We start from the raw sequence: 114,557 nt of genomic DNA on the forward strand, positions 1-114,557 counted from the left end.
GGGGGGGGGGGGGGGGGGGGGGGGGGGGGGGGGGGGGGGGGGGGGGGGGGGGGGCCGGGGGGGGGGGGCCCCCGGGGGGGGGCGGGGGGGGCCGGGGGGGGGGGGCGCCCCCCCCCCCCCCCACCACCCTGGGCCGGACCCGGTCAGGCGATCGAGAACGTCACGACCGACTGGTAGGTGTCGGCGAACATGAACGGCGGCAGCTGGAGCATCGCCGCGCCGCCCACGGCGAACTCGCCGCCGGTCAACTCGTCACCGCCGGCCGCCTGCGAGGCGACCTTCATCGGGGTGTCGGTGATCGCGCCCGGAGCGCCCGCGGTGCAGGTGCTCGGGCTGTCCGGGTTGGTGACGGTGCAGGACGGCTGGATGCCGAGCTGCGCCTTCGCCATCGAGTGGCCGGTCGTCTGGTTCAGGAACGGCGTACGGGTCGCCGTCACGTCCCAGCCGAGGCTGCCGCCGCGGAAGTCCTGGACGGTCGCGGCGTTGAACGCGCCGAACACCGACTGGGACTTGCCGTTGATGGTCACCGAGCCGAAGCTGACGGCCGGCTGGCCGTCCTTCGGGCCGAGGGCCAGCGGCCCGGGCAGCACCTCGATGTCCACCGGGTTCTTCACGCCCGCCTGCTCCTCGACGAACACGAAGGGCTTGGGCGCGAGCGTCGAGCCGTCGATCCTGATCGCGTCGGCCTTCTTGGTGACCGTGATGTTGCAGGTCGCGGCGCCGGACGCGTCCGCCGTGCCGGTACCGGTGTCACCGGTGGCCGCGCCGCCGAGCAGCGCGGAACAGGCGACCGCGCCGGCCGGGAAGTTGGCGCCGGTGACGACCACGGCGGTGCCCGCCGGGCCGCTGTTGGGCGTCAGCTTCGTCGTGACCGGATCCTTGGGCAGGGCCTCGGAGGCGATCGAACCGACCGAGGCGCTGGGCCGCGGATCCGGCGTACACGTCGTGGTGTAGACGGTGCCGCCCAGGTCGGCGTCCGTGACCACCTGGTCGATCGTGATCTGGACGGTGGTGCCCTCGGTGCCTTCGGGGAGGGTGATGTTCCCGCTGAACGCGGGCGGGTCCGCCTTCTTCCCGGCCTCCTGATGGCTGGGGACGGCCGGACTGGTCACCGTCTGGGCGACCCCGCCGACGAGCAGCTTCATCTTGATCGTGTTGACCGTGTCGATGGTGAACATCGGGACGACGGGGGTCTCGCCCGGATCGATGGTGATCGGCACGGACTGACCCGCCTTGGCGGTGTCGGGGACCGTGACCGTGAAGTCCTGGGTGCCGTTGGCACCCGGCTGCGGCGCGGGGGCGACGCACTTCACGGGAACCGGAGTGGTCTTGGTCGCGGCCTGCGCCGTTCCCGTCAGGGCCACGACGCCGCCCGTCAGGGCGAGGGAAAGGGCGCCCGCCCCGGCCAGCATTCTTCGTCGGAACGTTGTACTCACTGGGTCGCGACTCCTTCGTCAGACGAACCCCTCCCCCCACCCGCTGTGTGGGGGAGGTTGAGCCGGTGCGGAGGCCGTCATTGACGCGTCGCGGTGATGAGAAGTCAATGGATGGGTTTCGCCCGAAGCACACACACATTGATGTCCCATCAGAACCGGTCTGATGGGACATCGGATACCGACTGGTCGGTGGTGGCGGGGAGGGCGCGCCGGGGAGGGGCGCGCCGGGGTGGGGCGCCGGGGTGGTGCCCGGTCCTGGGCCCGCCGTCGCCTCAGGGTGCCGTCGGGGTGTGCAGGAGCAGGTTCGCGGTCCCCGCGGGCAGGCCCGTGATCCGGTTGGGGACGGCGCTGCTCAGCAGCGCCCGTCCCACCTGGTCGGGCGTACGGACGGTGCCGCCCGCCAGGAGCAGCGCGGCCGCGCCCGCCACGTGCGGGGCCGCCATGGAGGTGCCGGTGGAGCGGGCGAGGGCCGTCGCCGAACCCTTCCACGCCGAGGTGACGGACACGCCCGGCGCCGAGAGGTCCACGCAGCGGCCGTGGTTGGAGAACGCCGGTCGCCGGTCGGAGGCGTCCGTGGCGCCGACCGTCAGGGCCTGCGGGACGGCCGCGGGAGAGCCGGCGCAGGCGTCCTTGCCGTCGTTGCCGGCCGCCACGGCGAAGGTGATCCCGGACGCCACGGCACGGACCACCGCCGCGTCCATGGCCCGGCTGCGGGTGCCGCCCATGCTCATGTTGGCGACGGCCGGGCCCCGGGCGGTGTTCCGGGCGGCGTCCTTCACCATCCAGTCGAGACCGCGCAGGATCGCCGACAGCTTGCCGTCACCCCGGCAGTCGGCGACCTTCACGCCGACCAGGGAGACCCCCTTGGCGACCCCGTACGTCGCCCCGCCGACGGTGGCGGCGACATGCGTGCCGTGACCGTTGCAGTCGGCCGCGCCCTCCAGGAACACCGCGTTGTACCCGGCCCGGGCACGGCCCCCGAACTCCTGGTGCGCGGTGTTGATCCCGGTGTCGACGACGTACACCGTGACGCCCTGTGCCTTGGTCGCGTACGTGTACGAACCGTCGAGCGGGAGCGCGCGCTGGTCGATCCGGTCGAGCGGCCAGGGCGCGGCGGCCTGGGCGGTGAGCACGGCTTCGACGGGGGCGGGGGCGGGGGTGACCGGGGGCGCGGGCGGGGCGGGGGTGGGGGTGGCGATCGGCGCTGCGGCCGGGGTGGTGGGGGTGGTGGGGGCGGGGGTGTTGGGCGGGGTCTGGGTGCCGGGTGCGGGTGCGGGGGCGCCGGGAGCGGGGGTGTCGGGTGTGGGAGTTGAGGTGGCGGGTGCCGGTGTCGGTGCGGGTGCCGGTGCGGGGGGTGCCGGTGTGGGGGTGTCGTCGGAGATCCGGAAGTCCGTGTCCGGTTCGACGGACGACACCCGGGGGTCGGCGGCGAGGGTGGCCGCGCGGGCCGCGGTGGTCCGGACCGCGAAGCCGTTGAGGACGGTGTCGTAGACCGGCCCCACCCGGTCCCCGGCCTCCTCGGCCTCGGAGGCCAGGGCGCGGGTCGGGGCGCGGGGGGTGGCGTCCTTGAGGACCACCACGTAGGAGGCGGTGGGTGCTTCGGACCCGGCCGCGGCGGCGGTTGCGGGCGGCGGGAGCGCGGCGGCCGTCGCGAGCAGGGCGGCGGCGGGGAGGAGCGCGGTCAGTGCTGTCATGCTCCCGACGCTCCCGCCGCCGGGTCTGTGGCGCGCGGAGGGTGCGCCGACTGGCCGCACGACACGCCGCCGAAGGGGGGGGCGAGGACCGCCCGCCCCCGACACCCGCCACCGACCCGAACGCCTCCGCCGCGCTCCGCACGCCCCCGGGCCATGCCCACCGCACCCGCCGCGGTACGCCCGCCGCACGCGGGCCCGGTGCGCCTGTTGCGCGTGCCCCTGGTGTGCCCGCCGCACGCGGCTCCGGTGTGCTCGCCGCACCCACCGTCGGTGTGCTCTCCGTACGCGGCCTCGGGACGCCTGTTGTGCGTGCCTCCGGAGTGCCCGCCGCACGCGGCTCCGGAGTGGCCGTCACACCAGCCATCGGTGCTCTCGCCGCACGCGGGCCCGGGACGCATGCTGCGCTCGACTCCGGTACGCCTGCCGCAGGCGGCCCGGGTGCGGTCGGTGGCGTCGCTGGGGGCTCCGGGTCGGGATCCGGGCCCGGCACCCGACTCGGGAGGCGCGGGCCGGGAGATGGTGCGATGGGCCTGGCCGGGTTTCGGGGGCCCGAACTCCGGGCTTCGGGCTGGGAGGTGAGGTCAGGGGGTGCGGCCGCGTCGGGTGGGGTCTTGCGGCCCCGGCTTTTCGAGCCGGAAGGTGAGACCGGGGTATGGGCACCTCGCAGGCGCCGCGTCGGTACCCGGAGTCCGGCCCCCCGAACCGGAGGATGGGGCGCCGTGCCGTGCCGTGCCGGGCGGGGACCTGGGGCTCGGACTCCGGTCGGGAGCCTGGGCCAGAGCGGGGCGCCGCGCCGGCACCGCATCGGGGCCTGGGCCCCGGCCCTAGCCCCGGCCCCGGCTGCGGCCCTAGCTCCGGCTCCGGCTGCGGCCCTAGCCCCAGCTCCGGCTCCGGTTCGAACGATGCGTCAGCTGGTCGGCGGGAGGGGCCAGCCGCGCATGGTGAAGACGCCCTCGTCCTCGGCGCCGGACGCGGTGTAGGTCGCCAGCGCGGGCTCGTTGTCCGTGTCGACCCCCACCCACATGCCGTAGCAACCGCGCCGGCCGGCCTCCGCGGCCAAGGCCTCGGTGAGGGCGCGGCCGATGCCGCGCCGCCGGTAGCCCTCGTCCACGGAGAGTTCGTACAGGCACATCTCGGTGCCCTTGTCCGGGTGGGTCATCTCGACGCCCGACACCATGCCGGCGGGCACCCCGTCGACGTAGGCGATCAGCATCAGGTGTCCGGGGGAGCGCAGGAAGCGCTCCGACCACTCCTCGCGGGCGGGACCGTCGAAGAGCCCCTCGGCGGTTCGCAGTTCGGTGGCGGTGGTGGCGGGGCGGATGTCCATGCGCGTCACCCTAGGGCGTGTCGACGAGCTTTCTCCCGGCTGCGGCGGTCCGGCTCACGCGCGCCGCGCTGTCGTCGGTCGCCGATGCTCCATGTCACCCGCCTCCTCCGCCCTGCGAGCGCACGCACCGGCTGCCCGAAGCACCGCCCTCCGGGCGGCCGGAACCAAAGTGAGGGGGCCACGACCTCGGGACCGCGTCTCGTGTGAACATGCGGACATGACTGACGCGTGCGGGGAGTTCGAGACGGCGTGGGACGCGGCACCGGAAGCGGTCCGGCGGTCCCTGGCCCTGGCGTACGAGGCGTTGGCGGCCGGCGGTCTGGCGGTCGGGGCGGTGCTGACGGACCCGGCGGGAGTCGTACGGGCGGAGGGGCGCAACGAGTCCTACGAGGATGCCGACGACGACGGCCCCGGCACCGGCCCGCTGCGGGGGACCCCCCTGGCCCACGCGGAGATGAACGCGCTCGCCGCCGCCCGCACGGGGTGGGACCTCGGAGCCACGACGCTGTGGAGCACGCAGGAGCCGTGCGCGATGTGCGCGGCGGCGGCCCGGTTCTGCGGGGTCGGCGTGGTCCGGCACCTCGCCCCGGACCCGTGGGCGCTCGCGACGGGTTCCGCCGTACCCGCCGGGGACGCCCCGTCCGGCGGCACGCTCTGGCTGATCGCGGCGAACGTGATGTTCCTGCGCAGCGTGGCGGCGGCCGCGACGGGTCCCGGCGAACCGGAGATCCTGCGCCACCACCGCAGTGCCGAGCCGGAAACGGCCGCCCTCCACGACGCGGTCCCGCCGGGCCTCCCCGAGCGGCACGGTTCGGTGGAGTCATGGCTGACCCGGTGGTGGCCCGAACTGACGGAGGCGGCGCGACAACGCGAGGCCCGGCTCCGCTAGCCCGTGCCGACGGGCTCCGCCGGCACGGCCGCGCCGACCGGGCCCCGTTGCCGACCGGGCCTCCGGCCGGCGGGAGCTGTCAGGTGGTGCGGACCGCCAGGGCGGCGGCGTAGGCGGGTGGGGCCGGGAGGTCGCGGAGGGACCAGCCCGGGACGGGGGCGGGGGTGGCGGCAGAGCCGACGTACGGCTCGATCAGGCCGAGGGCGAGTCCCGTGCCGGTGGCTTTGAGGTACGCCTCCTTGCGCGACCACAGCCGGGCCAGGGCCGCCTGCCGGTCCGTCAGCGGGAGGGCGGTCAGTTCGGCGGTCTCCGCCGGGTGCAGGGTGCCGATCACGTCGCCCACGGCCCCCGCGTTCGGGAGGCCCTCCACGTCGACGCCGACCGGGACGCCCGCGAAGGCGAAGTAGGCCATGTCCGCGCTGTGCGACAGCGAGAAGTGCACCGCACCCCCCGCCACGGCGGGCCGACCGTGCGGGCCCCCGCAGCAGGGGCAGTCCTCGCGGACCAGCGTGACCTTCTCGGGCGCCAGGCCCAGGTAGGCGCCGAGCAGCACCCGCAGCCCGATGTGGGAGGCGAGGTAGCTGCGCCGGTCGTGCGGGCGCAGCAGCCGGGCAAGCCGGTCCCGCTCGGCCGCGTCGAGAAGCGCCGCGGCTTCGTCGGTCCGGTGGCCGCCGATCACCGCACGCGTGGTGTCCAGGGACCACACGACGGCGTCCGACCCCGCGGGCAGCGTGCCCGTACGCGGTATGTCACCGCCGAGCTGATTCACGTACTCGGTCATCCGAGCAGGGTAGACGAGGAGGTCGACGGCCCGGTTACCCTCGTCCCGGTTCCTGATGATCAGCTCCGGGGGGAAAAGACCGTGCACAGTGCCGTGGCGACGCCGGAAGGCGACCGGATCCGCTGGGTCGAGCTGCCCGGGGACGACCCGGCCCGGGTCTACGTCCACGGGCTCGGCGCCACCTCGCCCGCCTACTTCGCGGCCACCGCCGTCCACCCGCTGCTCGCGGGCAGGCGCTCGCTGTTGGTCGACCTCCTGGGGCACGGGCACAGCGACCGCCCCGACGCGTTCTCCTACACCCTGGAAGCACACGCCGACGCCCTCGCGCGGGTACTCACCGAAGCCCGCGTGGAGGCGGCTGAAGTGATCGCGCACAGCATGGGCGGCGCCGTCGCGATCGTGCTGGCCGCCCGCCACCCCCACGTGGTGTCCCGGCTCGTCCTGGTGGACGCGAACCTGGACCCGTTGCCCCGGGTGCCCGGCGGACCCGGCAGCAGCAGCATCGCCTCCTACACGGAGGAGGAGTTCCTGGCCGGGGGGTGGGCCGAGGTGCGCGAGCGGGCCGGCGCCCACTGGTGGTCGACCATGCGGCTGGCCGGCCGGACCGCCCTGCACCGCAGCGCCGTGCACCTCGTGACCGGTACGACGCCCACCATGCGGGAGCTGCTGCTGGATCTGAGGATCCCGCGCGGCTTCCTGTACCCGGAGGCGGACGGAACCCCCGCCGGGACCGAAGTCCTGGAGGCCGCAGGGGTCCGGGTCCTGCCCGTACCGGACTGCGGGCACAACATCATGCTGGACAACCCGGACGCCTTCGCCCGGGCCGCCTCGGCCCTCCTGCGGGACGCCCCGCCCGAGGCCGGGTAGCCGCCGAAGACGCCACCTGCCGACGGAGCTTACGATGCCGACGGAGCTTCCCAAGCCCCGCCGGCCGAAAAGGCTTCGGCAGCCCGTTCGCACGGCCTCGCCCAGCGCCCTCCCCGCGTCCGGAGTGCTTCGCCGCGCTCCTCAGCGCTGCCCGGCGGTCCTGACGGCTCCCGCGGTGCGCTTGGCCGGAGCGCCCGGGGAAGGGGTGCCGTCGGTCCAGGCGTAGACCCGCTTGCCGCGCACCGCCACCTGGTACTGGTGCCGGTCCCGGCACTCGGGACGCTCCTCCGCCCTCGTGTCACCCGGCCACCAGCGGGCGGCCAGCCGGGGACCGCCCTTCACCTTCTGGGTGCCGGCGGTGCACTGCGGTTCGTCGAGCGTGGTCCGGCCCAGGGTGAAGCGGATCAGCCGAGCCTCGCCGTTCGTCCGGACCCGTATCCGTATGTCCGTGGCGTCCGCCGGTATCCAACTGGGCAGCGCGAACGCCCGGTCGCCGCGCACGGGCGCGTCGGCGGCGGTGGCGTAGCGCTTGCCCTTCTCGTGCAGGAACCGGTCGTCCAGCGCGTTGGTGACCGGGTTCGGAGGGAGGTTGGGCAGGGCGAGGGCGGCCGTGGCCAGTACTCCCACGGCAGCGGCGGCGATCACGAGCGGGCGGCGGTTCATAGGGTCAAGTGTTCCGAGCGGAGGTGCGGGCCGCGTCCCTCCGCGGTATCAAGTTCGTCTCTGCCGCAAGTCGGATACGGCCTCATACCTGAGAGGGGCTTGACCGCCACCCCCAGCGCCTCCCCGTTACAGCCCGCAGTCCACCCGCAGCCCGAACCTCGCGGACGCCGGTGGTTGAAACCCTCCCGGCGGAGGGCCCGGCTCACGCGGTGAGGCCGCTTTCCCACGCCCAGGCCGCGATGCCGACCCGGTTGCGCACGGAGAGTTTGCGCTGGACGTTCGCGATGTGGGTCTTGGCCGTGCCGGCCGAAATGAACAACTCCGTTCCGATCTCCGCGTTGGTGAGTCCCTTGGCCACGAGAGCGGCTATCTCCGACTCGCGTTCCGTGAGGGACTCGATCAGCCGCGGGGCCCGACTCCTGGCCGGACCCGGATCCTTGAGGTGTTCGAGCAGCCGCACGGTGATGGAGGGGCTGATCAGCGTGTCCCCCGCCACCGCGGCACGTACGGCCTCCACCAAGAGCGCCGGTCCGGAGCGCTTGAGCAGGAAGCCGCAGGCGCCGTGACGCAGCGCGGTGTGCACGTACTCGTCCAGGTCGAAGGTGGTGACCACCACCACGCGCAGTGGCTCGGCGGCTTCCGGCCCTGCCAGCCTGCGGGTGACCTCCAAGCCGTCGAGGCGGGGCATCCGGATGTCGGCCAGCACGACGTCCGGCTTCAACTTCCGGGCGAGTTCGATGGCTCGGACGCCGTCCGCCGCCTCACCGACCACCTCCATGTCCGGTTGCGAGTCCAGGATCAGGCGGAAGCCGATGCGAACGGATTCCTGATCGTCGGCGAGGAGGATGCGGATGGTCACGCCCAGCACCGTATCCGTCGGCGGCACGGATGATCCATCGATCACCGTTACGGGCGGCGCGCGGGGGAAGGGCGCGGGGGCCGGTCAGCCTGCGGTGTAGGGGAAGGCGGCGAGGAGCCGCCAGCCGTCGTTCCCGTGCGGCCCGGCGGTGAGCGTGCCGCCGAGTGCGTCGATCCGTCCCTTGAGGCCGATGAGTCCCGTACCCCCGCCGCGTCGTTCCTCGTCGAGGCCCGCGCTGGCGGGTCCGGCGCCGTCGGCCCCGGTGTCGTTGGCGACGCCGACGACCAGGGTGCGTTCCGCGGGGTCCCCGTCGACGCGCAGCGAGATCCGCACCGGTGCGCACGAGCCCGCGTGCCTGCGTACGTTCGTCAGGGCCTCGGCCACCGTCCGGTGCGCGGTGGACGCCACCTCGCGGGGCACCTCCGCGAGGTGTTCCGCCGTGAGCAGGGATTCCAGGACGACTTCGGAGCGGCCGGACGCGCGGAACCTGTCGACCATGGCGGCGACGTCGCCCAACCCGTACGGGCTGCCGCGCACTTCGCCGGTTTCCGATCCCCGGACCGATGGTCCACCGGACGCGTCACCCAGCATCAGGACCGTGCGGTCCAGGGAGGCCAGGGCCTGGAGGCCGGCGGCCTCGATCCGCCGGAGGAGCGGCAGCACCTGATCCTGACCGCCCCCGCCCACGACCTGGGCGGCTTGGGCGAGCGCGACGATCCCGGAGACGTCGTGCGCCACGAAGTCGTGCAGATCGGAAGCCAATTGGAGGCGCTGCGTCGCGCGCGCCTCCCGCACCGAGCGGAGCCGGCGCGCGTCGAGGGACCGCAGGTACCCGCCGACCGCCGCGGCGACTCCGGCGACCAGGACGAACAGTGCGAACTGGCCGAGCACTTCGAAGGGTTCGGACGGCGGCTCCAGGCGCAGCATGACGGCCGACTCGCTCAGTGCCAGGCAGCCGCCGACGACCGCCGCCCGGCGGGGCTCGGTGAACCGCACCACGAGGAAGATCAACAGGAGCAGCACGCCGTACTCGACGAGCGCCATGAGCCCGGCGTGCAGGAGGGACCGGGGGTGGAGCCCGGTCACGGTGCCGAGGGCGGACGTCGCGGCCACCAGGCCGGCGGCCGGCGCGAGTCGGGGGCGCGACGCGGGCCAACGTCCCAGCACCGCGCAGGTGACGACGACCGCGGCGACCATCGGCAGGACGGTCCGCCATCCGGCGGCGGGCAGCGTCAGAACACCCGCGAGGACCGCACCCGAGGCCACGATCGCGCAGAGCGCGGTGACGGTCCGCGCCCGCAGGCGCCGGAAGGGAGTCATGACCATCCTGAGGGTGAGTGCGTCGACTTCATCGACACGGGCTTGCGGGGAGCGGGGTGAAGGCCCCCCCGAGGGGCGTGCTCACAGGGGACGCCCTGATCGGACGCCCGCGCTACCGGTCCGCCCGAAAAGACCGTCATCCGGACACCGAGCGGGCGCCCGAGCCGCACCGCCCGCCCCTGGCCCGATCCGGCCCTGACCCCCACGCCGCGCACGTCCCGGGCCCGCGCACACGAAAGCCCTCCCCGGAGGGAGGGCTGGGGGTGGGACGGGAAGAGTGCCCCCGGCAGGACTCGAACCTGCGGCCAAGTGCTTAGAAGGCACCTGCTCTATCCACTGAGCTACGGGGGCCGGAAGGTGGCCGTGGTGGCCTGGAGCCCCTCGGTGGGGGTGGGGCGTCCGTCCGTGCCGGGTCAAGGATAGGGCTCCGGTTGCCTTGTCCCGGTTGCTTCACTCGCGGGCCACGATGTGGAGGTTCGGTGAAGCGGTCCCGATACTCGCAGGCAGGTGCGATTCTCGCATCGCTTTTGCGCCGCGTCGCCCTGGGTGTTGTGCACTCGTTATGCCTGCGTCCCACTCGTCCGCCGTGTCCATGATGTTCCGCCGGAGTAGCGGTCGGCGCGCAGAGGGCGTATAAGCTTCAAAAATGGTCCTAAATTGGGCATTCTTCGCATGTGGTGACCTTGGATGTACGGCCTCAGCTGCTCGATGCCCTGTCCGCCCTGCGCGACCGGGTCGCGTCCGTGCGTCTGCCGCTGCCCCTGCCCGGCGCCCCGCGCGCCCGCCAGACCAGAGCCGAGCTGCTCGCGCAGCTCGACGACTACCTCGTGCCCCGGCTCAAGGCGCCCGAGGCGCCCCTGCTCGCCGTCATCGGCGGGTCGACCGGGGCCGGCAAGTCCACCCTCGTCAACTCCCTCGTCGGCCGGCAGGTCAGCGAAGCCGGGGTACTGCGCCCCACGACACGCACACCGGTGCTCGTCTGCCATCCGGATGACCACCACTGGTTCGCCGGCATGCGGATCCTCCCCGACCTGATGCGCGTCTGGGCGCCGCAGGAGGACGACGAACCCGCCGGCCCGCCCAAGAAGAACTCCCCCCGCACCCAGAACCGTCGCGCCTCCGCCCGCGAACTGCGGATCGAGACCGTCGCCACCCTCCCGCGCGGGCTCGCCATCCTCGACGCCCCCGACATCGACTCCCTCATCGTCGAGCACCGGACGCTCGCCGCCCAACTCATCTGCGCCGCCGACGTCTGGGTCATGGTCACCACCGCCTCGCGGTACGCCGACGCCGTGCCCTGGCACCTGCTGCGCACCGCCAAGCAGTACAAGGCCACCCTGGTCACCGTCCTCGACCGGGTCCCGCACCAGGTGCTCACCGAGGTCTCGCGGCAGTACGGGGCCCTGCTCACGCGGGCCGGGCTGGGCGACGTACCCCGGTTCACGGTGCCCGAGCTGCCCGAGTCGGCCGGCGGGGGCGGGCTGCTGCCGGCCAGCGCCGTCGCACCGCTGCTCGCCTGGCTCAGCCACCACGCCCAGGACCCGGCCGCCCGGCAGTACGCCGTCGGGCGCACCGCGCTGGGCGCGCTCGACTCCCTCGGGCGGCGGATGCCGGAGCTCGCCTCGGCCGTCGCCGCCCAGCACGCCGCCGCCGTACGGCTGACATCGGCCGTCGAGGACGCGTACAAGCGGGAGGGCAAGCGGGTCCGCAACCGCCTCGACCAGGGCGCCGTCCTCGCCGGGGACGCCCTGACCCGGTGGCGCGGCTACCCCCTCGACACCAGCGCCGACGAGCTGCTGGACTCCCTCGCCGAATCCCTCGCCGCGCTGCTCCAGTGCGCCGTCGCCGCCGCCGACGAGCGCATCGCCGACGCCTGGCGCCGCGAACCGGCCGCCGCGGCGGTGTCCCTGCCCGCCCCCGACCGGGAGGCGGCGGAACGTATCGGCATGGCCGTACGGCGCTGGCGGCGCGTCCTGGAGGAACTCGCCGAGGAGGAGGTCGCGCGGCTCGACCAGCAGCCGCCGCCCGACCCCGACGGCGTCGCGGCCCTCCTCGTCGCCGCCCTCCTCGGCGGCAAGCGCGCCCGCCCGGCGGGGGAGAAGCTCGCCGAGCGGATCGGCGTCCAGGCCGCCGTACGCCTGCGCGACCGGGGCGGAGAACTGGTCGGGGACCACCTCGACGAGGTGCTCCGTGCCGAACGCGACCGCCGCCTCGCCCCCCTGGAAGCGCTCGAAGTGACCCCGGAACCACAGGCCGAGCTGATCGCCGCGCTGTCCCTACTGCAGAAGGAGAGGTGACGCGGTGACCGCCCTGACCGACCGTGACCGCACCGATGACCGCTGGGACGACGGGTTCATCGCGCGCTCCCGCCCCCGACCCAAGGGCCGCAGGAGCCTGGGCGCCGTACCCGGCACCGGCGCCGGCGGCGAACTGTGCGGCGAGGGCCTCTGCGACGAGGGCCTGTGCGACGGGGACCACGACGACGCCGAGGTGCTGAACGAGGGCGACGAGGAACTCGTCCGCGCCGTGTCCGGGGCCGGCAGCGACGGCGGCAAGGTCGCCGCGCCACCGCTCAGCCCCGAGGCACAGGCCCTGCGCACGCGCCTCGACGCCCTGCGCCAGCTCGTCGGACTGTCCCGGACCCGCTTGGACGGCAAGACCCTCGCCGAGGCGGGCCGGGTCCTCGACGAGGCCGCGGCGCGCCGCGGGCTGTCCCCGCAGCACACCGTGGTCGCCATCGCCGGAGCCACCGGAAGTGGCAAGTCCACGCTGTTCAATTCACTCGCCGGAGTGCAGATCTCCGAAACCGGACTGCGCCGCCCGACCACCGCCGCTCCGATCGCGTGCAGCTGGTCGGACGGGGCCGCCGGCCTCCTGGACCGGCTGGAGATCCCCGGCCGACTGCGGCGCCGGCCCCGCGAGACCTCCGAGGCCGAGGCCCTGCGCGGCATGGTCCTCGTCGACCTGCCCGACCTGGACTCGGCGCTCGGCGTGCACCGGGATCACGTGGACCGCGTGCTGGCGCTGGTCGACGCGGTGGTGTGGGTCGTCGACCCCGAGAAGTACGCGGACGCCGTCCTGCACGAGCGGTACCTGAGGCCGCTCGCCGGACACGCGGAGATCACCTTCGTCGTGCTGAACCAGGTGGACCGGCTGCCCGGCGACTCCGCCGACCTCGTCCTCGACGACCTGCGCAGACTCCTCGACGACGACGGCATCGCGCTCGGCGAGCACGGAGAACCCGGAGCCACCGTCCTCGGGCTGTCCGCCCTCACGGGTGAAGGCGTCGGGGAACTTCGCGAACTCCTCGGACAGTTCACCCAGGAGAAGGGCGCCGCGACCCGGCGGATCTCCGCCGATGTCGACCGGGCCGCGCTGCGCCTGCGCCCGCTGTACGTGGCCGACGGGCACGCGGGGCCGGAGATCGGGGAGGCGGCGCGCGCCGAGTTCGAGGACCGGCTCGCGGAAGCCGTCGGCGCGTACGCGGCGGGGCTCGCGGCCGAGCGGGCCTGGCGGCGCAACGCCGGAAAGGCGTGCGGGACGCCCTGGCTGCGGCTGTGGCGGTGGTACGAGGGCCGCCGCTCGCCGCGCTCCTTGGCCGGACTGGCCGCGCTGGCCGCGATCGGCCGCTCCGGCACGCCCGTCGCGCAGGCCCCCGTGGAGGAGGAGGTGACCGCCCGCCAGCGCGTGGAACAGGCCGTGCGGACGGTCGCCGACGAGGCGGTCATCGGGCTGCCCGACCCCTGGGCGCAGGCCGTACGGGAGACCGCCGTGCGCGGCGGCGAACAACTGCCCGAAGCGCTGGACGAGCTGGCCGTGACGCTGGGTCCCGCCGTCGCCGTACCCGGCGCCAAGCCGCCGCGGCCGGCGTGGTGGCCCGCCGCGGTGCTCGCGCAGGCGGCGATGACGCTCGTTCAGATCTTCGGCGGGCTGTGGCTCGTCGGGCAGATCGTCGGTGTCCTCGAACCGAAGCTCATGCCACCGGTGCTGTTCATGGTGGCGGGCATCATCGGCGGCCCGCTGGTGGAGTGGGCCTGCTCCCTCGCGGCCCGCGGGCCGGCCCGCCGCTACGGACAGGACGCCGAAAGACGGCTGCGGCAGGCCGCCGCGGGCTGCGGGCGGGCGCGGGTCCTGGAACCGGTCGCGGCCGAACTGCTGCGCTACCGGGAGGTGCGCGAGCAGTACGCCACGGTTGCCGCAGGAGGGACGAAGTTGTCCACAACCGGTGAGTAGTCCACAGGCTTGAGCGGGACCGGGGGGCCGGGTCCAGCATGGTCGTACCTCGCGCGGCAGGTCCGCGGGGGTACCCGGGCGGAGGGCCCGCGCGGGTGGGGCAGTTGTGGGGAGGGCGGCCGGGATGAACGACACCCTGGTGACACTGGTCGGGTACGTGGCGACGCAGATCGACTTCAAGGAGACGACCAGCGGCCCGTCGGCGAGGTTCCGCTTCGCGGTCACGCCGAGGTACTTCGACCGGCGGACGGACACCTGGACGGATGCGGCCACCAGTTTTTACACGGTGTGGGCACGCCGTGTACTGGCGGTGAACCTGGCCGGCTCCGTGTCCGTCGGCGAACCGCTCGTGGTGCACGGGAGGCTGCGGGTCCGGGAGGACCCGCCCGACGGCGACGGCGTCCGATGGTTCTCCGCGGACATCGACGCCATCGCGATCGGACACGACCTCAACCGCGGCACGGCGGCGTTCCGTCGGGTGGTCAGGACGGACACCCCGCTGATGGGCACTCAGAACGCGGCGGTGGTCTGAGTGTTCGAGGCGGCTAGGATTCCCCGGTACTCACGGGCACCTGGGTCTTTGGCCCGAAGGGGAAGACTGTGTCGACTGCTGTTCCCGCATCCTCCGCAACCTCCACATCCTCCACATCCTCCGCATCCGCCACGGTCGCGGCGTCCTCGGCGCTCGTCGCCGGCGCCACCGTCGCCGCTGCGGCAGCGGGCAGACCGGCGTCCGCGCCCCTGGCTGCGTCCGGCGCCCGTCCCACGCCCGGAACCGCCGCGCCCGCGGTTCCGCTTACCGTCCTGGCGGCACCTGCTGCCCTTCCGGAGCCAGGCTCCGACGACTCCGCCGACGCCCCCCTCCCCGCCCCCGCGGCGGGGTCCGGCGGGGGGCGGCCCTCCGTGCGTCGGCCGCTCGCCGTGGCCCTGTTGGCGGCGGCGGCCTTCACCGCCGCGCCGGGGGCCCGGGCCGCTGCGGACGTGGGTCCCACCCCGGGCCGCGCCTCCGAGGGGGCCGGCGCCGTCCTCGACGGACTCAAGACGTACGGGCATGCCGTCCTGCACGCCGGGGACGGCTCGGTCCGGCAGATCCCGGCCGGCCTCCACGAGATGCGGGTCGACGGCGGCGGCACCCTCCAGACGTACGGAGTCGGCGTCGCGGGATACGCGCAGCCCCAGGCCCGCTTCACCGAGACCGGTTGGGGCGGCAGCCCCCTCGCCGGGAATGCCGAGGCGGGCCGCATCCGCTGGGTCCTGGAGCACTCCTACCCCCAGTTCAACGACCTGGCCGGGCTCGCCAAGGCCTCCGGAGCCGGTGCGCTGACCGCGGAGAGCGCGGCCGCCGGTACCCAGGTGGCGATCTGGAGACTGGCCGCCGGGGCACCGGTCGAGGCAGCGGACCCGGCCGCCGAACGCCTGGCCGACTACCTCCAGCGGGAGGCGGGCCGACTGCCGGAACCGCCCGCCTCGCTGGGGCTGGAACCCGGCCCGGCGGCGGGACCCGTCACCGGGGCGGCCGGCAGCCGCATCGGTCCCGTCACGGTGCGGACCCGGGCGCAGAGCGTGAGCGTCACCCCGGACGCCGCCGCCGTCGCCATGGGAGTGCGGGTCGTCGACGCCGACGGCAAACCCCTGACCTCCGCCGCCGACGGGAGCCGCTTGTACTTCGAGGTGCCCGCCGGCACCCCCGACGGCACGGCCTCCGTCACCGTCCAGGGCTCCACCAAGGTCCCCGTCGGGCGGATCTTCAGCAGCGGCATCCCCGCCGAGGCGCAGATCGTGGCCGGCTCCAGCGAATCTGCGGCCTCGGCCGGGGCCGCCGCGGCGTGGCCCGCACCCGGGCAGGCGGCCACGGGCCCGGTCGGCACCCTGGCCGGGGCGACCGCGGTTCCCGTCGCCGAAGCCACCACGGCGGCCGCGCCGGAATCCCCGGACGAGGAGCGGCTGGCCTCCAGCGGCAGTTCCGCCGCGACCCCGGTCATCGCGTCCCTGGCCGTCGGCCTGGTGGTGCTGGGCGGCATGGTCGTCCTCCTCCTGCGCAAACGCCCCCTCGAAGGCGACCACCCGGAGGAGGAGGCGTAGGACCACGGCCCGCACTCCGCCCGGTGCGTGCCGCCGGGCGTCGGCCTCCGGCGTTCGGGGTGTGTCTGATTTCGGATCCGTTCCTCGGGGTAGGGGCTGGCAATGGGTGATCAGGAACTGACGTGGCGGGGCGCGGTCGCGCGGTGGGACCGGCAGCTGTTCGAAGCCGTGGCACGCAGGCACTGGCCCGGGGCCGACCGGGTGCTGCCTCGGCTCGGGCGGGCCGCGAACCACGGGGTCCTGTGGGGCGGGACCGCGGTGGCGATCAGCGTGCTGGGCTCCCCCCGGGCCCGCAAGGCCGCCGTGCGCGGGGCCGCCTCGCTGGCGCTGGCCTCGGCGACCATCAACACGGTCGGCAAGTGGTCGGTCCGCAGGCCCCGCCCGCTGCTGGACGGGGTGCCGGCCGTACGGCAGCTGCACACGCAGCCGCAGACCACCTCCTTCCCGTCCGGGCACGCGGCGTCGGCCTTCGCGTTCACGGCCGGGCTGGCGCTGGAGTCCCCGGGGTGGGGGGCCGTGGTGGCGCCCGTCGCCGCGTCGGTCGCGTTCTCCCGCGTCTACACCGGGGTGCACTACCCCTCCGACGTGGTGACGGGCGCGGCGCTCGGGGTGGCCGCGGGATTCGTCGTACGGCGACTCGCGCGCGACGCCCAGGAGGCCCGGGTGATGCCGGGGGACGAACGGCCCGCGCCCGGGGTCCCGGCGCTCCCGGACGGGGAAGGCCTGACGGTGGTGGTGAACACCGCGTCCGGGACGGCCGCGGAGGCCGGGCTGGACGTGCTGCGGGAGCGGCTGCCGAAGGCGGAGCTGGTGGAGGTCGGCAGCGGCGAACTGGTGGCCGAGCTGGCCGCGGCGGCGTCCAGGGCCACCGTTCTCGGAGTGTGCGGCGGGGACGGCACGATCAACGCCGCCGCCACCGCCGCGCTGCGGGCCGGGGTGCCGCTCGCGGTGTTCCCCGGCGGCACCCTCAACCACTTCGCGCTGGACCTCGGCCTCGCCGGCCCGGCGGACACCTGCCGGGCGGTCGCGGCGGGCGAAGCGGTCCGCGTCGGCGTCGGCCGCTTCACCCCCGGCCCCCGCCACCCCGCCGCACCCGACTCGACGCCGCCCGACGCCCCCGCGCCCGTGGCCACCGGCCCCCATCCGGACGCACGCCCGGTCGGCGGGTCCGTCCCGGTCCCGGGTGCCGGCCCCCGGCCGGGTGAGGACTCGGGATACTTCCTGAACAACTTCAGCGTCGGGGCGTACCCGGAGCTGCTGCGCCACCGGCTGCACTGGGGACCCCGGATCGGCGGCGGGCCGGCCGCGCTGCTCGCCGCCTGGCAGGTGCTGCGCGCCGAGCGGCCCGTACGGCTCCGGCTGGCCGGTCGGCCCCGCAGCGTGTGGCTCCTCTTCGCGGGCAACGGCACCTACCAGGGGACCGGCCCGACACCGCGCCGCCGCGCCACCCTCGGCGAGGGCCTGCTCGACCTGCGGCTCGTCCTCGGCGGTGGCCGCCCCGGCCCCCGCCTCCTCGCCGCCGCGTTCACCGGCCCGCTGACCCGTTCCCCCGTGCACGTCGCGAGCAAGCTGCGCAGCCTGCGCGTCTCGGACGTCCCGCCGGGCACGCCGCTCGCCTACGACGGGGAGTACGCCCAGGCCCCCGCCGCCTTCGTCCTCGACGCGCTACCGGACGCCCTGACCGTCTACCGCCCCCACTGAAGCCCACCGCCCCGGCCCCACGGCCGGGGCGGAGCCGTCGGCGGGCGCCGCGCCGGTCCGCAGCCGCTACCGGGGCGCCGCGCCGGTCCTCGGGCCGCTACCGGGGGCCGCGTCCGTTCTCGGGCCGTCACCCGGGCCCCGCGCCCGTCCGCGGGCCGCCACCCGGGACGGGCGTCCGCCGGGTGCGGCCGGGCGCGCTAGTAGGGCTCCACCGCCGGGCCCGGGTCCACCGCCGGGCCCGGGTCCACCCCCAGGTCGGCGCGCATCGCGCTCCGCATGACCACCCACTGCTCGTTCGCGCGCAGCAGCCCGGACTGGATCTCCTCGAACGAACCGTTCGGCGCGGGGCTGCCCTCCTCCAGCCGCATGACCCGGTCGTACAGGGACGCGAAGGTCTGCGACATCGCGTCCAGTTCCGCCAGGACCGCGTCGGAGGCGGCCATCTGGGCCTCGGCGAAGGACGCGTGCATCGCGTGCCGCGCGTCCTCCAGGGCCGTTCGCCGTTCCGGGGCGACCGCGTCCTTGTGCACCAGCCACAGGTAGTTCATGAGCTCGACGCGGAAGCGGCGGTAGCCGGAGTTCGCCGCCACGTAGCAGTCGCGCCGCTTGTCCAGCGCGGCGACCTGCTGCTCGCGCCGCCACTGGGCCTCGGCCACCCGCTCCTGCCGGTCACCCTGCTCCGCCTGGACGCGGGCGACGAGGCGTTGCGTCAGCAGAGGGGCGAAGAGGGTGCCGCCGACCCCGATGAGCGCGATGGCGAGCGGGACGAGGGAACTGCCGTTCAGGGGGACCTCCGGGACACCGGCGCCGGGTGGCGCAGCAGCATCCTGCCCTCCCGCGTGACACCCGACCAGATCCTTTTCCGCCGCACCCACCACCCGCCGCCCGCAGGCCGCCGTTCCGCCCCAGCTCAGGGGCCTCTGACCTACCCATTCGCCCGCAGCTATGGACGACTGGCAAGATGGGGTGTATCTGCCCACCATCGATCTGCCGGACGGTTTCTCTTGGCTGAGTTCATCTACACCATGCGCAAGACGCGCAAGGCGCACGGCGACAAGGTGATCCTTGACGACGTCTTCCTGAACTTCCTGCCCGGCGCGAAGATCGGTGTGGTGGGCCCGAACGGCGCCGGCAAGTCCACCGTTCTGAAGATCATGGCGGGCATCGAGCAGCCGTCGAACGGTGAGGCGTACCTGTCTCCCGGCTACACGGTCGGCATCCTCATGCAGGAGCCCAAGCTCGACGAGTCGAAGACCGTCCTGGAGAACGTCGAGGACGGCGTCGCCGAGATCAAGGGCAAGCTCAACCGGTTCAACGCGATCGCCGAGGAAATGGCGACGAACTACACCGACGAGCTGATGGAGGAGATGGGCAAGCTCCAGGACGACCTGGACCACGCCAACGCGTGGGACCTCGACGCCCAGCTGGAGCAGGCCATGGACGCGCTGGGCTGCCCGCCCGGCGACTGGCCGGTCACCACCCTCTCCGGTGGTGAGAAGCGTCGCGTGGCGCTCTGCAAGCTGCTGCTGGAAGCCCCCGACCTGCTGCTCCTCGACGAGCCCACCAACCACCTCGACGCCGAGTCGGTGAACTGGCTGGAGCAGCACCTTTCGCAGTACAAGGGCTGCGTCATCGCGGTCACCCACGACCGGTACTTCCTGAACAACGTCGCCGAGTGGATCCTCGAACTCGACCGCGGCCGCGCCATCGCCTACGAGGGCAACTACTCCACGTACCTGGAGAAGAAGGCCACCCGCCTCAAGGTCGAGGGCCGCAAGGACGAGAAGCGCCAGAAGCGGCTCAAGGAAGAGCTGGAGTGGGTGCGGTCCAACGCCAAGGGGCGTCAGACCAAGTCCAAGGCCCGTCTCGCCCGGTACGAGGAGATGGCGGCCGAGGCCGACAAGATGCGGAAGCTGGACTTCGAGGAGATCCAGATCCCGCCGGGCCCGCGTCTGGGCTCGATCGTGGTCGAGGTCAACAACCTCACGAAGGCGTTCGGCGACAAGGTCCTCATCGACGACCTGTCGTTCACGCTGCCGCGCAACGGCATCGTCGGCGTCATCGGCCCGAACGGCGCCGGCAAGACCACGCTCTTCAAGATGATCCAGGGCCTGGAGACGCCGGACTCCGGCGCCATCAAGGTCGGCGATACCGTCAAGATCAGCTACGTCGACCAGAGCCGCGCCAACATCGACCCCAAGAAGACCCTCTGGGCGGTCGTGTCGGACGAGCTGGACTACATCAACGTGGGCCAGGTCGAGATGCCGTCCCGCGCGTACGTCAGCGCCTTCGGCTTCAAGGGTCCGGACCAGCAGAAGCCGGCCGGTGTCCTGTCCGGTGGTGAGCGCAACCGCCTGAACCTGGCACTGACGCTCAAGGAGGGCGGCAACCTGCTGCTCCTCGACGAGCCCACCAACGACCTCGACGTCGAGACCCTGTCGTCGCTGGAGAACGCGCTCCTCGAATTCCCCGGTGCGGCCGTGGTCATCTCCCACGACCGTTGGTTCCTGGACCGGGTCGCCACGCACATCCTCGCGTACGAGGGTGAGTCCAAGTGGTACTGGTTCGAGGGCAACTTCGAGTCCTACGAGAAGAACAAGGTCGAGCGGCTCGGCCCGGACGCCACGCGTCCGCACCGTGCCACCTACAAGAAGCTCACCCGGGGCTAGGTCGAGACCATGGCCAGACACCACTACCGGTGCCCCCTCCGCTGGGCGGACATGGATGCCTTCGGGCACGTCAACAACGTCGTCTTCCTCCGCTACCTGGAGGAGGCACGGATCGACTTCATGTTCCGCCTGGCGCCGGGGGAGGGCAGCGATTCCTTCACGGGCGGCTCCGTCGTGGCCCGCCACGAGATCGACTACAAGCTGCCCCTGGTGCACCGGCACGAGCCCGTCCTCATCGAGTCCTGGGTGACCCGCATAGGCGCCGCTTCCCTGACCATCCGCTACGAGGTCAAGGACGAGGCGACGCAGGACAGGCCGGAAACGGTGTACGTGCGGGCCGAGACCGTGGTCGTGCCCTACAACCTCGCCGAGGGGCGTCCCCGCCGCATCACCGCGGAGGAGCGTCGCTTCCTGGAGGAGTACCTCGACCGGCCCGAGGCCGCCGAAGGGCGCCTCGCGGCATGACCGACCAGCTGCGCTTCGTCGATTCCGGGGAGGCGGCGGACCTCGCCGCCTTCCTGGGTCGGCTGGTGCACTACGACCGCGCCGCCGCGGTCCGCCTGCAGGCGCGGGCGGGCGGCGGCGCGCTCGCCGTCTTCGGACGCCCGCCGTCCTTCGACGTGCTGGCCGTCCGTACGGCCCGCCTCGCCGAGCCCCTCGCGACACCGCTCGACCTGACCGTGTCCGCGGGCGAGCTGCTGGAGGCGATCGACGAGAGCACCGCCGGCGCCGTCGTGCCCCGGCCGGTCACCGGGCCTCCCTGGGCCGGCGTACTGCCGCCCCGCGGTGGCTGGCAGCCCGTGCCGGGCCTGCCCGGCCCCGAGGCGGTCCGGGCCTGCGTGGCCGCGGCCGTCTCCGAGTTCCGGGCCCGCGACGAGGCCCTGCCCCCGCAGCACCGGACCCGCTCCGAGCGCGACCGCATCGGCCGGGAGATCTGGTCGCGGACGCTGGGCGACACCGAACTTCCGCTGCGCGCCGTGCACGCCGCGCAGTCGCTGGGCTTCCTGCGGCCGGTACGGTCCCCCGTCCCCGCCGCCACGACCCCCGCGGCGCCGCCGGTCACCGCGCCCGCCCCCGTGGCGCTGTTCGCCTCGGGCGGCTGGCTGCGCCTGAGCACCCCGTACGGGTCCGTCGCCATGCGGCGCCCCGGGCGGACCGGCGGCCTGGGCGCCCTTCAGGTACGACCCGTCTGACCGCCCGGTCGGCCCCCGCTCAGGCGGAGTTGATCATGGAGGCGGCCGCGTAGGTCAGGTAGCGCCACAGCTGCGCCTCGTGCTCGGGCGCCAACCCCATCTCGTCCAGCGCGACCCGCATGTGCCTCAGCCACGCGTCGTGCGCGGCGGCGTCCACCTGGAACGGTGCGTGCCGCATCCGCAGCCGGGGGTGGCCGCGGTTGTCGCTGTAGGTGGTCGGGCCGCCCCAGTACTGCATCAGGAACAGCGCGAACCGTTCCTCGGCGGGCCCGAGGTCCTCCTCCGGGTACATAGGGCGCAGCAGCGGGTCCCCCGCGACCCCCTGGTAGAAGCGGTGGACCAGCCGGCGGAAGAAGTCCTCGCCGCCCACCAGCTCGTAGAAGGTCTGCTCCTGGACCGTGCTCTGCGACTCGTCATTCACCCGACCATCGTCTCAGACGCCCGGACGGAGTACCCCGGTCCCAGGACCGGCGTACTCGCGCTCCGAACCCTCGGCCTCCCGCCGGGGTCGCACGGGCGGCCCGCCCGCAGGACAGTGGAGTCATGGGTACGGGCGGCACGGGAGCACACACCCCACGCACGTCCCGCGGCGCACCGGACGAAGGGACCCGGGACCTGCGGGAGGCGGCGCACGCCGGTCAGGTGCGGGAGCTGACGGCCGCCGGGGCGCTGGCGGACCCGGCCTGGCGGGCGGCCTTCGCGGCGGTTCCCCGGCACGTGTTCGTGCCGTACTTCTGGACCGGCCGCGGCGCCGGCCACGAACGGCTGTGGGGCGAGGATCCGGACCCCGAACAGCGGGCCCGCTGGCTGCGCGGCGTGTACACGGACGTCCCCCTGGCGACCCGGCTGCGCGACGGCGAACTGGTCTCCTCCAGCAGCCAGCCCTCGCTGATGGCGAAGATGCTGGAGGCGCTGGAGGTGCGCGACGGCGACAACGTGCTGGAGATCGGCGCGGGCACCGGCTACAACGCGGCGCTGCTCTGCCACCGGCTCGGCGAGGAGCTGGTCACCACGGTCGACCTGGACGACGAGATCACCGAGTCGGCGCGGGCCCACCTGGCGCTGCTCGGTCACCACCCGACGGTGGTGACGGGGGACGGCGCGCGCGGCTGCCCCTCCCGGGGGCCCTTCGACCGGATCCTGGTGACCTGCACCCTGCCGCTGATCCCGCACGCCTGGCCCGCCCAGTGCCGGCCCGGAGCGCGGATCCTGGCGCCGCTGTCGACGGGGCTGATCGCGCTGACCGTCCGGGACGCCGATTTCGCCGAGGGCCACTTCCTGCACACCTCGGCCTACTTCGTCCCCCTGCGCGGGGCCACGGCGTCGCCCACCCCCGCCGGCACGACGGGGCCGCTGCACGGGGTTCCGTACGAGCTGGTGCAGAACGAGCGCTTCCAGTTCCTGCTGATCCTGACCGCGGGCGTACTGCACCCGCGCGAGGCCCTGGACCTGTGGCGCAGGGAGGGGCGGCCGGCGCGGGAACGGTTCGGGGTCACGGTCACCGCGCAGGGCCAGTGGTCCTGGCTCGACGACCCCCAGGGCCCGTACGTGTGGCCCCTGGGGGACCCGGTCCGCCCCGGCTAGGCCGAAGGAGACGACCTGAACCGGGACCGGGTCGGGCGATCGCGGGCCCGGCCGGCTAGCCGCGGCGGATGGTGATGGTGGTCCAGGCCCCCACGTGGACCCGGTCGCCGTCGGAGAGGGGAACCGGGACGTAGGGCTGGATCGGCTCCTCACCACCGTTGATGGTGGTGCCGTTGGTGGAGTTCTGGTCGACGACCGCCCAGCTCAGGTCGGGCTGCTGGACGAGCACCGCGTGCTGGTGGGAGACGCCCGGGTCCTCCGGCGGCACCGCGAGGTCGATGTCCGGGGCCTCGCCCGTGGAGGCACGGCGCCGGCCGATGGTGATCTGCCCCCCGGAGAGCGGCAGGTGCTGCTCGGGGGAGTACGCCGGCAGGTTCAGCGCCGCCGCCTCCGGGCCGCTGCGCTGCATCATCGCCAGGAAGTACGAGCGGTCGGGCGCGACCGTCGCCGACCAGGACACCGGCGCCGGAGTGTTCTGCGGCGGGAACGGCTGGTGCTGCTGCTGGTACTCGTGGTGCTGCTGCGCCGGCTGCTGCTGGTGGTACTCCTGCTGCGGCGGAGCCTGCTGCTGGTAGTACTCCTGCTGGTACTCGGGCTGCTGGTACTCCTGCTGCACGGGCTGCGCCTGCTGCTGCCCGGACCGACCCTGCTGCCCGGACTGCTGCGAGGACAGCCCCTGCCCCTGCTGCTCGTGCGAGGGCGGCGGCAGCAGCCAGTCGTCCTCCCGCTGGAGCGGTTCGGCGGGCCGGTTGACCCGGGACGGCCGGGACCCCTGGTACTCGAAGTGGTCCTGGGAGAAGACCGGCTGCGCCGGAGCCGGCGGCGGGGGCGGCGGCCCGGGCTGCGCGCCCGCCCCGGTGCCGGGCCCCGTGCCCGTGGCGTCCGGGGACAGCGGAGCGTACGAAGTCGGCGTACGGGTCAGGAAGTTGTACCGGCACTCCTCGCAGAACGGGGCCATGGCCTCGCGCGGGGTCCGGCACTGCGGGCACAGCTCCGCCTGGGCGGTCGGCTCGCCGGCCGTGGGAGGATAGCCGTATCCGTAGGAGGGCGCCGCGGGGGTGCCCGTAGGGGCAGCCATGCGGTGGCCGCAGACCTCGCACCAGTCGTCGGAGGCGGACTGGTGCCCGTTCGGGCAGGTCGGCATCGCGGCGCTTCCCCCTTCTCCCTGCGTCATCGCGTCAGGTTTCTTCTCAGGTCTTCTTCACTCGGACGGTCCGCGTCGAACGCGTTTCAAGGGTCATCTCGTCGGCATCGGCGACCTTGGCTTTCAGCCGCACAGTACCCGTCACCGCGTCGACGACATCCACCACCTTCGCCAGCAGTTTGGCAGTGTCGGCGTTCCCCGAGGCGCTCGCCAACTGCACGGCACGCCCCAGTTTGGCCGTGGCCCCGTCCACATCACCCATTTTGCGGGCTTCCAGGCCCTGTTGGATAGCCTGCGCGAGTTCTGCCTGTCCTGTGTAGTGCGCCACTTGCGGGCTGATCGCGGTCGAAGCGGCCAGATCGTCGGTCCACACCGCCCTGACCAGGCCCTGCGCGAGCGGCGGCTGCGGCTCGCCCGCCGGCCCCGGCAGGACCAGCGAGGCGCGGGCCGCCAACATCTCCTGGCCGACGGACGCTCCCGGCACCCGAACGCAGACGTGGTACTCGCGGGACTCGTCGCCCCACGAGCCGGTCGGGTAGTCCCCGGCGCGGGGCCCGGCCTCCGTGCGGCGGGCGGTCAGGTCGTGGACGGCGGGCGCGACCTGCTTGACGTACTGGACCTCCACGCCGACCGGGGTCCACAGGCGCAGCGCCACGTCCGCGACCTCCTTGCCCATGACGTTCTCCATCATGCGCGTGAAGTCCTCGGCGAGGTGGGCCGGGTCGGCGACGATGTCCGCCGAGCCGAGCAGCGCGCTCGCGATCCCGGTGACCTCCTTGACCTCCCAGTCGGTGCCCACACCGCGGGCGTCGCAGGTGAAGCGGCCGGCGCAGGCGTCGAGGGTGGCGCGCAGCACGGCCGGCTCCTCGTGCTCGTTGCGGCCGTCGGTGAGCAGGATGCCGTGCCGGATCGCGGCCGGGGACTGGCGGAGCAGGCCGTCGGCCAGCCGCAGCCAGGTCCCGATGGCGGTGCCACCGCCGGCGGTCAGGGCGCGCAGCGCCTCCTTGGCCCGGGCGCGGGTCGTCGGGTCGGCGGTGGCCAGCCGGCCCTGGCCCGGGTAGACCTCGCGGGCCACGTGGGTGCCCGCGATCACCGCGAAGGCGGTGCCGTCGCGCAGGGTGTCGATCGCGGCGGCCGTCGCCTCGCGCGCCCCGCGCATCTTGTCCGGCGGGTACTCCATCGAGCCCGAGCAGTCGACCATGATCACGACGGCCGCGTCCTGACCCAGGACGCGGGCGGCCGTCGCGGTCGCGCCCCCGCTGGAGGTGACCGTCACGATGGCGTGCACGTCCCGGCCGCCCTCGGGCAGGAACTCGTTCTGGTACACCTCCACGCTGAAGCGCGGGGCGCTCGGCTTGGCGAAGTTCGCCATCGACTGGACTCCTCGGGGGCTCGCTGACGACGGGGACGGGCGGGTCAGGCCCGGGGGTGCGGTTCCGCTTCGGCTTCCGCTTCCGGGGCGGCGCCGGGGGTCCCCGGTTCCGGTGCGGCGGCGAAGGGCACGATGGCGACGGTCACGTTGTCGTGCCCGCCCCCGTCGAGGGCGTGGCCCACCAGGACCTGCGCGCTGTGCAGGGGTCGGACGGCCGCGTCGGGGGGCAGGACCTGGGCCATGTCCCGGGCGGATTCCGCGTAGTTCCACAGGCCGTCGGTGCAGACGACGACCACGCCGGGGTGGTCCGGCTTGTAGCTGGCGGTGTGCGGTTCGAGGTCGTACGCGTCGGCCCCGAGCCAGCCGGTGATGGCGTGGGCCCGGACGTCGGCGTAGGCCTCGGCCTCGCCCATCAGGCCCGCCGCGACCATCTGGGCGGCCCACGAGTCGTCCTCGGTGAGGCGCCGGGGCAGGGCGCCGCGGTCGTCGGGCACCCAGTAGGCGCGGCTGTCACCGACCCAGCCGATGGTCAGGACCCCGCCGCTGACGACGGCGCCGACCAGGGTGCAGGCCGGCGCGTTCTGCGCGCCGGGGGTCTCGGGGGCCAAGGCGTTCACGGCGGTGGCCGCGGCCAGGATCGCCCCGTGCATGGCCTCCTGGGGGTGGGCGCCTCGGGGGAGGGCGTCGAGCAGCGCCTCGTTGGCGGCGCGTGCCGCCGCGGCGGAGGCGTCGTCGGGCCGGCTCGCCGAGGAGACGCCGTCGCAGACGATGGCCACGGTCGCGGCCGACCCGTCGGGCAGGGCCGTCGCCGATACCGCGAAGGAGTCCTCGTTGCGGTGGTGGCGCAGGCCGCGGTCGCTGACGGCGGCGACGCTGCCGAGCTCCTCCTCCAGGTGGTCGCGCTCGCGGGGCTGGGCGTGGCCGCAGTGCTCGCAGTACCCGTCGGGGTCGACGTGCCCGGCGCGGCAGGCGACGCAGGTCTTCCCGCCGTCCCCCGCCGGGACGGCCCCGTACGGCTCCTCGTGCGCGGGTCCGCCCTGCGGGACGTACGGCTCCTCGTGCGCGGGCGTTCCCCAGCCCCCGTCCCCGGGCTCCCCGACCCCGCCGGGGAGGTCGTGGCGCACGGGCTCCTGGTACGGGGCTTCGTGCCGGGTCGGCTCGTGCGGGCTCTCGTGCTGGGCCGGCTCCTGACCGTACGGGCCCTCGGGCCCGGGGTCGGAGGCGCCCCGGGGGGCGCTCGGGCCCGGCATGCCGGAGCCGTCGCCGACCAGGGTCGGCGCGGCTTCGGCCACGCTGCCCCAGCCGGGCGCGGGCACCCCGGGGGTGTAGCCGGCGGAACTGCGCAGGCCCGCGGCGACCGGCTCGCCCGCCGGACCGGCGGCCGAGTGCTGCCCGGCGGGGGCGGTCCCGGTCCCCTGCCCGGGGTGGGAGCCCGTCGCCGCGGCGGGGTTCCCGCCCGCGGCGGCCCGCCCGGCGGGAGCCGATGCCGCCAGGGATCCGACCGGCAGGGTCGGATCGGGGTCCGAGGTAGGGGGCGGGGAGGACAGGGCGTAACCGCACACGCCGCAGAAGCGGTCACCCTCCTCCAGGGGCTCCGCGCAGCTGGGGCAGCCCGACGGCCGATGCATCGACATCACTCACACCCACGTCCGGGGACGGAAACGGTTTGCCCGTTCCACCAGTTCGATCCTCTCCTCGCCCCGCTGCGCCAGCCGGGCGAGGACGCGGTAGGAGCGTTCCAGGCCGAAGCGCAGCCCCCGCTCGTCCAGTTGACTGCCGAGCAGCGAGGTCCGGCCGGGGTCGGCGCCCCGGCTACCCGACAGTACCCAGTCGAGGGCCACGCCCAGAACCTCCGTCGCCAGCCGCTCCTGCCGTTCCGGGTCGAGCCCGAACCGTCGCAGTGCCTCGACCTGGCCGGACGCCGCCACGAGATCGGCCAGCAGGGGCTCCTGCGGGGACCGGTCGCGCAGGCGTGCCCGTACGGCCGCCACCCGTGCGGCGGTGTAGTGGATGGAGGCCTCCGGTACGGACTCCAGGGTGCGCACGGCGGCGTCCCGGTCGCCGGACGCCAGCTGGACCCGGGCCAGCCCGAAGGCCGCGCTGACGAACCCCGGGTCGGTGGTCCAGACGAGGCGGTAGTACTCGGCGGCGTTGTCCAGCTGTCCGAGGATCTCGGCGCACAGGCCCAGGGCCAGCTTCGGAGCGGGCTCGCCCGGGAAGGCGTCGTAGATCGCGTCGAAGGACAGCGCCGCTATCTCGTCGTCCCCGGTGGCCAGTGAGGCGATGCCGCGGGCCCACACCACGCGCCAGTCGTCCGGGTGCCGGTCCTCCAACGCGGTCAGGGCCTCGCCCGCCACCGCGAGTTCGCCCAGTTCGAGCCGGGCCCGCAGTTCGCGCAGCCGCAGTTCGGCGGAGTCGGCCGGGGCCGAGCCGAGGGCGCCCAGCAGGTCGGCGGGCGCGGAGGCCAGGAGTCCGGTCAGGAAGCCGGCGTTGGGGTCGGCGGCGTCGACCAGCGGCACGGGCAGGGCCAGCGCCGTGTCGCGGGCGTCGAGGCGGGCCAGCCCGGCCCGGGCCGCGAACGCCCCGGTACCCCGAGCCGGCAGCGGAACGGGAGCCTCCGACAGGCCGGCCGCCGGCGCGGGCCGGGCCGCCGGCGCGGGCCCGGTCCACCGGGGCCCGGGCACCGGAGCGCCCGCCATGTGCGTGGCGGTGGTTCCGAGCGCGGCGACCGCGCCCCCGGCCTGCGGGAACGACGAGGGGCCGGGCGCCGGGGCGCCGACGGAACCCGCGCCACCGGCCGCGACCGGGATCGCGGCCGGAGCCGGAGGAACGGGAGGAACCGTCACCGGAGCCCGCCGCCGGCCCCGGCCCCGCCCCCACACCGGCCGCGCGGTCTCCCGCGCGCCCAGCCGGGAGACCTCTGCCCCCGGGCCGTCCGCGTACAGCCGGGTGTCCGGCACCCGCAGCTCGGGACCGAACAGCGTCGACAGCTGCGGCCGCGGCCGGCCCGTCTGCAGGGCGACGACCTCCCGCAGCACGCCCGTGAGCTGGTCCGCCATCTCCTGCGCGGAGGCGAACCGTCGACCCGGATCCGGATCGGTGGCCCGTACCAGCAGCCGGTAGAACGACTCGTACCGGCCGAACACCTCGATGTGCTCCGGGTCCGGCAGCGAGTCCACGAACACGTTCGTGTAGCCCTGGAAGTCGAACGTGAGCACGGCGAGGGTGCGGGCCACCGTGTAGAGGTCCGAGGCCACGGACGGACCCAGCTCGGCCACCTCCGGGGCCTGGTAGCCCACGGTGCCGTATATCGCCGACTCGTCGTCGTCCATCCGCCGGACCGCGCCCATGTCGATCAGCTTGAGCTGGTCCTGCTGCTGGATGGCGTTGTCGACCTTGAAGTCGCAGTACAGGAGGTTGCGGCTGTGCAGGTGCCCGAGGGCCTCCAGCGCCTCGATCCCGTAGGCGCAGGCCTGCTCCACGGGCAGCGGGTCGCGTCTGCCGTCCGGCCGGCGCCGCTCGTTCGCGATCTCCTTCAGGGACTTGCCGCCCACGTACTCCATGACGATGTACCCGTCGAGCGAACCCGTCCGCTGGTCCAGGTGCTCCACGAAGTTGTAGATCCGCACGATGTTGGAGTGTTCGATCTCCGCGAGGAAGCGCCGCTCGGAGATCGCCGCCTCCATCGCGTCCTGGTCCCCGGTGTCGAGGAGGCCCTTGAGGACCACCCACCGGTCGGAGACGGCCCGGTCCACCGCCAGGTAGACCCAGCCCAGACCGCCGTGCGCGAGGCAGCCCGCCACCTCGTACTGGCCGTGCACCACGTCACCCGCGCGCAGCTTGGGCACGAACGAGTACGGGTGACCGCACTTGGTGCAGAACCCCTCCGTACGGCCCGGCCGTTCACCCCGCGCCCGACCGACGGGCGCCCCGCAGTCCGAGCGCGAGCAGAACCGCTTGCGCTCCGGGACCTCCGGGTTCTCCAGTACGGCCGCCGACGGATCCGGACGCGGCACCTCCGGCATGCTGACCAACCCGGCTCCCAGCCGGCCGCGCCCCGAAGCGGCCGAGGCCGAACCGGAACTGCGCACCGACACCGAACGGGTGGACGCGGAACCCGGCAGTGAGCGCGACAGCCGCCCGGACACCGAGCGGCGCGAGGAGGAGGACCGGGAGGAGCGGGAGGACCGGGCCGAGGCCGAGGACCGGCCCGAGCCGCGCGAGCCCGCCGAGCCCCGCGAATCGCCGTGCCGGGCGGCGCTGGTCATGCCGGTCGGCGGGGAGACGAGTTCCTCGGCGCCCGCCGCGACCGCGCCCGTCGGGGCGAGCCCGCAGGTGTCGCAGTACAGCTCGCCGCCGCCCATGTCCTCGTACGTCCCGGGGCAGCCGGGGCGCATGCAGGGCGTTCCGTTCAGGCTCATGCGTCCTCCTTCCCCGGCCCGCCGGACCGGTGCTGCTCGGGTGGGTGCTGCTCGGGTGGGTGCTGCGCGGTCAGGTCGTGCTCGGGCAGGTGTTGCCCGGGCAGGTACCGGCCCGGCAGGTCGCCCGGGCCCGGTGCGCCGGAGCCGCGGTCACCGTCGCCGCGGTCGTCGGCGTCCCGCACATCGCGCTCCGGTGGCGGCGCCAGTGCCTCGGCGGTGGCCCGCTGGTAGCGCAGGACCGCGAGTTCGGCGGCCCGCAGGTCGCAGGGCGCGCTCCACAGCATCCGTCGGGCGGTGTCGTACCGCTCGATCAGCAGCGGGTCCTCGGCCAGTCCGTGCCGGGCGACCTTCGCCTTGTAGGCGTCCAACCTGCCGCGCAGTTCGGCCCGCACGGCCAGCGGGGCCGTCACCGCGGTCAACGATTCGCGGGCCCGCCGAAGTTCCTCCTCGGCCCGTTCCTCCAGGGCGTCCAACAGGGGGGACAGCCGGTGCCACTGCGCGTGCCGGCGGTACTCGGCCGCCGCCGCGAGCTGCTCCTGCAGGGCCGTCGGCGGTCCGCTGACGGCCGGTACCTCGGACGCCGCGATCTTCGCCAGCACCTCGATGCGGGCGTTGCGGGCCTCCGCGAGGGTCCGATCGGCCCGCGAGAGCACGTCCCGCAGGGCGATGAGCCGCTGCTCGGCGTCCTGCCGGACGGTCAGCACCGCCTCGACCTCACGCCGTACGTCGTCCAGCGCGCGGGCCGCCCTGTCGTACCGGGCGGTGTCCGGCCGGCCCCCGCCCGGGGCGGAACTCCCCACCGCCGGGGTCCAGAAGGCCAGCGGGTCGGCGATCACCCGCTCGCGCAGCCGCGTCAGCTCGGCGGTGATCGACTCCAGGTCGTCGCCCGACGGGTGCTCGCCCGGCCGTACCCCCACCGAGTGCGCCAGTGACCGGGTCCGGTGCAGTTCGGCGGCGAGCAGGTCGATCCGCGCGGGCAGCGCCGACCACACCGCGTCGGCGGCGACCACCAGGTCCAGGGAGCTCGCGTAGAGCTCGTTCATCCGGGCGACGAGCTCGGCCAGCGAGAAGCGCTCCGCGAGCGCGGCGCCCTCCAGCCCGGCGCCGGCGATGGTCACCCCGGGCCCGCGCAGCCGCTCGGTCAGCTCCGCCAGATCCTCCCGGTTGGGCCAGCGGCGCCGCTCGCGGATGGCGCGGGCGGCTGCCAGGGCCCCGCTGTAGGCGTCGAAGTACGTCCACAGGCGGGTGATGGCCGCGTCGGCGGCGGTCCACCGCTCCTGGGTGACCCCGCTGAGCGCGGCCCCCTCCAGGAGCCTGCGGCCCGCGTGGTCCTGGAGCGCGAGCAGCGAGGTCTCCACGGCCTCGTGCTCCGCGCCCAGTCGTGTCAGCGCACGGTCGACGTCGTCCCTGTCCATCACTGCGGGCCCCGTTCCCGGAAGGCTCACGTACGGCCTCGATTCCGCCACCGGCCTCAGCCGTCCCGGTACTTGGGCGCGGGCGGCGAGGCCACCTTCGGCAGCACGTTCTGGAAGTGGTCGCGGTACGAGGTCGCCCACGGGCCGGCGTCGCCGCCCGCACGGTAGTCCTCCAGGACCTTGTTGACCCGGCGCACCAGGTCGGAGGCGTCCTTGTTCATCGCCACCCCGTAGAACTCGCGGGTGAAGGGGGCTCCGACGAGCTGCACCGACGGGTCCTGCGCGGCCTGGCCGGCGGCCAGCGCGTTGTCCGTGATGATCCCGTCGACCTCGCCCAGTTGCAGCCGCACCAGACAGTCCAGCTGGTTCGGGACGGAGACGGACACCGAGCCGTAGGCCTGGGACTTGAGGGCCGCCTCCGCCGTGGAGCCGGCGGCCGTGCAGATCTTGCGGCCGTTCAGCGAGGCGTCGTACCCGGTGATCGGCGAACCCTTGGGGGCCAGGACCTGCTGTCCGGCCTCGAAGTAGGCGGTGGAGAAGGCGACGTCCTCCAGGCGCTTGCAGTTGATGGTCATCGTCCGCACGACGACGTCGACGCGGCCCTCCTGGAGGGCGGGGATCCGCTGGCTGGTGGGGATCGCCCGGTAGATGACCAGGTCCTCGTTGCCGAGGATGTCCTTCGCGATGGCCTTGACCAGGTCGATGTCGAAGCCGACCAGGTGGCCGTCCGGATTGCGGTAGCCCCATTTGAAGCTGTTCTGGTCCACGCCCGCGACGAGCTTGCCGGCCTTGCGGATCCGCTCGATCGTCGGCCCGTCCATGCCGGACGGACGCAGGCTCGCCTCCGGGTCCGGGCAGGTGTCGGCCGGGGCGGCGGGCGCCGCGACCACCGCGGCCGGCTCCCGGACCGGCCCCCTCCGGGCGCCGTCCGGCGCGCCCTGGGCGAGCGGCAGCAGCACCGCGGCCGCCGTCACCGCGCAGGCCGCGGCCATCGCGCTCACCCCGCCCCAGCCGCGCAGCCGGCCCGCCGCGCGCCGCCCGAGGGACGCCCCGGGCGTCCCGGTGGCCCCGTCCTGACCCGACCGTATCCGCCGTATCCGCATCGCTCTCACCTGTACTCCGAAAGCCTGCGGCCGATGCCGAGGAGGGCGGCCACCGCGCCGAGGACGGCCAGCGCCGCCGCGCCCGTCACCAGCCCGTCCAGCGCGCCGAGCCCGCTCCGGGCCGCCCGGGTGAATTCCTGCTGCTCGTGGACCACGGCTTCCTCCAGGGAGGCGTCCACGACGTCGAACGAAGCCCCGCTGCTGTTCTTGTCGCCGATCACCTGGGGCAGGGCCAACTCGTAGTCGCCCTTCATGTCCGACTCCCGGGCCGCCGCGTGCCGCTGCTTCCACTCGGTCACGCCGGCCGCGGCCTTCTTGAGGGGATCACGGCCACTGTCGTCGTCGGCCAGTCGCAGGGCCTTGGCCAGCCCCTCGTCGAGCTGGCGCATGTTCGTCGCGTAGTCGACGTCGTACTTGTCGGACTTCTTGTCCTCGGCCAGTACGGCGCCCCGCGCGATCAGGGTCAGGTTCTCGCCGGCCCGCGCCTGGAGCGAGGCGATCCGCGCGTCGTTGAGCACCTTCAGCGACTCCTGCCCGTCCGCCCGGGCCTCGCTCAACCCCGACCGGGCGACGCTCTGCCCGACCGTCAGCCACAGCAGCACCACCACCGAGGCGGCGGTCGCGGCCAGCAGCCCCTGGTTGAGCACGCGGTGCGTGCGCAGGTAGTTGCGCCGCTGCGCCCACGCCAGCGCGCCGACGGCCAGCACCCCGGCGCCCGTCGCGGCCAGCGGCCAGGACCGGGCCTCGTCGTGGTCCGTGTAGAGCCGCCCGGTCTCCGCCTCGTACAGCCGCTGGGCGGCGGGCAGCAGGACCGTGCTCATCTGCTCGTTGGCGTGTCGCAGGTAGGCCCCGCCCAGCGGCAGGCCCTGCCGGTTGTTGGCACGGGCCTGCTCGATCAGGCCGGTGTAGCGGGGCAACTGCTCGCCGAGGAGCGCTATCTCCTTGCGGGACTCCCCGCCGGCGCCGGTGTTCGCCGCCGCGCTGATCAGGAGCCGGGAGGCACTGGCGATGTCCTTCTCGTAGCGCTCACGGACCTCCCGGGGCTCCTGGGCGCCCGCGAGGAAGCCGCTGGAGGAGGCGGTGTCCGCGTCCGCGAGGGAGCGGTAGATGCTCGCCGCGTCCGCGCTGAGCGGCTGGCTGCGGCCCACCACGGCCTCGGCGGCCGAGACCCGGTCCGAGACCTCCCACACCGCGACCGCGCCGAACAGCACGATCAACGCGGCGAGTACGGCCCCGATGATCCGCAGCCGGCCCGGCTCGGTGGTCGCGGCGGCGCGCAGCCGCTCGACGCCCTCCGCCCAGGCGGTGCCACGCCCCGGCGGGGCGGGCGGGCCCGCGGCGGGACGCGGCGGCGCACCGGAAGTACCGCTCCCGGGCGCGGGCGCGCGTGTCGTGATGGCCACCGTGACCTCCCCCTCGGTCCCTCTGTTCCGGAGCAGTATGGCCTTAGCGGCGGCCCACCACAGCACCCGGTGCTCGATCTTGGGTGATCCGTACCCGCAGCCGGCCAGGAGGACGCCCCCCGCGCCGCCCCTGCCGCCCCCCGCCACCCCTTCACCGTCAATACGTCGGGAGCGCCCCCACGGTTCCGTATCCGCCGCCTTCCGGGGCGGGTTCACCCGAAATGGGCACGGAGCTTCCCGTGGGCCCCGGCGGGCGCCCCCAGCGCGTCCAGCCCCAGCAGCCCGGCGCCCAGCACCGGCGGCGCGGCCACCACCGAGACCCGCGCGAGCGGGGCCCGGCGGGCCAGGAGGGCCTCGATCCTGTCGTTGAGCTGCGGATGGCCGGCCGCGAGGACGCTGCCGCCCAGCAGCACCGGTACGTCCTGCGTCAGCAGGCCGAGCCGCTCCAGCGCCACCGACGCCATCGCCACCACCTCGTCGGCCTGCCGCTCCACGAGGGCGCGGGCCACCGGATCGCCCGCCCCGGCCACCGCGAACAGCACCGGCACCAGCTCGTGGACCCGCCCCCGGGCGAGGGAGCCCAGGTGCAGCGCCTCGATCAGCTCGTACATGGAGCCGAGCGAGAAGTGCGCGGGCAGCGCGGCCGCCAGTTCCGTCGGCCCGCCGCGTCCGTCCTCGGCGCGCGCGGCCCACCACAGGGCCTCCTCCGCGAGCCCGCCCCCGCCGCCCCAGTCACCGGAGATCATTCCGACGGCGGGGAAACGCGCGGTGCGCCCGTCGGGCAGCATGCCGACGCAGTTGATGCCCGCTCCGCAGACCACCGCGACCCCGCGCGGCGCGTCCCCCGCGGGCAGCCCGGCCCGCAGGATCGCGAAGGTGTCGTTGCGCACCTCGGTCGCCGCGCCCCAGCCGCGCGCGCTGACGGCGTCGGCGAGCCGACGTTCCTCCACGGGGAGGTCCGCGTTGGCCAGGCAGGCCGATACCTGGGCGGCGTACGGGGCCCCGGGCCGCAGCCGGGGCAGCCCGGCGGCCTCCGCCGCCTCCGCGACGGCCCGCCCCAGCACGTCCACGGCCGCCTCGACCCCGACCCGGGGCGGCTGGAAGCCCCCGGAGCGGCCGGTGCCGAGGACGCCGCCGTCGGCGCCGATCAGCGCGACGTCGGTCTTGCTGTTGCCTGCGTCGATCGCGAGCACGGCCGCGCCGGAGGGCGTCACGCCCATGCCAGGTGCTCCTTGTTGTGGGCGAGCAGCCGGTCGGTGAGCCCTTCGGCGAGGTCGAACTGCCCGACGAGGGGGTGTGCGAGGAGCGCCTTGAACACCCGCTCCCGCCCGCCGCGCAGGGCGGCGTCCAGCGCGAGGTCCTCGTACGCCGTCACGTGGGAGATCAAACCGGCGTACAGGGGGTCCGGTCGGGGCACGGCCAGCGGCGCCGGGCCGGAGCGGTCCACCCGGGCCTGCACCTCGATGACCGCGTCGTCCGGGAGGAACGGCAGGGTGCCGTTGTTGAGGGCGTTGACCACCTGGATCGGGCTGCCGCCGTCGCCCAGCAGCGCGGCGGCCAGGTCCACGGCGGCCTCCGAATAGAAGGCGCCGCCCCGCTTGGCGAGCAGTTCGGGCTTCTCGTCGAGGGCGGGATCCGCGTACAGGTCGAGCAGTTCCCTCTCCATCGCGGCGACCTCGGCGGCCCGGGAGGGCTTGCGGCCCAACTCCCGGACCACCTCGTCGTGGGCGTAGAAGTAGCGCAGGTAGTACGAGGGCACCACCCCGAGCCGGTCCAGGACCGCCCGCGGCAGGCGCAGGTCGGCGGCGACGGCGTCGCCGTGCGCGGCGATGAGGCCGGGCAGCAGGTCCTCCCCGTCGGGCCCGCCGCGGCGCACCCCGGTCTCCCAGGTCAGGTGGTTGAGGCCGACGTGGTCGAGGTGGACCTCGGCGGGGGACAGGTCGAGCAGCTTGGCGAACTTGCGCTGGAAGCCGATGGCGACGTTGCACAGGCCCACGGCCTTGTGGCCGGCCCCGAGCAGGGCCCGGGTGACGATCCCGACGGGGTTGGTGAAGTCGATGATCCAGGCGTCGGGGGCGGCCCGCCGGACGCGCTCGGCGATGTCCAGCACCACCGGGACGGTCCGCAGGGCCTTGGCGAGGCCGCCCGCGCCGGTGGTCTCCTGCCCGACGCAGCCGCACTCCAGCGGCCAGGTCTCGTCCTGGAGTCGGGCGGCCTGCCCGCCGATCCGCAGCTGGATCAGCACCGCGTCGGCGCCGGCGACGCCCGCGTCCAGGTCGGAGGTGGTGGTCACGACGGCCGGGTGCCCCTGGCGGGCGAAGATGCGGCGGGCCAGGCCGCCGATCAGCTCCAGCCGTTCGGTGGCGGGGTCGATCAGCACCAGCTCCTCGACGGGCAGGCCGGCGCGCAGCCGGGCGAAGCCGTCGATCAGTTCGGGGGTGTAGGTGGAACCGCCCCCCACCACTGCGAGTTTCATGGTCGTCAGCCTTTCACTCCGGTCAGGGTGACGCCTTCGACGAACGCCTTCTGGGCGAAGAAGAAGAGGACGATCACCGGTGCCATGACGAGCACGGTCGCCGCCATGGTGAGGTTCCAGTTGGTGTGGTGCGCGCCCTTGAAGGACTCCAGGCCGTAGCTGAGGGTCCAGGCGGCCGGGTTGTCGGAGGCGTAGATCTGCGGGCCGAAGTAGTCGTTCCAGGCGCAGAAGAACTGGAACAGGGCGACGGCCGCGATGCCCGGCTTGGCCATGGGCAGCACGACGCGCAGCAGGGTGCGCAGTTCGCCGCAGCCGTCGACGCGGGCCGCGTCGAGGTATTCGTCGGGGATGGTCAGCAGGAACTGGCGCAGCAGGAAGATGGAGAACGCGTCACCGAAGGCCATCGGGATGATCAGCGGCCACAGGGTGCCGGACAGGTCCAGCTGCTTCGCCCAGAACAGGTACATCGGGATGACCACCACCTGCGGCGGCAGCATCATCATGGCGATCACCAGCAGCAGTGACAGTCGCCGCCCGCGGAAGCGGAACTTGGCGAGGGCGTACGCGACGGGCACCGAGGACACCACGGTCAGCAGGGTGCCGAGGCCCGCGTACAGCAGGGTGTTGCGCCACCAGGTGAGGAAGCCGGGGGTGTTCCAGACCGTCGCGTAGTTGTCCCACTCCCAGGTGCGCGGCCACAGGTCGCGGGTGAGGGCCTGCTGGTCGCTCATCAGGGAGGTGAGGAGCAGGAAGACGAACGGGAGGACGAAGAACAGGGCGGCGGCCACGCCCAGGCTGTGCACGGCGACCCAGTGCAGGACCTCCCCGCGACGCGCGCCCCGGCGGGTCGAGAGGCGGGTCGAACGCAGCGGCGGGATACGGGTCGAAAGGCGGGGCGTACGGCTCGACGTGGTCATTCACCGGCTCCGATCAGTCCGCCACGGCGCCGCATGAGGAGCGCGGTGAAGGCCATGGAGAGGGCGAACAGCACCAGGGCGACGACGCAGGCGGTGCCGTAGTCGAAGCGCTGGAAGCCGACGTTGTAGACCACCTGGGGGAGGGTCAGCGTGGACTTGTCGGGATAGCCCGGCTCGAACTGCTGCCCCGAGCCGCCGATGACGCCGGCGGCGGCCTTCCCGGCGACCAGCGGCTGGGTGTAGTACTGCATGGCCTGGATGACCCCGGTGACCACGGCGAACAGGATGATCGGCGAGATGTTCGGCAGGGTGATGTGCCGGAACCGGGCCCACGCGCCGGCGCCGTCGAGCTCGGCGGCCTCGTACTGCTCCTTCGGTACGTCGAGCAGCGCGGCCATGAAGATGACCATCAGGTCGCCGACCCCCCACAGCGCGAGCGCCGTGAGGGCGGGCTTGGACCAGTCGGCGTCGGTGAACCAGCCCGGCGCGGGCAGTCCCAGCGACTCCAGCACGGTGTTGACCGGGCCGGTGCCGGGGTTGAGGAGGAAGACGAAGGCGAGCGTCGCGGCCACCGGCGGGGCCAGGTAGGGCAGGTAGAACAGGGTCCGGAAGATTCCGGCCCCGGTCCTGATCCTCGTGATGAGCAGGCCGATGCCGAGGCCGAAGACGACCCGGCAGCTCACCATGACCAGCACCAGCCACAGGGTGTTGCGCATGGCCGGCCAGAACAGCGGATAGTCCGTGAAGACGTAGCTCCAGTTGGCCAGTCCGTTGAAGACGGGTGGTCGGAAGCCGTCGTAGGAGGTGAAGGAGAAGTAGACGGTGGACAGCAGCGGATAGGCGAAGAAGACCGAGAAGCCGATCAGCCAGGGGGACATGAAGGCGACGGTCCGCAGCCGGGACCGGCGGCGCCTGATCTTCGGGGCGCGGGCGTGCGGGCCCGCGGGGGCGTGGGTGTCGGGCATCGGATTACTGGGCCTTCGCGATGTCCGTGTCGATCTGCCGGTCGGTGTTCGCCAGTCCGGCGGCGATGTCGGGGACGTCGCCCTTCTCCACCGCGTACGCGAAGTCCTGGAAGGTCAGTTGGTAGGTACCGCCGTCGGCCTGGGCCGGGGTGGTGTTCGACTTCGGGTGCCGGGCGATGTCGATGAACGTCTTGAACTCGGGGGTCACCTCGAGGTCCGGGGAGTCCAGGGCGGCGAGCGTGGACGGCACGTTGTGGATGGCGTTGGCGAAGGCGACCACCGCCGCGGTGTCGGTGGTCATGTACCGCACCAGCTCCCAGGCGGCGTTCTGCTTCCGGCTCGCCGCGGAGATGCCCATGATCGTGCCGGAGACGTAGCCCTTGCCGTAGTCGGCGATCCGATCGTCCGGTACGGGCAGCGGGGCGGTGCCGATCTCGAAGGTGACCCCGGCGTCCTTCGCCATGGCCGCCCGCCACTCGCCGTCGATCTGCATGGCGACCTGGCCGCGGTGGAAGGGGTGCTCGGCGCTCCACTCGTCACCGAAGCCGGCGCGGAACCTCTCCAGCTTCTCGTAGCCGCCGAGCTCGGCCACGAGGTCCTTCTGGGCGGTCAGCATCTGCGCGAAGGCCGGGTCGGCGGCCAGGTTCGACTTCCCGTCGGGGCCGAAGTACGTGGGGCCCCACTGGGCGGCCAACCGCATGGGGGTGGTCTCGTAGCCGTGGAAGGTGGGCATCAGGCCGACCCGTTCGTACGAGTCCCCGCTCCGCTTGGTCAGTTTCCGGGCGACCTCGGTGAACTCGCTCCAGGTGCGCGGTGCTTTGGTGATGCCGGCGGCGGCGAACGCGGTCTTGTTGTAGACGAGGCCGTAGGCGTCGTTCAGCAGCGGCAGCGTGCACTGGTTGCCCTTGAACTGCGTGTATTCCAGCAGGGTCTTGGGGAACACCTTGGCCTTGTCGACCCCGGACTTCGCGAGGAAGGGGTTCAGGTCGACGAAGGCGCCCGAGTTGCAGAACTTCCCGACGCTGTCGGTGGTGAACGAGGAGACCACGTCGGGGGCCTTGTCGCCGCCCGCCCGCAGGGCCTGGTTGACCTTGTCGTCGGTCATGTTGCCGGTGGTCTTCACCTTGATGTTCGGGTGCGCCTTCTCGAACCGGGCGATGTTCTCCTCGATCGCCTTGACCTCGGCGGGCGCGGACCAGCCGTGCCAGAAGCTGAGGGTGACGTCCGCCTTGGGATCGTCGGCGGCGGCGCCGCCCTGCCCCGTGCAGGCGGTGGCGAGTACGGATATGGCGGCCAGGGTGGCCGCGGCCGTGGTGAGGCGTCCGGTTCTGGGCATGGCGGGGCTCGCTCTCTGCGGGAGGAACTTCCGGTGAGGGGTGCCAGGGAGGGGATCGGGGGGCCTGGGGGGAGGGAGGGGCGCCGGGGGCGGACGGGGCGGGGCGCTCTAGCGGGAGGTGTCGAACACTTCCTCGCGGGCGGCGGCCAGGGCACTCTCCAGGGCGCCCCGCAGGACGGGCCGTTCGCGGACCTCGCCGGTCACGAGGCGGGGCCGGGAGGGCGCCAGCTCGGCCAGCTCGGTCTCCAGCAGCGTGCGCAGGGGGTCGCCGCCCGCGGTGATCACGGCCCCGGACAGCACCACGATCTCCGGGTCGAGGACGGCGACCAGCGAGGCGAGACCGGTCGCGAGGACGGTGGCGTACGAGCGCAGGAAGTCCAGGTTCGCCCCATGGGGCGCGGCGGCGGCCCGCTCCAGCAGGGCGACGCCGACGGCGACCTGCGGCCCGTGCGGGGCGTCCGGCGCGGGCTGCGGCGGGGTGTCGATGCCGAGTTCGGCGGCGAGCCGGGGCAGCACCTGTACGCCGGCCAGCTCCTGGTACCCACCGGTGTTGGCCCGGGTCACCTGGCGGACGAGCGGGTGCCCGGAGACGGGCAGGAAGCCGACCTCGCCCGCGCCGCCGGTCCAGCCGCGGTGCAGCCTCCCGCCCAGGACCAGGGCGGCGCCGAGTCCCTCCTCGTTCCACAGCAGGACGAAGTCCTCGTGCCCGCGGGCCGCGCCGAGCCGCTGTTCGGCGACCGCGGCGAGGTTGACGTCGTTCTCGTACTCGACGGGCACCGGCAGCGCCGCCGCCAGTTCGTCGAGCAGGGTGGGGGAGTGCCAGCCGGGCAGGTGACTGGCGTACCGCAACTGGCCGGTCTGCGGATCGAAGGCGCCCGGGGTGGCGATGACCAGCCGGTGCAGGCCGTCCGGGCCGATCCCGGCGGCGCGCACGGCGCCGTCGAGGGCCCGGGTGACCTGCTCCACGGCGCCGGCGCCCTCGGTGTAGGGGAGTTCGAAGCTGCCCGTCACCGTGCCCGTCAGGTCGGCCACCGCGGCGAGCACCCGTTCCGGGGTGACGTCGAGTCCGCCGACGTGCGCGGCGCGGCCGTTGAGGGCGTAGAGCTGGGCGCTGGGGCCGGGGCGGCCGCCGTCGGTTCCGGTGGCCACGACCAGGCCGGCGCTCTCCAGGCGGGCCAGCAGCTGGGAGGCGGTCGGCTTGGACAACCCGGTCAGCTGCCCGATCCGGGTCCGGGACAGCGGGCCGTGCGTCAGCAGCAGCTCCAGGGCGGCGCGGTCGTTCATGGCGCGCAGCAGGCTGGGCGTTCCGGGCGTGGCGGCGGGCATGGCGCGGTCTCTCCTCCACGAGGTGAACTGTTAGGTAAGTTTCCTATTGGGTTCCGAGCCGTGTCAATGCCGCTGCCCCGCCGGAAGGGGACCGGCGGGGCAGCGGCGCGGGCGCGAGCCCGGACGTAAGGGAAGTACGGGGAGCTACGGGAGCTACTTGGTGATCCTCGGCGATCCCGATCCCGACTGCGGCGGGATCGGGGCGGTCGCCAGGGACTGCGGCGAGGTCGGGTTCGACAGGGCGGACGGCGCGGCGACGGAGGCCGACGGATCCGCGGCCTCCTCGGCCTCGTCGGCGATCGGGAGGCCGCCGATGATCTTGATGCCCGCCGCGTCGAAGGCCTCCTTGATGCGCCACCGCAGCTCGCGCTCGACGGAGAACTGCTGACCCGGCATGGTCTTCGCCGAGACCGCCACCGTCATGGACGCCAGCAGCACCTCGTCCAGGCCCAGCACCTCCACCGGGCCCCACAGGCGCTCGTCCCACGGGGACTCCTTGGCCAGCGAGTCGGCGACCTCCTGGACCACCTCACGGATGTGCGCGAGGTTCTCCGAGGGCTTGACCTGCACGTCCACGGCGGCGGTGGCCCAGCCCTGGCTGAGGTTGCCGATCCGCTTGATCTCACCGTTGCGGACGTACCAGATCTCCCCGTTGTCGCCGCGCAGCTTCGTCACGCGCAGTCCGACCTCGATCACCTCGCCGGAGGCCACCCCGGCGTCGATCTTGTCGCCGACGCCGTACTGGTCCTCCATGATCATGAACACACCGGACAGGAAGTCCGTCACCAGGTTCCGCGCACCGAAACCGATGGCCACACCGGCCACACCGGCACTCGCCAGCAGCGGGGCCAGGTCGATCTTCAGCGCGGCCAGCACCATCAGCGCGGCCGTGCCCAGGATCAGGAACGAGGCCACCGAACGCAGCACCGAACCGATGGCCTCCGACCGCTGCCGGCGCCGCTCCGCGTTGACGAGGAGCCCGCCGAGCGCCGTACCCTCCACCGCCTCGGCGCTGCTGTTCATCCGGCTTATGAGCTTGGTCAGCGCCTTGCGGACCACCGAACGCAGGGCCGCGGCTATCACCACGATCAGCAGGATGCGCAGGCCGATGCTCAGCCAGGTGGCCCAGTTCTCCTCGATGAAGCTCGCGGCATTGGTCACGCTCTCGGCGGCATCGTCGGTGGTGGTCGCTGCCAACGGGAGCAGAGTGGCGGGCGAGGGCACGGCGGGAACCTCCAGGCATAGCGGCCTGCCCGCGGAACGGGGTGTGCGGGCAGACCAACCACACTAACGGGGCACGAGCCCGACCCCGTTGCCGTGTTCGAGGGAGAGACGGGACTCACCTGGGGATGAAGGCGGTGTGGTTGAAAACACCTCGGACCCGTTACGGGCGCGTGGTGGCGCTTCGACCAGCCGTAAGGGGAGACTGGAGAGCAGATCGTCCCGGCGCGAGCCACGCGCCGCCGGCGTACAAGGAGGCAGTCCGTGCCGCACGTCCTGGTCCTCAACGCGTCGTACGAGCCGCTCGGCGTCGTACCGCTCCGACGCGCGCTCGTCCTCGTCCTGGAGAACAAAGCGATCTCCCTGGAAGAATCGGGCGCCTTTCTGCACAGCGCGACCAGAGCAGTCCCCGCGCCCAGCGTGGTCCGACTCAAGCGCTTCGTGCGGGTCCCCTACCGGGGGCCCGTTCCGCTCACCCGGCGCGCGCTCTTCGCCCGCGACGGCGGCCGGTGCATGTACTGCGGGGCCGTCGCCACCAGCGTCGACCACGTCATCCCGCGCAGCCGGGGCGGCCAACACCAGTGGGACAACGTCGTCGCCGCCTGCCGCCGCTGCAACCACGTCAAGGCCGACCGGCACCTGCTGGAGCTGGGCTGGCGGCTTCGCCACCAGCCCGCCCCGCCGTCCGGACTGGCCTGGCGGATCATCGGTACGGGCCACCGGGACCCCCGGTGGATGCCCTATCTCCAGCCGTACGGCGCCGACGACGCGCTGGAACGCATCGGGGTCGCGGCGTCGTAGGGCCGGCCGCCCGCCTCCGCCGGCCGCCCTGCTCGCTCCCCTCCTCCTGCCACCTGGGGCCGGCGCCCCGCCGAGGGGTCGCCGCCCGCCCCCGAGCTGCACGGAGCCCGCCCGTCCCGGACCGCTCCCGCACCCGGGAACGGGCCCGGATCGGACGCCCGCGCGGTGCGGTCCGCAGGGGTCGTGGGGCGGTCTGACCTGGATCCGCCAGGAATGCGGGCCCGCCGACTGGGTATGGCTGCGTTGTCCGCCGGTGTGTTGCATGGGTGGGTCCGACGATCCCGCGCAAAGGAGTGCTCTCGTGAACGCCCGTACCAAGTCCACCGTTCCCCCCGCCCGCCTTCCGCGCCCCGCCACCCGCTCCACCCGGCCCGCGGCGCCCGACCCGGCCGTCCCCGCATCGGCGGGTCCGACCTCCGAACCCGCCGACCCGACCGCTCCCGACCCCAAGGCACCGCTGGCCCACCTGCCCGCCCCGAGCTGGCCGGAGGATCGGCCCCTCGTCGGCGAGCAGCCGCCGGAGGGATCCGCATGCGCGCCGCTGACCAGCGAATCCCCGCTCATGGAGGGGCTCCCGTTGACCAGCGAGCCGAATCTCCCCGCCACGATCGTCGCGGGCTACTAGACAGGACACCGATGGACGACCTCGACCGGCTCGCGGCCCTGCACGGCGTCGCCACGACCTACCAGCCGGCCGAGGACGTCACCGTCCCCGTGCCCGAGGTCACCGTCAGGGCCGTCCTCGGCCTGATCGGCGTACCCGTGGACACCCCCCAGGACGTCCGGGCGATGGCCGACGAGGACGAACGGGAGCGGGCCGGACGGGCGCTGCCCCCCACGCTGGTGCTCTGGCAGGGCGAGACCGTCCCGCCGCCGCTGACCGCGCTCCCCGCCGGCACCCGGATCCGGGTGGATCCGGAGGAGGGGCCCGAACCCCTCGTGTGGGAGGCCGGCGCCGGGCAGCCGCCGCGCGGGCTGGCCTCCGGGCAGCCCGCGGAACTGCCCCTCGGGGTGCATCGCCTCACCGCCGAGCTGCCCGACGGGCACGCGGCCGCGGCCACCCTGATCGTCGCCCCGGAGCGTGCCCCGGCCGGGCCCGCCCGGGCCCACGGACTGCTCGTCCAGCTGTACTCCCTGCTCTCGGAACGCTCCTGGGGCATGGGCGACCTCGGCGACCTGACGGAGCTCGCCCGCTGGGCCGCCCGCACCCACGGCGCCGACTTCATCCAGGTCAACCCGCTGCACGCGGCCGTCCCCGGCACCCCGACCGACCCGTCCCCCTACCGGCCCTCCTCGCGCCGCTTCCCCGACCCGGTGCACCTGCGGATCGAGGACGTCCCCGAGTACGCCGACTGCCCGGACCGCGCCGCCCTCGCCGAACTGGCCGGCCGCGGCGCGGAGCTGCGCCGGGAGGTGCTGGAGAAGGGGACCCTGATCGACCGGGATGCCGTCTGGGCCCTCAAGCGCGCCGCCCTGGAACTGCTGTACACCGTCCCGCGCAGCCCCGCCCGGGAGGCGGGCTACGGGGAGTTCCGCGCGGAGCAGGGGGCCCACCTCGACGAGCACGCCGCCTGGTGCGCGGTCGCGGCCGGGGAGGACCCCGAGGAGCGCGGCGACTTCCACCGCTGGCTGGTCTGGCTGACGGACACCCAGCTGACCGCCGCCCAGCGGGCCGCCCGGGAGGCCGGGATGACGGTCGGCATCGTGCACGACCTGGCCGTCGGCGTGCACCCCGACGGCTCGGACGCCGGCGCGGGCCCCTTCCACGCCCGCCACATCAGCGTCGGAGCCCCGCCGGACGCCTTCAACGCGCGGGGCCAGGACTGGGGGTTGCCGCCGTGGCGGCCCGACGCGCTGGAGGGCACCGCGTACGCCCCCTTCCGGGCCCTGCTGCGCGGGCTGTTCCGGTACGCGGGGGCCGTCCGCATCGACCACGTCATGGGTCTGTTCCGGCTGTGGTGGATCCCGGAGGGGGCCCCGCCCGCCGAGGGCACGTACGTCTCCTACGACGGCGAGGCGATGCTGGCCGTCCTGGTGCTGGAGGCCCACCGGGCGGGAACCCTGGTGGTCGGCGAGGACCTCGGGACGGTGGAGCCGCGCGTGCGCCGGGCGCTGGCCCGGCGCGGGATCCTCGGCACCTCGGTGCTGTGGTTCGAACGGGACTGGGAGGGCGACGGGGAGCCGCTGGACCCCGAGGAGTGGCGGGCCGACTGCCTGGCCACCGTCACGACCCACGACCTGCCGCCCACCGCCGCCAAACTGGCCGGGGAGCACGTCGAACTGCGGGACCGGCTCGGCCTGCTGACCCGTCCGTTGGAGGTGGAGAAGGCCGAGGACGCCGCCGACACCGCCCGTTGGCTGGAGGTGCTGGAGCGGCTGGGCCTGACGACCGAACACGAGGAGGCGGCCGTCCGCTCCCTGTACGCCTTCCTGCTGCGCACGCCCGCCCGGCTGGTCGGCGTGTGGCTGCCGGACGCGGTGGGGGACCGGCGGCCGCAGAACCTGCCGGGCACCTGGGACCAGTACCCCAACTGGAGGCTGCCGGTCGCCGACGCGTCGGGCCGGCCGCTGACGCTGGAGGAGCTGACCGCCTCGCCCCGGGCGAACGCCCTGTTGAGCGCGGTGCGGGAAGGGGCGGGGACCCGTACGGCACCCCCGGGCGCGCGGCCGCTGTAGGTGTTCGCTACGTTTGCACCGTGGACAAGAAGAACGCTCTGCGCGCCGGCGCCATCACGGCCGGAACGACGCTGATGATGCTGCTGATGACGTCTCCCGCCCTCGCGCTGACCCCCGACGACGGTGACGACCCGGGCCCCAAGCTGAGCATCGCCGAGACGCTCGGCCTGTTCGTGGCCGCGCCGATCGTGCTGTTCCTGGTCATCGCGGGTCTGGTGATGGTCGGCGACAAGTCGCGCAAGACCCAGGCCTGACCGACCGGGCAGGTCCCATCTTCATACTTCCGGGGCGCCGGAGGTCCGTACGGCCGCCGTAGGGCGGCCGTGGCGCGACCTCCGGCGCCCCGTCGTGTCTACGGCACGTCGGCCATGAGCTTGCGCAGCAGGGCGGTCAGCTGCTCGACCTCCTCGCCGTCGAGGCCGGCCAGGGCGGCGCGCTGGACCTCCAGGCCGGCGGTGACCGCCTCGTCGATCAGGGCGAGCCCGCGGTCGCTGATCGTGACCTGGAGCCCCCGCCGGTCGTGCGGATCGGGGCTGCGGCCCAGCAGCCCGGCCTTCTCCAGCTTGTCCAGGCGCCCGGTCATGCCGCCCGTCGTGAGCATCAGCGTGGCGGACAGCTGGCGCGGCGAGAGCGTGTACGGGGCGCCTGAGCGGCGCAGCGTGGCGACGACGTCGAACTCCCCGCGGGAGATCCCGTAGCGGTTGTAGGTCCGTTCCATCGCGTCGCCCATGGCTTTGGTGATCCGGTACATCCGCCCGAAGACGGCCATGGGGGCCGTGTCCAGGTCGGGGCGCACCGCGTACCACTGGGCGGCGATGGCGTCCACGGCGTCCTTGTTGGCCTCGGTCATATCGGCAGTATCCGGTTCCGCTTCCTCGTTCGCAAGAAAGTTGCTTGACGGAAAGTGGCTTAGTGCTAAGCTACTTTCAAGTGACCTACTTGGGGGAGAAGTCGTGCTGAAGGTACTGCGGGGTCCGGCGGAAACCAGGGTGGCCGGGGAACGCTCCCTCCTCACGGGCGTCGGGATCAGCGCGGTCGGGATCGGGATGTACATCCCGTTCTCCCTCGTGTTCTTCCACCACGTCACCGGCCTCTCCTTCACGCTCGTCGGGCTGGTGCTCACCGTCACCGGGCTGGTCGGACTGGCCTTCATGCCGCTGGCCGGCTCCGCCGTGGACCGGTTCGGCGCCCGCAGGGTCAACCTGGTGCTCTACGCGGTGCGGGCCCTCGGCTTCGCCCTGTACCCCTTCGCGGGATCGCCGGCCGCCTTCGCGGCCGTGGCTCTGGTGACCGCCCTCGCCGACCGCTCCTTCCCCGTCGTCCAGCAGTCCCTCATCGGGGAGGTGGCCCGCGGCGGCGCCCGCGACCGCCTCCAGGCCTCCGTACGGGCCCTGCAGAACGCGGGCATGGGCGCCGGCGCCCTGCTCGTCTCCGGGGTGCTCGCGCTCTGGGGGACCGGCGGATTCCAGTACACCGCCTGGGGCAACGCCCTGGCCTTCGCCCTCGCCGGACTCCTCGTCGCCCGGGTCCGACCCGTGCGCGACGCCGAAGCGCCGGACGCCGCGGAGGGGCCCGTCGTCGGGTACCGGACGGTGCTGCGCGACCGCGCCTTCCTCGGGCTGACCGCCGCCAACTTCCTGACGGCGCTGGGCTACGCGGCCCTGTCCGTCCTCTTCCCCCTCTACATTTCCACCTGGCTGCGCGGGCCCGACTCCCTCACCGGGGCCGCCTTCACCGTCAACACCGTGCTGTGCGCCGGGATCGGCGTCCTGATCGCCGGTCGGGTCCGCCGCTCCGGAGCCCGCCGCACCCGCTCCGCCGCCCTCGGCGCCCTGCTCTTCGCCGCCGCCTTCGTCGCCCAGATCGTGCTCGGCACCCTGCGCCCCGGGCAGACCGCCACGATGGTGGCCCTGCTCGCCATCGTCGTCGTCTACACCCTCGGCGAACTCGTGCACAGCCCCTCGGGCGGCGCGCTGTCCGTCTCGGCCGCCCCCGAAGCCGTCCGGGGCCGCTACCTGGCCACCTACCAGCTGTCGTACGCGCTGGCCACTGCCCTGGCCCCGTCCCTGTTCACCGTCCTGCTCGCGGTCGACGGCCGGCTGCCCTGGGCCGTCCTCGCCGTCGCCGCCCTCGGCGCCGCGCTGGCGCTGGTCCTGCTGGAGCGGCACCTGCCGGCCGAAGCCGTGCACGCCACCCCGCCGACACCCGTCACCGCACCCGTTCCGGCCGTCGCCGTCGCCGCCTGAGCCACCGCCGCCCGGTCCGTTCCCACGTTTCCTCACCCGTTCGAGGAGTCCCCGTGAACCGCCTGACCACCACGCTCCTGACCGCCCTGGCCCCCATCTCCTGGGGTTCGACGTACTTCGTCGCCAGCGAACTCCTGCCGCCCGACCGACCCCTGTTCACCGGGGCCATGCGGGCCCTGCCCGCCGGACTGCTCCTCATCGCCCTCTCCCGGACCCTGCCCAAGGGCGAGTGGTGGTGGAAGTCAGCCGTCCTCGGCACGCTCAACATCGGCGCCTTCTTCCCGCTGCTCTTCCTCTCCGCCTACCGGCTGCCGGGCGGCGTCGCCGCCGTACTGGGCTCCGCCGGCCCGCTGTTCGTCGTCGGACTCGCCGCCCTGCTGCTCGGCGAGCGGGCCAGGCCGCGGACCGTCCTCGCCGCCGTGGCCGCCGCGTTCGGCGTGAGCATGGTGGTGCTGACCGCCGAGGCGGAGCTCGACCTGATCGGCGTCATCGCGGGCGTGGTCTCCTCCGCCTCCATGGGCGCCGGCACCGTGATGACCAAGCGCTGGGGGCGGCCCGAGGGCGTCGGCCCGCTGGCCATGACCGGCTGGCAGCTCACCGCGGGCGGGCTGGTCATCATCCCGATCGCGGCCCTGATCGAGGGGGCGCCGCCCGCCCTCGACGGCAAGGCCTTCCTCGGATACGGCTACATGATGCTGATCAACACCGGCATCGCCTACTGGCTCTGGTTCCGCGGCATCGGCCGGCTCAGCGCCACCTCCGTCACCCTGCTCGGCCCGCTGTCCCCCCTCACCGCCGCCATCATCGGCTGGGCCGCGCTCGGCCAGGCCCTCTCGCCCGTCCAGCTGGCGGGCATGGCCATCGCCTTCGGCGCCACCGTCATCGGACAGCTGCCGGGGCGCCCGCCTCGGGCCCCGCAGAAAACGTTCAGTTCTGCTGAAGGTATCGATCGAAATGTTTCGATGGACCTGAGTAATGCGGAGGTGCGACGGTAGGTCCACGACAGACCCGACCCAGACCCCGAGGGGGAGAGACCACGTGAGCGTCACGGACCAGGTCCGCACCGACCGGCAGGCCCGGCGAGCCCAGCGGGCCCAGCAGGCCCAGCAGGAGCGTCAGGGCCGGCAGGTGCCGCAGCGGCCCGGCGCCCGGAGCGGCAAGGGCGCCGCCGCCGGCATCGGTCTCCTCCTCGCCCTGGTCGCGACGGTCGTCTGGTCCGGCAGCTTCGTCGCCACCCGGGGCATGGCCGACACCGTCCCGCCCGTCCAGGCCGTCTTCTGGCGGTGGATCATCGCCGCCGTCGCGGTCGCCCCGTTCGCCGCCCGGCAGGCCTGGCGGCAGCGGGCCCTGCTGCGCGAGCACCTCGGCTACGTCGGCCTCGCCACCCTCTTCGGCGTCACGCTCTACAACACCCTCGTCCACCAGGCCGGACTGACCACCTCCGCCTCCAACATGGGCATGATCATGGCGGCCTCGCCCGTCATCATGGCCCTCTACTCCCGCCTCGGCGGCGAACGGCTCGGCGCCCGGCGCACCTTCGGCCTGCTGCTCGCCGCGTTCGGCGTCCTGCTCCTCGTCGGCGACGGCTCGATCGGCTTCGACTTCGGCGCCGGCGACCTGTGGATGTTCGGCGCCGCCCTGTCCTTCGCCACCTACAGCGCCCTGCTCAAGCGCAAGCCCGCCGAGATCGGCCAACTCGCCTTCCTGTTCGCCACCTTCGTCCTCGGCGCGCTGATGCTGGCCCCCGCCTACGCCGTCTCCCTCGCCGTCCAGGGCGGCTTCGAGGTCACCCCCGGCTCGGCCGGACAACTGCTGTACGTCGGCGTCTTCTCCTCGGCCGTCGCCTTCTTCGCCTGGAACAAGGCCGTCTCGGTGATCGGCGCGGCCCGGGCGGGCGTCGTCTACTACCTCCAGCCCGTGTGCGTCGCCGGACTCGGCTTCCTGCTCCTCGGGGAACACACCGGCCCCGCGCAGCTGCTCTGCATGGCGCTGATCCTGGGCGGCGTGGGACTGGGTGCCCGCCGGTAGGTTCGGTCCCATGACCGAGTGGGACATCAAGAAGCTGCGGATCCTGCGGACCCTGGCCGACCGGGGGACCGTGACCGCCACGGCCGAGGCGCTGCACATGACGCCCTCGGCCGTCTCGCAGCAGCTGACCAACCTCGCCCGGCAGTTGGGGGTGCCACTGCTGGAGGCCCAGGGCCGGCGGGTCCGGCTCACCGACGCCGCCCACCTGGTCCTGAGGCACACCGAGGCCGTCTTCGCGCAACTGGAACGGGCCGACGCCGAACTCGCCGGGTACCTGTCCGGGGAGGCCGGCGAGGTGCGGATCGGGGCCTTCTCCACCGCCGTGCCCGTCCTGGTCGTCCCCGCCGTCGCCGCCCTGCGGCGCACCCACCCGGGGGTGGAGGTACGGATCCGCGAGACCGAGGCCGCCGAGTCGTACGAGCTGCTGACCGCCGGGGCGGTGGACCTCGCGCTGTCGCTGGCCGCGCACGCGCCCGGCGCCCGCGACCCCCGTTTCAGCCGGGTCACGCTGCTGGAGGACCCCCTCGACGTGGCCCTGCCGCCCGGGCACCCGTTGACCGCCGCGCCCGCGCTGCGGCTGGCCGACCTGTCCGGGGAGCGCTGGATCTACGGGGGCAGCGGCCCCTGGTCGGAGATCACCCGCAACGCCTGCGAGGCCGCCGGGTTCGTCCCCGAGCAGGCCCACTCGGCCTCCGGCTGGACCGCGATCCTGGCCATGGTGGAGGCCGGCATGGGCGTGGCGCTCGTCCCGCGCATGGTCACAGGCCGGGCCGCGGGGGTCACCGTACGGGTCCTGGCCCACGACCGGCCCGCCCGGCACGTCATCGCCGCGCTGCGCCGGGGCTCCGAGTCGGCGCCCGCCGTGTCCCGCGTCCTCACCGCCCTGCGCGAGACCGCGGCCACGCTGCGCCGAACCGGGTCCGGAAGCGATCCGGCCCCCGCCCGGTGATCGGGGCGGGGGCCGGGTCGCTTCCGGGTCCCCGGGGACGGGGACCGGGTCAGATGGCGGCGGCGCCGGCCGCCGCGTCGGCCTCCTGGGCCTTCAGGGCGCGCTCGACGCCCGACCGGGCCTCCGACACCAGCCGGCGCAGGCCCGCGTTCGGCTCGGCCGAGGCCAGCCACGCGTCCGTGGTGTCCAGGGTCTCCTGGGAGACCTGGAGCGACGGGTAAAGGCCGACCGCGATCTGCTGGGCGATCTCGTGGCTGCGGGTGTCCCAGACCTCCTTGACCGCGGCGAAGTACTTCGCCGTGTACGGGGCGAGCAGCTCGCGCTGGTCGGTCTGGACGAAGCCGCCGATCACGGCCTCCTGCACCGCGTTCGGCAGGTCGCCGGACTCGACCACCGAGGCCCACGCCGCGGCCTTGGCCTCCGCCGTCGGGCGCGCGGCCCGGGCGGTCGCCGCGTGGCGCTCGCCCGCGGCCGTCGCGTCCCGCGTCAGCTCGGCGTCGATCGCCGCCTCCCCGACGACGCCGGTCGCCACCAGGCGCTCCAGGAACGCCCACCGCAGCTCGGTGTCCACGACCAGGCCCTCGAGCTCGGCCGTACCGTCCAGCAGCGCCGCCAGGTACGTCAGCTGTCCCTCGGTGCGGGCCGTCGCCGCGAAGGCGCGGGCCCACGCCAGCTGGTGGTCGCTGCCCGGCTCGGCGCCGCGCAGGTGCTCCAGCGTGGCCTCCGTCCAGGTGGCGAGGCCCTGCTCGCGCCACGCCGGGTCGGCGTACAGCTCGACGGCCAGCTTCACCTGGCGGTGCAGCGACTGCACGACGCCGATGTCCGACTCCTTGCCGATGCCCGACAGCACCAGCGCGAGGTAGTCGCGGGTCGCGAGTTCGCCGTCGCGGGTCATGTCCCAGGCGGAGGCCCAGCACAGGGCGCGCGGCAGCGACTCCGTGAAGTCGCCCAGGTGGGCGGTCACGTTGGCGAGGGACACCTCGTCCAGGCGGACCTTCGCGTACGACAGGTCGTCGTCGTTGAGCAGGACGACCGCCGGACGGGTCCGGCCCACCAGCTCCGGCACCGGCGTGAGGCCGCCGTCGATGTCCAGCTCGATCCGGTCCGTGCGCACGAGCGCGCCGTCGCGCAGGTCGTACAGGCCGACCGCGATGCGGTGCGGACGCAGCACCGGCTCGCCCTTCGCGCCCGCGGGGAGCGCCGGGGCCTCCTGGCGGATCGCGAAGGCGGTGATGACGCCCTGCGCGTCCGTCTCGACCTCCGGCCGCAGGACGTTGATGCCGGCCGTCTCCAGCCACGCCTTCGACCAGGCCGTCAGGTCGCGGCCCGAGGTCTCCTCCAGGGCGCCCAGCAGGTCCGACAGACGGGTGTTGCCGAAGGCGTGCGCCTTGAAGTAGGCCTGCACGCCCTTGAAGAAGGCGTCCGTGCCGACGTAAGCGACGAGTTGCTTGAGCACCGAGGCGCCCTTGGCGTACGTGATGCCGTCGAAGTTGACCAGGACGTCGTCCAGGTCACGGATGTCCGCCATGATCGGGTGCGTGGACGGCAGCTGGTCCTGCCGGTACGCCCACGTCTTCATGGAGTTGGCGAAGGTGGTCCACGCGTGCGGCCACTTCGAGCCCTCGGCGTCCGCCTGGCAGGCGATCGAGGTGTAGGTGGCGAACGACTCGTTCAGCCACAGGTCGTTCCACCACTCCATCGTGACGAGGTCGCCGAACCACATGTGGGCGAGCTCGTGCAGGATGGTCTCCGCGCGCACCTCGTACGCCGCATCCGTCACCTTCGAACGGAAGACGTACTGGTCGCGGATGGTGACCGCGCCCGCGTTCTCCATGGCGCCCGCGTTGAACTCCGGCACGAAGAGCTGGTCGTACTTCGCGAACGGGTAGTCGTAGGCGAACTTCTCCTGGAACCAGTCGAAGCCCTGCCGGGTGACGTCGAAGATCTCGTCCGCGTCGAGGAACTCGGCGAGCGAGGGGCGGCAGTAGATGCCCAGCGGCACGGACTGGCCGTCCTTGCCCTCGTACGAGCTGTGCACCGCGTGGTACGGGCCCACGATCAGCGCCGTGATGTACGAGGAGATCCGCGGGGTCGGCTCGAAGGCCCACACCCGGTCCTTGACGTCGGCGGCGTCCGGAGTCGGCGAGTTCGAGATGACCGTCCAGCCCTCGGGGGCCGTCACGGTGAACTGGAACGTGGCCTTCAGATCGGGCTGCTCGAAGCTGGCGAACACGCGCCGCGCGTCCGGAACCTCGAACTGGGTGTAGAGGTAGGCCTGCTGGTCGACCGGGTCGACGAAGCGGTGCAGGCCCTCCCCGGTGTTGGTGTAGGCGCAGTCGGCGACGACGCGCAGCTCGTTGTCCCCGGCGGCGAGGTGGTGCAGCGCGATCCGGGAGTCCCGGAAGACGGCGGCCACGTCCAGCGACTTGCCGTTCAGGACGACCTCGTGCACGGCGGGCGCGACGAGGTCGATGAAGGTCTCGGCGCCGGCCTCGGCGGACCGGAAGCGCACGGTGGTCACGGACGGGTAGGTACCGCCCTCCTGCGCACCGCTGAGGTCGAGTTCGACCTCGTACGAGTCGACGGTGAGCAGCGCCGCGCGCTGCTGAGCCTCTTCACGGGTGAGATTCGTGCCAGGCACGCGGTCATCTCCTTTGATGGTGACGTAGCCCCGCCATCCTTCCACGAGGTCCGGGCCACCGCGCCGGAGTATCCCGCAGGCGAACGCGAGGTCCGATTCCGGCCGGCGCCGGGGGAGCGGGCGCGCCACGATCGCAGCCATGACCTCCTCCACCGCACCCCTCACCGCCCGCGCCGTCGACCCCGCCGCCCTCGCCGAACTGCGCCTGAACGACGACGCGGGCCGGCCCTGCCTCCCGTACGAGGACCCGGAGGGCGGCGCCCCGCTGCGCTGCTGCCTGCGCCGCAGCCGGGCCGGCGAGCGCATCGCCCTGGTCTCCTACGCGCCGCTGCGCCGCTGGGCGGCCGGTTCCGGCGCCGAGCCGGGGGCGTACGACGAGCAGGGGCCCGTGTTCGTGCACGCCGAACCCTGCGCCGGTCCGGCCGGGGGCGACGGCCTGCCCTTCGGGACCCCGGGGGCGCTGCGCGTCGCCCGGCGCTACGACGCGGCCGGCCGGATCCTCGGGGGCCGCGCACTGGAACTGGGCGAGGCACCCGACGCGGTCGTCGGGCAGGCGCTCGCCGAGGCCTTCGCCGACCCGGAGGTGGCCCTCGTGCACGTCCGGGCGGTGGAGTACGGCTGCTTCCTCTACGAGGTGCGGCGGCCGTGAAACGGGGGAGGGGCGGGCGCCGCACGGCACCCGCCCCTCACGCGCCCGGCGGACCGGGTCAGCCCTGGCGGAGCTCCTCGGCGACGAGCTCGGCGATCTGCACCGCGTTCAGCGCCGCGCCCTTGCGCAGGTTGTCGTTCGACAGGAACAGCGCGAGGCCGTTGTCGACGGTCTCGTCCACGCGGATGCGGCCCACGTAGGAGGCGTCCTTGCCGGCGGCCTGGAGGGGCGTCGGGATCTCGGACAGTTCGACGCCGGGGGCGTCCTTCAGCAGCTCGTAGGCGCGCTCGACGCCGATCGGGCGCTCGAAGCGGACGTTGACCTGGAGCGAGTGGCCCGAGAAGACGGGGACGCGCACGCAGGTGCCGGAGACCTTGAGTCCCGGGATCTCCAGGATCTTGCGGGACTCGTTGCGGAGCTTCTGCTCCTCGTCGGTCTCGAAGGAGCCGTCGTCGACCAGGTTGCCCGCGAGCGGGACCACGTTGTAGGCGATCGGGCGCTTGTAGACCTGCGGCTCGGGGAAGTCCACGGCGCCGCCGTCGAAGGTCAGCTGGTCGGCGGTCTCGGAGACCGCGCAGGCCTGGCCCCTGAGCTCGGCGACGCCCGCCAGGCCCGAGCCGGAGACGGCCTGGTAGGTGGTGGCGATCAGCGCGGTCAGGCCGGCCTCCTGGTGGAGGGGGCGCAGCACCGGCATCGCGGCCATGGTGGTGCAGTTCGGGTTCGCGATGATGCCCTTGGGACGGTTCTTGATCGCGTGCGGGTTGACCTCGGAGACCACCAGCGGCACCTCCGGGTCGCCGCGCCAGGCGGAGGAGTTGTCGATCACGACGGCGCCCTGGGAGGCGACCTTCTCGGCGAGGGCCCTGGAGGTGGCGCCGCCGGCGGAGAAGAGCACGATGTCCAGGCCGGAGTAGTCGGCCGTGGAGGCGTCCTCGATGGTGATCTCCCGGCCCTCCCACTCCAGGGTCGAGCCGGCCGAGCGGGCCGAGGCGAACAGCCGCAGCTCATCCAGCGGGAACTTCCGCTCGGCGAGGATTCCGCGCATCACTGCGCCGACCTGTCCGGTGGCTCCGACGATTCCGACCCTCACGGTGACTCCTCTACGTATGTACGACGCGGGCGCGCGTGGAGCCATCATGCGTTCGACCCCACGAGCCTTGTCCAATCCATTGTCCGAGGGACGGACGGTGTCCCGGACGTGAACCCCCGTGGCGAGTGCGTGACGGGCGTGTTGCAGGGCCCCCGAACGTCCGTTTTGCCTGGTCGGTGGCGGTTAGCGTCCGGACTGTCGTGCCCGGTATCCGGACGCGACAGTCCGGACACCGAACCGTCTACTCGGGGAGAACCACCGTGCGGGACCACCGCCACCGCCGCTCCATACCGGCCCTCGCCGCCCTCGCGGCCGCCGCCGTAGCCGCTCCCGTGCTGTTCGCGGCCGGGCCGGCCGCGGCCCACGACCGCGACCCTCGCGAGGGCCGGCTCGCCAAGGAACTCGTCGAGGAGGTCACCGCGCGCGGCGCCCACCGGCACCTGGCGAAGTTCCAGCAGATCGCCGACGCCAACGGCGGCAACCGCGCCGCGGGCACCCCGGGCCACGCCGCGTCGGCGGCCTACGTCCACGACACCCTGAAGAAGGCCGGCTACCAGGTCTCCTACCAGGACTTCGACATCCACGAGGCCCGCACGAGGACCGAGCGGACCACCGTCCTCGGCGCCGGTCCCCGGGAGCTGGCCACCGCCGCCTTCACCTTCACCCCCTCCACCCCGGCGGGCGGGCTGACCGCCCCGCTCGCCCTCGCGCGGGTCGACGAGAGCCCCGGCTGCACCGCCGACGACTACCCGGCCGGTGCCTTCGCCGGGAGGATCGCCCTGGTCAAGCGGGGTACGTGCACCTTCGTCGAGAAGCAGAAGGCGGCCGCCGAGGCGGGCGCGCTCGGCGTCATCGTCTACAACCACAGCGGCACCACCCCGGTCCGCGGCGGGTTCTCCTCGCCCGCCGAGGGGCTGATCCCGAGTGCGGGCATCACCTTGGCCGACGGCGAGGCGCTGGCCGCGGCGGTCGCCGCCGGCGAGGTGAAGGTACGCCTGGACCTGGACCAGGAGCACGTGAAGAAGACGACCCGCAACGTGATCGCCGAGACCCGGGGCGGTCGCGCCGACCGGGTCGTGGCCGTCGGCGCCCACCTGGACTCCGTCCCCGAGGGCCCGGGCATCAACGACAACGGCTCGGGTTCGGCCGGTCTGCTGGAGGTGGCGCTGAAGCTCGCCGACGAGGGCGCGAACAAGAAGGGCAAGGGCAAGCAGCCCGCGAACAAGGTCCGCTTCGCCTGGTGGTCGGCGGAGGAACTGGGCCTGCTGGGCTCCGAGCACTACGTGGCGCGGCTGTCGGAGAAGCAGAAGGAGGACATCGCCCTCTACCTGAACTTCGACATGATCGCCTCGCCCAACCCGGCGCAGTTCGTCTACGACGGCGACGACTCGGACAAGGTCGGCGCGGGCGCGGGCCCGGCCGGCTCGGCGCAGATCGAGGCGCTGATCAACGGCTTCCTGGACAAGAAGGGCAAGCCGCACGAGGGCAGTGACTTCGACGGCCGCTCCGACTACGGCCCGTTCATCGCGAACGGCATCCCGGCGGGCGGCACCTTCACCGGCGCCGAGGGCATCAAGACCGCCGAGCAGGCCAAGCGCTACGGCGGCACGGCCGGAGCCCCGTACGACCCGAACTACCACGGGGCCGGGGACACCCTGAAGAACCTGGACCTAAAGGCCTTCGACACGAACCTGGACGTCATCGCGCACGCGGTGGGCACCTTCGCCGAGTCGCTGCGCCCGCTCGGCAAGTAGCGGATCCGAGGGGGGAAAGCCCGGAGGGGCGGTGCTCGTGACGAGCGCCGCCCCTCCGGTTCGTGCGGGTCCTACCGGGTTACGGGAGGACCTTGTCGATCTGGACGCTGCCGGTGCCGGCGGCGGTGCCGCGGGCGTTGAGCAGCTGGACCTGGCCGAAGAACTGACGGCCCTCGGGGGCCGCGCTGTTGACCAGGACGTTCGCCGAGACCTGCGCCGAGGCGCCGGAGGCGAGGGTCACCGTGGCGGCCTCGTCGACCTGGACGGAGCCCAGACCGGCCGAGAAGAACACGTCGCGGTAGTCGTACGTGGTGGTGCCGGCCGGGATCGCGTAGCCGATCACCTTGATGCTGTAGGTGCCCGCGGCCGGCTTGAGCAGGCTCACGGCCTCCTCGGAGTCGCCGTCGGCGGCGGTGCCGACCTTGACGCCGTCCTTGTAGACCTCCAGGTCCAGGTCGGCGCCCGTGTCGGACGTCTTGCCGATGGCGACGTCGAGGCGGGAGACGCCCTCGCCGATGGTGACCTCGCTGGTCTGGGTCTCACCGGCGGCGATGGTCGGCTTGGCGACCTTCGCGGAGCCGAGCGGACCGCCCAGGAGCTTGCCGCCGGCGATGGCCGCGGCCTCGTTCTTGACGGTCCACTGGACCGGCGCCGGGGTGCCCTGCTTGACCTCGGGAAGGACCTTGACCGCCGGGTCGAAGGCCGCGCCGAGGACGGACACGTCCAGCTTGTACGGGTTGTCGAGCAGCGGCGACGTACGACGCGACTCGACCTCGATCTCCCAGACGCCCGGGGTCGGCTCGGCGTACGAGCGCAGGTCGGGGCGGCAGGTGTTCGCCGGGTTGTCGTAGTTCGGGTAGCACTGGGTCGTCGCGCTGTCCTCGACGCCCAGACCGTACGGGTGGATCGAGATGAAGCGGGTCTGGCTGTCGGGCTTCAGACCGCCCAGGGCGACCTCGAGGGTCTTGGTGCCCGGGGGGACCGTCACGAAGTACGACTTGTGGCTGTTGCGCTGCACGGACGAGGTGTCCGACAGGGTGTAGGTCGGCTTGGCCAGCGGGGCGGCCGCGACGACCGTCGCCAGGACCTGCTTGTCGATGCCCTCGGTGTTCGGGTCGTCGAGCTGCAGGATGCCGCTGTGGACGCCGGCCGACTTGACGTTCGCCTCGACCTTGATGGTGACGGGCTTGTTCAGCGGCAGCGTGACGTAGTCGTAGCCGCCGATGACCTTGAAGCTACCGTCGTCGTTGCGCCAGCTCAGGTTGTGCCGGGTGCCGTACTTCACGCCGGTGGTGCGCGTGACGACGACGTTGTAGACCTTCTTCTGGCCGACCTTCAGACCGCCCTCGCGGTCGTAGACGCCGGTGCCGAAGCCGGGGGTCTTCAGGAACTGGTCGATCGCGGTGTCGACCGGGGCCTTGACCGTGAACTCCTCGGCCTTCGCGTCGCGCTGGATGGACTCCCACGCGGCGTTCACGTCGAGCAGGCCCGCGCCCTGGGCGTGCGCCGGGACGTCGGCGATCTTCTTGGCGGTGCTGGTCAGCGCGACCCGAAGGTTCGCCGGCTTCAGCGCGATGTTGTTCTGCTTCGCGGCCGAGATCAGCAGGGCGCCGGCGCCCGCCGCCTGCGGCGAGGACATCGAGGTGCCCTGGAGCATGCCGTAACCGGCCGGGAGGTTGTAGCCGGCCTCCTTCACGGGCGCGCCGGGCAGCCAGGTCTGGATGGTGTTGATGGCCGAGCCGGGGGCGGTGATGGTCGGCGTGAAGCCGCCGTCCTCACGCGGACCGCGGGAGGAGAACGGGAACATGTTGTACTGCTTGCTCACGCCGGAGCCGTAGTTGGCGGCCCAGGTCTCCTTGGAGACCGCGGCACCCACGGAGATGACCTTGTCCGCGAGACCGGGGTCACCGATGGTGTTGACGCCGGGACCCTCGTTGCCCGCCGAGATGACGAGCTGGACACCGTAGGTGTCGATGAGGTTCTTGTAGAGCTCGGAACGGGCGTTGTTGCCGTCGTTGAGCGCCGGCAGGCCACCGATCGACATGTTGACGATGTCGACGCCGCGGTTCACGACGAGGTCGATCATGCCCTCGGTCAGCGCGACGTTGGTGCAGCCGCCGGACCAGGAGCAGGCGCGCGAGGAGACGAGCTTGGCGCCGGGGGCCTGGCCGTTCATCTGGCCGCCGAAGAGGCCGTTGGCGGCGGTGATGCCCGCGACGTGCGTGCCGTGCTCGGACTCGATGATGCCGACGTTGACGAAGTCGGCCTTCTTGCCGACCCAGTCACCGCCCAGCGGGTCCATCGGGACGTCCTTGCGGATCTCGATCACGAACGGGATGCGCTCGGAGACCTCGGTCGCCGCGTTGTCCGTGCCGAACCAGCCGATCTGGTTGCCGTCCTTGTACGGCTTCATCGGCTCGTTGTTGGTGAAGTCACCGTCCTGGTCGGTGTCGACGCGGACGGTGCCGGCGGCGACGTCGTAGAGCAGGCCGAACCGGTCGGTGGTGTCCCCGTCCCGGTTGACGTCGCCCTTCATGTCACCGGTGGCGGTGATCGACTCGCTGAAACGGCTCCACTGGAAGTTGCCCTCCGGGGCCTTCCAGCTCTGACCGCCGGCGCTGAAGGTGCCGCCCGCGGCGGTGACAGGGGTGATCTGGGCGCGCCAGGTCCCGTCGTTGTCCGTGATCGGGTCGGTCGCGGTCACCCAGTCGACGATCTTGCGCTCGCCGGTGGTGGTCTTCTGCAGGGCCGGGTGACCGACGTCGACGCCCGAGTCCATGATGCCGATGGTCACGCCGCGGCCGTCGGCCTGCGGGTTGTTCTTGACGAAGTCCACCGACCCGGTCTCGAACGAGGGGTTGTACGGGTTCTTCGCCGGGGTGTTCTTGTCCGGCGCCGCGTACGTCTCGGCCGCGGTCTTCTTGACCGTGCCGGTCTCCCGGTCGGCGTCCGGACGGGGGTCCGGACGCTGGATCTCGTGCCGCAGGTCGATGCCGTGGACGGAGTCCAGCTTGCCGGCGGCCTTCAGCGCCGCGTCGGCCTTGCCGGTCGGCAGGGTGGCGCGGACGTAACCGAGCTTGTCGTACGTCCGGCCCACCGAGGCGCCCTGGACGGCGCTCAGCTGGTCGGCGACCTGCTTGGTCTGGCCCGGGGCCGTCGCGACCATCACCGTGACGGTGGCGTCGCCCTTGGCCTTGGCCTCCTGGAGCAGTTCGGCGTCGGCCGAACCGAGCTTCTGGTCGGCGGACTTGACCGGCGCGGCGGCCGGACCGGGCACGGGGCCGGCGGCGGTGCCCAGCGCGAAGGCGGGCATGGCGCCGGTGGCGCAGAGGGCGGCCACCAGGCCCGCGGCCGCGGCGACGCGGGCCACGCGCCGGGTGCCCGGTATGGCCCCGTTGGTGGAGCTGGGGGAGTCGAGGGTCATCAGCATCCCTGGCTAAGTGAAAGATACGGTCCGGATTTCGGTGCCGGATGACCGGTCAGCTTTGCCGAAGTGACTGCTGTTTGGGGAGTGTTGTCATTGACCGAGACCTGACATGGCGGACTCTCGCCAATGCGGAGCATCCGCCAGAGGGCGCAAGGTCGGGCAGGTCAGGGCAATTCGCAGGTGTCTGCGAGTGGATTTATAGACTTTCCCTGCTCGCGGCGGGGCCGGAGCGGGCTTCCGTCTCGCGCCGGGTGTGACAGATTCCGATCGTTCAGCGCACGCGCGTGCGCGCGTAGTGGCGCGAGGCCTTCGCGCGGTTTCCGCACGCCGCCATCGAGCACCAACGGCGGGTTCCGTTGCGCGAGATGTCATGGAAGTGCAGGACGCAGGACTCGGCGGCGCACTTGCGGATCCGGTCCGGTCCGGCGACCAACAGGTCCAGGTAGTTCCGGGCGGCGATCCAGGCGGGACCCCAGGCGGGATCGGCGAACTCGGCCCGCTCGCCCGGCCCTTCGGGCGTCAGGGTGGCCCGGATCCGGCCGTGTTCCAGGACGGCGTCGACCAGCGCCCGCGCCCCCTCGTCGGACGGGTTCGCGACGGCGCGGGCCAGCGACTCGCGCGCGGTCAGCAGGTGGACCAGGGTCGCCGCGTCGGCCCGGAAGCGGTCGGCGAGGCCGACGCTCTCCAGCCACAGCGCGAGCCCTTCGACGCGGGTCAGCCCGAAGGCCCCGGCGAAGAGGTCGAAGGGTTCGCCGTCGACGACCCAGCGCGTGTTCAGCAGGTCGAGGGCGACCGGTTCCCCGATCAGCGGACGCCGGTCCGTCACCTGTGCCGTCATGCCGCCTCCTCGCGCCACCCACCCCTCGCGAGGCCGCTAACCCCTCAAGGGTACGTGACTGGTTGACCGTGGACTCTCTAACCTTTAATCTCAGAATGGAAGGTTAGAAGACACCGGCAGTCCTCGGGAAAGGGATCACCATGACCACCGCAGCCACCGCGCCCCCCGGCGCGCTCCGCACCGGCCACATCGGCCTGAACGTCACCGACCTCGACCGCTCGCTCGCCTTCTACCGCGACGCACTGGACTTCGCCCCGCTCGGCGAGGGCAAGGAGGAGGGGCGCCGCTTCGCCTTCCTCGGCCGGGACGGCGAGCTCGTCCTCACGCTCTGGCAGCAGGCCGAGGGCGGCTACCTGCCGGCCGCCGCCGGACTCCACCACCTGGCGTTCACCGCCGGGGACATCGGCGAGGTCCGGGCGTACGAGGAGCGGCTGCGCGGGCTGGGCGTCGCCTTCGCCCACGAGGGCGTCGTCGCCCACGCCGAGGGCGCGGCCTCCGGCGGGATCTTCTTCCACGACCCCGACGGCACCCGCCTGGAGATCTCCGTCCCCACCGGCGCGGAAGGGTCACCCGCCCCGACGGAATCCGCTCCCACCTGCGGGTTCTTCTAGGCCTCGCCGGGTTCGGGGCATCGGAGCAGACGAAGACGCGCAGGGAGAGGAGCACCGTCATGACGTACCACTGGGGCTCGCTGGCCGTGCAGGAACGGGTCGGCGTGCGCGACCTGGCCGATCACGTCGGCCGCTCGATCGGCGCCGACATCAGGGACGTGGCCGCGGCCTTCCTCGCCGAGCAGCCGCATCTCGTCGTCGGAGCCGCCGACGCGGACGGTCGGATGTGGGCCTCGCTGCTCACCGGCGCGCCCGGTTTCGTACGGGCCACCGGGCGGACCCGGATCGTGGTGACCGGCGGGCTCCCGCAGGGCGATCCGCTGGAGGGGCCGCTGGACGCGGCCGGCACCCGGGTCGGCACCATCGCGCTCGACCCGCGGACCAGGCGCCGGATGCGCCTGGGCGGCGCTGTCACGCCGGTGCCCGGCGGCTTCGCGGTCGAGGCGGACCGGGTCTTCGCGAACTGCCCGAAGTACCTGCAAAAGCGCCGACCGCTGGAGCGGGTGGCCGAGGGGGTCGGGATCGTACGGCGCGGTGCGGCGCTCACCCCGGGCCAACAGGGGACGGTCCGCGCCGCCGACACCTTCTTCGTGGCCACCACGTCGCCGGACGGGGTCGACGCCAGCCACCGGGGAGGGTTCCCGGGCTTCGTGGAGGTGCTCTCGGCGACCGAGTTGAGCTGGCCGGACTATCCGGGCAACGCCATGTTCCTCACCCTGGGCAACCTGGCGGCCGACGGGCGGGCCGGGCTGCTCCTGCCCGACTGGGAGGGCGGCGGCGTGCTCCAGCTGAGCGGGCGGGCCCGGACCGACTTCGGGGCGGACGGGGCGCGGGCCGTGCGGTTCACCGTGGAGTCGGTGGTGGAGAGCGTGCACCCGGGGCGGCTGCTGTGGAGCGCCCCGGAGTACTCCCCGGCCAATCCGCCGCTCGCGCGGCCGGCGCCTCACCGCGGGAGCACCACCAGGTAGGCGGCGGGCTCGCGGTCGTCGGCGGCCGTCAGGGCGGTGCGCACGACGGCGGCCTGCTGCTCGGGCCAGTCCCGCAGCTTGCGCGGGGTCAGGTGCAGCACGGTCACCCCGAGGCGCTCCAGCGCCTCGCGCTTGCGGACGCCCTCCGACCAGTCCTCGTCGTCGTGTTGGCGCGGGGCGCGGGTGTCGATCTCGATGGCGACGGCGTGCTCCGGCCAGTACGCGTCGACCCCGCCGAGGTGCGGGCCGCCGGGGAGGCGCAGGTCCACGTTCCAGACGGGTTCCGGCAGTTCGTAGCCCCGTACGAGCTGGTACAGCCGGTCCTCGGCGATGGCCCGGCCCTCGGCCAGCAGCGCCTCGACGGCGTCGACCACGTGCGGCCGGTCCAGCAGTCGGGCCACCGTCAACTCGCGTACGACGGCTGCCGGTTCGCAGTGTCCGGCGCGGACGGCCTCGCTCAGCAGGCGGCGTACGGTCGTGGCGTCGGACAGCTGTGCGACGGCGTCGGCCACGGCCCGGGCCACCGGCGCCACGGGCAGCCCGGTGACCTCCACGGAGCGCGGCGGGGTGTGCGTGCGGATGATCCGGACGTCGCCGGTGGACCGCAGTCGGCGGGTGTTGGCCACGAGGACGTCGATGTGGGAGAGCCCCAGCAGGGCGGGGGTGGAGGTGAACCGGTACAGCGCGAGGGCCGCCAACCCGGTGATCATGACCTCGGCGCCGGCCCGGCGGCCGGCGTACAGCAGGGCCGCGTGCAGTCGCTCCTCGCTCGTCGCGGGACCGGCGTGGAGCAGGAACACCCCGGGCAGCAGCTGCTGCCAGGGCCGCCCCGCCGCGTCGGAGGCGCTGACGCCGTGCTCGCGCAGCTGGGCGAGGGTCAGCACGCGGGGGCGGCCGGCGGTGAGGTGGGCGAGGGGGAGGGGTGCGTTCTGGTTCATGACGCGGTGATTCCCTCAGGCCATGGCCTTGCTAACGCCTGTTACACGCTCGTCGACAAATCGGGACAAGGCGGGGCTAAAGTACGGGCGTTCGACTGCCGAAAGGGACCCCGCCATCCGGCATCCGTCATATGACCATACTGATGGTTTCGGTGGCGGGGAAGCAGGCGGGGACGCGGACGGCGCAGCGGACGGGGGCGGGAGCGGACCGGTGTCCGCCCCCGCCCCCGCCCGCGTGGCGCGCGGCTCCGGCCGGGCCTCGGGCCCGCCCGCGCCGCCCGCCCGTCGTCAGCCCGCCGCCGCGTCGCAGGCCTGGGCGCGCAGGGCCCGGGCCAGGTCGTCACGGGACTCCAGCACCAGCCGCCGCAGGGCGGGCGCCGCGTCCGGGTGGGCCGTGAGCCAGGCGTCGGTCGCCTCGACCGTGGCCTGCGAGTCCTGGAGCGAGGGGTACAGGCCCCGCACCACGTGGATCCCGATCTGGATCGAACGGTCCGCCCACACCCGTTCGATCACCTCGAAGTAGCGGTCGGCGTAGGCCGCCAGCAGGTCCCGCTGGGAGGCCTGCTGCATGCCCGAGATCGTCGCCTCCACCAGCGCGTTCGACAGGGCGTCCGATTCGACGGTCGCCGCCCACGCCTGGTCCTTGACCGCCGCCGACGGCCGCGCCGCCAGGCAGCGCACCTGGTGCTGCTTGCCCGACGCCGTGTCGTCGCGGACCAGTTCGGCGGCCAGGACGCCCTCGTCCACCGAGCCGTGCGCCGTCAGCGGCAACAGGAAGTCCCAGCGCAGCTCCTGATCGACCTCCAGCCCGTCGATCCGCGCGCTCCCGTCCAGCAGGCCGAGCAGCAGCTGGTGGTCGCCCTCGGTGGCGGCGCTCGACGCGAAGAACCGCGCCCAGGTCAGCTGGTGCTCCGAGCCCGGCTCGGCCAGCCGCAGCTCGCGCAGCGCGCCGGCCGCCAGCTCCCGGCCACGCTGCTCGCGCAGCTCCGGCGTCGTGTACCGGTTGACCGCGCCCAGGGCCTGGACGTGCAGCATCTGGAGCACGCCCACGTCGGTCTCCCGGCCCGCGTGCGCGAGCACGAGCGCGAGGAAGTCGCGGGCCGGCATCAGCCCGTCGCGGGTCAGGTTCCACAGCGCCGACCAGCACAGGGCGCGGGCGAGCGGGTCCGTCAGACCGCCCAGGTGGGAGCGGAGCGTCGCCAGGGACGCCTCGTCGAAGCGGATCTTGCAGTAGGTCAGGTCCTCGTCGTTCACCAGGACCAGGTCGGGCCGCTCGGACCCGGCCGACTCGGCGACCACCGTACGGGTGCCCGCGACGTCCGCCTCGGCCCGTGCGTAGCGGACCAGGGTGCCGTCGGTCCCCAGCCGGTACAGGCCCACCGCGACCCGGTGCGGGCGGAGTTCGTCGCCCTCCTGGAGCACCGCCAGCTCCGTGACGCGACCGCCCGCGTCGTAGGTCACCACCGGCGTCAGCGCGTTCACGCCCGCCGTCTGGAGCCAGGCGCGCGACCACTCGGCCATGTCCCGGCCGGAGACCTCGCCGAGCACCGACAGCAGGTCGTCCAGCGTGGTGTTCCCGTAGGCGTGCGCCTTGAAGTAGCGCCGCGCGCCCTCCAGGAACGCCTCCCGACCCACGTACGCGACGAGCTGCTTGAGCACGGCCGCGCCCTTGGCGTAGGTGATCCCGTCGAAGTTCAGCTTGGCGTCCTCCAGGTCACGGATGTCGGCCGTGATCGGGTGCGTGGACGGCAGCTGGTCGGCCCGGTAGGCCCACGCCTTGCGGCTGTTGGCGAAGGTGACCCACGCCTGGTCGAAGCGGGTGGCCTCGACGAGCCCGAAGGAGCCCATGAAGTCCGCGAAGGACTCCTTCAGCCACAGGTCGTCCCACCACTTCATGGTGACCAGGTCGCCGAACCACATGTGCGCCATCTCGTGCAGGATGACGTTCGCGCGCCGCTCGTACGAGGCCTGCGTGACCTTCCCGCGGAAGATGTACTCCTCCCGGAAGGTCACCATCCCCGGGTTCTCCATCGCGCCCAGGTTGTACTCGGGCACGAACGCCTGGTCGTACTTCCCGAAGGGGTACGGGTAGTCGAAGATCTCGTGGAAGAGGTCGAAGCCCTGCTTGGTGACGAGGAAGACGTCGTCCGCGTCGAAGTGCTCGGCCAGCCCCTTGCGGCACATCGCGCCCAGCGGGATCGTCAGCTCCCCGCGGGTGTAGGTGTCCGTGACGTAGTGGTACGGGCCGGCCACCACGCAGGTGATGTACGTGGAGATCGGCGCGGTCTCGGCGAAGCGCCGGGTCAGCCCCTCGCGGGACTCCTCGACGCCGTTGCTCCACACGTGCCAGCCCTCGGGCGCGGTCACCTCGAAGCGGTACGGGGCCTTCAGGTCGGGCTGCTCGAAGTTCGCGTACACCCGGCGGGCGTCCGCGGGCTCGTACTGGGTGTAGAGGTAGACCTCGCCGTCCTGCGGGTCCACGAACCGGTGCATGCCCTCGCCGGTTCGGCTGTAGGCGCAGTTCGCGTCCACCACGAGGACGTTCTCCGAGGCCAGCCCGGCCAGGGCGATCCGGGTCCCGTCGAAGACCGCGGCCTCGTCCAGCCGCTGCCCGTTGAGGGTGACCGAGTTCACCGAAGGGGCGATCAGGTCCGCGAACGAGGAGGCGCCGGGGGTCGCGGCGCGGAAGCGGACGGTGGTCACCGAACGGAAGGTCCGGGGGCCGTCGGCCGGTTCGGCCTCGTCCACCGCGGACCTCAGGTCGAGGACCACCTCGTACCCGTCGACGGACAGCAGCTCGGCCCGCTCGCGGGCCTCGTCACGGGACAGATTCTCTCCGGGCACGTGCACTCCTTCGTGCGTGATCGCGTTCTTCGGTTCGAATCCTCCCACGGGGAATGCGGGTGCCCCCGGCCTGGTTGGCGCAGGGGATGGTGCTGGGCAATGGCTTGTTTTTGACACGAGGAGAGACATGGCCGACACGCAGGTGAGCGAGAAGACCCCGGTCGACTTCTGGTTCGACCCGCTCTGCCCCTGGGCCTGGATGACGTCCCGGTGGATGTTGGAGGTCGAGAAGGTCCGCGACGTGGAGGTCCGCTGGCACGTGATGAGCCTGGGCGTCCTGAACGAGGACAAGCTCGACGAGCTGCCCGAGAGCTACCGCAAGCTGCTCGGCCCCGAGGCCTGGATACCGGTACGGGTGGTGACGGCCGCGCAGCAGAAGCACGGCAAGGAGATCACCGGCAAGCTCTACACCGCGCTCGGCACCCGCATCCACAACGAGGGACGCGGCAACACCCCCGAGGTCGTCGCGGAGGCGCTCGCCGAGGTCGGCCTGCCGGCCGAGCTCGCCGAGTACGGCACCTCCGACGCGTACGACACCGAGCTGCGCGCGTCGCACAACGAGGGCATCAACCGGGTCGGCCAGGAGGTCGGTACGCCGGTCATCTCGGTGCCCGGCGCCGACGGCGCGGACGTGGCCTTCTTCGGCCCGGTCGTCACCCCGACCCCGCGCGGTGACGACGCGGCCCGGCTGTGGGACGGCACCCTGCTCGTCGCCTCCACCCCGGGCTTCTTCGAGATCAAGCGCACCCGGGACAAGGGCCCCAGCTTCGAGTAGTCCGCCCGGCGCAGTGCACGGAAGGCCCCCGCGAGTCACGTCCTCGCGGGGGCCTTCCGGTGGAAACGTCCGCTGTGAAGGTTGAGAAGACGATCACGAGGCGGACGGCTGGGGCGTGCCGATCAGCCCTTGGCGGGGATCAGCAGAGGGGTGTTCGCCTTGGCGTCGGCGTAGCGCTTGGCCACGTCCTGCCAGTTGACGACGTTCCACATGGCCTCGATGAAGTCGACCTTCTGGTTCTTGTACTGCAGGTAGAAGGCGTGCTCCCAGGCGTCGAAGACGAGGACCGGGGTGCTGGCGATGCCCACGTTGCCCTGGTGGTCGTAGACCTGCTCGACGACGAGACGGCCGCTGACGGGCTCGTACGCGAGCACGCCCCAGCCGGAGCCCTGGGTCGCGGAGGCCGCGAACGTCAGCTGCTTCTTGAACTTCGCGAACGAGCCGAAGGACTCGGTGATCGCGTCGCTCAGGCCGCCCAGACCGTCCGCCGCGGTGGGCTCGCCGCCGCCCTCACCGGTCTTCGGGCTGGCCATGTTGTGCCAGTAGATGCTGTGCAGGATGTGGCCGGAGAGGTGGAACGCGAGGTTCTTCTCCAGGCCGTTGAGGGCGCCCCAGTTCTCCTTGTCGCGCGCCTCCTCCAGCTGCTCCAGGGTGTTGTTGGCACCCGTCACGTAAGCCGCGTGGTGCTTGTCGTGGTGCAGCTCGATGATCTGCGGGTTGATCACCGGCTCCAGCGCCGCGTAGTCGTAAGGAAGCTCAGGAAGCGTGTAAATGGCCATGTCTGTATCCGGTCCCCTCGGCGTGCCAATCGCTTATTGCAATCAATGCGCAACTGCACGCTAGCAGTATCTAATCCTCCGTTCGAGTAAGGGTTACCTCTCTTGTACGGGTCTCCGGAACGCCCGAGGCCGGGCCCATGCGATCGCATGAACCCGGCCTCCGACGTGCCGTTCCTCGGGGGTGTTACCCCGTTTTCGCGCGCTCCCGGTCAGGCTCCGCCGCGGGCCGCCGCGCGGCGCTGCATCAGGTAGCCGGTCGCGGCGAGGGCGACGGTCAGCCCGCCGGTGAAGATCACCTGCACCCGGGTGTCCTCGTCCCACGCCATCAGGACCAGCACCCCGGCGACCCCGGCCAGCGCCACCCAGGTCAGGTACGGGAAGCCCCACATCTTCACGACGAGCTTCTCGGGGGCCTCGCGCTCGGTGCGGCGGCGCAGCACGAACTGCGAGACGGCGATGAAGCCCCAGACCACGAGGATGACCCCGCCGACCATGTTCAGCAGCCAGGCGAAGAGGGTGTCCGGGTACCAGTACGAGAGCAGGACGGTGACGAAGCCGAAACCGGAGGAGGCCAGCACCGCGCGGCGCGGGACCCGGCCGGTGACCTTGCCGAGCGCCCGGGGGCCCTGGCCGCGGGAGACCAGGGAGTAGGCCATGCGGGAGGAGCCGTAGATGTTGGCGTTCATCGCGGACAGCAGGGCGATCAGGATGACCACGTTCATGATCTGGCCGGCGGCCGGGATGCCCAGGTGGTCCAGCGTCGCGGCGTACGGACCGGTCCCGGTGACGGCCGGGTCGTTCCACGGCAGCAGGGTGACGATGACCAGCATCGAGCCGACGTAGACGATCGCGATCCGCCACATGGTGGTCCGAACGGCCCTGGCGACTCCCTTGATCGGGTCGTCGGACTCGGCGGCGGCGATGGTCACCGTCTCCAGGCCGCCGTACGCGACGACCGAGGCGAGCAGGCCGACCAGCAGCCCGTCGAGGCCGTTGGGCAGGAAGCCGCCGTCGTGCAGGAGGTTCGCCGAGCCGGGGGAGGCGGTGCCGGGCAGCAGGCCGAGGACGGCCAGCACGCCCAGGCCGAGGAAGAGCGCGATCGCGCCGATCTTGAGGGCGGCGAACCAGAACTCGAACTCGCCGAAGTTGGAGACCGCGGCGAGGTTGCTCCCGCAGAACAGCGCCATGAAGACCAGCACCCACATCCACGAGGGGGTCCCGGGGAACCAGCCCGTCATGATGTGCGCCGCGCCGATGGCCTCGATGGCCACGCCCACGCACAGCAGGGTCCAGAACATCCAGCCCGCGGTGAAACCGGCCCAGGGCCCGATGGCCCGATCTGCGTGCACCGAGAAGGAGCCGGAGGCCGGGTTGGCGGCGGACATCTCGCCGAGCATCCGCATCACGAACATCACGAGCAGCCCGGACGCGGCGTAGGCCAGGACGATCGAGGGCCCCGCCGCCGCGATGCCGGCGCCGGAGCCGACGAAGAGGCCGGCGCCGATGACCCCGCCGAGGGCGATCATCGAAAGGTGGCGCTGCTTCAGGCCGTTGCCGAGGGGGGACCCGGTGTCGTCCTGCGGGGGCGCGGCGGGCGTGAGGGTGCTGCTGTGGCTCATGGGGGTGTGCCTGTCCGGTGTGCGGGGGTCGAACGATGACCTCAGTGTGCCGAGCGTCCGTTCAGCGGACGTTCTGTGTCCGCTATCCGGACAGCCGGCTCACGGGCCGTGATCGCGACCGCACGCGCGCCCGGCCGGGTGCGGAGCCCCTCCGCACCCTCTCCGCACGCTCCGGACGCGCGAGGACCCCCGCGCCGACGGGGCGCGGGGGTCCTCCTTCTCGCGTACGGACGGGAATCAGGCGGCGGCCCGGCGCGCCCGGACCTCCCGCAGCCACGCCACCAACAGCACCGCCGCCGCCGCGCCCGAGGACCACAGCAGCTGCGGGCGCGCCGAGTCGTCGAACAGCATCAGGACCAGTACCGCCGCCATCCCGATCAGCGCCGCCCACGTCAGGTACGGGAACAGCCACATCCGCAACGTCAACCGCTCCGGCATCTCCCGTTCCAGCATGCCGCGCAACTTCAGCTGCGAGACCGCGATCAGCGCCCATACGAACAGCAGCACCGCGCCGACCGCGTTGAGCATGTAGAGGAACACCGTGTCCGGCCACAGCAGGTTCAGCACCACGGACACGAAGCCGAAGGCGACCGACGCGAACACGGCCCGGCGCGGCACGCCGCCGCCGGACACCTTCAGCAGCGACCGCGGGGCCTCGCCCCGCTCGGCGAGGGAGAACACCATGCGGGAGGAGCCGTAGAGGTTCGCGTTGAGCGCCGACAGCAGTGCCACGAACACCACGATGTTCATGATCTGACCGGCGGCCGGAATGCCGATCGAGTCGAGCACGGCCACGTACGGGCTCTGCCCGGGCTCCAGCGAATCCCAGGGCAGCAGGGTCACGATGACCAGCATCGAGCCGACGTAGAAGAAGAGGATGCGCCACACGGCGCTGCGCACGGCGCGGGCCACCGACCGGGCCGGGTCGTCGGACTCGGCGGCGGCGATGGTGACGACCTCCAGGCCGCCGAAGGCGAAGACCACCGCGAGCATGCCGGCGACGACCCCGCCCATCCCGGCGGGGAAGAAGCCGCCGTGGCCGGTCAGGTTGGCCATGCCCACCGGATCGGTGTCCGGCAGCACCCCGAAGATCGCGAGCGTGCCGAGGATCAGGAACAGCACGATCGCGCCGACCTTGAGGGCGGCGAACCAGAACTCGAACTCACCGAAGTTCCGCACGGCCGCCAGGTTGCAGACCGTGAACACCACCATGAAGACCAGCACCCACACCCACTGGTCGACCGAGGGCAGCCACCCGTTCGCGATCTTCGCGGCGCCGGTCGCCTCCACGGCGAGCACCACGACCAGCAGGAACCAGTACAGCCAGCCCGCCGAGAAACCGGCCCAGCGCCCCAGGGCCTTCTGCGCGTAGACGGAGAAGGAACCGGACGCGGGCATCGCGGCGGACATCTCGCCGAGCATCCGCATCACCAGCATCGCGAGCACGCCCGCGAGGAGGTACGACAGGATGATCGCCGGCCCGGCGATGCCGATGCCGGCGCCGGAGCCGACGAAGAGCCCGGCGCCGATCACGCCGCCGAGGCCCAGCATGGTCAGGTGGCGCTGCTTGAGGCTGTGGCTCAGGGGTTCCTGGAGCCCGTCCTCGGTGAGGGGCGGGTCGGGCAGGCGGTCGCGCATGAGGATGCTCGCACTCTCGGTCGGCCAAGCGGCGCTGGGGGCTGCACAGGGGATTGGCGGGAACCTACAGTCTGGCTGGAGGACACCCGTCGGAGCAAAAAGGGCGTGGCGTCGAATGTCGCCCGTGATACGGATCACTTCAACTCGGGTGTAGGTCGGGATCTTTGTCCACTCCCCACGAAACCGGGCAGTACGGCTTTGTGCCGGTCGACGGTGGGGCGGCGGCCGGCCGCGGACTAACGTCACGGTGTCCCGATCGATCACCACCTCGCGGAGCCCCCACGATGAGCACTGCTTCCGTTTCCTTCCGGCCCGGCGCCGTCCTCGCCGACCTGCTGCCCGCGAGCCGCGTCCGCGACATCGCGCTGGTCGTCGGCGGAGCCGCGCTCACCGGCGTCGCCGCCCAGATCGCCGTCAAGGTCGACGGGCTGGCCGCGCCGATCACCGGCCAGACCTTCGCCGCCCTGCTGGTGGGCACCGCCCTCGGTGCGGGCCGCGGCTTCCTGTCCCTCGCGCTGTACACGCTGGTCGGCATGGCCGGGGTCCCGTGGTTCGCGAACGGCGGCTCCGGCGCGGGCGGCGCCACCTTCGGCTACGTGCTCGGCATGCTGCTCGCCGCCACCGTCGTGGGCGCGCTCGCGCGGCGCGGCGCCGACCGCTCGGTGCTCCGTACGGCCGGGGCGATGGTCCTGGGCTCGGCGGTGGTCTACGCGGTGGGCGTGCCGTACCTGATGGGCGTCACCGGGATGTCGCTCGGCGCGGCCGTCGCGACGGGCCTGGTCCCGTTCCTGATCGGCGACGCCCTCAAGGCCGCGCTGGCCATGGGCGTCCTGCCGACCGCCTGGAAGCTGCTGGGGCGCCGGGGCTGAGCCCGCGCCGCTCCCGCACGACAGCCCCGGACCGCGAGCGCGGTCCGGGGCTGTTTCGTCAGCAGGCGTGCGGTCCGTGTCCGGTCCGCCCGGGCAGTACTACGCGGCCGCGACGGCCTTGCGGCGGACGGCGTCGCGGATCGCGCCGATCGCGACGACCACGCCCGCCACGGCCAGCGACAGCAGCACGACCTGTCGGTTGGCGTCGTCGAAGACCATGTAGACCAGCACGAAGCTGATCATCGCGGCGGTCGCCCACGTCAGGTAGGGGAAGAGCCACATCTTGACGGTGACCTTCTCCGGCGCCTCGCGCATCAGGATCCCGCGCATCCGCAGCTGGGTGAAGCAGATCACCAGCCACACGAAGAGCGCGATGGCGCCCGAGGAGTTCAGCAGGAAGTTGAAGACGGTGTCCTTGAAGGCGTAGTTGAAGTAGACGGCGGCGAAGCCGAAGACCACGGAGCCCAGGATGGCGGCCACGGGCACGCCCCGCTTGTTGACCTTGGCGAACGCCTTGGGCGCGTCGCCGCGCTCACCGAGCGAGAACGCCATGCGCGAAGCGGTGTAGAGACCCGAGTTCAGGCAGGACAGCACGGCCGTCAGGACGATCACGTTCATGATCTGACCGGCGTGCGCGATGCCGATCGAGTCCAGGGCGGCGACGTACGAGCCCTTCTCGGTGATCGACTTGTCGTTCCACGGCAGCAGGGTCAGGACGACGAAGATCGAGCCCAGGTAGAAGATGCCGATGCGCCAGATCACCGAGTTGGTGGCCTTGGTGACCGCGCGGCGCGGGTCCTCGGACTCGCCCGCGGCCAGGGTGACGATCTCGCTGCCCATGAAGGAGAAGACGACCATCAGCACACCGGTGAGGATGGCGCCCAAGCCGTTCGGCGCGAACCCGCCGGTATCGGTCAGGTGCGCGAAGCCCGCGCCGGGGTTGTCCGAGCCGGGGAGCACGCCGAAGACGGCGAGCATGCCGATGACCACGAACGCGCCGATGGCGACGACCTTGATCCCGGCGAACCAGAACTCGAACTCGCCGTACGAGGCGACCGAGCCGAGGTTCGTGATCGTCAGCACGACCATCACGATCAGCGCCCAGGCCCACTGCGGGACGGCCGGGACCCAGCCTTCGAGGATGACGGCGCCGGCGGTGGCCTCGACGGCCAGCACGACGACCCAGAAGAACCAGTACAGCCAGCCGATGGAGAAGCCGGCCCAGCGGCCGAGCGCGCGGTCGGCGTACGCGGAGAAGGAGCCCGAGTTCGGGCTGGCCGCGGCCATCTCGCCGAGCATCCGCATCACGAAGACGACCATGGCGCCGACGAGGAAGTACGACACGAGGATGGCGGGGCCGGCCTTGGCGATGCCGCCGCCGGAGCCTACGAACAGGCCGGCGCCGATGACGCCGCCGATGGCGATCATGGAAAGGTGGCGGTTCTTGAGACCGGCCTTCAGTCCGTCGGAGGGCTGGCCGTCACCGGGGTTGCCGGAGGGGTCGCCTGCCTTCTGAAGGGTCGTCGTGGAGCTCATGGACGGATCCTTAGGTTCTCGGGTTTCGAGCCCCGGCATTCAAACCCGACACGCCGTCGGGACGGAAGACCCTATTCCGTATCGTTGCCTCGGGCACGAAGTCCCGGACCTTCGTCCCGCCGCGTCCCATCTGCGTTGTTGTGGATTATTTGAGCTTCGGGAGTGACCTACGCGACACCCCTCCACCGGCCTTCGACCGTCCGCATGCCACACTCGACCCATGCGCGTGTACCTCGGATCCGACCATGCCGGTTTTGAGCTCAAGAACACCCTGGTGGACTGGCTCAAGAACAACGGCCACGAGCCCGTCGACTGCGGGCCCCACATCTACGACGAAGTCGACGACTACCCGCCGTTCTGCCTGCGCGCCGCGGCGAAGACCGCCGCGGACGCCGACAGCCTCGGCATCGTCATCGGCGGCTCCGGCAACGGCGAGCAGATCGCCGCGAACAAGGTGAAGGGCATCCGCGCCATCCTGGCCTGGAGCGTCCAGACCGCCGAGCTGGGCCGCGAGCACAACAACGCCAACGTCATCTCCGTCGGCGGCCGCATGCACACCCAGGACGAGGTGATCAGCTTCATCGACGCCTTCCTGAAGACCCCGTACTCCGAGGCCGAGCGTCACACCCGTCGCATCGACATGCTCACCGCGTACGAGCGGACCGGCGAGCTCCCCCCGATCCCGGCCCACCACCCGCAGGACCAGTAGGACCCCGCCCGTGCCGCCGGACCGGAGTCCGGCGGCACGGTCATGTTCACGTGTCCACGTGATCACGCCGAGGAGAACAGCCGTGCCCGAAGGGCATACGATCCACCGCCTCGCCCAGGACCACACCGAGCGGTTCGCCGCCCGACCCGTCCGGGTCAGCAGCCCCCAGGGCCGCTTCGCCGAAAGCGCCGCCCTGCTCGACGGCCGCACCCTGGAGAGCGCCGAGGCACACGGCAAGCACCTCTTCCTCGAACTCGGCGACGCCTGGATCCACATCCACCTCGGCCTCTTCGGCAAGCTCGGCTTCGGCCCCGCCCCCGCCCCGCCGGCCGGTGACACCGTCCGGCTGCGCCTGCTGAACGACGAACACCACGCCGACCTGCGCGGGCCCACCGCCTGCGCGCTGCTCGCCGAGGGCGAGAAGAAGGCGATACACGACCGGCTCGGCCCCGACCCGCTGCGCCCGGCCGACGACCCCGGCCGCGCCTGGGCCCGGATCTCCCGCTCCCGCACCACGATCGCCGCCCTGCTCATGGACCAGAAGGTCGTCGCCGGAGTCGGCAACGTCTACCGCGCCGAGGTCCTCTTCCGGCACGGCATCGACCCGTACCGGCTCGGCAAGGACCTCACCCGCGCCGAATGGGACGCGATGTGGACGGACCTCGTCGCCCTGATGCGCGAGGGCGTGCGCCACAACCGCATCGACACCGTCCGCGACGAGCACCTCCCCGAGGCCATGGGCCGCCCGCCGAGGGTCGACGACCACGGCGGCGAGGTGTACGTCTACCGCAGGGCGAACATGCCCTGCCACATCTGCGGGGGCGAGATCCGCACCGCCGACCTCGCCGCCCGCAACCTCTTCTGGTGCCCGACCTGCCAGACCCGCTGACCGCTCGACGGCGCCCCGGCGCTCAGAACTGGTGGGGCAGCCAGGGCGCGACGTCCCCGGCGAAGCCCCGCGAAGCCTCCCGCAGCGCGCCCGGACGCAGCTCGCGGACCCGGCCCGCCGCCGCCAGCGAGTTCAGCGTGACCCCGCCCAGGTACGCCGAGCCCAGCTCCCGCACCGACAGCTCCAGCTCCGCCGCGTCCTCGGTCCGGGCGCACCGCGCGCCACCCCGGGCGTCGGCCGTCAGCCGCCACCGGCCCGTGTTCCACGGGCAGAACGCGTCCTCGACCTCCAGGACCACGTCCAGCGGAGCCCCGTAGGCCCGCGCCTCCAGCGCCGCGCCCAGTTCCACCAGCCGCAGGTGCAGCGCGTCCCGCTGCCGCGCCCGGGTCCGGCGGACGTCACTGACCAGGTGCAGCAGCGGATCGTCCATCGGCCGCCCGAACGCCCGCACGTGCCAGGTCAGGTCGATCTCGAAGAGGTAGCGCCACAGCGCCGCGTACGCCACCGGGTCCACCGCGTTCACCTCGCCGACGTGGACCTTGCCCTCCGAACCCGTCGGCTCCCAGTCCGGCGTGACCCGGTAGCGCGCGTACCCGACGACCTCGCCGTCCGCGCCCTCGGCCACCACGCACTTCAGCGGCGACGCGCCCGCCCGCCGCCCCGGCGGATCCAGCAGCCCCTGCCGCTCCCAGCCCGGCCGGCGCGCCGTCATCCCCGGCCGGGACGGGACAAGCGCCGCGTAGACCCGCTCGCAGTCGGCCAGCGCCTTCTCCGGGTCCACCAGCCGCAACCGCACCGCGTCCGCCCCCGGCGGCGCGTTCAACCGCGCGCGCGTCGTGTCGATGTCCACGGACAGGGCGTACGCGGCCGTCCCGTAGCCGAACCGCCCGTAGATCTCCGGCTCCGAGGCGGTCAGCACCGCGATCGGCTCACCGCCCGCACGGACGTCGTCCAACTGGCGGCGCATCAACGAGGTCAGCACCCCGCGCCGGCGGTGCGTCGGCGCGACCCCGACCATCGTGACCCCCGCCGCGGGAACCAGCGCACCGCCCGGCACCGACAGTCGGAAACTGAACGCACCGGCCGAGCCGACGCACGTCCCCTCGTCCCAGACCCCCAGCGAACGCTCCGGCTCCGTCAGGGACCGGTACAGCTCCCGCTCCTCCGGCGGCTCGGCCACACCCCCGAACGCCAGTTCCAGGTGGTCGTACCAGACATCCCACTCATCGGACTGCAATACGCGCGTAACAAGTGCCATAAGGCCATGCCTACCAGGGCCTTCCGCCCCGTACGAAGCGAATTTCTCCCGGAACGGACCGATCGTCGCGGGGGTACCCCTGCGCACACACAGCCAGGATGGATAGGGTCCCGAACAATGGCCGGAGCACGCGTGGAGACGCTCACGGCCCGGGCGCGCATGCTGTCGCACCGGGCCCGCACCGCCCTGCGCAAATCCGCCGTCGACTACTTCCGCGGCGACGCCTCCGACTGGCTCGCCTTCGGCGGCCTGCTCCTGACCATTCCCGCCATCGCCTGCGGCACGCTCATGATGCCGGTCTGGTTCTCACCCTCCGCCCTCGTCCTGCCCATCGTGGCCGGCGGCCTGCTGCTGCGCCCCGCGAGCCTGCTCGCCCTGTACGCCGCCTCGGCCGCCGCCCTCATCGTCGAGGCCCTCGTCCTCGGCCCGTACACCCAGGGCCCGGCCAGGGTCACCCCCGGGACCGTCCTCGTCGTGGCCGCCTGCGGCTTCTTCGGACTGGTCATCGCCCAGTTCCGCAGCCGCGTCGGCGTGCCCTGGAGACGCGGCGGCACCATGCTCTTCGACCTGCGCGAACGCATCCGCGTACAGAGCAAACTGCCCGCCCTGCCCCGCGGCTGGCACCGGGAGATGGCCCTGCGGCCGGCCGGCGGGCAGTCCTTCTCCGGCGACTTCGTCGTCGCCGCCCGCACCAACGGCGGCCGCACCCTGGAGATCGTCCTCACCGACGTCTCCGGCAAGGGCATGGAAGCCGGCTCCCGCGCCCTGCTCCTGTCCGGCGCCTTCGGCGGCCTGCTCGGCGCGCTGCCCCCGCACGGCTTCCTGCCCGCCGCCAACGGCTACCTCCTGCGCCAGGACTGGGACGAGGGCTTCGCCACCTCCATCCACCTCGTCCTCGACCTGGAGACCGGCGACTACGAACTCCTCTCCGCCGGCCACCTCCCCGCCCTCCAGCTCTCCGCCGGCACCGGCCGCTGGCAGGAGGTCTCCGGCGAAGGACCGCTCCTCGGCGTCTACGACGGGGCCGAGTTCGAGCCCGCCCGCGGCAACCTGCGGCGCGGCGACGTCCTCATGCTCTTCACCGACGGCCTCGTCGAGACCTCCGAGCGCGAGATCAGCGAGGGCATGGACCGCCTCACCGGGGAAGCCGACCGCTACGTCGCCGCCGGCTGGGACGGGGCCGCCTGGCACCTGATCGAGAAGGTCGCCAAGGACGTCAACGACGACCGCGCGCTGCTCCTGATCCGCCGGTCGGCCTGATCGGGCGTTCGGCCTTGTCGGCCTTGTCGGGCTGAGCGGTCCGGTCGGTCCGACGGGCCGTTCGGCCGGCGCGGCACGCCCGGTCCCTTTCGCCCGGTCCCTTTCGCGCGGCCGGTCCGATCCGCACGCACGGCCCGATCCGCATGCCGGTACGTCGGGCCCGTTGCCGCGTTGGCGTCGTCGACCCACCCCCACCCGCCCGGTGGGGTTTACCCCACCCCCGACCGACCGGCCTCCGCCATGTCCCCGGCACCCGCCGCTCCGTAGCGTCGAGGACATCACCGCGGCAGCGCACGGCAGGCCGCGGCGGACACGGCGGACGACGGCACGGAAGGCGGCACACCATGGGGCTCCGGCGGAGCAAGCGGCGGGACCAGGAGACCTCGCGGGGACCGGTACAGGAGTCGGGGCGGTCGGCGCGGTCGACTCGGACTCGGGCGTACGAGGGCCCCGACCCCGCCCCCTGCGCCGTCGAACTGCGCGGCGTCCGACGCAGCTACGGGCGCGGGGCCTCCACCGTCCACGCCCTGCGCGGCATCGACCTCAGCCTGCCCCGCGGCAGCTTCACCGCCGTGATGGGCCCCTCCGGCTCCGGCAAGTCCACCTTCCTGCAGTGCGCCGCCGGACTCGACCTGCCCACCGAGGGCTCCGTCCGCCTCGGCGGCACCGAGATCACCGGAATGAACGAGAACGAACTCACCGAACTGCGCCGCAGCCGCCTCGGCTTCGTCTTCCAGGCCTTCAACCTGCTGCCCTCCCTCACGGTCGAGCAGAACGTACTGCTCCCGATGCGCCTCGCCGGAGGCCGCGCCGCCTCCCGCGGCGCGGAACGGGCCGCCGACCTGCTCGACCGGGTCGGCCTGGAGGGCAAGGGCCGTCGCCGTCCCGCCGAACTCTCGGGCGGCCAACAGCAGCGCGTCGCCATCGCCCGGGCGCTGGTCACCCACCCCGACGTGGTCTTCGCCGACGAGCCCACCGGCGCCCTCGACACCACCACCGCGGCCGAGGTCCTCTCCCTGCTGCGTGACGCCGTGGACTCCCTCGGCGCCACCGTCGTCATGGTCACCCACGACCCCGTCGCCGCCTCCCACGCCGACCAGGTGCTCTTCCTCGCCGACGGCCTCATCGTGGACCGGCTGCCGCGCGGCTCCGCGGACACCGTCGCCGCCCGGATGGCCGCCCTCACGGCCCGGCCCGCCCCGGCGTACGCGGGTGCGGCGCTCTGATGCCGATCCGCCCCAACGGCCTCGCCCGCGCGGCGGTCCGGTTCCGTCCGGCCGCCTTCGTCGGCACCTTCGTCGCCCTGTTCATGACCGTCGCCATCGTCTCCGCCTGCGGCATCCTGCTGGAGAGCGGCCTGCGCGCGAGCCTCCCGCCGACCCGCTACGCCACCGTGCCCGTCGTGATCGCCGCCGACCAGGAGACCCACCTGCGGGTCGGCAGCGGCGAGGGCTCCTACGAGGTCTCGGCGCCGGTCCCCGAACGCGCCCGGGTCGACGCCGCCCTGCTCGAGGTCCTGGCTCCCCTCGGCCGGGCGGTGCCCGACGTGGTGTTCCCCGTCCGCGACGCGGCCGGCGCCGTCCACGAGGCCTCCGGCTGGGGCGCCACCGCCTTCACCGGTACGAAGCTCGCTGCCGGCCGCGCGCCCGGCGCGGGCGAGGTCGTCCTCGGCGGCGCCTCGGCCGCGCCCGGCCAGGACCGGGTGACCCTGGACACCCCCGTCGGAAAGCGCGAGTTCCGCGTGGTGGGACGCACCGACGTCCCCGGCGCCCATTTCTCCGACCCCGAAGCCCGCACCCTCTCCGGCCACCCGAACACCCTGGACGCCGTGGCCCTCCTCCCCAAGGCCCCGACCGGACCCGCCCCGACCGGACCCGCCACGGCCCCGGCCGCGTCCGACGAGCGGCTCGCGGCCTCCGCCAGGTCCGCCGTCGCCGGCCGGGCCGAGGTGCTCACCGGGGCGGACCGCGCCGTCGACCGGCGGCTCGCCGGCGCCAAGGAACTCCTGACCGCCCTCGGCGGCTCGTTCGGCGGCACCGCCACCCTCGTCGCCGTCTTCACCGCCGCCGGTACCGTCGCCCTCTCCGTCGGGCAGCGCTCCCGCGAGTTCGCCCTGCTGCGCGCCGTCGGGGCCACCCCGCGCCAGATCCGCCGTACGATCGCCACCGAGGCCCTCCTCGTGGCCCCCGTGGCCGGCGTACTCGGCTGCCTGCCCGGCTACGCCCTCGCCTCCTGGTGGTTCGGCGCGCTCCAGGCCAAGGGAGCGGTCCCCGCCGCCGTCGAACTGTCCGTCTCCTGGATCCCCCTCGTCTGCGCCGCCGGCATCGGCCTGCTCACCGCCCTGATCTCCGGCTGGGCCGCCGCCCGCAAACCGGCCCGGATCCGCCCCGGCCAGGCCCTCGCCGCCGCCGCGGTCGAACGCGTCCGCCCCGGGTGGATCCGTACGCCCCTCGGCGTCCTCGCCCTCGCCGGCGGCGCCGCCTGCGGAGGCCTCGCCGCCAGCGGCAGCGGGCCGGACGCGGCCAACGCCGCCCTCGGGGTCGTCATGCTCTTCATGCTGGCCGTCGCCCTGCTCGGCCCCCTCATCGCCCGCGCCTGCGCCGGCATCCTCGGGTTCCCGCTGCGCCTCGGCGACGCGTCCGCCTCACTCGCCGCCGCCAACTCCCGGGCCCACGCCCGACGGCTCGCCTCCGCGATCACCCCGATCGTGCTCGCCATGGCCTTCTCCTCGACCCTGGTGTTCCTGCACACCAGTGAGGACCGGGCCACCCGCGAGCAGCAGACGAGCGGCCTGCTCGCCGACCGCGTCGTCACCGCCCCGCCCTCCGACGTCGCCTCCCGGCCGCTGCCCGTCGGCGTCACCGCCGCCGTACCCGTCACTCGTACGTCCGTCATCGCCGAACTCGGCTCCGGCTCCGACCACTGGCTCCAGGGAGCCTCCGCCCAGGTCGTCACCGGACCCGGCGCTGACCTCGCCCGGGTCCAGGACCTCGGCGTCCGCGAGGGCGGCCTCGACGCCCTGCGCCCCGGCACCGTCGCCGTCGACCGCAACCTCGCCGGCTCCGCGAAGGCCGGCCTCGGCGACCGGCTCCGACTGCGGCTGCCCGACGGCACCGAGGCCGCCCCCGAGATCATCGCCCTCTACACCCGCGGGCTCGGCTTCGCCGAGGTCACCCTGCCGGCCGCCGACCTCGCCGGGCACATGACCTCCCCGGCCCCCACCGAACTCCTCGTCCTCGGCGACTCACCCGCCCTCGCGGAACTCGGCCCCGTCACCGACCGGCGCGGCTGGACCACCGCGCAGGACACCGACCGGCAGGTCAACGCCTGGGCCAACACCACCATGGCGTCCGTCCTCGGCGGCTTCGCGGCCGTCGCCGCCGTCAACACCCTGGTCATGACCGTCCTGGACCGCCGTCGCGAACTGCGGATGCTGCGCCTCATCGGCTCCACCCGCCGTCAGGTGCTCCGCATGATCCGCTGGGAGGCGCTGCTCATCACAGGTACGGGCGTCACCCTCGGCTCCGCGATCGCCCTCGCCACCCTGTTCCCCATGACCCGGGCCCTCACCGGCGCCCCGCCGCACATCCCGCCGCTCCTCTACGGCTCCTTCGTGGCCGCGGCCCTCGCCCTGGGTCTGGCCGCCACCACCCTCCCGGCCCGCAACGCCCTCCGCCACCCCGGCCCCTGACCGGGGCCGGACCCGCCCCGGACCGGCCCCGGCGGTTCACCGGCTGCGGTGGTCCGGGGCGTCCGGGGCCGACCCCGGTCGAGGGTCCGCCCCCCGCGCCACTCGGACGACGGCGCTCCAGATCCCGGACCGGGACACCGCGCAACCCCGGTCCCGGCCGACGGCCACCGCGAAACGGCAGCCCGGCGTCCGCCGCCCAGGAAGGCGCCCACGGGGGCGAGCCAGGCGGCCCCGTCCCGGGCTGTCGCCTCCGGCGCCCGCCCGTTACCGGGTCACGGCGGTCCAGGGGCCGATGCCGAGCCTGCCGGTGTTGCCGAGATCGATGGACCGCCCCAGTTCCAGGGTCTGTCGGGGCGCGCCGGGGCGGGGGACGACGTCCAGCACCCAGCCCTCGGCCACCGGCACCGTCGGGTCGGTGACCAGGTTCCGCCACACCAGCCCCATCCGAGCCGCCTGCCCCGGCTGGAGCGTCACCCGCTGCGGCGCCGCGTCCAGCCCGGTCCCCGTCGCCACTCCGTTCGACCCGGGCGCGACGGACACCTCCACCGGCCGTCGCTGCCGATCCAGCACCCGTACCTGCGGATGGCCGTTGAGTACGTAGGGCTTCGTACCGCAGTTGACCAACTGGACCTCGGCCACCCGCAGCCCCATCGCCGCGTCCCCGGCGCCCTCCAGCAGCCGCACCCCGCCCTCGGGACAAACGTCCGATGAGCCCGAGCCCGAGCCCGAGGCGCCCGGCGCTCCGGGGGAAACGGGCGCCCCGTACACCGGCGCACTCGGATCCAACCGGCCCACCTTCGGCGCGCCCGACATCCCCGACATCGCGGACGCCCCGGGCGTCACCGTCGGCAGCCCGGACGGCGCCGCCGGACCGGAGCCCGCCGCTCCCGTGCCGCACCCCGCCACGGCCACCAGACCCACCGTCAGGACCACACCCCGCACCCACCGCTTCATGACCACCATCCCCCGACCCTACGACCGCCCCACCCCCCGCCCGCCCCACCCCAACCCCCGGTCCTCCCCACCCCCGACCCCGCGCCCAACGCCCGCACCGCCCCGCGATCGCAGGCAGCCCCCGGCCCCTCGCCTCGCCCCGGTCCGCCCCGCCCGCTCCCACCCCCACCCCGGCCAATCGCAGCGAATTGGCACGTCCCCGCCGTCCCCGCCACCGTCTACCGTGCCGCCATGGACCGCAGCCTCGCCGATGACCTCGCCCGCCTCCCCGAACTCCTCGACGCCACCCGCCGCGCCGCGACCGAGGCCCTCACGACCCTGGACGCCCGGCCCGTCGTACCCGCCCCCGGCTCCCCGCCCCCGCCCGAACCGCTCCCCGAGCACGGCGACGGCACCGAGCAGGCCCTCGCCGAGTTCCGCACCCGCTGGGCCCACCGCCTGTCGGCCTCCGCAGGCCCCCGCTACCTCGGCTTCGTCACCGGCGGCGCCACCCCCGCCGCCCTCGCCGGGGACTGGCTGACCGCCGCGCACGACCAGAACTCCAACTCCTCCTTCGACGGCGCCGGTCAGCTCCTCGAACGCGAGACCGTCGGCTGGCTCCGCGAGCTCTTCGGCCTCTCCGACGCCCACAGCGGCACCTTCGTCAGCGGCGCCACCATGTCCAACACCACCGGCCTCGCGATCGCCCGCGAATGGCTCGGCGAACGCCTCGGGGCGTCCCCGGCCGAGGACGGCGCCGCCGTCCTCGGCCCCGTACGGGTGCTCTCCGGAGCCCCGCACTCCTCCATCGCCAAGGCCCTCTCGTTCCTCGGCCTCGGCCGCTCCGCCCTCGTACGGGTCCCCACCCTGCCCGGCCGCGAGGCCGTCGACCCCGCCGCCCTGGCGCGGGCCCTCGCCGACACCCCCGGCCCGGCGGTGGTCGTCGCCAACGCCGGCACCGTCAACACCGTCGACTTCGACGACCTCCGGGCCGTCGCCGCCCTCAAGGACCACCACGACTTCTGGCTGCACACCGACGCCGCCTTCGGCGCCTTCGCGGCCCTCTCCCCGGAACACGCCCACCTCGCCGACGGACTCGACGCAGCCGACTCCGTCTGCGTCGACCTCCACAAGTGGCTCAACGTCCCCTACGACAGCGCCGTCCAGTTCACCCGCCGCCCCGACCTCCAGGCCCGCGTCCTCCAGAACGCCGCCGCCTACCTCGGCCCCCTCGGCGACCACCCCGACCTGGTCCACCTCACCCCCGAGAACTCGCACCGACTGCGCGCCCTCGCCGCCTGGTTCACCCTGCGCGCCTACGGCCGCCGCGGCCACCGGGAGATCGTCGAACGCGACATCGCCTGCGCCCGCTCCCTCGGCGAACGCCTCGACGCCGACCCGGCCTTCAGGCTCCTCGCCCCGGTCCGGCTCAACGTCGTCTGCTTCACCCTCGCCTCCGACCCCACCCCCGAGCGCCTCACCGCCCTACGGGAGGCCGCCGCCGCCGAGGTGTTCGTCACCCCGACCGTCCACGAGGGAACCCCCGCGCTGCGTGCCGCGTTCTCCAACTGGCGTACCACGCAAGCAGATGTACGCCGGGCCGCCGAGGCCCTCAGTACGGCAGCGAAGGAGATCGCATGACGGGACAGCCACTGACCCTCCTGGAGGTCGAAGCCCTCGCCCGCGCGGCGCACGAGGGTCAGACCGACAAGGCCGGCCGGCCCTACGCCGAGCACCTCGCGGCGGTTGCCGAGGGCGTCCGCCTGCGCGGCGGCAGCCCCGAACAGCAGGCCGCCGCCTGGCTCCACGACTCTGTCGAGGACGACGCCCTCAGCGCCGAATGGCTCGCCGGCGCCGCGCTCCCGGACGCGGTCAAGGCCATGGTCCTGGCCCTCACCAAACGCCCCCGGGAACCGCTGGAGGAGTACGCCGCCCGCATCCTGGCCACCCCGGGCGCCGTCCTCGTCAAGGAGGCGGACCTCGCGCACAACGCCGACCCCGTCCGACTCTCCGTCCTGGACGACCCCACCCGCGAGCGGTTGTCCGCGAAGTACGCGTATGTCCGCTCCCTCCTCGGCATCATCACGCCGTGAGCCCGGCAACACGCCCTCGCGGAAGGAAAGACGCGAGGGCGATTCGTCACGAGACGGATAGCCGGGGCCGGTTGGTGGGAGGATGGAACGTGTGGGGGTGCGCAGGGCCGCGCACCCTCGGCCGGCCAGGGGACGACCGAAGGTGTGATCAGTAGTGGCCATTTCGCTGTCAGTGGTGGTTCTGTTGGCGATCATCCTGGTGATCATGATTCGCGGCAAGCACATGAAGGCCGGCCCCGCGATCGTCGCGGTCCTCTTCGGCTTCTTCCTCGCGTCCAGCTCCATCGCCCCGGACGTCAACCGCTTCCTGAACTCCCTCGCCGACACCATCGCCGGCATCAAGCTCTAGGGAGCCCCCGCCACGGCGCCCCCACGCCACGCCACGCCGCGCCGCCCGCGCCCACCGAAGGCGCGGCGCACACCCGGCCCCACGGCGGGGCACGGAGCCGAACGGCGCCCCCGGGAACGGCGAAGGGCCAGGTCGAGGAAATGTCCTCCGACCTGGCCCTTTTCGCTTCAGAGCGGGTGACGGGAATCGAACCCGCGTAGCTAGTTTGGAAGATCGCGTACGCGCCCGGCCTCTCACCAGCCAAGCGCCTGACCTGCACGTCCCCGCCCACCCGTCCGGCATTCCCCGAGGCTCCCCGCCGACGCCCGCCCGATCGGGCACGCAGGGGACACGGTCTCCAGGCCCATGGGGGTATCAGCGGCGAGTGGCATACGCGGTTGTGATGCGTTGCTGTCGCGTTGCAGGATGCCACAGGGGGTGGCTATGGATCGGGATCAGTTGATGCGGCTGCTAGCCGGCGACGACGAAGCGTCCAAGGCCGCGCTGGCCGCCCTTGTCGATGGCGACGACTTCGTCGTATGGGAGGACGGAACCCTGTCCTCCGAGGAGCAGGCCCGCAGATACGAGTACCGACGTGGGTCGTTGCGGCGAAGAGGCATAGAGACCCTGGGCCTGGAACGAGCGGTGCAACTGCTCGGCGAGCGTGACCAGCCGATCCGCCTAGGGAAGATCACATCTGTCGACCGGTCACGGATTTTCATGCTCTTCCTCACCGAAGACGGGAGCGCACTGATGGCCTGCATAGGCGGACAGCGGCCCGATGGGCGCCCTCCCCGGCAGGACCTCGATCGGCGGCCTCAGAGGTCGTCCTGAGACCGCTCAAGAGCTTCCATGAACGCGTTGTGGAAGACGAGCTCGGAGGCCCGGCATGGGGCGGTGATGAACATCTGCTGAGCCTCGCCGAGGCTGCACCCCACCACCTGCCTGGTCACCATGACCGCATCCACGCCGTCACACCCGATCTCCTTCAGGAAATCCTGTAGAGCCCCAGCGTCGTGGTTCTGATCCCAGACGGGCTGCGCCGTCAAGGCCAGGCCGGCTATCCGGGCCTTTCGCTCCACGTCCACAGTGGGTTGCCCTCTCTCATGCTCGCCAGGTGCTCGGGGTGGTACTGGGGCGCGCTAGCGACTGACGGGCACCTCGTAGACGATCTCGCACAGCGCGGCCGGGATGACGATGTCCGCGGTCTCCACGGGCTGCCCCTGGTCGCTGTAGTACGTCCGCCGGATGTGGGTCACCAGGGCCGCCTTCTGGGTCCCGAGAAGTGACGCCTCCTCGGCGGTCGCCTGCCGCGGCTCCGGCTGCTCCACGGCGTGGCTGACCGTGATCCCAATGACGGCCATCCGGTTCACGACACCAACGCCGGCGTGCGGCCCGCCCTCTGGCAGGACAACGAGCGTGCTGGCGGTGAGCTCGTACGGCTCCCAACTCGTCGACAACTGCACAGGCCTGCCATCGGCAAGGAACTCGTACACCGTGCGCACACACAGCTCCCCAGCCGGGATCCCGAGACGCGCGGCGATCTCGACCGGCGCGGGAACCTTCGCCTCGGTCCGGCTCTCCCAGTGCCCCTGCCTACCCAAGGCCTGCATGTCTGCACGGAACGGAGAACCACCCGGCTGCTCACGAGCAGACGACCGGACAACCCGCACGCGCTGCCGTGGCTCCGCGACGTACGTACCCGAGCCCGCGCGACCCTCCAGTACTCCCTGGGAGATCAAGAGCTCCTGCGCCCGACGAACGACGTTCTCGCCAACGCCACACTCCTCGGCGATCTGCGTCCGCGAGGGGAGCCGGTCACCAACGTTCCAGTCATGCTCCGCGATCCGCTGCCGGAGTACGTCGGCGATACGGAGATAAGGCGGCTGCTCAGGCATGTAGAAAATCTAGTCCACTAGCTCTAATCTAGTTAACTAGCTTCACTCAACGTGTTCACTCGGCGACGGAGGCCCTCGGTGCCCGCTTCGGAATCAAGGGCCGAGAGCATCGCTGCGCGACTGTCCGCCCTGGGTCTGGCCACGCGAGTGGAGGAGCACGCCCGCTACACGTCGATCGAAGCGGAGGTACCGGAAGCGCTGCCCGCCTCCACATGGCAGGAGGCCCTGGAAGTGGTGGCGGAGGCCGACCGATTCGGGCTCCAAGCCAGCAGCTTGACCGGCCGCACCCTATGGGCCGCCGTACGCAAAGCGGTCCCCGCGACGGGCGACGTCCGGGGACCTGGCCGACAGCAGTAGGAGCTGATCAGCATGTCGAACCGTACGATCCCCACCACCGCCCGCACCAGTGGGCGCCCCCTCCGGCTGGCCTTACCGCCCGGTGCAGAACCCACCCCCTACCGGTCGAGCTCGTGCGCGATCGGCACCCATCACGAGTGCGCGCAGTCGTCCCCCGCCACGGCACCGGTAGGCGTCCCCGTGATCTACGAGGCCTGCGACTGCCCCTGCCACACGCCAAGCGACCTGCCCGAACCGCGGCAGGTGACCCAGTGAGCGGATGGACCCCAAGTGGTGCCCTCGCCACAAACGTCGAGATCACCTCGACCACCGTCCAACGCGGCGACGTAATCCAGATCGGCGGCCAACCGTGCCGCGTCATCGACCTGATCCAACTCCCCGCCAGCGCGAAGCGACTCTGCTTCGAGTCGGGCGAACTCCTGACCATGCATGCCCGAACCCGCTTCATCGCCCTCCGCATGCGGAGGAACTGGTGACCCCACCCGCACCCACCCGCCGCCACGCCATCGCCGACGACCTCCGGAACCAGATCTCGGAGGGCCACTTCAAGGCCGGCGAACGCCTCCCCTCAGAAGTCCAACTGGCCGCCCGCTACGCGGTCAGCACACCCACCCTCCGGAACGCCCTCGCGCTCCTCCAGGCCGAAGGCCTAGTGGAGAAGATCCACGGCAGCGGCAACTTCGTCCGCCACCCGCTCCGTTGGGCCACGTACATCGGCGGCGGACACACACCGAGCACACCGACCGCGGCCGATGGGGCCCTCCACACCACGGTCCGCGCCACCAACCTCCGAGCGCACGGCCATCTGACCGCCCTCCTCAAGGTCTCGCCCCACAGCCCCCTGACGGAGTTCCTCTGCCTCAGCCACGAGGGGAAGACACCGCACAGCCTGGCCCTCATCTACGTCCCCCGAGACCTGGCGCCAGCCAACGTCCCGGAAGGGCTGTTAGCCGCACGACTGCCAGACCTGCGCCCACCGCTGGCCGTGGTCCAGGAAACGGTCAGCACCCGTCTCCCCACTCCCGACGAAGCGACGACCCTCCGCATCAGCTCGACCCTGGCGATCCTCTCGATCACCCGCGTGGCGACCGACACCACCGGCCGCGTGGTCGAGGCGGCCCTCCTGGCACTCCCCGGCGATCGCGCTGATGCCGTCTTCACCACCCACCACACGACCGAAGCCAGGAGGGCGGAAGCGTGACACCCTCCAATGAACTACGACTCCTGCCATGGTCAGGCCCGGACGGCAAGCCCTGTTTCCTGAGCTCCGATGGCAATGTTGGCTACCTCTCCCGCCTCGCCGACAACGCTGAGGTCGTGCAGCTCGGCTTGGGGGCCGAACTCCTGGACCACGCCGTTGACGTCCTCGCCGACCAAGAGGTGGATTCGGTTGAACTCCGCCTCTTGGCAATGGATCTGGCGGGAGCCTTGAGAGACGTGGTCCGCGTAGCAACGAGCCGCGGCCGCCGTCTAGCGATACCAACACCCTCCACCGGCGAAGAACACACCGAAGCCCCTTGCCGGCCAGCGGCCTCCGACTAATAGCACGCACCCCAACGACAGCGAAGCCCCCCCAGCCGATTGGTGGGGGGCTTCACTGTCAAACGGGTGTCGGCGACAGCTGCTTTGTAAGCTCGGCCGGGGCGGTGGTATACGGGGTCTGACCTGGGAAACGAAGGCTCCACGGGACCGCTGGCCACTGCCAGGATCCACCCCCGTTGTTGTCAGATTTGATTGTCAGGATGACGGGCACTCACGCTGTTGTTCGGCAGGTCAAGACGCCATGTGATGTTGAGCATCGTTACGACTGCGCCACGGTCACCGATCCGCCTACCAGGTGTGGGAACCTCGGAGGGGATTCAGTGTGGCGAATCTGAGGCTTCGTGCCCACCGCTGATCTGGGCCCCCTCTCTCTTAGTTCATGTGCCAGGTGTGCGGTCCGGTTGAGTCGCTCCGCGCGCCGGATACCGGCCGACACGTAATAATTCCGACACAGTTGAACTCACAGAGACATTCCAAGCAGCCTATTCTGTTCGCTCTTCAGTCGAGAGAATGAGGCCTCAATGTAAGCAGTGAAATCTTTGCCGGGGTGCGCTATCAAAGCACTCCTGGGAGATCCCTCGCGCTCCTCCATGGCGGAAATGTCCAGGGCGAGGACATGGGCGCAAAAATCGCGAAGAGGCAGTGGCATTACGGCCTCATCTATCAAGTCCGCGTGCTGGATGATCAGGTCGCGCATTCGATGATTTGTGGGAATGAGTACCTGGTCGCGCCATTTTTGCCATTCGCCGGATTCGGCTGCTGGGTCCCTTGCATCCTTGTCCGGCACAAAGGAGGCCCGCAACGCATCCCAGACCCGTTCGTTGCTGCTGACTAGAGTGTTGAGAGGTCCGTAAAGCTCTCGGAGCTGGCTGTTGATGCGCGTAATACGGGCCTGCCGCCGCTCCTGTCGAATTTGGGCTCGCTGGTTGAGGAGGAAGGCCAGTACAGCGACGACGATGCTTGCGCTAGCGGTGGTGATGGCTGCTGTCACACCACAAGTGTGTCTGAGTCCAGCCGATTTAGGTACAGGGTGGTGGCTACGGTCTGCATGGTGGCCACGGTCTGCGTGGTGGCCACCTTGGAATCTGGCCAGTCAGGCTGACAGAGTCACAGTCGCCTTGTCCACTATCGGATGCCGTATGCCTCTGTGATGTGCCATGAGGGTGCGACCGTCGCGACTAGGGCAGCGAGCGCGCATTTTCCGAACCCCTGCCCCCGTGCCCGCATTTGACCTGGTCACCCTTAGGTCAGTAGGCCTTCCCGGCGAAGAATTCCTCGGATCTCGTCAAAGGCGGGGCGAATATCACCTTTTGGGAAACGAATCTGGCCGATTCCTGAGATGTTAGAAAACCGCTCGCACCCATCTTCCACCAGGACAATCGCCTTTGAAAAACCCAGCCGCCCCTGGAATAGGCCGACTTCGTGGACGACGTTCTCCCGAGCACGCATCTTGCCATCTGAGGTCTCGTCTTCCGCCGTCATCAAAAGGAAGGCGATCGCAGCATTATCGAGCATCTCGGAGAGTCGCTCTTTTGTGCTGAGTCCGGCAGTCGGCTCGCGGTCGAAAACCTCCCACTCTAGCCCCTCGTTAGTGAGCCAGACCCCGAGTTGCAGATACTCCTTTGACATCCCTCCGTGGCCGATGAAGACCTTGCTTCCCAGCTGCATTAGCACCGCCTCCACTCCTGTGTTGATCGCTTCCAAATGCTGACCCAACCTCCCGCACACCTCGGCCACTTTTCGTGCTGTCAGATATGGGGAGCGTGTGTGCAATACCTCAGCTAGAACCATTTGATGGCCGGCAACTTGCCAACCACCCTCGAAAGCCTGCATGTCACGGACGGGGAATTGCCCGTTGATCCGCCTCGTCAGCGAAGCAGCAATCTGACGGGCGGTGGGCAGGGAGATTTTTTGCAGAGCCTCAAGATTTTCAGTCAGGTAGTCGTCGTGCGGCGGCTGGATCCTGGCCGATATCGAGCGCGCCCGATCGATAAGCCCGGCGACCTCGCCCCTGATTGCTTCCGCCGCCTCTCGTGAGGCGTCAAGGTTGGGGCTGCCGGCTGACTGCTTGATGCGTGCTTCGACTTCGTCAGCGCTGTAGGTCTTCCAATCTCCGACCGTTCCATGAAAGGATCCGAGGAATCCCCATTCCCGGCTGAATTCGTGTCCAGGGGGAGGTGTGCGAAAATCCCGGTAATACACGTTCGCTTGGTAGCCGAGGTTGGATTTAGACCAGGACTTTCCGGCCTCTGTCGCAGCTTCCTCCAAGGCCAGCAGCGCTGCCGCGTCCAGGCCGTCCGCGCGTTCGGCAAGAGAACGAGCCGCGGTGGCGATCGACAGGAACTCCACACTCAGATCTGTCATGGCGGGAGTGTATAGCTGTCGTTGTGTCGATCCGCCGAGATCTTCGGAGATTCCCGGCTCAGTCCCCGGGGTCGGCTGCGACTGTGATCGGGAGCTTCGTTCTGTAAGTGCGCCGCGCCGCTCAAGGACCGATGGGGATCTCGTAGACGACCTCACATAGCGTCGCTGGCACGATGATGTCCGCGGTCTCCACGGGCCGGCCTTCGTCGCTGTAGTACGTCCGCCGGATGTGCGTGACGAATGAGGCCTTCTGGATCCCGAGGAGCGATGCCTCCTCGGGAGTCGCCTGCCGGGGCTCCGGCTGCTCCACGGCGTGGCTGACGCCGATCCCGATCTCAGCCATGCGGGCGCTCCTGGCGATCGTCGCGGAAGCAGACCGCTTCGGACTCATAGCCAACGGAAAGGCCGGCCGCTCCTGTGGGCCGCCGTAGATAGAGCGGACCCCGCGACGGGCGACGTCCGGGGACCTGGCCGTCAGCGATAGGAACTGTCAGCATGTTCAACCGTATCCGCCGCCCCGCCGGCCATACCAGGAAGCGGGCCACGCAGGGCGATGGTGCGGCCGCCCACCAGCAGCCGTGTGCCACCCGCGAGCGACGTTCCGTGCCGGTCCCTCGAACTTGCCTAGGAGCTGCTGGCGGATTCCTTCGGCATGATGTCGATGCGAGCGACTTCGATCGTGCATGAGTTGGCCTCGCTGATCGAGGCAGCTTCCGAATCGAGTTTTTTCCAGCGCTCCTGCATGGGCTTGGTCTGGGAGTCGCGGACGGCGAGAAAGACTGCATGATCGACCCCCTGGCTGGCCATGTAGCTTGGGGTCTGCGTATGCAGTCCGTGCCAGAATTCTCCGTGTGTAAGCTTCTTCATTTCCAAAAGAACTCGAATGTTTCCAGCTGAAGTGAATGTGAAATCTACCGGCCCTCGACCAGTTTCCACCTCGCGATCGAGGGTGACTCCAGCCTGCGCGCAATAATGATCGAGCACTCCGAGGAAGAGAAGCTGCATGTTCGTTTCCGGGACGGGCTTGAGGTTGGGTAGGTCTCGCCAAAAGGCGCGCCACCCACCCTTCTTTTCCACCCAGTTGCGGAAGTGCTCAATGGCAGAATGCGCGAAGGTTAGGAGATCGTTAGGGCTGGCGATCGGCATCACATTGCAGATCGGCTCTGTGTCGATGGCTTCGCGGGCCAAGCGCTGCCAGCTCACGTGCAGCATCGGGTCTGAATCGACATCGTAAGGCGCGGATCCGGTCTCTTCCAGATGCTGAACCCACCGTCGAAGCACGTCCGGGCGGCTGCGGGCTAGATTGATAATCTCAGCCTTCTTCACGCCTTCGGATATTTTAATGTTCATGTCGTCTCGGAGCGACGTGTCGAGGAACTGTCCCCAACTTTCGGATGAAAGAGTAGGGAGTTCGCGAAGGAACCGCTTCGGGACTAGGAGGATCGGCCTGCCCGATTCCGGATCGACGGGTGCCAGGTGCTCGGCATCCATCCATCGCGAACGCATCGCGTCGTAGGTACTGTGGCGGATCTTCTGTACTTCCATGGGAACGTCCAGGGAGTGGCAGATGTCCTGGGTATATTTGATGAACCGAGGCTTCAGTAGGTTACAGGTGATATCGGATATTCGATCACGATTAATTCCGGGCACCAGGATTCCAAGTTCCTCGAAGTGTTCAATGTCCTCGATGCCACGTCGAACCGCTTGGGTCATAGCTTCGACAACCTTCGCTGCTAGCCCAGGGCCGGACCCGGACCCGGCACTGCTCTTGCTGGCAAAGCCCAGGCGGAATTCCTGAGGCTCGGGGAATTCCATGAGTGAGAGTGTGCGCTTGAAGTATTGATGTTTTGGGTTCAAGTCGCTCCGTGAGAGCAACCTGAATGCGGAGTCGAAGTATTCCATCATCTCGACGTAGGCCTGTCGCCAGCTCGGGTCCGAGTCTGAGAAGATCAAGAAGGGGTCGATGAATAGCAGTGTGTCGTTCTCGATGATCGGGTCGAACCAATCGAACTCAGCCTTGTATTCGATCTCAAACAGCTCGCTGAAGTACACGATCCCCCCAGATTCGTCGCGGCGGTCCCTGTCGAGGCACCCGATCATGATGGGGGCACGCGAGCCGACTGGGTAGGGTGCGGATGCTCCGAGCCAGAGTTCGCGTTCGTTCTGCTGTGTGAGGGCCTGGCCCCAACCCACTCCGCTGTCATCCCGTCTGCCGTCGACCCACACGGAGTGATAGCGGGGCAGGCTTCTGGGGCCCAGGTGGAGCGCCCGGCTGGACGAACGACCTGGGCCCCAGAAGCCTGGTCTGCTATGGCTTGCCTGGGTCGACGGCAGACGGGATGACAGCCCCCACCACGAACCGGCCTGCATGCGCACGACTGGCACCGGGCATCCCGGAGCCTGAGCGCCCCCGCCGGAGGCATCTGCTTTGACCGTCAGCCGGCCAACCGGGCGGGGTACCCCATCAAGTCCTTAGCCATGGGCGCGTGGCCGGCGGTCCGGGCGGGAGCGGGGCGGAGACAGGAGCGCAGGCCCGGGGCGACGGGCGCGCGACGCCGCGCCGTGCGCGGCGGAAGCGCCCTTGATGAAGTAGGGAAACTCTTACCGCGCATCAGGTTCAGAGGGCAAGGCGGCGAATAACCGCTGAAAGGTGTCGCCCTGAGGACGGTCTACTAAGCATGCCGGTGGGTTATTGGGCAGGCCAGTTGGCCAGGCGGGCGCGTGCCGTTTCTGCGACTGTCTGCCAGGGATCATCGACGAGCCGAGCGACTGCAGACCGTGGCGAACGTGGGTGCGTGACAACGGTGTTACGGACTGCGTCGTGAGGATCGTCCGCCAACTGCTCCATGAGTTCTGGTGGACAGGAACGCTTGCCCAGTACGCGCTGCCGTACCCGCCAGTCCGCGTCCTTGCTCAGCTCAGTCATGATCTCCGGCGGGCACGTGCGGTTGTGGGCTGCCCAGAAGCGCATCTCTGAATGCTCCCGGACAAGCTGCCACCACAACGTCAGTGGCATAGCAGCCCGTGCCGCGCGGTCGCGCTCCGCAGGATCCTCACTCCGGCTCAGGCGTATGAACTCCTCGACGGACTCGATCTCAGGAAAGGGATCCTCCATGGCAGGACCGTAGCCCACTGTGGGTCGCGGTTTGATCGGCATGGTCAGCGCGCTTGGACCAAGTGCTGGCCGTCGTGGCTGCGGAGATGGGGGCCCGCCCTGGTCCAAGGCGTCGAGGAGGAGGATCGCGAAGACCTCGGACATCTGCTCGGACACCTCCTGCGGAGTGAGCCAGGCAACCGCGGTCGATTCCTCCGACGTGAGCGCGGCCCCGCCGGCGGGCTTGCAGCGGAAGGCCAGGGCGACGATGCCGCGGGTGGTGTGCCCCCTCGTCCTAAGCTGGCGTGCCGACAAGCTCGCCGCCGGCACCGGCCCGACCACGGTCGCCAAGTCCTACGCCCTGCTCCGGGCCATTCTGGGGACGGCGCTGTCGGACGAGCTGATCCGGCGGAACCCCTGCCAGGTCAAGGGCGCCAGCTCCGTGCACACCCCGGAGCGGCCGACCGCGACGGTCAAAGAGGTCTATGCGCTGGCCGAGGCGATTCAGCCCCGCTACCGGGCTCTTGTACTCCTGGCCGGATTCCTCGGGCTGCGCTGGGGCGAGCTGATCGGGCTCAGTCGGCGGGACGTGGACCTTAAGCACCGGACCGTGCGGGTCCGCCGGTCCGTCGCCGAGTTGAGCAATGGACAGCGGGAGATCAAAGCGCCGAAGAGTGCCGCGGGAAAGAGGACGGTCTCCATTCCCGGCGTGATCCTCCCGGCCTCCACGAGCACCTGAAGGGGGACGCCGAGGCCGGCGTCGACGGCCGCGTCTTCATCGGGGCCAAGGGGGCGACGCCGCGCCGGAATCACTTCAACCTGCTGTGGCACAAGGCGTGTCGAGAAGCGGGGATCAAGGGGCTTCACTTCCATGACCTTCGGCACACGGGCAATACGCTCGCCGCGTCAACGGGCGCCAGTACGCGGGAGCTGATGACGCGCATGGGCCACAGCACCGCCCGTGCTGCGCTGATCTACCAACACGCCAGCGCCGATCGGGACCGGCTGATCGCCGACGCCCTGAGCGTGCTCGTGAAGAAGAGCCGCAGGAACAAGGAGAAGGGCGTGCGGGGCACGAAGGAAGATCCACAACGGAAGGGGCACGCAGGGGGCGCGGAGCCGAACGGCGCCCCCGGGAACGGCGAAGGGCCAGGTCGAGGAGGTGTCCTCCGACCTGGCCCTTTTCGCTTCAGAGCGGGTGACGGGAATCGAACCCGCGTAGCTAGTTTGGAAGACTAGTGCTCTACCATTGAGCTACACCCGCAAGACGTGCGCCGCAGGTCCGGGGACCGCGGCACGGACAGCATCCTAGCGGGTTCCATCGGGGGATTGCACACCGCTTTGCGCGCCGGCTCACGAGCCCCGCGTCGCGCGCGCGACCGCCCGCAGGGGAAACGCGCGTGTCGGAGGGTCTCCGGGCATGTACCCTACGTGTCGCACCGACGGGGTGTGGCGCAGCTTGGTAGCGCGTCCGCTTTGGGAGCGGAAGGTCGTCGGTTCGAATCCGGCCACCCCGACCACGAGTACTGCCTCCACCAAGATCGCGCTGATGATCGCGTTGTGGGCTGATTGCCGCTTGCGGTTACTATGCAAGCTGCGTGCCCGTGTGTCTGATGCCGGGCCGAATCCGCTGAACCGCTGAATCACAGCGTGACGGCAGAACCCCCAGCAGTCAGCCACAAGGAGACCGAACCGTGAAGAGCGCCGTGGAGACCCTGAACCCGACTCGGGTTCGGCTCACTGTTGAGGTGCCCTTCGAGGAGCTCAAGGACAGCCTCGACGCGGCCTACAAGAAGATCAACCAGCAGGTCACGGTGAAGGGCTTCCGCAAGGGCAAGATCCCGGCCCGCGTCATCGACCAGCGCTTCGGCCGCGGTGCGGTGCTGGAGGAGGCCGTCAACGACGCCCTCCCGAAGTTCTACACCGAGGCGGTCAACGAGGCCGACCTGAACCCGCTGGGCCAGCCCGAGGTCGACATCAAGGAGCTGAAGGACGGCGAGCTGCTGTCCTTCACCGCCGAGGTGGACGTCCGCCCCGAGATCGAGATCCCGGACTACTCCGGCATCGAGGTCGAGGTCGACGCCGTCGAGGTGTCCGACGAGGACGTCGAGAAGGCGGTCGAGCAGCTGCGCGGCCGTTTCGCGTCCACCAAGGACGTCGAGCGCGCCGCCCAGGACGGCGACGTCGTCACGATCGACCTCGAGGCCAAGGTCGACGGTGAGGTGCTGGAGGACGGCGTCGCGAGCGACGTTTCCTACACCATCGGCTCGGGCGAGCTTCTCGACGGCATCGACGAGGCCGTCAAGGGCCTGGAGGCCGGTGGCGAGGCCACCTTCACCTCCCAGCTGAAGGGCGGCTCCGCCGAGGGCAAGGACGCCGAGGTCACCGTCAAGGTCACCAAGGTCTCCGCCCGCGAGCTGCCGGAGCTGGACGACGAGTTCGCCCAGATGGCGAGCGAGTTCGACACCCTCGACGAGCTCAAGGCCGACAGCCGCAAGCGCCTCGAGGACACCAAGCAGTACGACCAGGCCACCCAGGCCCAGGAGCGCGTGCTGGAGAAGTTCCTCGAGCTCGCGGAGATCCCGGTCCCCGAGAAGCTGCTCGCGGACGAGGTCCAGACCCGCAAGCACAACCTGGAGCACCACCAGCTCGGCCAGATGGGTCTGACCATCGAGAAGTACCTGGAGTTCCAGGGCAAGACGGTCGAGGAGTTCGACGCCGAGACCACCGAGCAGGCCGTCAAGGGCATCAAGACCCAGTTCCTGCTGGACGCCCTGGTCAACAAGGAGAAGCTGGGCGTCAACCAGGAGGAGCTCACCGAGCACCTCATGCGGCGCGCGCAGTCCTCCGGCATGTCGCCCGACCAGTTCGCCCAGGCGGTCGTCGAAGGCGGCCAGGTCCCGATGCTGGTCGGCGAGGTCGCTCGCGGCAAGGCCCTCGCGGTCGTCGTCGAGAAGGCCAAGGTCACCGACACCAACGGTGAGGTCATCGACCTCTCCGACGACGAGGACGAGACCGAGGCCGTCGAGGCCGCGGCCGACGCCGAGGGCAACGCCGACGCCGAGCCGGCGGCCGACGAGGCCAAGTAACACCTCGGGCGAAGCCCATTGAGCAGTGCCGTGAAGGGCCCGGACGCAGCCGCGTCCGGGCCCTTCCGCACACCCGGCGCGAGGGGCCCGGACCTTGCGCTCCGAGCGAACAGTTCGGGAAGCGGGATGGCGTTGTCCTACCTGCGCGTTAGGGTCCATGAATACGAGGGCACGGGAGTACCCGAAGCCGGAGGGCATCGCCCCACCGGTAGGTCCGCGCCCCAGAACGAGACGCTGAGACGGCACATGGCCGTCGGAGACGAGCAGGTGGATACGTGACGAATCTGAAGCCTTACGCCGCGGGTGAGCCGTCCATCGGTGGCGGCCTCGGCGACCATGTCTACAACCGGCTGCTCGGCGAGCGCATCATCTTCCTCGGGCAGCAGGTCGACGACGACATCGCGAACAAGATCACGGCGCAGCTCCTCCTCCTGGCCGCCGAGCCGGAGAAGGACATCTACCTGTACATCAACAGCCCCGGTGGCTCGGTGACGGCCGGCATGGCCGTCTACGACACCATGCAGTACATCCCGAACGACGTCGTCACCATCGGTATGGGCATGGCGGCCTCGATGGGCCAGTTCCTGCTCACCGGCGGCACCGCAGGCAAGCGCTTCTCGCTGCCGAACACCGACATCCTGATGCACCAGGGCTCCGCCGGCATCGGCGGCACGGCCTCGGACATCAAGATCCAGGCCCAGTACCTGCTGCGCACGAAGCAGCGCATGGCTGAGATCACCGCGCTCCACTCGGGCCAGACCGTGGAAGCGATCATCCGTGACGGTGACCGCGACCGTTGGTTCACGGCCGAGGAGGCCAAGGCGTACGGCCTGATCGACGAGATCATCTCCGCGGCGTCCCTGGTCCCGGGCGGCGGCGGCACCGGGGCCTGATCCCGGTCCCGCGCACGGACCTCCGTACGCCCGCCCGTTCCAGGCAAGCCTCAGCCCGCAGAACGCCACCAGGATGGTGAACACCCAGATGTACATGAACAACCTCTCTCCCGCGAGCGGCCTCCACAACGGCCCGCAGGTGGACAACCGCTACGTCATCCCGCGCTTCGTCGAGCGCACCTCGCAGGGCGTGCGCGAGTACGACCCGTACGCGAAGCTCTTCGAGGAGCGCGTGATCTTCCTCGGCGTGCAGATCGACGACGCGTCCGCGAACGACGTCATGGCGCAGCTGCTGTGCCTGGAGTCGATGGACCCGGACCGCGACATCTCCATCTACATCAACAGCCCCGGTGGCTCCTTCACCGCGCTGACGGCGATCTACGACACGATGCAGTTCGTGAAGCCGGACATCCAGACGGTCTGCATGGGCCAGGCGGCCTCCGCCGCCGCGGTCCTGCTCGCCGCCGGCACCCCCGGCAAGCGCATGGCGCTGCCGAACGCCCGCGTGCTGATCCACCAGCCCTCGGGCGGCACCGGTCGCGAGCAGCTCTCCGACCTGGAGATCGCGGCCAACGAGATCCTGCGCATGCGTGACCAGCTGGAGTCCATGCTGGCCAAGCACTCGACGACCCCGCTGGAGAAGATCCGCGAGGACATCGAGCGCGACAAGATCCTGACGGCCGAGGACGCTCTCGCGTACGGCCTGATCGACCAGATCGTCTCCACCCGTAAGAGCAGCGCGGTCTGATCCTTGCCGCCAATTGGCGTGGGCGTGTCGTCGTTCGGCGATGTGAACCACGTCAAGGGGGCCCCGCACGGGGCCCCCGGCAAGGTACCGTCGGATATGAGGCACCAGGAGCGCTGAACCAGGCGTCTCCCAGGCGAAGGGGAAGCACCTCGTGGCACGCATCGGTGACGGCGGCGACCTGCTCAAGTGCTCGTTCTGCGGAAAGAGCCAGAAGCAGGTGAAGAAGCTCATCGCAGGACCCGGTGTGTACATCTGCGACGAGTGCATCGACCTCTGCAACGAGATCATCGAAGAGGAGCTCGCGGAGACTTCCGAGGTCCGGTGGGAGGAACTCCCCAAGCCCCGTGAGATCTACGAGTTCCTGGAGAGCTACGTCGTCGGCCAGGAGCCGGCGAAGAAGGCGCTCTCCGTAGCGGTCTACAACCACTACAAGCGGGTCCAGGCCGGCGAGAACGGTGGCGCGCAGGGCCGTGACGACGCGATCGAACTCGCGAAGTCCAACATCCTGCTGCTGGGCCCCACGGGCTCCGGCAAGACCCTCCTCGCGCAGACCCTCGCGCGCATGCTGAACGTTCCGTTCGCCATCGCCGACGCGACCGCGCTGACGGAGGCCGGGTACGTCGGCGAGGACGTCGAGAACATCCTGCTGAAGCTGATCCAGGCGGCGGACTACGACGTCAAGAAGGCCGAGACCGGGATCATCTACATCGACGAGATCGACAAGGTCGCCCGCAAGAGCGAGAACCCGTCGATCACGCGTGATGTCAGCGGCGAGGGCGTGCAGCAGGCCCTGCTGAAGATCCTGGAGGGCACGACGGCCTCGGTGCCGCCGCAGGGCGGACGCAAGCACCCGCACCAGGAGTTCATCCAGATCGACACGACGAACGTGCTCTTCATCGTGGGCGGCGCCTTCGCCGGCCTGGAGAAGATCATCGAGTCGCGTGCGGGCGCCAAGGGCATCGGCTTCGGGGCGACGATCCGCTCCAAGCGCGAGATCGAGGCCAGCGACCAGTTCCACGAGGTCATGCCGGAGGACCTGGTGAAGTTCGGGATGATTCCCGAGTTCATCGGCCGTCTGCCCGTGTTGACCTCCGTGCACAACCTGGACCGCGAGGCGCTGTTGCAGATCCTCGTCGAGCCGCGCAACGCGCTGGTCAAGCAGTACCAGCGGCTGTTCGAACTCGACGGTGTCGAGCTGGACTTCGAGCGCGAGGCCCTCGAGGCCATCGCCGACCAGGCGATCCTCCGCCAGACGGGCGCGCGCGGCCTGCGCGCCATCATGGAAGAGGTCCTGATGTCGGTGATGTACGAGGTCCCGTCTCGCAAGGACGTGGCCCGCGTGGTCATCACCTCGGACGTGGTCCGCTCCAACGTCAACCCGACGCTGGTGCCGCGCATCGTCCCGAAGGACCAGGGCCCGCACGAGAAGTCGGCGTAGCGGTACGGCGGTTACGTACGAGAAGGGGCGCCCCCGCGGGGGCGCCCCTTCTCGCGTGTGCGGCCGGCCGGTGTCAGTTCTTGACGCGGGCGGTGTTGTAGAGCTTCGCCGCGAACTCGGCGTTCTGGTCGAGGGTGTAGCCGGGCTTGCCCGTGAGGACGGCCGCGGAGTCCGAGGCGAAGACCACGCTCATGGTGCTGTAGTCACCCCAGATGCAGAGCGGGAGCGTGGCTTCCTTGGGGCCCTTGACGGCCGGGTCCGCGTTCGTGAACTTGACGTCCTGGCACTTCAGGACGGCGCCGTCGAACCCCTTGGGGCTCATCGACTTGGGGCTGCCGATGAGTTCGACGTTCGTCTTGCCCTCCTTGGTGCTCTTCAGCTTGAAGGCGCTGAAGTACCCGTCGACCGTCTTCTCCGGGTCGGCGATCTCGCCGTAGAAGCCGTCGAAGTTGAGCCCCTTGGCGACGAGCGGGTTGCTCGGGTCGCTGATCTGGTAGTTCATGCCCACCGATGTCGGGTTCTTGATGCCCGCGGCCTCCGCCTCCTTGCGCGCGTCGTCCGTGATCGGCTTCTGCTCGTACTTGGGGCTCTTCTTGAAGTCGTCCACCGTCTCGGGCGCGACCAGCTTGTAGCCCTTGGTGGCGTCGGAGACCGAACCGCCGCTGCCGCCGCCCAGGAAGTACCAGCCGCCGCCCGCAATCACGGCCACCGCCACGACCACGCCGATGATGAGGCCCGTCTTGGACTTCTTCGGGGTCTCCTGCGGGGGCATTCCGCCGCCGTACGGAGGCTGCTGGGGCTGCTGGTAGCCGTACGCGGGCTGCTGCTGCGGCTGCTGCGGGTAGCCGGGCGCCGACGGGGGCTGCTGGGGGTAGCCCGGCGGGGTCGAGGCCGGGGGCTGCTGGCCGTAACCCTGCGAGGGGACGCCGGGCGGCGGCGGGGTCTGCTGCGGGTACCCGTAGCCGGGCTGAGGGGCGGGCTGCCCGTACGGGTTCGGCTGCTGCGGGGGCTGCTGCCCGTACGGTCCGGGCTGCTGCGGCTGCTGGCCGTATGGTCCCGGCTGGTTGAAACTCATCCCGCGTCCCCCTGTGAGGTGTCTGCTTATCCGTTTCTCACATCCTGACGGAAGGCGGCCCCGGTCGGGGCGCCGGGGTCCCAGGCGTTACCGAACCACGACGCCGCCGGGACCTCGGCGCGCGACCGCAGGACGGCCCCCGGCGGTGCGCCGCGTCAACGGAGGGCCCCGTCATGAAACGGATTCGTACCGTGGGCGGCACCCCCCGTATCCTGTGCCCCGTGACCGAGAACACGCAGACACCCAGCGCCCCCACCTCCGAACTGCCGACCCAGTACGCGCCGGCCGAGGTAGAGGGGAAGCTCTACGAGCGCTGGGTAGAGCGCGGTTACTTCGAGGCGGACGCGAAGAGCGAGAAGCCCCCGTTCACCGTCGTCATCCCGCCGCCGAACGTCACGGGCAGCCTGCACCTGGGTCACGCCTTCGAGCACACGCTGATCGACGCCCTCACCCGCCGCAAGCGCATGCAGGGCTTCGAGACCCTGTGGCAGCCCGGCATGGACCACGCCGGCATCGCGACGCAGAACGTCGTCGAGCGCGAGCTGGCCAAGGAGGGCAAGTCCCGCCACGACCTCGGCCGTGAGGCGTTCGTCGAGCGCGTCTGGCAGTGGAAGGGCGAGTCCGGCGGTCAGATCTCCGGCCAGATGCGTCGCCTCGGCGACGGCGTCGACTGGTCGCGCGAGCGCTTCACCATGGACGACGGCCTGTCCGAGGCAGTCCAGACGATCTTCAAGAAGCTCCATGACGACGAGCTGATCTACCGCGCCGAACGCATCATCAACTGGTGCCCGCGCTGCCTCACCGCGATCTCCGACATCGAGGTCGAGTACCAGGACGACGACGGCGAGCTCGTCTCCATCCGCTACGGCGAGGGCGACGACGCCATCGTCGTCGCGACGACCCGCGCCGAGACGATGCTCGGTGACACGGCCGTGGCCGTCCACCCCGAGGACGAGCGCTACAAGCACCTCGTCGGTACCGAGATCGAGCTGCCGCTCACCGGCCGCCGCATCCCGATCGTCGCCGACGAGCACGTCGACCCCGAGTTCGGTACCGGCGCCGTCAAGGTGACGCCGGCGCACGACCCCAACGACTTCGAGATCGGCCAGCGCCACGGCCTGCCGAACATCGCCGTCATGGACGAGCACGCCGTCATCACCGTCCACGGCCCGTTCCTGGGACTGGACCGCCTCGAAGCACGCTCCGCCATCGTCGCCGCGCTGCGCGCCGAGGGCCGGATCGTCGCCGAGAAGCGCCCGTACAGCCACTCCGTGGGCCACTGCTCGCGCTGCAAGACCACCATCGAGCCGCGCCTGTCGATGCAGTGGTGGGTCAAGGTCGCCCCGCTGGCGAAGGCGGCGGGCGACGCCGTCCGCGACGGCCGGGTCAAGATCCACCCGCAGGAGATGGAGAAGCGCTACTTCGACTGGGTCGACAACCTCCACGACTGGTGCATCTCGCGCCAGCTGTGGTGGGGTCACCGCATCCCGGTCTGGTACGGCCCGAACGGTGAGATCGTCTGTGTCGGACCGGACGAGCAGCCGCCGACGGGCGAGGGCTGGCACCAGGACACCGACGTCCTGGACACCTGGTTCTCCTCCGGTCTGTGGCCCTTCTCCACGCTCGGCTGGCCGCAGCAGACCGAGAGCCTCGCGAAGTTCTACCCGAACTCCGTCCTGGTCACCGGCTACGACATCCTCTTCTTCTGGGTCGCCCGGATGATGATGTTCGGCCTGTACGCCATGGACGGCACCCCGCCGTTCCACACCATCGCCCTGCACGGCATGGTCCGCGACCAGTTCGGCAAGAAGATGTCGAAGTCCTTCGGCAACGCCGTCAACCCGCTGGACTGGATGGACGAGTACGGCTCCGACGCCGTCCGCTTCACCCTGGCCCGCGGCGCCAACCCGGGTGTCGACGTCCCGATCGGCGAGGACTGGGTCCAGGCCTCCCGCAACTTCGCCAACAAGATCTGGAACGCCACCCGCTTCGCGCTGATGAACGGCGCCACCATCGAGGGCGAGCTGCCGGCCCCCGAGGAGATGTCGGCGACCGACCGCTGGATCCTGTCGCGGCTCAACAAGACCGTGGCCGAGGTCGACGCGTTCTACGACGACTACCAGTTCTCGAAGCTGTCGGACTCGCTCTACCACTTCGCGTGGGACGAGGTCTTCAGCTGGTACGTCGAGCTGTCGAAGACGACGTTCTTCGCGGGCGGCGAGCAGGCGAAGGTCTCCGGCCGGGTCCTGGGCGAGGTCCTCGACGTCATGCTGCGCCTGCTGCACCCGGTGGTCCCCTTCGTCACCGAGACGCTGTGGACCACGCTCACCGGCGGCGAGTCCCTCGTCATCGCCGACTGGCCGAAGGACAGCGGCTTCCGTGACGAGGCCGCCGAGGCCGAGATCGCGACCGTCCAGGCCGTCGTGACCGAGGTCCGCCGGTTCCGCAAGGAGCAGGGCCTCCAGGACGGCCAGAAGGTGCCGGCCCGTCTGGACCTGTCGGGTACCGCGCTCGCCGCGCACGAGGGCGCCATCCGGCAGTTGCTGCGTCTCCAGCCGGAGGGCGACTCGTTCAGCGCCACCGCGACGCTCCCGGTCGCCGGCGCCACCGTCGCGCTCGACCTGTCGGGCACCATCGACGTGCCCGCCGAGCGCAAGCGCCTCTCCAAGGACCTCGGCCTCGCCGAGAAGGAGAAGCAGCAGGCCGAGGCGAAGCTCGGGAACGAGGCGTTCATCGCCAAGGCCCCCGACAACGTCGTGGACAAGATCAAGGGCCGGCTGGCCAAGGCCGAGACGGACATCGCCCGGATCCAGGCCCAGCTGGACGCGCTGCCCGCCGCGTAATCACGGGTGAGGGGCCCCCGTACGGCTGTCGGCCGTACGGGGGCCCTTCGCGTTCCCGGGCCCTCGCGCACCCGCTCCTCACAGCAGCCGGGTGCCGAACCGTTCGAGGACGAGTACGGCGACGAGGGCGTACAAGGTCACCGGGACCAGCCAGTGGGGGAGGGCCCGCATCGGGGAGCCGGGGCGGGACAGGTACCGCGTGACGTACCAGAACAGCGGGATCACCACGGCCCAGACGAGCACGCACCACGGGCAGAGCGCGCCGATCACGTACAGGCACTGGCCGATCAGCCACCCCGTGAACGCGAAGCCCGCCGCGGTGCCCGCCCATACGGCGCGCCAGAGCGGGCGGGGGAGCGCGGCCCCGACGGCGAGGGCCGCGCCGAGGGCGGCGAGCGCGGCGAAGCCGGCGAGGCCGAGGAGCATGTTGGGGAAGCCCAGCAGGTTGCCCTGCCAGGTGTTCATCACGTCACCACAGCTCAGCACCGCGTTGATGGTGCAGCCCGGGGTGAAGAGGGGGTCCTCCAGGGTGCGGAAGCGGTCGTGCGTGAGGACGCCGGACGCGAGGGCGCCGAGCAGGCCGCCGACCAGCAGGAGCAGTCCGGTGCGCCGGCTCTCGTCGATCTTCCGGGAGGCCCTTCCGGTGGTCTGCGGGGTGATCTTCGCGGCGGTCATTCCTCCGACGCTACGAGGGTCCGGGGCGGCCGCCCAGGGCGGAAGGTCGCGGGTGCGCAGGGTCGATCGACCCTGCCGGGCAGTAACCGGAGTGCCGCATATCACTTCATATGCCCCCCGCCCGGATCCGATCCCGGTGCGCCGACCACGGATGATGGGGAGCATGCGCGTCAAGCCCGTCGTCCTCGCGGCGTACCACCGGGTCGCCGCCTCGGGCCGCCGACGGGCCGAGTGCTGGGCGGCCTCGCCCCGGGCGCTGGACGTCCTCACGGCCCTGAGTTGCCTGGCCCTGGTGGCGCTGGACCTGCCCGGTCTCGCCGCCGCCGACAACTCCCTCAACGGTTGGCTGGCCGCCCTCGTGCTGGCCGTGGGCTGCGCGAGCCTGCTGGTGCGGCGCCGGGCGCCCTGGGTGGCGTACGCGACGGCCCTGCTGTTCGTCGGCTGGCTGCACGAGCTGACCCTGATCCAGTTCGCGCTGTACTCGGTCGGCCGCTACCGGGGCCGGCGGGCCGGGATCCTGGCCACCGTCGGCTACGTCGCCTTCGCGTTCGCGGTGTTCAGCATTCCGGGCTGGCCCGAGCCGCGGATCCAGACCCTGAGCTCCTTCCTCAGCCTCGTCGTGCCGATCGGGGTGCTGGCCTCGGCCGTGGGCATCGCCGCCTACCGGCACGACCTGGTGCGGGAGCTGGAGGCCCGGCGGGCGGAGTCGGCGGTGCTGAACGCCGTCCAGCAGGAGCGGACCTCGGTCGCCCGGGACGTCCACGACTTCGTCGGCAGGGAACTGACCCTCCTGACGGTGCGCTCCGAGGTGCTGTCGGTGCGGGCGCGCAAGACGGCGTACGCCAAGGACTTCGAGGAGCTCGCCGACACGGCGCGCCGGGCGCACCTCGTGCTGAACGAGATCATCGTGCAGCGCGGGGAGCGGGACGCGACCCCCGGCGTGGAGGGGCTCGCCGCGCTGGCGCGGGAGAGCGACCGGGCGGGCTCGCCCGTACGGCTGACGCTGGATCCGCAGGTGCACGGGCTGTCGCCGCTGCGGCAGGCGGCGGTGTACCGGGTGGTGCAGGAGTGCCTGACGAACGCGTCCAAGCACGCCCGCGGGGAGACCATCGAGGTGTCCATCGCCACGGACGGCCCGCTGCTGCGGATCGCCGTCAGCAACGGCCTCCCGGACCGGACGCCGGGCCGGGCCCCCGTCTCGGCGGGCTCCGGAACGGCGAGCATGTCCGAGCGCGTCGGCAGCCTGGGCGGCACCCTGACGGCCACCCGGACGGACGAGGCCTACCTGGTGGTGGCCACGCTGCCGCGCTGCTGACGGCGCGTTCCCGACGCCGCGGGCCGGGGCGCGCACGGGCCGGCGGGGTCAGGCCTTTGCCGGGGCCAGGAGGGCGTTCAGGGTGTCCAGGTCCTCGACGCAGCGGCCGGAGCCGAGGGCCACGCAGTCCAGGGGGTCGTCCGCGACGCGGACGGGGATGCCGGTCGCGGCGGCGATGCGCAGGTCCAGGCCGGGGAGGAGCGCGCCGCCCCCGGTGAGGACGATGCCGTGTTCCATGACGTCGCCGGAGAGTTCCGGGGGGCACTCCTCCAAGGTGGTGCGGACGGCCGCGATGATGGCCTCGATCGGCTCGTCGAGCGCGGCCCGCACGTCGGGGGCGGTGAGTTCGAGGGTCTTGGGCATGCCGCCGACCCGCTCGCGGCCGCGCACCGTGTGGGTGAGGGTCTCCCGTTCGGGCCGGTCCGGAACGGGCCGGGCGGAGCCGATGGCGACCTTGACGTCCTCGGCGGTGCGCTCGCCGATCAGCAGCGAGTGCTCCTTGCGCACGTGGTCCATGATCGCCGCGTCGAGCCGGTCACCGCCGATCCGCAGGGACTGGGCGGTGACGATGCCGCCCAGCGAGATCACGGCCACCTCGGAGGTGCCGCCGCCGATGTCGACGACCATCGAGCCGCGGGCCTCGGCCACCGGTAGTCCCGCGCCGATGGCCGCGGCCATCGGTTCCTCGATGAGGTGGACGGACTTCGCGCCGGCCCGGGTGGAGGCGTTCACGATGGCCCGCCGTTCGACCGGCGTGACCCCGGAGGGCACGCAGATCACCATCCGGGTGCGCGGTCGCCGGCCGGGGACGGCCTTGCGCACGAAGTGCCGGATCATCTCCTCGGCCGCCTCGTAGTCGCAGATCACCCCGCCCCGCAGGGGGCGGATCGCGGTGATGGATCCAGGGGTGCGACCGATGGTCTCCTTGGCCTCCGTACCGACGGCGAGCGCCGTGGTCGTACCGGCCTTGACCGCCACCACGGACGGCTCATTGAGGACGATCCCGTGGCCCCGGGCGTAGACGAGGGTGTTGGCGGTCCCCAGGTCGATTCCTATGTCGCGGCTGGAAGCGGTCTTTTTGGTGCTGGCCTGCGGCATTTGTTCCCCAATCTCCTGCTCGCAAGGCTTGCATAACGATCCGGTCGCGTTCCCCGCCGAAGGTCCCGAAACGGCCGGGCCGAAAGTCCTCGGGGCCCCCGTCCGTAGACTGGGGTCCGTGAGTGACCAGCAGCCCGAGAGCCCCGACCGAGACAACACCGTCGACGAGTTCGACCAGATAGTCGCGGAGGAGTCCGACCGCGACCCCGACCTGGCGGTGATCGAGGCCGGCAGCCGTACCCTGCGCGCGCAGGCCGGAGCGCCCCAGGGCGATCCCGTGCCGTCCCGCCCCGAGGACCCCGAGGTGGCGAAGGCGCTGCTGGAGGTGGAGCAGGAGCTGGCGACCCGCTGGGGCGAGACCAAGCTGGAGCCCTCCGTCAGCCGGATCTCCGCGCTGATGGACGTCCTGGGCGAGCCGCAGCGCGCGTACCCGTCGATCCACCTGACCGGCACCAACGGCAAGACCAGCACCGCCCGCATGATCGAGGCCCTGCTGAACGCCTTCGAGCTGCGCACGGGCCGCTACACCAGCCCGCACGTGCAGTCGGTCACCGAGCGGATCAGCCTGGACGGCGCCCCGATCAGCGCCGAGCGCTTCATCGAGACGTACCACGACGTGAAGCCGTACGTGGAGATGGTGGACGCCGCCGAGGAGTACCGGCTGTCCTTCTTCGAGGTGCTCACGGGCATGGCGTACGCGGCCTTCGCGGACGCGCCCGTGGACGTGGCCGTCGTCGAGGTCGGCATGGGCGGCAGCTGGGACGCGACGAACGTCATCGACGGCACGGTCGCGGTGATCACCCCGATCAGCCTCGACCACACCGACCGGCTCGGCACGACGCCCGGTGAGATCGCCCAGGAGAAGGGCGGCATCATCAAGCAGGACGCGACCGTCATCCTGGCGCAGCAGCCGGTCGACGCGGCGCAGGTGCTGCTGAAGAAGGCCGTCGAGGTCGACGCGACGGTGGCCCGCGAGGGCATGGAGTTCGGCGTCGTCTCCCGCGAGGTGGCGGTCGGCGGCCAGATGCTGACCCTGCGCGGGGTGGGCGGCGAGTACGACGGCATCTTCCTGCCGCTGTACGGCGCCCACATGGCGCACAACGCGGCGGTCGCCCTGGCGGCCGTCGAGGCGTTCTTCGGGATCGGCGGGGAGCACGCCCGCGAGCTCGACGGCGACACCGTGCGGAAGGCCTTCGCCTCGGTGACCTCGCCGGGCCGCATGGAGGTCGTGCGCCGCAGCCCGACCGTGGTGCTGGACGCCGCGCACAACCCGGCGGGCGCGCGGGTCACCGCCGAGGCGGTCACCGAGGCGTTCGGCTTCAGCCGGCTCATCGGGGTCGTGGCGGCGAGCGAGGGCAAGGACGTCAGGGGCGTGCTGGAGGCCTTCGAGCCGATCTTCGCGGAGGTCGTCGTCACGGAGAACACCAGCCACCGGGCGATGGGCGCGGACGAACTGGCGGCCGTCGCCGTCGAGGTCTTCGGCCCCGACCGGGTGCAGGTCGAGCCGCGGCTCGACGACGCCCTGGAGGCCGCCGTCACCCTGGCGGAGGAAGAGGCCGAGTACGGAGGGGCCGGGGTCCTGGTGACCGGTTCCGTGATCACGGTGGGCGAGGCCCGCCTGCTGTTCAAGAGAGGCTGAGGGATCGATGCGCACGCTCTGCGCGAGCACGCTGATCGGTGAGTTCTTCATCGTCGGCTTCGCGGGCCTGGTGGCCATGAAGAACCCGGACCTGACCCAGGCCCAGGTGTGGACGGTCTGCGGCGTGACGATGCTGCTGTCGGTGCTGCTGTGCGGGATGCTCTCGCGCCCGGGCGCCGTACAGCTCGGCTGGGCGCTCCAGATCGGGCTGATCGCGAGCGGTTTCGTGGTGCCGACCATGTTCTTCCTGGGCGCGGTCTTCGCCGGCCTGTGGTGGTGCTCGGTGCACTACGGCCGGCGGATCGACGCCATCAAGGCCCGCTGGGCCGAACAGGCGGAAGCGGCCGCTCCTGACGCTGCGTGACGGTTCACCGTGACGGCCCTGTAGATTCGCCCTACCGCACCCGTATGCCGCAAGGAGTTCCCACCATGACCCAGCGCACGCTCGTCCTGCTCAAGCCCGACGCCGTCCGCCGCGGCCTGATCGGCGAGATCGTCGGCCGCATCGAGCGCAAGGCCGGCTGGACCATCCCCGCGCTGGAGCTGCGCACGCTGGACGCGCAGACGCTGGAGACCCACTACGGCGAGCACAAGGGCAAGCCCTTCTACGAGCCGCTCATGGGCTTCATGTCGAGCGGTCCCGTCGTGGCCCTGGTGGTCGAAGGGGAACGCGTGATCGAGGGTGTTCGGCAGCTGGCCGGACCCACCGACCCGATCGCCGCCGCGCCCGGCTCCATCCGGGGTGACTTCGGCAGCATCACCCGGGAGAACCTGATCCACGCGTCGGATTCCGAGGAGTCCGCGGAGCGGGAACTGAAGCTGTTCTTCCCCGCGCTCTGATTACTCTTTCCTGACGAGACATCAGCCGAATAGCGCTCATGACCTGGGGCGACCGAAGTAATTTCGGTCGCCCTTCGGTATTACCGGGCCCTTCGGGGAACGCATGGGCAGGACGCGACGTCACCACTAAGGGGGCGGGTATCCGTTCCGGCGGGATTGCCGGAGTCCCGTCGCGCGGTGTCCGTACTTGCGGCACTACGATGGGGCCTCCACCCACACACCCACCTCGCCGACCTGACAGCAGCCGCTATCAACTGGAAGGCCAGACGCTCCTCATGGGGAACAAGGGGAACACTATGTCGTTCATCGGCCGTGACATGGCGATCGACCTCGGGACCGCCAACACGCTGGTGTACGTGAGGGGCCGGGGAATCGTCCTGAACGAGCCGTCCGTGGTCGCCATCAACACGAACACCGGTGGCATCCTGGCGGTCGGCTCCGAGGCGAAGAAGATGATCGGCCGGACGCCCGGCAACATCGTCGCCGTACGCCCCCTCAAGGACGGCGTGATCGCCGACTTCGAGATCACCGAGCGCATGCTCCGGTACTTCATCCTCAAGATCCACAAGCGCCGCTACCTGGCGCGCCCGCGCGTGGTGGTCTGCGTGCCCTCCGGCATCACGGGAGTGGAGCGGCGCGCCGTCATCGAGGCGTCCACGCAGGCCGGCGCCCGCCAGGTGCACATCATCGAGGAGCCCATGGCCGCCGCCATCGGCTCGGGCCTGCCCGTCCACGAGGCCACCGGCAACATGGTCGTGGACATCGGCGGCGGCACCACGGAGGTCGCCGTCATCTCCCTCGGCGGAATCGTCACGGCACAGTCCATCCGGGTCGCCGGTGACGAGCTGGACAACGCGATCATCCAGCACATCAAGAAGGAGTACTCGCTCCTCCTCGGTGAGCGCACCGCCGAACAGATCAAGATCACGATCGGGTCGGCGTACGACCTCGACAAGGACGAGCACACCGAGATCCGCGGTCGCGACCTCGTCTCGGGTTTGCCCAAGACCGTGGTCATCTCGGCGGCCGAGGTGCGCAAGGCCATCGAGGAACCGGTCAACGCCATCGTCGACGCGGTCAAGACGACCCTCGACAAGTGCCCGCCGGAACTCTCCGGCGACATCATGGACCGCGGCATCGTGCTGACCGGAGGCGGCGCCCTGCTGCGCGGCCTCGACGAGCGGCTGCGCCGCGAGACGGGCATGCCGATCCACATCGCGGAGGATCCGCTCGACTCCGTCGCACTCGGCTCCGGCAAGTGCGTGGAGGAGTTCGAAGCCCTCCAGCAGGTCCTGGACGCCCAGCCCCGACGATGATCGGATCCCCGTCGAAGGGGCAAGCGGAACACAAGGATCCGCCGTACGGGTGCTAGCGCGCCGGTGCGGCGGATCGTTGATATACAGGCACAGTCCGGTCGGAGTCCCGGCTCCACCGGAGCGGCTCCGCCGCACGGGTATCTACGAGGAAGGCACGGCCGCCGCACGTGAGGGACACACGAGAGAGCCGGCTGCTCCTGGTGCTTCTGATCGCCATCGCGTTCGCATTGATCACGGTGGACATCAGAGCGGGCGAGGAGTCTCCGGTCGACGGTGCCCGGCAGGCCGCCGCGGCGGTCTTCGGCCCGGTGGAGAAGGGCGTCGCGACCGCGGTGGACCCGGTCGCCAACGCCATAGGGGCGGTCCGCGACTCCGGTGAACGCCACAACCGGATCGCCACGCTCGAACGCGAGAACAGCATGATGAAGGCGAAGCTCGGCAGCGAGGACCAGAACCGCAGCCGGATCCGCGAACTCGACGAGATGCTCAAGCGGGCCGGCGCCGGCCAGTACGGCATCAAGGGCGCCGAGGTCATCGCCATAGGAGCGGCCCAGGGCTTCTCCTGGACCGTCACCATCGACGCCGGCAGCAAGGACGGCATCGAGCGCGACATGACCGTCCTCAACGGGGACGGCCTCGTCGGCCGGGTCGCCACCGTCGGCCCCGACACCTCCACCGTCGTCCTCGCCAACGACCCCGACTTCACCGTCGGAACGCGGCTGGAGAAGACCAACGAACTCGGCTTCGCCACCGGACAGGGCGACCGGGCACTGTCCGTGCAGATGCTCAACGGCAAGGCGAAGGTGAGCCCGGGCGACCGGCTCGTCACCTTCGGCTCGCGCGGGAACAAGCCCTTCGTGCCCGGCGTCCCGATCGGCGAGGTCGTCAAGGTCGACCCCTCGCGCGGCGACCTGACCCGGACCGTGTGGATCCGCCCGTACGTGGGCTTCTCCCGCCTGGACATCGTCGGCGTCGTCGTCATGCCCCCGCGCGAGGACCCCCGCGACGCGGTCCTGCCGCCCAAGCCCGAGGCCCCCAAGCCGACCCCGACCGTCACGGTCACGGTCACCCCGTCCGCCGGCGTGTCCGGCAAGCCCGCCGACGAGTAGGAGCTGACCGTCATGCGCTTCAACCGGATCCTGCTCTCGGCCACCCTCGTCGTGGTCGCCCTCGTCGTCCAGGTCTGCGTACTCGGCCGGCTCCAACTGCCGGGCGCGGTACCCGACCTCGTCCTGCTGACCGTCGTCGCCCTCGCCCTGGTCTACGGGCACCTCAGCGGCGCCCTCATCGGCTTCGGCGCCGGGCTGCTCACCGACCTGGCGCCGCCCGCCGACCACGCCGCCGGGCGCTACGCGCTCGTGCTGTGCCTGATCGGCTACCTCGTCGGCCTGGTCCGGCCCGACAACGGACGGTTCCGCTCGGCCTGGGGGCCGATGCTCACCGTCGTCGCCGCCGCGATCGGCTCGACCCTGCTCTACGCCGGGGTGGGCGCCCTCGTCGGCGACACCGCCGCCCGGCACGTGGGTCTGACCGGGCTGGTGTTCACCGCCACCCTCTACGACCTGCTCCTCGCGCCCTTCACGGTGCCGTTCATCATGGCCCTGGCCCGGCGCGCCGAGAACGACCCGATGGCGGTCGAGGCCGGCGGCGGACCGCCCCAGGGCAACGACGTGTCCAGCGGCTGGCTCGCCGGCGGCACCGGACTGCGCATCGGCAGCCAGCGCGGCGGCCTGCGCCTGAAGACCGCACGGGGCCGTGCCAACCGGGCCGGCCGCATAAAGGGCGTCAAGGCAGTGAAGAGCGTGAAGAGCGTCAAGAAACTGTGAGACGGGAGCGGACGTGAGCAACATCCCCGAGACCGGCCGCACCTCCCGGGTGCGGATCCGCCTGGTCATCATCCAGGTGCTCGTCCTCTCCATGTTCGTCACCCTCGGCGGACGCCTGTGGTACCTCCAGATCCGCAACGGCGAGGAGTACTACCACGAGGCGAAGAGCAACCACGTCCAGCGGGTCGTGCAGCCCGCCGTGCGCGGTTCGATCCTCGACGCCCGCGGCATCGCCCTCGCCGACAACGAGACCCGCCTGGTCGTCTCCGCCAGCCGCACCCAGCTGATGAAGATGAAGGACCGGGGCAAGGCCGTCATGACCCGCCTCGCCAGCGTCCTGGACATGGCTCCGAAGGAAGTCATGGACAAGGTCCGGCTCTGCGACTCCGAGACCCCCAAACCCTGCTGGAACGGCTCCCCGTACCAGCCGATCCCGGTCACCCTCGAAGCCACCACGCAGCAGGCACTGCAACTGCGCGAACGCCCCGAGGACTTCCCCGGCATCACCGCGGAGCCCACCGCCGTCCGCCGCTACCCCGCCCCCGGCGGGACCCGTACCGCGCAGGTCCTCGGCTACCTCTCGCCCGTCACCGACGCGGAGATCCAGAAGGCCAAGGACACCGACTCGCCGCACCTGCGGTCCGACCAGGTCGGCCGCTCCGGCATCGAGCGCACGTACGACACGCAGCTGCGGGGCAAGGCGGAGGTCACCTCGTACGAGGTCGACAACCTCGGCCGGGTCATGGGCCAGACCAAGTCCGACCCGGGCGTCCCCGGCGCCACGCTCGTCACCAGCATCGACGCGCGGGTCCAGTCCGTCGCCGAGTTCGAACTCCAGCAGGCGATGAAGACCGTCCGCAACGAGACCGACAAGATCACCGGCCGCAAGTACGAGGCCGACTCGGGCGCCGTCGTCGTCATGGAGACCAGGACCGGCCGCATCGTCGCGATGGCCTCCCAGCCCGACTACGACCCGAACGCCTGGGTCGGCGGCATCTCCGGCACGGACTACGCCAGGCTCACCAGCAAGAGCTCCAACTACCCGCTGCTCAACCGGGCCATCCAGGGCCAGGCGCCCGCCGGTTCCATCTTCAAGGTGGTCTCCGCGAGCGCGGCCGTACGGGCCGGATACGACTTCGACGGCAAGTACAACTGCAGCAGCTCCTACAGCCTGGGCGGCCGCAGCTTCGCCAACTTCGAGTCCAAGGGCCACGGCCCCATCACCCTCGGGGACGCCCTCAAGTTCTCCTGCAACACCGTCTTCTACGCCCTC

General features: G+C 71.9%; 96 protein-coding genes, 3 tRNA genes and 2 pseudogenes (1 of these 101 running past the window's edge). 53 read left to right on the forward strand and 48 right to left on the reverse strand.

Going from position 1 to position 114,557, the window contains the following annotated elements; genetic code table 11:
- Positions 1-143: 143 nt before the first annotated feature.
- From ACFY0I_RS14315 to ACFY0I_RS14325, 3 genes are all read right to left on the reverse strand, one after another.
- Positions 144-1,436, reverse strand: coding sequence for a hypothetical protein (locus ACFY0I_RS14315; protein ID WP_388894461.1), 1,293 nt, complete (start codon positions 1,434-1,436; stop codon positions 144-146).
- 272 nt (positions 1,437-1,708) lie between these two features.
- Positions 1,709-3,130: a S8 family peptidase gene (locus tag ACFY0I_RS14320; protein ID WP_388894463.1), complete on the reverse strand. Its 1,422-nt coding sequence runs from the start codon at positions 3,128-3,130 to the stop codon at positions 1,709-1,711.
- A 907-nt stretch (positions 3,131-4,037) separates the two neighbouring features.
- On the reverse strand, positions 4,038-4,457 hold the full coding sequence (locus ACFY0I_RS14325) for a GNAT family N-acetyltransferase (protein WP_388894466.1): 420 nt from the start codon (positions 4,455-4,457) through the stop codon (positions 4,038-4,040).
- A gap of 217 nt (positions 4,458-4,674) precedes the next feature.
- On the opposite strand from ACFY0I_RS14325, the gene ACFY0I_RS14330 reads away from it, so the two are divergent.
- Positions 4,675-5,346 (forward strand): nucleoside deaminase, encoded by a 672-nt coding sequence (locus ACFY0I_RS14330; RefSeq protein ID WP_388894469.1) that lies wholly within the window; start codon positions 4,675-4,677, stop codon positions 5,344-5,346.
- Positions 5,347-5,425: 79 nt separating this feature from the next.
- Here the strand turns inward: ACFY0I_RS14330 and ACFY0I_RS14335 are convergent, their stop codons facing one another.
- On the reverse strand, positions 5,426-6,127 hold the full coding sequence (locus tag ACFY0I_RS14335) for a 4'-phosphopantetheinyl transferase family protein (RefSeq protein WP_388894472.1): 702 nt from the start codon (positions 6,125-6,127) through the stop codon (positions 5,426-5,428).
- Positions 6,128-6,208: 81 nt separating this feature from the next.
- Between ACFY0I_RS14335 and ACFY0I_RS14340 the strand changes: the two genes are divergently transcribed.
- Positions 6,209-6,994, forward strand: a complete 786-nt coding sequence (locus tag ACFY0I_RS14340) for an alpha/beta fold hydrolase (protein ID WP_388894474.1) — start codon at positions 6,209-6,211, stop codon at positions 6,992-6,994.
- 141 nt (positions 6,995-7,135) lie between these two features.
- Here the strand turns inward: ACFY0I_RS14340 and ACFY0I_RS14345 are convergent, their stop codons facing one another.
- The 4 genes from ACFY0I_RS14345 to ACFY0I_RS14360 form a co-directional block, all read right to left on the reverse strand.
- Positions 7,136-7,657, reverse strand: coding sequence for a hypothetical protein (locus tag ACFY0I_RS14345; RefSeq protein WP_388894478.1), 522 nt, complete (start codon positions 7,655-7,657; stop codon positions 7,136-7,138).
- A gap of 202 nt (positions 7,658-7,859) precedes the next feature.
- Positions 7,860-8,516 (reverse strand): response regulator, encoded by a 657-nt coding sequence (locus ACFY0I_RS14350; RefSeq protein WP_388894480.1) that lies wholly within the window; start codon positions 8,514-8,516, stop codon positions 7,860-7,862.
- An 84-nt stretch (positions 8,517-8,600) separates the two neighbouring features.
- Complete coding sequence (locus tag ACFY0I_RS14355) at positions 8,601-9,836, reverse strand: sensor histidine kinase (protein ID WP_388894483.1); 1,236 nt, start codon at positions 9,834-9,836, stop codon at positions 8,601-8,603.
- Between the two features lie 278 nt (positions 9,837-10,114).
- Positions 10,115-10,187, reverse strand: a tRNA-Arg gene (locus ACFY0I_RS14360).
- A gap of 326 nt (positions 10,188-10,513) precedes the next feature.
- Here ACFY0I_RS14360 and ACFY0I_RS14365 point away from each other — a divergent pair.
- The 5 genes from ACFY0I_RS14365 to ACFY0I_RS14385 all read left to right on the forward strand — a co-directional run bounded on the left by ACFY0I_RS14365 (position 10,514) and on the right by ACFY0I_RS14385 (position 17,852).
- Positions 10,514-12,133, forward strand: coding sequence for a dynamin family protein (locus ACFY0I_RS14365; protein WP_388895308.1), 1,620 nt, complete (start codon positions 10,514-10,516; stop codon positions 12,131-12,133).
- A 4-nt stretch (positions 12,134-12,137) separates the two neighbouring features.
- On the forward strand, positions 12,138-14,069 hold the full coding sequence (locus ACFY0I_RS14370; RefSeq protein WP_388894486.1) for a GTPase: 1,932 nt from the start codon (positions 12,138-12,140) through the stop codon (positions 14,067-14,069).
- Between the two features lie 124 nt (positions 14,070-14,193).
- Entirely contained in the window at positions 14,194-14,601 is a 408-nt protein-coding gene (locus tag ACFY0I_RS14375) for a single-stranded DNA-binding protein (RefSeq protein ID WP_388894489.1), read from the forward strand.
- A gap of 371 nt (positions 14,602-14,972) precedes the next feature.
- Positions 14,973-16,151, forward strand: a complete 1,179-nt coding sequence (locus tag ACFY0I_RS14380) for a TQXA domain-containing protein (protein WP_388894492.1) — start codon at positions 14,973-14,975, stop codon at positions 16,149-16,151.
- Between the two features lie 102 nt (positions 16,152-16,253).
- Positions 16,254-17,852: a bifunctional phosphatase PAP2/diacylglycerol kinase family protein gene (locus tag ACFY0I_RS14385; protein ID WP_388894495.1), complete on the forward strand. Its 1,599-nt coding sequence runs from the start codon at positions 16,254-16,256 to the stop codon at positions 17,850-17,852.
- Between the two features lie 197 nt (positions 17,853-18,049).
- On the opposite strand, the gene ACFY0I_RS14390 is transcribed toward ACFY0I_RS14385, so the two are convergent.
- On the reverse strand, positions 18,050-18,727 hold the full coding sequence (locus ACFY0I_RS14390) for a hypothetical protein (protein ID WP_388894498.1): 678 nt from the start codon (positions 18,725-18,727) through the stop codon (positions 18,050-18,052).
- A gap of 129 nt (positions 18,728-18,856) precedes the next feature.
- Here ACFY0I_RS14390 and ettA point away from each other — a divergent pair, with 129 nt between their 5' ends.
- From ettA to ACFY0I_RS14405, 3 genes are read left to right on the forward strand one after another with little or no spacing between them, the layout of a single operon-like run.
- Positions 18,857-20,521, forward strand: coding sequence for an energy-dependent translational throttle protein EttA (gene ettA / locus ACFY0I_RS14395; RefSeq protein WP_388894501.1), 1,665 nt, complete (start codon positions 18,857-18,859; stop codon positions 20,519-20,521).
- Positions 20,522-20,530: 9 nt separating this feature from the next.
- Positions 20,531-20,986 carry an acyl-CoA thioesterase gene (locus ACFY0I_RS14400; RefSeq protein WP_383991503.1) on the forward strand — a complete coding sequence of 152 codons (456 nt, stop codon included), beginning with the start codon at positions 20,531-20,533 and terminating at the stop codon, positions 20,984-20,986.
- Complete coding sequence (locus ACFY0I_RS14405) at positions 20,983-21,714, forward strand: hypothetical protein (RefSeq protein WP_388894503.1); 732 nt, start codon at positions 20,983-20,985, stop codon at positions 21,712-21,714. Before ACFY0I_RS14400 ends, ACFY0I_RS14405 begins: the two co-directional genes overlap by 4 nt.
- A gap of 19 nt (positions 21,715-21,733) precedes the next feature.
- On the opposite strand, the gene ACFY0I_RS14410 is transcribed toward ACFY0I_RS14405, so the two are convergent.
- The gene (locus tag ACFY0I_RS14410) at positions 21,734-22,135 is read right to left on the reverse strand and encodes a globin (RefSeq protein WP_388894506.1); all 402 of its coding nucleotides are present in this window, start codon (positions 22,133-22,135) and stop codon (positions 21,734-21,736) included.
- A gap of 122 nt (positions 22,136-22,257) precedes the next feature.
- Between ACFY0I_RS14410 and ACFY0I_RS14415 the strand changes: the two genes are divergently transcribed.
- Positions 22,258-23,298: a methyltransferase domain-containing protein gene (locus ACFY0I_RS14415; RefSeq protein WP_388894510.1), complete on the forward strand. Its 1,041-nt coding sequence runs from the start codon at positions 22,258-22,260 to the stop codon at positions 23,296-23,298.
- Between the two features lie 55 nt (positions 23,299-23,353).
- Here ACFY0I_RS14415 and ACFY0I_RS14420 read toward each other — a convergent pair whose 3' ends face one another.
- From ACFY0I_RS14420 to ACFY0I_RS14485, 14 genes are all read right to left on the reverse strand, one after another.
- Entirely contained in the window at positions 23,354-24,442 is a 1,089-nt protein-coding gene (locus ACFY0I_RS14420) for an FHA domain-containing protein (protein ID WP_388895311.1), read from the reverse strand.
- Positions 24,443-24,488: 46 nt separating this feature from the next.
- Complete coding sequence (locus ACFY0I_RS14425; protein ID WP_388894513.1) at positions 24,489-25,814, reverse strand: VWA domain-containing protein; 1,326 nt, start codon at positions 25,812-25,814, stop codon at positions 24,489-24,491.
- Positions 25,815-25,858: 44 nt separating this feature from the next.
- On the reverse strand, positions 25,859-27,448 hold the full coding sequence (locus tag ACFY0I_RS14430) for a protein phosphatase 2C domain-containing protein (protein ID WP_388894516.1): 1,590 nt from the start codon (positions 27,446-27,448) through the stop codon (positions 25,859-25,861).
- Positions 27,449-27,451: 3 nt separating this feature from the next.
- Complete coding sequence (locus tag ACFY0I_RS14435; protein ID WP_388894518.1) at positions 27,452-30,235, reverse strand: tetratricopeptide repeat protein; 2,784 nt, start codon at positions 30,233-30,235, stop codon at positions 27,452-27,454.
- Positions 30,232-31,650, reverse strand: coding sequence for a hypothetical protein (locus ACFY0I_RS14440; RefSeq protein WP_388894521.1), 1,419 nt, complete (start codon positions 31,648-31,650; stop codon positions 30,232-30,234). Before ACFY0I_RS14440 ends, ACFY0I_RS14435 begins: the two co-directional genes overlap by 4 nt.
- A 56-nt stretch (positions 31,651-31,706) precedes the next feature.
- Entirely contained in the window at positions 31,707-32,642 is a 936-nt protein-coding gene (locus ACFY0I_RS14445; protein ID WP_388895314.1) for a glutamate ABC transporter substrate-binding protein, read from the reverse strand.
- A 116-nt stretch (positions 32,643-32,758) separates the two neighbouring features.
- Positions 32,759-34,156, reverse strand: coding sequence for a hypothetical protein (locus ACFY0I_RS14450; protein WP_388894524.1), 1,398 nt, complete (start codon positions 34,154-34,156; stop codon positions 32,759-32,761).
- A gap of 212 nt (positions 34,157-34,368) precedes the next feature.
- The gene (locus tag ACFY0I_RS14455) at positions 34,369-35,376 is read right to left on the reverse strand and encodes an N-acetylglucosamine kinase (protein WP_388894527.1); all 1,008 of its coding nucleotides are present in this window, start codon (positions 35,374-35,376) and stop codon (positions 34,369-34,371) included.
- Positions 35,367-36,632: a 6-phospho-beta-glucosidase gene (locus ACFY0I_RS14460; RefSeq protein ID WP_388894530.1), complete on the reverse strand. Its 1,266-nt coding sequence runs from the start codon at positions 36,630-36,632 to the stop codon at positions 35,367-35,369. Before ACFY0I_RS14460 ends, ACFY0I_RS14455 begins: the two co-directional genes overlap by 10 nt.
- Positions 36,633-36,637: 5 nt before the next feature.
- Positions 36,638-37,549: a carbohydrate ABC transporter permease gene (locus tag ACFY0I_RS14465; protein WP_388894533.1), complete on the reverse strand. Its 912-nt coding sequence runs from the start codon at positions 37,547-37,549 to the stop codon at positions 36,638-36,640.
- A complete protein-coding gene (locus tag ACFY0I_RS14470) occupies positions 37,546-38,514 on the reverse strand; it encodes a carbohydrate ABC transporter permease (RefSeq protein ID WP_388894536.1) in 969 nt (322 codons plus the stop codon). Before ACFY0I_RS14470 ends, ACFY0I_RS14465 begins: the two co-directional genes overlap by 4 nt.
- Before the next feature lie 4 nt (positions 38,515-38,518).
- Positions 38,519-39,850, reverse strand: a complete 1,332-nt coding sequence (locus ACFY0I_RS14475) for an ABC transporter substrate-binding protein (protein ID WP_388894539.1) — start codon at positions 39,848-39,850, stop codon at positions 38,519-38,521.
- Positions 39,851-39,958: 108 nt separating this feature from the next.
- Positions 39,959-41,176 carry an ROK family protein gene (locus tag ACFY0I_RS14480; RefSeq protein ID WP_388894541.1) on the reverse strand — a complete coding sequence of 406 codons (1,218 nt, stop codon included), beginning with the start codon at positions 41,174-41,176 and terminating at the stop codon, positions 39,959-39,961.
- 153 nt (positions 41,177-41,329) lie between these two features.
- Entirely contained in the window at positions 41,330-42,400 is a 1,071-nt protein-coding gene (locus ACFY0I_RS14485; RefSeq protein ID WP_388894545.1) for a mechanosensitive ion channel family protein, read from the reverse strand.
- Positions 42,401-42,661: 261 nt separating this feature from the next.
- Here ACFY0I_RS14485 and ACFY0I_RS14490 point away from each other — a divergent pair, with 261 nt between their 5' ends.
- The 4 genes from ACFY0I_RS14490 (at position 42,662) to ACFY0I_RS14505 (ending at position 46,128) form a co-directional block, all read left to right on the forward strand.
- Positions 42,662-43,198, forward strand: a complete 537-nt coding sequence (locus ACFY0I_RS14490; RefSeq protein WP_388894548.1) for an HNH endonuclease — start codon at positions 42,662-42,664, stop codon at positions 43,196-43,198.
- 301 nt (positions 43,199-43,499) lie between these two features.
- Positions 43,500-43,823, forward strand: a complete 324-nt coding sequence (locus ACFY0I_RS14495) for a hypothetical protein (RefSeq protein ID WP_388894551.1) — start codon at positions 43,500-43,502, stop codon at positions 43,821-43,823.
- 11 nt (positions 43,824-43,834) lie between these two features.
- Positions 43,835-45,874, forward strand: a complete 2,040-nt coding sequence (locus ACFY0I_RS14500) for a 4-alpha-glucanotransferase (protein WP_388894554.1) — start codon at positions 43,835-43,837, stop codon at positions 45,872-45,874.
- Positions 45,875-45,894: 20 nt separating this feature from the next.
- The gene (locus tag ACFY0I_RS14505) at positions 45,895-46,128 is read left to right on the forward strand and encodes a hypothetical protein (RefSeq protein WP_281208351.1); all 234 of its coding nucleotides are present in this window, start codon (positions 45,895-45,897) and stop codon (positions 46,126-46,128) included.
- Positions 46,129-46,226: 98 nt separating this feature from the next.
- On the opposite strand, the gene ACFY0I_RS14510 is transcribed toward ACFY0I_RS14505, so the two are convergent.
- On the reverse strand, positions 46,227-46,724 hold the full coding sequence (locus ACFY0I_RS14510) for a MarR family winged helix-turn-helix transcriptional regulator (protein ID WP_388894557.1): 498 nt from the start codon (positions 46,722-46,724) through the stop codon (positions 46,227-46,229).
- A gap of 103 nt (positions 46,725-46,827) precedes the next feature.
- On the opposite strand from ACFY0I_RS14510, the gene ACFY0I_RS14515 reads away from it, so the two are divergent.
- From ACFY0I_RS14515 to ACFY0I_RS14530, 4 genes are all read left to right on the forward strand, one after another.
- On the forward strand, positions 46,828-48,120 hold the full coding sequence (locus ACFY0I_RS14515; protein ID WP_388894560.1) for an MFS transporter: 1,293 nt from the start codon (positions 46,828-46,830) through the stop codon (positions 48,118-48,120).
- A 53-nt stretch (positions 48,121-48,173) separates the two neighbouring features.
- Positions 48,174-49,115, forward strand: a complete 942-nt coding sequence (locus tag ACFY0I_RS14520; RefSeq protein WP_388894563.1) for an EamA family transporter — start codon at positions 48,174-48,176, stop codon at positions 49,113-49,115.
- A 133-nt stretch (positions 49,116-49,248) separates the two neighbouring features.
- Positions 49,249-50,148 (forward strand): DMT family transporter, encoded by a 900-nt coding sequence (locus tag ACFY0I_RS14525; RefSeq protein WP_388895317.1) that lies wholly within the window; start codon positions 49,249-49,251, stop codon positions 50,146-50,148.
- 10 nt (positions 50,149-50,158) lie between these two features.
- Positions 50,159-51,097 carry a LysR family transcriptional regulator gene (locus ACFY0I_RS14530; RefSeq protein WP_388894566.1) on the forward strand — a complete coding sequence of 313 codons (939 nt, stop codon included), beginning with the start codon at positions 50,159-50,161 and terminating at the stop codon, positions 51,095-51,097.
- Between the two features lie 49 nt (positions 51,098-51,146).
- On the opposite strand, the gene pepN (ACFY0I_RS14535) is transcribed toward ACFY0I_RS14530, so the two are convergent.
- Entirely contained in the window at positions 51,147-53,738 is a 2,592-nt protein-coding gene (pepN, locus tag ACFY0I_RS14535) for an aminopeptidase N (RefSeq protein ID WP_388894569.1), read from the reverse strand.
- 139 nt (positions 53,739-53,877) lie between these two features.
- On the opposite strand from pepN (ACFY0I_RS14535), the gene ACFY0I_RS14540 reads away from it, so the two are divergent.
- A complete protein-coding gene (locus ACFY0I_RS14540; protein ID WP_388894571.1) occupies positions 53,878-54,387 on the forward strand; it encodes a DUF1203 domain-containing protein in 510 nt (169 codons plus the stop codon).
- Positions 54,388-54,445: 58 nt separating this feature from the next.
- Here ACFY0I_RS14540 and ACFY0I_RS14545 read toward each other — a convergent pair whose 3' ends face one another.
- Positions 54,446-55,477, reverse strand: a complete 1,032-nt coding sequence (locus tag ACFY0I_RS14545; protein WP_388894574.1) for an aspartate-semialdehyde dehydrogenase — start codon at positions 55,475-55,477, stop codon at positions 54,446-54,448.
- Positions 55,478-55,737: 260 nt separating this feature from the next.
- Between ACFY0I_RS14545 and ACFY0I_RS14550 the strand changes: the two genes are divergently transcribed.
- Positions 55,738-57,231 carry a M28 family metallopeptidase gene (locus ACFY0I_RS14550; RefSeq protein WP_388894577.1) on the forward strand — a complete coding sequence of 498 codons (1,494 nt, stop codon included), beginning with the start codon at positions 55,738-55,740 and terminating at the stop codon, positions 57,229-57,231.
- A 79-nt stretch (positions 57,232-57,310) separates the two neighbouring features.
- Here the strand turns inward: ACFY0I_RS14550 and ACFY0I_RS14555 are convergent, their stop codons facing one another.
- Entirely contained in the window at positions 57,311-60,655 is a 3,345-nt protein-coding gene (locus ACFY0I_RS14555; protein ID WP_388894580.1) for a S8 family serine peptidase, read from the reverse strand.
- A gap of 274 nt (positions 60,656-60,929) precedes the next feature.
- On the reverse strand, positions 60,930-61,496 hold the full coding sequence (locus ACFY0I_RS14560) for a CGNR zinc finger domain-containing protein (RefSeq protein WP_388894583.1): 567 nt from the start codon (positions 61,494-61,496) through the stop codon (positions 60,930-60,932).
- A gap of 140 nt (positions 61,497-61,636) precedes the next feature.
- Here ACFY0I_RS14560 and ACFY0I_RS14565 point away from each other — a divergent pair, with 140 nt between their 5' ends.
- Positions 61,637-62,107: a VOC family protein gene (locus tag ACFY0I_RS14565; RefSeq protein WP_388894585.1), complete on the forward strand. Its 471-nt coding sequence runs from the start codon at positions 61,637-61,639 to the stop codon at positions 62,105-62,107.
- 59 nt (positions 62,108-62,166) lie between these two features.
- Complete coding sequence (locus tag ACFY0I_RS14570; RefSeq protein ID WP_388894588.1) at positions 62,167-63,075, forward strand: pyridoxamine 5'-phosphate oxidase family protein; 909 nt, start codon at positions 62,167-62,169, stop codon at positions 63,073-63,075.
- On the opposite strand, the gene ACFY0I_RS14575 is transcribed toward ACFY0I_RS14570, so the two are convergent.
- Both ACFY0I_RS14575 and pepN (ACFY0I_RS14580) read right to left on the reverse strand, forming a co-directional pair.
- On the reverse strand, positions 63,051-64,013 hold the full coding sequence (locus tag ACFY0I_RS14575; protein WP_388894591.1) for a hypothetical protein: 963 nt from the start codon (positions 64,011-64,013) through the stop codon (positions 63,051-63,053). The two genes, ACFY0I_RS14570 and ACFY0I_RS14575, sit on opposite strands and share 25 nt — an antisense overlap.
- 288 nt (positions 64,014-64,301) lie before the next feature.
- Positions 64,302-66,857, reverse strand: coding sequence for an aminopeptidase N (gene pepN / locus ACFY0I_RS14580; RefSeq protein ID WP_388894594.1), 2,556 nt, complete (start codon positions 66,855-66,857; stop codon positions 64,302-64,304).
- 127 nt (positions 66,858-66,984) lie between these two features.
- Here pepN (ACFY0I_RS14580) and ACFY0I_RS14585 point away from each other — a divergent pair, with 127 nt between their 5' ends.
- Positions 66,985-67,632: a DsbA family protein gene (locus ACFY0I_RS14585; protein ID WP_388894597.1), complete on the forward strand. Its 648-nt coding sequence runs from the start codon at positions 66,985-66,987 to the stop codon at positions 67,630-67,632.
- A gap of 122 nt (positions 67,633-67,754) precedes the next feature.
- On the opposite strand, the gene ACFY0I_RS14590 is transcribed toward ACFY0I_RS14585, so the two are convergent.
- The 3 genes from ACFY0I_RS14590 to ACFY0I_RS14600 form a co-directional block, all read right to left on the reverse strand.
- Positions 67,755-68,411 carry a superoxide dismutase gene (locus tag ACFY0I_RS14590; protein WP_388894600.1) on the reverse strand — a complete coding sequence of 219 codons (657 nt, stop codon included), beginning with the start codon at positions 68,409-68,411 and terminating at the stop codon, positions 67,755-67,757.
- A 209-nt stretch (positions 68,412-68,620) separates the two neighbouring features.
- Positions 68,621-70,030, reverse strand: coding sequence for an amino acid permease (locus ACFY0I_RS14595; RefSeq protein WP_388894603.1), 1,410 nt, complete (start codon positions 70,028-70,030; stop codon positions 68,621-68,623).
- Positions 70,031-70,267: 237 nt separating this feature from the next.
- Positions 70,268-71,668, reverse strand: coding sequence for an amino acid permease (locus ACFY0I_RS14600; protein WP_388894606.1), 1,401 nt, complete (start codon positions 71,666-71,668; stop codon positions 70,268-70,270).
- Between the two features lie 284 nt (positions 71,669-71,952).
- Between ACFY0I_RS14600 and ACFY0I_RS14605 the strand changes: the two genes are divergently transcribed.
- A complete protein-coding gene (locus tag ACFY0I_RS14605; protein WP_388894609.1) occupies positions 71,953-72,537 on the forward strand; it encodes a biotin transporter BioY in 585 nt (194 codons plus the stop codon).
- Between the two features lie 99 nt (positions 72,538-72,636).
- Here the strand turns inward: ACFY0I_RS14605 and ACFY0I_RS14610 are convergent, their stop codons facing one another.
- Complete coding sequence (locus ACFY0I_RS14610) at positions 72,637-74,073, reverse strand: amino acid permease (RefSeq protein ID WP_388894612.1); 1,437 nt, start codon at positions 74,071-74,073, stop codon at positions 72,637-72,639.
- A gap of 220 nt (positions 74,074-74,293) precedes the next feature.
- On the opposite strand from ACFY0I_RS14610, the gene ACFY0I_RS14615 reads away from it, so the two are divergent.
- On the forward strand, positions 74,294-74,782 hold the full coding sequence (locus tag ACFY0I_RS14615; RefSeq protein ID WP_388894615.1) for a ribose-5-phosphate isomerase: 489 nt from the start codon (positions 74,294-74,296) through the stop codon (positions 74,780-74,782).
- A gap of 82 nt (positions 74,783-74,864) precedes the next feature.
- Positions 74,865-75,671, forward strand: a complete 807-nt coding sequence (locus ACFY0I_RS14620) for an Fpg/Nei family DNA glycosylase (protein ID WP_388894618.1) — start codon at positions 74,865-74,867, stop codon at positions 75,669-75,671.
- 22 nt (positions 75,672-75,693) lie between these two features.
- Here ACFY0I_RS14620 and ACFY0I_RS14625 read toward each other — a convergent pair whose 3' ends face one another.
- Positions 75,694-76,929 (reverse strand): GNAT family N-acetyltransferase, encoded by a 1,236-nt coding sequence (locus ACFY0I_RS14625; RefSeq protein WP_388894621.1) that lies wholly within the window; start codon positions 76,927-76,929, stop codon positions 75,694-75,696.
- Positions 76,930-77,046: 117 nt separating this feature from the next.
- Here ACFY0I_RS14625 and ACFY0I_RS14630 point away from each other — a divergent pair, with 117 nt between their 5' ends.
- The 3 genes from ACFY0I_RS14630 to ACFY0I_RS14640 all read left to right on the forward strand — a co-directional run bounded on the left by ACFY0I_RS14630 (position 77,047) and on the right by ACFY0I_RS14640 (position 81,880).
- The gene (locus ACFY0I_RS14630; RefSeq protein ID WP_388894624.1) at positions 77,047-78,189 is read left to right on the forward strand and encodes a PP2C family protein-serine/threonine phosphatase; all 1,143 of its coding nucleotides are present in this window, start codon (positions 77,047-77,049) and stop codon (positions 78,187-78,189) included.
- 344 nt (positions 78,190-78,533) lie between these two features.
- The gene (locus ACFY0I_RS14635) at positions 78,534-79,415 is read left to right on the forward strand and encodes an ABC transporter ATP-binding protein (protein ID WP_388894627.1); all 882 of its coding nucleotides are present in this window, start codon (positions 78,534-78,536) and stop codon (positions 79,413-79,415) included.
- A complete protein-coding gene (locus ACFY0I_RS14640; RefSeq protein WP_388894630.1) occupies positions 79,415-81,880 on the forward strand; it encodes an FtsX-like permease family protein in 2,466 nt (821 codons plus the stop codon). Before ACFY0I_RS14635 ends, ACFY0I_RS14640 begins: the two co-directional genes overlap by 1 nt.
- Positions 81,881-82,144: 264 nt before the next feature.
- Here the strand turns inward: ACFY0I_RS14640 and ACFY0I_RS14645 are convergent, their stop codons facing one another.
- Entirely contained in the window at positions 82,145-82,843 is a 699-nt protein-coding gene (locus ACFY0I_RS14645; protein ID WP_388894633.1) for a DUF4232 domain-containing protein, read from the reverse strand.
- A gap of 222 nt (positions 82,844-83,065) precedes the next feature.
- On the opposite strand from ACFY0I_RS14645, the gene ACFY0I_RS14650 reads away from it, so the two are divergent.
- The 4 genes from ACFY0I_RS14650 to ACFY0I_RS14665 all read left to right on the forward strand — a co-directional run bounded on the left by ACFY0I_RS14650 (position 83,066) and on the right by ACFY0I_RS14665 (position 86,068).
- Complete coding sequence (locus tag ACFY0I_RS14650; RefSeq protein WP_388894635.1) at positions 83,066-84,454, forward strand: pyridoxal phosphate-dependent decarboxylase family protein; 1,389 nt, start codon at positions 83,066-83,068, stop codon at positions 84,452-84,454.
- Positions 84,451-84,906 (forward strand): HD domain-containing protein, encoded by a 456-nt coding sequence (locus ACFY0I_RS14655; protein ID WP_388894638.1) that lies wholly within the window; start codon positions 84,451-84,453, stop codon positions 84,904-84,906. The genes ACFY0I_RS14650 and ACFY0I_RS14655 overlap by 4 nt, the downstream gene beginning before the upstream one ends.
- A 154-nt stretch (positions 84,907-85,060) precedes the next feature.
- On the forward strand, positions 85,061-85,255 hold the full coding sequence (locus tag ACFY0I_RS14660) for a hypothetical protein (RefSeq protein WP_361601697.1): 195 nt from the start codon (positions 85,061-85,063) through the stop codon (positions 85,253-85,255).
- A 441-nt stretch (positions 85,256-85,696) separates the two neighbouring features.
- Positions 85,697-86,068, forward strand: coding sequence for a hypothetical protein (locus tag ACFY0I_RS14665; protein ID WP_388894641.1), 372 nt, complete (start codon positions 85,697-85,699; stop codon positions 86,066-86,068).
- Here the strand turns inward: ACFY0I_RS14665 and ACFY0I_RS14670 are convergent.
- Positions 86,053-86,190, reverse strand: coding sequence for a hypothetical protein (locus tag ACFY0I_RS14670; protein ID WP_388894644.1), 138 nt, complete (start codon positions 86,188-86,190; stop codon positions 86,053-86,055). The two genes, ACFY0I_RS14665 and ACFY0I_RS14670, sit on opposite strands and share 16 nt — an antisense overlap.
- Before the next feature lie 186 nt (positions 86,191-86,376).
- A complete protein-coding gene (locus tag ACFY0I_RS14675; RefSeq protein ID WP_388894647.1) occupies positions 86,377-87,132 on the reverse strand; it encodes a GntR family transcriptional regulator in 756 nt (251 codons plus the stop codon).
- 78 nt (positions 87,133-87,210) lie between these two features.
- On the opposite strand from ACFY0I_RS14675, the gene ACFY0I_RS14680 reads away from it, so the two are divergent.
- From ACFY0I_RS14680 to ACFY0I_RS14690, 3 genes are all read left to right on the forward strand, one after another.
- Entirely contained in the window at positions 87,211-87,489 is a 279-nt protein-coding gene (locus tag ACFY0I_RS14680; RefSeq protein ID WP_388895320.1) for a hypothetical protein, read from the forward strand.
- Positions 87,490-87,740: 251 nt separating this feature from the next.
- Positions 87,741-87,965, forward strand: a complete 225-nt coding sequence (locus tag ACFY0I_RS14685) for a hypothetical protein (RefSeq protein ID WP_328298637.1) — start codon at positions 87,741-87,743, stop codon at positions 87,963-87,965.
- On the forward strand, positions 87,962-88,690 hold the full coding sequence (locus ACFY0I_RS14690) for a GntR family transcriptional regulator (protein WP_388894651.1): 729 nt from the start codon (positions 87,962-87,964) through the stop codon (positions 88,688-88,690). The genes ACFY0I_RS14685 and ACFY0I_RS14690 overlap by 4 nt, the downstream gene beginning before the upstream one ends.
- A gap of 801 nt (positions 88,691-89,491) precedes the next feature.
- Here ACFY0I_RS14690 and ACFY0I_RS14695 read toward each other — a convergent pair.
- The 5 genes and pseudogenes from ACFY0I_RS14695 to ACFY0I_RS14715 all read right to left on the reverse strand — a co-directional run.
- A complete protein-coding gene (locus ACFY0I_RS14695) occupies positions 89,492-90,022 on the reverse strand; it encodes a hypothetical protein (RefSeq protein ID WP_388894654.1) in 531 nt (176 codons plus the stop codon).
- 251 nt (positions 90,023-90,273) lie between these two features.
- Complete coding sequence (locus ACFY0I_RS14700; protein ID WP_388894657.1) at positions 90,274-91,395, reverse strand: TIR domain-containing protein; 1,122 nt, start codon at positions 91,393-91,395, stop codon at positions 90,274-90,276.
- A gap of 121 nt (positions 91,396-91,516) precedes the next feature.
- Positions 91,517-91,744, reverse strand: a pseudogene (locus ACFY0I_RS14705) (UTRA domain-containing protein); the annotation flags it as partial.
- A gap of 275 nt (positions 91,745-92,019) precedes the next feature.
- Positions 92,020-93,447: a hypothetical protein gene (locus ACFY0I_RS14710; protein WP_388894660.1), complete on the reverse strand. Its 1,428-nt coding sequence runs from the start codon at positions 93,445-93,447 to the stop codon at positions 92,020-92,022.
- Positions 93,448-94,554: 1,107 nt separating this feature from the next.
- Positions 94,555-94,774, reverse strand: a pseudogene (locus tag ACFY0I_RS14715) (NUDIX hydrolase); the annotation flags it as partial.
- Between ACFY0I_RS14715 and ACFY0I_RS14720 the strand changes: the two are divergent.
- Complete coding sequence (locus tag ACFY0I_RS14720; protein ID WP_388895374.1) at positions 94,677-95,228, forward strand: hypothetical protein; 552 nt, start codon at positions 94,677-94,679, stop codon at positions 95,226-95,228. The pseudogene ACFY0I_RS14715 and the gene ACFY0I_RS14720 sit on opposite strands and share 98 nt — an antisense overlap.
- A 38-nt stretch (positions 95,229-95,266) precedes the next feature.
- Entirely contained in the window at positions 95,267-95,728 is a 462-nt protein-coding gene (locus tag ACFY0I_RS14725; protein ID WP_388895323.1) for a tyrosine-type recombinase/integrase, read from the forward strand.
- Here ACFY0I_RS14725 and ACFY0I_RS14730 read toward each other — a convergent pair.
- Positions 95,683-95,753: transfer RNA gene (locus ACFY0I_RS14730), tRNA-Gly, on the reverse strand. The genes ACFY0I_RS14725 and ACFY0I_RS14730 overlap by 46 nt on opposite strands.
- Before the next feature lie 179 nt (positions 95,754-95,932).
- On the opposite strand from ACFY0I_RS14730, the gene ACFY0I_RS14735 reads away from it, so the two are divergent.
- The 5 genes from ACFY0I_RS14735 (at position 95,933) to clpX (ending at position 100,657) form a co-directional block, all read left to right on the forward strand.
- Positions 95,933-96,009 (forward strand) — tRNA-Pro (locus ACFY0I_RS14735).
- A 174-nt stretch (positions 96,010-96,183) separates the two neighbouring features.
- Complete coding sequence (tig, locus tag ACFY0I_RS14740) at positions 96,184-97,578, forward strand: trigger factor (protein ID WP_388894663.1); 1,395 nt, start codon at positions 96,184-96,186, stop codon at positions 97,576-97,578.
- A gap of 275 nt (positions 97,579-97,853) precedes the next feature.
- Positions 97,854-98,471, forward strand: a complete 618-nt coding sequence (locus ACFY0I_RS14745; protein ID WP_266577310.1) for an ATP-dependent Clp protease proteolytic subunit — start codon at positions 97,854-97,856, stop codon at positions 98,469-98,471.
- Positions 98,472-98,544: 73 nt separating this feature from the next.
- On the forward strand, positions 98,545-99,219 hold the full coding sequence (locus tag ACFY0I_RS14750) for an ATP-dependent Clp protease proteolytic subunit (RefSeq protein ID WP_281211022.1): 675 nt from the start codon (positions 98,545-98,547) through the stop codon (positions 99,217-99,219).
- A gap of 151 nt (positions 99,220-99,370) precedes the next feature.
- Positions 99,371-100,657 carry an ATP-dependent Clp protease ATP-binding subunit ClpX gene (gene clpX, locus ACFY0I_RS14755; RefSeq protein ID WP_281211021.1) on the forward strand — a complete coding sequence of 429 codons (1,287 nt, stop codon included), beginning with the start codon at positions 99,371-99,373 and terminating at the stop codon, positions 100,655-100,657.
- A gap of 73 nt (positions 100,658-100,730) precedes the next feature.
- On the opposite strand, the gene ACFY0I_RS14760 is transcribed toward clpX, so the two are convergent.
- Positions 100,731-101,732, reverse strand: a complete 1,002-nt coding sequence (locus tag ACFY0I_RS14760) for a hypothetical protein (RefSeq protein ID WP_388894668.1) — start codon at positions 101,730-101,732, stop codon at positions 100,731-100,733.
- Between the two features lie 221 nt (positions 101,733-101,953).
- Here ACFY0I_RS14760 and ACFY0I_RS14765 point away from each other — a divergent pair, with 221 nt between their 5' ends.
- Positions 101,954-104,575, forward strand: coding sequence for a valine--tRNA ligase (locus ACFY0I_RS14765; RefSeq protein ID WP_388894671.1), 2,622 nt, complete (start codon positions 101,954-101,956; stop codon positions 104,573-104,575).
- 78 nt (positions 104,576-104,653) lie between these two features.
- Here the strand turns inward: ACFY0I_RS14765 and ACFY0I_RS14770 are convergent, their stop codons facing one another.
- The gene (locus ACFY0I_RS14770) at positions 104,654-105,250 is read right to left on the reverse strand and encodes a vitamin K epoxide reductase family protein (RefSeq protein ID WP_388894674.1); all 597 of its coding nucleotides are present in this window, start codon (positions 105,248-105,250) and stop codon (positions 104,654-104,656) included.
- 163 nt (positions 105,251-105,413) lie between these two features.
- Here ACFY0I_RS14770 and ACFY0I_RS14775 point away from each other — a divergent pair, with 163 nt between their 5' ends.
- Positions 105,414-106,565, forward strand: coding sequence for a sensor histidine kinase (locus ACFY0I_RS14775; RefSeq protein ID WP_388894676.1), 1,152 nt, complete (start codon positions 105,414-105,416; stop codon positions 106,563-106,565).
- A gap of 48 nt (positions 106,566-106,613) precedes the next feature.
- Here the strand turns inward: ACFY0I_RS14775 and ACFY0I_RS14780 are convergent, their stop codons facing one another.
- A complete protein-coding gene (locus ACFY0I_RS14780) occupies positions 106,614-107,663 on the reverse strand; it encodes a rod shape-determining protein (RefSeq protein ID WP_388894679.1) in 1,050 nt (349 codons plus the stop codon).
- Between the two features lie 118 nt (positions 107,664-107,781).
- Between ACFY0I_RS14780 and ACFY0I_RS14785 the strand changes: the two genes are divergently transcribed.
- From ACFY0I_RS14785 to mrdA, 7 genes are all read left to right on the forward strand, one after another.
- Positions 107,782-109,302: a bifunctional folylpolyglutamate synthase/dihydrofolate synthase gene (locus ACFY0I_RS14785; RefSeq protein ID WP_388894683.1), complete on the forward strand. Its 1,521-nt coding sequence runs from the start codon at positions 107,782-107,784 to the stop codon at positions 109,300-109,302.
- 7 nt (positions 109,303-109,309) lie between these two features.
- A complete protein-coding gene (locus ACFY0I_RS14790) occupies positions 109,310-109,666 on the forward strand; it encodes a DUF4233 domain-containing protein (RefSeq protein ID WP_388894686.1) in 357 nt (118 codons plus the stop codon).
- A 65-nt stretch (positions 109,667-109,731) separates the two neighbouring features.
- Positions 109,732-110,142 carry a nucleoside-diphosphate kinase gene (gene ndk, locus ACFY0I_RS14795; protein ID WP_388894689.1) on the forward strand — a complete coding sequence of 137 codons (411 nt, stop codon included), beginning with the start codon at positions 109,732-109,734 and terminating at the stop codon, positions 110,140-110,142.
- 296 nt (positions 110,143-110,438) lie between these two features.
- Entirely contained in the window at positions 110,439-111,458 is a 1,020-nt protein-coding gene (locus tag ACFY0I_RS14800) for a rod shape-determining protein (RefSeq protein WP_008738981.1), read from the forward strand.
- Positions 111,459-111,625: 167 nt separating this feature from the next.
- On the forward strand, positions 111,626-112,567 hold the full coding sequence (gene mreC, locus ACFY0I_RS14805; protein WP_388894692.1) for a rod shape-determining protein MreC: 942 nt from the start codon (positions 111,626-111,628) through the stop codon (positions 112,565-112,567).
- Between the two features lie 12 nt (positions 112,568-112,579).
- The gene (gene mreD, locus ACFY0I_RS14810; protein ID WP_388894695.1) at positions 112,580-113,284 is read left to right on the forward strand and encodes a rod shape-determining protein MreD; all 705 of its coding nucleotides are present in this window, start codon (positions 112,580-112,582) and stop codon (positions 113,282-113,284) included.
- 13 nt (positions 113,285-113,297) lie between these two features.
- Positions 113,298-114,557, forward strand: partial view of a penicillin-binding protein 2 gene (gene mrdA / locus ACFY0I_RS14815; RefSeq protein WP_388894697.1) — the 5' portion only. The gene runs 921 nt beyond the window's last position; 1,260 of the gene's 2,181 nt are visible here — the first part of the coding sequence; the start codon lies at positions 113,298-113,300; the stop codon falls past the right edge of the window.

Origin of the sequence: Streptomyces sp. NPDC001568 (assembly GCF_042893755.1) — a bacterium.
GTDB lineage: Bacteria > Actinomycetota > Actinomycetes > Streptomycetales > Streptomycetaceae > Streptomyces.

Bases quoted from the DNA above. Each gene is read 5' to 3' on its own strand.
- ACFY0I_RS14595 (WP_388894603.1), bottom strand. From the start codon at position 70,030: ATGAGCCACAGCAGCACCCTCACGCCCGCCGCGCCCCCGCAGGACGAC.
- ACFY0I_RS14770 (WP_388894674.1), bottom strand. From the start codon at position 105,250: ATGACCGCCGCGAAGATCACCCCGCAGACCACCGGAAGGGCCTCCCGG.
- ACFY0I_RS14385 (WP_388894495.1), top strand. From the start codon at position 16,254: ATGGGTGATCAGGAACTGACGTGGCGGGGCGCGGTCGCGCGGTGGGAC.
- ACFY0I_RS14560 (WP_388894583.1), bottom strand. From the start codon at position 61,496: ATGACGGCACAGGTGACGGACCGGCGTCCGCTGATCGGGGAACCGGTC.
- mreD (WP_388894695.1), top strand. From the start codon at position 112,580: ATGCGCTTCAACCGGATCCTGCTCTCGGCCACCCTCGTCGTGGTCGCC.
- ACFY0I_RS14530 (WP_388894566.1), top strand. From the start codon at position 50,159: ATGACCGAGTGGGACATCAAGAAGCTGCGGATCCTGCGGACCCTGGCC.
- ACFY0I_RS14775 (WP_388894676.1), top strand. From the start codon at position 105,414: ATGCGCGTCAAGCCCGTCGTCCTCGCGGCGTACCACCGGGTCGCCGCC.
- ACFY0I_RS14480 (WP_388894541.1), bottom strand. From the start codon at position 41,176: ATGCCCGCCGCCACGCCCGGAACGCCCAGCCTGCTGCGCGCCATGAAC.
- ACFY0I_RS14325 (WP_388894466.1), bottom strand. From the start codon at position 4,457: ATGGACATCCGCCCCGCCACCACCGCCACCGAACTGCGAACCGCCGAG.
- ACFY0I_RS14615 (WP_388894615.1), top strand. From the start codon at position 74,294: ATGCGCGTGTACCTCGGATCCGACCATGCCGGTTTTGAGCTCAAGAAC.
- ACFY0I_RS14345 (WP_388894478.1), bottom strand. From the start codon at position 7,657: ATGAACCGCCGCCCGCTCGTGATCGCCGCCGCTGCCGTGGGAGTACTG.
- ACFY0I_RS14800 (WP_008738981.1), top strand. From the start codon at position 110,439: ATGTCGTTCATCGGCCGTGACATGGCGATCGACCTCGGGACCGCCAAC.
- ACFY0I_RS14540 (WP_388894571.1), top strand. From the start codon at position 53,878: ATGACCTCCTCCACCGCACCCCTCACCGCCCGCGCCGTCGACCCCGCC.
- ACFY0I_RS14640 (WP_388894630.1), top strand. From the start codon at position 79,415: ATGCCGATCCGCCCCAACGGCCTCGCCCGCGCGGCGGTCCGGTTCCGT.
- ACFY0I_RS14430 (WP_388894516.1), bottom strand. From the start codon at position 27,448: ATGTCGATGCATCGGCCGTCGGGCTGCCCCAGCTGCGCGGAGCCCCTG.
- ACFY0I_RS14590 (WP_388894600.1), bottom strand. From the start codon at position 68,411: ATGGCCATTTACACGCTTCCTGAGCTTCCTTACGACTACGCGGCGCTG.
- ACFY0I_RS14415 (WP_388894510.1), top strand. From the start codon at position 22,258: ATGGGTACGGGCGGCACGGGAGCACACACCCCACGCACGTCCCGCGGC.
- ACFY0I_RS14335 (WP_388894472.1), bottom strand. From the start codon at position 6,127: ATGACCGAGTACGTGAATCAGCTCGGCGGTGACATACCGCGTACGGGC.
- ACFY0I_RS14475 (WP_388894539.1), bottom strand. From the start codon at position 39,850: ATGCCCAGAACCGGACGCCTCACCACGGCCGCGGCCACCCTGGCCGCC.
- ACFY0I_RS14610 (WP_388894612.1), bottom strand. From the start codon at position 74,073: ATGAGCTCCACGACGACCCTTCAGAAGGCAGGCGACCCCTCCGGCAAC.
- ACFY0I_RS14320 (WP_388894463.1), bottom strand. From the start codon at position 3,130: ATGACAGCACTGACCGCGCTCCTCCCCGCCGCCGCCCTGCTCGCGACG.
- ACFY0I_RS14585 (WP_388894597.1), top strand. From the start codon at position 66,985: ATGGCCGACACGCAGGTGAGCGAGAAGACCCCGGTCGACTTCTGGTTC.
- ACFY0I_RS14670 (WP_388894644.1), bottom strand. From the start codon at position 86,190: ATGGTGACCAGGCAGGTGGTGGGGTGCAGCCTCGGCGAGGCTCAGCAG.
- ACFY0I_RS14675 (WP_388894647.1), bottom strand. From the start codon at position 87,132: ATGCCTGAGCAGCCGCCTTATCTCCGTATCGCCGACGTACTCCGGCAG.
- ACFY0I_RS14435 (WP_388894518.1), bottom strand. From the start codon at position 30,235: ATGAGCCTGAACGGAACGCCCTGCATGCGCCCCGGCTGCCCCGGGACG.
- ACFY0I_RS14465 (WP_388894533.1), bottom strand. From the start codon at position 37,549: ATGACCACGTCGAGCCGTACGCCCCGCCTTTCGACCCGTATCCCGCCG.
- ACFY0I_RS14555 (WP_388894580.1), bottom strand. From the start codon at position 60,655: ATGACCCTCGACTCCCCCAGCTCCACCAACGGGGCCATACCGGGCACC.
- ACFY0I_RS14420 (WP_388895311.1), bottom strand. From the start codon at position 24,442: ATGCCGACCTGCCCGAACGGGCACCAGTCCGCCTCCGACGACTGGTGC.
- ACFY0I_RS14605 (WP_388894609.1), top strand. From the start codon at position 71,953: ATGAGCACTGCTTCCGTTTCCTTCCGGCCCGGCGCCGTCCTCGCCGAC.
- ACFY0I_RS14565 (WP_388894585.1), top strand. From the start codon at position 61,637: ATGACCACCGCAGCCACCGCGCCCCCCGGCGCGCTCCGCACCGGCCAC.
- ACFY0I_RS14355 (WP_388894483.1), bottom strand. From the start codon at position 9,836: ATGACTCCCTTCCGGCGCCTGCGGGCGCGGACCGTCACCGCGCTCTGC.
- ACFY0I_RS14665 (WP_388894641.1), top strand. From the start codon at position 85,697: ATGCGGCTGCTAGCCGGCGACGACGAAGCGTCCAAGGCCGCGCTGGCC.
- ACFY0I_RS14650 (WP_388894635.1), top strand. From the start codon at position 83,066: ATGGACCGCAGCCTCGCCGATGACCTCGCCCGCCTCCCCGAACTCCTC.
- ACFY0I_RS14570 (WP_388894588.1), top strand. From the start codon at position 62,167: ATGACGTACCACTGGGGCTCGCTGGCCGTGCAGGAACGGGTCGGCGTG.
- ACFY0I_RS14645 (WP_388894633.1), bottom strand. From the start codon at position 82,843: ATGGTGGTCATGAAGCGGTGGGTGCGGGGTGTGGTCCTGACGGTGGGT.
- ACFY0I_RS14635 (WP_388894627.1), top strand. From the start codon at position 78,534: ATGGGGCTCCGGCGGAGCAAGCGGCGGGACCAGGAGACCTCGCGGGGA.
- ACFY0I_RS14500 (WP_388894554.1), top strand. From the start codon at position 43,835: ATGGACGACCTCGACCGGCTCGCGGCCCTGCACGGCGTCGCCACGACC.
- ACFY0I_RS14510 (WP_388894557.1), bottom strand. From the start codon at position 46,724: ATGACCGAGGCCAACAAGGACGCCGTGGACGCCATCGCCGCCCAGTGG.
- ACFY0I_RS14460 (WP_388894530.1), bottom strand. From the start codon at position 36,632: ATGAAACTCGCAGTGGTGGGGGGCGGTTCCACCTACACCCCCGAACTG.
- ACFY0I_RS14375 (WP_388894489.1), top strand. From the start codon at position 14,194: ATGAACGACACCCTGGTGACACTGGTCGGGTACGTGGCGACGCAGATC.
- ACFY0I_RS14760 (WP_388894668.1), bottom strand. From the start codon at position 101,732: ATGAGTTTCAACCAGCCGGGACCATACGGCCAGCAGCCGCAGCAGCCC.
- ACFY0I_RS14780 (WP_388894679.1), bottom strand. From the start codon at position 107,663: ATGCCGCAGGCCAGCACCAAAAAGACCGCTTCCAGCCGCGACATAGGA.
- ACFY0I_RS14405 (WP_388894503.1), top strand. From the start codon at position 20,983: ATGACCGACCAGCTGCGCTTCGTCGATTCCGGGGAGGCGGCGGACCTC.
- ACFY0I_RS14630 (WP_388894624.1), top strand. From the start codon at position 77,047: ATGGCCGGAGCACGCGTGGAGACGCTCACGGCCCGGGCGCGCATGCTG.
- ACFY0I_RS14425 (WP_388894513.1), bottom strand. From the start codon at position 25,814: ATGGCGAACTTCGCCAAGCCGAGCGCCCCGCGCTTCAGCGTGGAGGTG.
- ACFY0I_RS14790 (WP_388894686.1), top strand. From the start codon at position 109,310: ATGCGCACGCTCTGCGCGAGCACGCTGATCGGTGAGTTCTTCATCGTC.
- ACFY0I_RS14655 (WP_388894638.1), top strand. From the start codon at position 84,451: ATGACGGGACAGCCACTGACCCTCCTGGAGGTCGAAGCCCTCGCCCGC.
- ACFY0I_RS14470 (WP_388894536.1), bottom strand. From the start codon at position 38,514: ATGCCCGACACCCACGCCCCCGCGGGCCCGCACGCCCGCGCCCCGAAG.
- ACFY0I_RS14700 (WP_388894657.1), bottom strand. From the start codon at position 91,395: ATGACAGATCTGAGTGTGGAGTTCCTGTCGATCGCCACCGCGGCTCGT.
- ACFY0I_RS14625 (WP_388894621.1), bottom strand. From the start codon at position 76,929: ATGGCACTTGTTACGCGCGTATTGCAGTCCGATGAGTGGGATGTCTGG.
- ACFY0I_RS14445 (WP_388895314.1), bottom strand. From the start codon at position 32,642: ATGGCCGCGGCCTGCGCGGTGACGGCGGCCGCGGTGCTGCTGCCGCTC.
- ACFY0I_RS14400 (WP_383991503.1), top strand. From the start codon at position 20,531: ATGGCCAGACACCACTACCGGTGCCCCCTCCGCTGGGCGGACATGGAT.
- ACFY0I_RS14455 (WP_388894527.1), bottom strand. From the start codon at position 35,376: ATGGGCGTGACGCCCTCCGGCGCGGCCGTGCTCGCGATCGACGCAGGC.
- ndk (WP_388894689.1), top strand. From the start codon at position 109,732: ATGACCCAGCGCACGCTCGTCCTGCTCAAGCCCGACGCCGTCCGCCGC.
- ACFY0I_RS14330 (WP_388894469.1), top strand. From the start codon at position 4,675: ATGACTGACGCGTGCGGGGAGTTCGAGACGGCGTGGGACGCGGCACCG.
- ACFY0I_RS14600 (WP_388894606.1), bottom strand. From the start codon at position 71,668: ATGCGCGACCGCCTGCCCGACCCGCCCCTCACCGAGGACGGGCTCCAG.
- ACFY0I_RS14750 (WP_281211022.1), top strand. From the start codon at position 98,545: ATGGTGAACACCCAGATGTACATGAACAACCTCTCTCCCGCGAGCGGC.
- ACFY0I_RS14575 (WP_388894591.1), bottom strand. From the start codon at position 64,013: ATGAACCAGAACGCACCCCTCCCCCTCGCCCACCTCACCGCCGGCCGC.
- ACFY0I_RS14440 (WP_388894521.1), bottom strand. From the start codon at position 31,650: ATGGACAGGGACGACGTCGACCGTGCGCTGACACGACTGGGCGCGGAG.